This window comes from Streptomyces sp. NPDC008163, from assembly GCF_042956885.1.
GTDB lineage: Bacteria > Actinomycetota > Actinomycetes > Streptomycetales > Streptomycetaceae > Streptomyces > Streptomyces drozdowiczii_A.
The window spans coordinates 115,344-227,614 of record NZ_JBIBHG010000005.1 but is presented as its reverse complement, the minus strand read 5'-3'; the positions used below and the strand labels follow the sequence as shown (position 1 = coordinate 227,614).

The window sequence follows — 112,271 nt, the reverse complement described above, 5'->3', positions numbered from 1 at the left end:
CCGAGTCGGCGAAATGCCGTTCCTCGCACCGGAAGAAGAAGCGCGGCTCCGGAGCTGGGGTGGGACCGGCCGCCAATCGCTTCCGTCCCGTCGCGTCGAGGAGCTCGTGTTCGCCCAGGCCGCCGCCACGCCCGATGCGCCTGCTCTGACGGGTATAGGGACTCGCTATACCTACCGGGAACTCGTCATCGCGTCCGAGGACGTGGCTACACGTCTGAAGGCCCGCGGGGTCGGCCCCGATGAAGTCGTCGGCGTCCTCATGGAGCGCTCCGCCGGCCTTGTCGTCGTTCTCCTCGGAATCCTGCGCGCGGGTGCCGCCTACTTCGCCGTGAACGCGGACGAAGATCCCTCTCACGCGGCGAAGTTGCTCGACGCCGCCGGCGTACGGCTGCTGGCCGTGGACGAGACGACGGCGCGGACATCTCCCACTGGTTTCGAACTCTGGAACACGGCCGACGACTTGGCCGCAGATCATTCCGGTCACGGAATGCCCACATGCGTGCCGGGCACGGAGGCGGAATCGGAGGAAGGGGCAGACCGACTCGCCTACGTCGCCTTCACCTCGGGCTCCACGGGGGAGCCGCGCCCCGTGGCGGTTCCGCACAGAGCGGTCTCCCGCTTGGTGCGAGCCCCGGACTGGATCGAGCTTCGCGCCTCCGACGTCGTCCTGCAGCACTCCCCGGTCGCCTTCGACGCCTCCACCTTCGAGATCTGGGCGCCGCTCACCCGAGGTGCACGCCTGGCCATTGCCCCGGCCGGTCGGCTGGATCTGGCCGATCTCGCCGACTTCCTGCAGCAGGAAGGCGTAACCGTAGCCTGGTTCACCGCCGGGCTCTTTCACGGACTGGTGGCCGACCACCTTCACTCCCTCGGTGGGCTGCGCCACCTCCTCGCAGGCGGGGACGTGGTCATGCCGGGCGCGGTCCAGGATCTGCTGCGCGCGCATCCCGGCACGTTGTTCACCAACGGCTACGGGCCGACGGAGAACACGACGTTCACCGCATGCTGGACATCCCGGACGCCGCCGCGGGACACCGTGCCCATCGGGCGCCCGATCGACGGCACTCGCGTGCTTGTGCTCGATTCCGCGATGCGGTTCGTACCGGTCGGTGTGCGCGGCGAGCTCTATGCGGCGGGAGACGGGCTGTCGGACGGCTACCTGGGCCATCCACGAGCCACGGCCGAGCGCTTCGTCAACGTTCCGTTCGGCGACGAGGGCATCGTGCGCCTCTACCGGACGGGCGACGTGGCCCGCTGGCGGTCCGACGGCGACCTGGAGTTCCTCGGCCGGGTCGACGCCCAGGTGAAGGTCCAGGGTTTCCGCGTCGAACCCGGGGCGGTGGAGGCGGCGTTGATGCGCCACCCCGAGGTGAGCCAGGCCGCAGTGGTGGCACAGCGTCTGAAGAGCGGCGACACGCAGCTGGTCGCGTACGTGGTTCCCGTGAACGACGAGCCGGCCTCGGACCTCGGCACGCGGCTGCGCCAGTCACTGCTGGGCGGGCTGCCCTCCGCTTCGGTGCCGCGTGCCGTGCTGTTGCGACGGGACCTTCCTCTCAGCAGGAACGGCAAGGTGGACCGGGGCGCACTGCCCGCCGCCACCTGCGTACCGCGCAACGTCTGGAACGAGTATGTACCGCCTGCCACCGAATTGGAGTCTCAACTGGCCGAGCTGTGGGGCGCTGTGCTCGGCGTCGAACCGATCGGCGTCGAGGACGACTTCTTCGACCTCGGCGGGCACTCCTTGCTGGCCTCGCGGCTCATCGTCGCGGTCCAGGAACGGTTTGATGCCGAGCTGTCGGCGCGTGTGCTCTACACCCAGCCGACGGTGCGCGAGTTGTGCGAAAACCTGCGCGCGCAGAAGGGGATTGCTCAGGGTTCCACCTCCTGAGCCGGCCCCCGCACATTGGATCCCGTCCTAGGAGATGACACGTCATGACTTCGCAGGCACCCGCCGGAGGCTGCCCTGTCCTGTCCGGCACAGCCGACCTGGTGGACTCTCGTCTCTACAGCGAGGGGGACGCCCACGCCATCTGGCGCGAGCTGCGCCACAGCAACCCCGTCAGCTGGCACCCGGTGGGGACTTCCCAGGGCTTCTGGTCCATCACCAGGCACCGCGACGCCGAGTACGTCCTTCGTGATCACGTGACGTTCACTTCCGAGCGCGGCACCCTGGTCGATTTGCTGGGCGTGGACGACCCAGCGGGCGGCAACCAGATGGCGGTGACGGACCCGCCACGCCACACCACCATGCGTGAACCGCTTCAGCGCGCCCTGAGCCTGAAGAAGGTGGAGGCGCACAGCGAGGTGATTCGCTCACAGATCCGGACACTGCTGACACCGCTTGAGGAGGACGGCGAGTTCGACTTCGCCGCGGCGATGATCGCCATGCCGATGGCGGTCACCGGAGTGCTCATGGGCCTGCCGGAAGCGGACTGGGATTGGCTCACTCGGCTCACCACCACCTGCATAGCGCCCGAGGACCCCGAGTACCAGCACCCGCGAGGTCGGGAATACACGCTGCAGCTGGCACACCGCCAGTTGTTCGCGTACTTCCAGGACATGGTGAGGGACCGCCTCCGAGATCTGGGTGACGACCTCATCAGCGTGCTTCTGCGTACGGAGCTCGAAGGCCGGACCATGTCCCAGGACGAGGCGGTCTCGAACTGCTACAGCATGCTTCTGGGCGCGAACGTCACCACGCCGCATTCGCCCAACTTCGCGCTGAGCGAGCTGATCGGCACGCCCGCCCTGGATGACTGGATCGCACATCCGGAACTGATCAACAACGGGGTGGAGGAGGCCCTGCGGTGGGCTTCACCGGTGAATCACTTCCTGCGGTACGCAACGCGCGACGTGACGGTGGGCGATGTACGGGTACGCGAAGGCCAGGCACTCGTGGTGTGGCTCGGCTCGGCCAACCGCGACGAGGACGTATTCGATTCACCATTCGACTTCGATATCCGCCGCCGCTCCAACCGGCACCTCGCCTTCGGGGCCGGCCCCCACTACTGCGTCGGTCACACCGTGGCCCGGGTGACCCTGCGGCTGCTGTTCGAGGAACTGTTCACCAGATTCACCGATTTCGCTCCCACCGGCCCGGTGGAGCGGTTGCGCTCCAACTTCGTTGCGGGCATCAAGCATCAGCGGATCAGTGCACGCCGCAAGTAGGCACACGAGCCTCGGCGGTGCGCCGTACATCCCCAGGACTGTGAGGAGACGTCCCATGCCCAGGCCCCGAAACCGCCCAGAGCGCTGGCTGGGCCGGCAGCCGTCGGCCCATGCGCGAGCACGGCTGTTCTGCATCCCGTACTCCGGCTGCGGCGCCAGTATGTACCGCGACTGGCCGGTGGACGTCGAGGGGCTCGAAATATGCCCGGTCCAGCTGCCCGGCAGGGAGAATCGCATGCGGGAGCCGGGGTTCACCAGCTACGAGGAACTGGCGGACGGGCTCATCGACGCGTTGTTGCCCTACTTCGACAGACCCTTCGGCTTCTTCGGGCATTGCAGCTCCGCCTTGGCCGCCCATGTGGCCACCGAGCGCCTCGCCCGAGCCGGGTATCCTGCGCCCACTAGGCTGTTCGTGTCCTCGCAGGTGGCGCCGCACGAGGGCCCGTTCGGCCGGTTTCTGGAACTGGGGGAGACGGAACTGCGCCAAGAGATCATCAAGTTGATGGACGGCCTCGGGGCTGAGCCGATTTCTGGTCTCGTGGATCTGACCCTTGAAATCCTTCAGGGGGACATCGCCGTCAACCGTTCGCACCGCATCGACGCGCCCACTGTTCTGCCGTGCCCGGTCACCGCCATCGGCTGGGACAGGGACGAGGAAGTGCCGCACGCGAAGATGGCGGGCTGGTCGGCATACGGGCCGGCTACCACCTTCGAGGTGCTGGAAGGCGAACACTACGACTTCGTCAAAGCGCCTGAACCTCTGCTGCGGGTCTTCCTGCGCGATCTTGCGCTGGACGTTTGATACCCCCCCCGGTCGACGTGACCGAATCGGAAAGGCAATCGCACCATGCCCCCTCACCTCTCGCTCGATGCCACCACCGCTCGCCGCCTCGCGGTGACGTGTCAGCACCTGGCAGGGCCCATGGAGACGCCGGACCTCGAGGGAATGCGGCGGGTGCTGCGCAGCCTGCGCTGCCTTCAGCTCGACCCCATCAACGCGGTTGCGCCCAGCCACCAACTCGTCCTGTGGAGCCGACTGGGCGCCTACGAGCGCTCGGATCTGGAAGCTCTGTTGTGGCGTGAGCGCTGGCTCTTCGAGTACTGGGCCCATGCTGCTTCGATCGTGCTCACGGACGACTTCGCGATCCACCGGGCCACCATGCGGCAGTATCCGCGCGCAATGTCCAACTACGGTCGGCGAGTGGCAGCTTGGATGGAGGCAAACGAAGGGCTGCGCAGCCACATCATGGAGCGGCTGAAGACGTCCGGGGCGACCAGGGGAGACGGATTCGAGGACGTGGCGGTCCAGCCGTGGGCCTCCAGTGGCTGGACCGCCGGACGGAACGTGGAGCGCATGCTGGACATTCTGTGGCTGCAGGGCCATGTGACCGTGGCCGGCCGTGCCGGAAGGGCCCGAGTATGGGATTTGACGGAGCGTTGCCTGCCTGAGGCGGTTGCGGCTGAAGAGGCGAAGGACGAGGAAGTCGTCCGTACGGCAGCCGAGTGCGCGCTGAAGGCTCTGGGCGTGGCACGCGCAGCGGACATCTCCCGGCACTTCACACGGGATCGCTATCCGGGACTGGAAGCCGCCTTGAGCGAACTGGAGCACAGCGGTGCGGTGTTGCGGGTGGAACCGTCGGGCTTCGGACGTTCCGGTGAACGCTGGTATGTGCATCGGGACCGGCTGGCGGTGCTGGAAGGCGTCATGGGGAAGGACTGGCTTCCCCGTACGGTGATGCTCTCGCCGTTCGACAACCTCATCTGTGATCGGCAACGCACCTCCCTGCTGTGGGATTTCGACTTCCGCAACGAGATGTATGTGCCCAAGGCGAAGCGACAGTACGGTTACTACCTGATGCCGATTCTGCACGGCGAGCGTCTCATCGGCCGCGTAGCGCCTCGTATGGACCGCCGTCGCAAGGTCCTGAAACTGGAGGGCGTCTTTGCCGAGCCGGATGCGCCTGGCGGCGCCGCGGTGGAAGAGGGCATCGGGCAGGCGCTCAAGGACTTGGCGAAGTTCGCCGGGGCGGAGTCCGTCGACATCGAGGGACCGGTGCCGATGGGGTGGCGCAAGGCTGTGGCGCAGCTTTGACCCAGCGGGTCGCACATCGGTCCCACCCCGGGTGATGCGCCCCGGCGGGCCCGGCACATGAGTGCCGGCCCGCCGGCGGGCGCCGTCACGCGTACGGGTAGAACCCCGACCCCGACTTCCGGCCCAGGCGGCCCGCGTCGACCATGCGCTGGAGGAGCGGGGGAGCGGCGTACAGGGGCTCCTTGTACTCGGCGTACATGGAGTCGGCGACCGAGGCGACCGTGTCCAGGCCGATGAGGTCCGCGAGCTTGAGCGGGCCCATCGGGTGGGCGCAGCCCATCTCCATGCCGTTGTCGATGTCCTCGCGGCTGGCGATGCCCGACTCGAACATCCGGATCGCCGAGAGGAGGTAGGGGATCAGCAGCGCGTTGACGACGAAGCCGGAGCGGTCCTGGGCGCGGATCGGGTGCTTGCCCAGTATGTCCTGGACCACGGCCTCCGAGCGCAGAATCGTCTCGTCGGACGTGGTCAGCGCGGGGATCAGCTCCACGAGCCGCTGCACCGGCGCCGGGTTGAAGAAGTGGATGCCGATGACCTGGTCCGGGCGGGAGGTCGCGACGGCGAGCTTCACCAGCGGGATCGAGGAGGTGTTGGAGGCCAGGATCGCGTCCGGGCGGGTCACCACCTGGTCGAGCACCTGGAAGATCTCGGTCTTGACCTGCTCGTTCTCCACGACGGCCTCGATGACGAGGTCGCGGTCGGCGAACTCGCCGAGGTCCGTGGTGAAGCTGAGCCGGGCCAGGGTCTCGTCGCGCTCCTCCGCCGTGATCTTGCCGCGCTCGGCGGCCTTCGACAGGGAGTTGTGGAGCCGGGTCCGGCCGATCTCCAGCGCCTCGCCGGTCGTCTCGGCCACCTTGACGTCGAGGCCGCTGCGCGCGCACACCTCCGCGATGCCCGCGCCCATCTGGCCGCAGCCCACCACTCCGACGCGTGCAATGTCGGCCATAGAGTCCGTCACCTCGTGCCTTTCGCTGTTCCCGTTCGGCGGCTTCCGTCTGGTTCCGGGCTCCACCACGACTCCCCGACGTTACTCCGCGCCTTACCAGGGATAGCAGGCCGGGGCGTGCATGCTCGGCTCTGGACACCCCCTGTGCCCGGATTGAGCGGATACGGCGGGGCTTCGACGTGTACGGAGAGAGAGCGGGTGCGACGCGATGCGAGGGATGGCCCGGAGAGGGTTCGTGACGGGGGCGGCCGGGGCGGTCGCCGGGGCGGTGGGGGCGGCGGCGGTGGCCGGTGACGCGGTCGCCGGGCCCGGGCGGGCGCCGGCCCTGCCCGGGCCGGCCGCCGGACGCGATGTGGTGCGGCGCGAGCTGCGCGGGGTGTGGGTGGCGACCGTCGCCAACACGGACTGGCCGTCGCGGCCGGGCCTGTCGGCCGCCGCGCAGCGGGACGAGCTGACCGCCCTCCTCGACCGGGCCGTGGAGCGGAAGCTGAACGCGGTGATCCTCCAGGTCCGCCCGACCGCCGACGCGCTGTGGCCCTCTGCGTACGAGCCGTGGGCCGAGTGCCTGACCGGCACGCAGGGCAAGGACCCCGGCTGGGACCCGCTGGGCACCGCCGTCCGGGAGGCGCACGCCCGTGGCCTGGAGCTGCACGCCTGGTTCAACCCGTACCGGGTCGCCAACCACACCGACCCGTCCCGCCTGACCGCCGCCCACCCGGCGCGCCGCAATCCCGGCTGGGTGCTTCCGTACGGCGGAAAGCTCTACTACAACCCGGGCCTGCCCGAGGTCCGCGCCTTCGTGCAGGACGCGATGCTCGACGCGGTCCGCCGCTACGACGTCGACGCCGTGCACTGGGACGACTACTTCTACCCGTACCCGGTGGCCGGCCAGGGCTTCGCGGACGGCGCTGCCTACGAGAAGTACGGCGCCGGATTCCCGGATCGGGCGGCCTGGCGCCGCGACAACACGGACCGGCTGGTGCGCGAGATGTCCGAGCGCGTCAAGGCGCTGAAGCCCGGCGTCCGCTTCGGCGTCAGCCCCTTCGGCGTCTGGCGCAACGCGGACACGGACCCGGCGGGCTCGCGGACGAGGGCGGGGGTGCAGACGTACGACGATCTGTACGCGGACACGCGCGGCTGGATCAAGAAGGGCTGGCTGGACTACGTGGTCCCGCAGCTGTACTGGCACATCGGCGACGCCGCCGCCGACTACGCGGAACTCGTGCCGTGGTGGTCGGACACGGTACGCGGGACGGGCGTCGACCTGTTCATCGGCGAGGCCCTGTACAAGTGCGGCGACCCGGCCCAGCCGGCCGCCTGGCAGGACCCGGCGGAGCTGTCCCGCCACATCGACCTCGCGGCCCGGCACGACCAGGTCCGCGGCCACGCGTACTTCTCGGCGAAGAGCGTGGCGGCGGACCGCATCGGCGCGATGGACCGCGTGGTCGCCGACCACTACCGGTCGCGCGCCCGGCCGCCGCGTTAGCGCTTACGTGATGTCCGCGTCCCGGCCCGCCGTGCAGCCCGTGTGCTGGACGACGGTGTCGGGGCCCGGTGCGAGCAGATGTTCGTGTCCGTCGTCGAAGCGGACGCGGTACGGGGGAGTGCCCCGGTTCCCGAGCACTTCCACGATCTCCGCGACCCGGTCGTGCTGCCCCACGGTCCTGCCGTGCGTCAGCAGTCGGTCGCCCTTGTGTGCCTCCATCGGGAGTGACCTCCTCGGGGGTGGCGTGCGGTGCCGTGCTGCTGACCAGTCTAGGGGGTGTCTTGTCGATCAGGGCCGGATCAGGCCGCGGCGTCTGGTGCGGTGCCTCGCAAGGCGCCGGAGCGTCTCGGCTGGGGTCTCCCCTGCTCGAACGGAGTTGGGAGCTTGGGGAAGGAGCTATTGGGGCGGTTCGGCAACGCCGCGAGGTGCCGTGCCAGGCGTCGCGGACCCGGCCGTGATCGGCAAGACACCCCCTAGGACCGCGTGCGCGACGCGCGCTGGGTGAGCGCGATGCAGACCAGGACCGCGACGGCCGCCGCCGGGGCCGCCGCCGCGACCTCCTCGCCCAGCAGGAAGAACGACCAGAACAGCGTCAGCAGCGGCTGGGCGAGCTGGAGCTGGCTGGCCCGGGCGACCCCGATCTCGGCCATGCCCCGGTACCAGACGTACAGGCCCAGGAACGTGGAGCCGGCCGCCACCCAGACCAGCCCGACGACCCCGTGCACGCCGAGCCGCACCGGCTCGTACGCCAGCGCGACGGCGGCGCCCGCGAGGTTGAGCGGCAGCGTGAGGATCAGCGCCCAGCCGGTCACCTGCCAGCCCGGCATCACCTTCGCCAGCCTGCCGCCCTCCGTGTATCCGGCCGCGCACACCAGCAGCGCCCCGAACAGGAAGAGGTCCCCGGCCGACACCGCCCCGCCGCTCTGCGTCACGGTGAAGGCGATCACCACGGCCGCCCCGGCCACCGCCGCCGCCCAGAAGGCGCGGGGCGGGCGCGTCCCGGTCCGCAGCGAGGAGAGGACCGCCGTGGTCAACGGGAGCAGCCCCACGACCACCGCGGCGTGCGAGGTCGTGGACGTCCGCAGCGCCAGCGTCGTCAGCAGCGGGAAGCCGACCACCACCCCGCCGGCCACGACGGCGAGTCCCGCCCAGTGCTCCCTGGCCGGCACCCGGACCCGGGCCGCGAGCAGGAATCCCCCGGACAGCACCGCCGCGAGCAGGCTGCGCAGCGCGACCAGGGACCAGGGGCCGAAGCTCTCCAGGCCCCAGGCGGTGGAGGGGAAGGTCAGCGAGAACGTCACCACACCCAGCAGCGCGAGCAGCGTGCCCCGGCGGGCCGGGACGGAAGCCGGAGCGGACGGGCGGGGGCGGTCCTCGGCGGGGGCGACCGCTATCGCGTTCTGCGCAGTAGCGCTACTCTCTGCTCTCATGCATGAGCGTAGCAGTGTGGCGGACCTGGTCACAGCCCTGCGGTCCGAGCTGGACCGCTACTCCCCGGGTGAGAAGCTGCCGTCCAGCCGGGCCCTGGTCGAACGCTTCCGGGCCGGCCCCGTCACCGTCTCGCGGGCCGTCGCCCAGCTCGCCGCGGAAGGGCTCGTGGTGACCCGCCCCGGTTCCGGTGCCTACCGGGCGCAGCCGTCCGCCCGTCCGGCGCCCCCGGCCGGTGACACCTCCTGGCAGGAGGTCTCGCTCAGCGGCGACGGCTCCCCGGAGGCGGTGCCCCGCAGCGTCGACGCGTCCGGCCTCCTGGTCAGCCTCGTCCCCCCGCCCACCGGGGTCATCGAGCTCAACGGCGGCTATCTGCACGCCTCGCTCCAGCCCGAACGGGCCCTGGCCGCCGCCCTGGCCCGGGCCGGCCGCCGCCCGGGCGCGTGGAGCCGCCCGCCGGTCGACGGGCTCACCGAACTGCGCGCCTGGTTCGCCCGGGACATCGGGCCCTCGCTCGGCGCCGCCGACGTGCTGATCACCGCGGGCGGGCAGAGCGCCCTGGCCACCGCGCTGCGGGCGCTCGCCCCGCCGGGTGCGCCGGTGCTCGTCGAGTCGCCCACGTACCCCGGCATGCTGGCGGCGGCCCGCGCGGCCGGGCTGCGGCCGGTCCCGGTCCCGGTGGACTCCGAGGGCGTCCGGCCCGACCTGCTCGCCGCCGCCTTCCGGGCGACCGGCGCCCGCGTCTTCGTCTGCCAGCCGCTCTTCCAGAATCCGACGGGCACGGTGCTCTCCGAGGCCCGGCGCCCCGAGGTCGTCCGCATCGCCCGGGAGGCCGGGGCCTTCGTCGTCGAGGACGACTTCGCCCGCCTCCTGGCGCACGACGACGCGGGCCCGCTGCCGGTGCCGCTCGCCGCCGACGACCCCGACGGCGTCGTCGTCCACAGCCGCTCGCTCACCAAGGCCGCCTCACCCAGCCTGCGGGTGGGTGCGCTGGCCGCCCGGGGCCCGGCCCTGGAGCGGCTGCGCGCCATCCAGATCGTGGACAGCTTCTTCGTCCCCCGGCCGCTCCAGGAGGCCGCTCTCGAACTGGTCGGCTCGCCCGCCTGGGCCCGCCACCTGCGCGCCGTCTCCGCCGAACTCGGCGCCCGCCGTACGGCGATGACGGCGGCGCTGCGGACCGCCCTGCCGGGCCTCGGGCTGCCCCGGGTCCCGTCCGGCGGCGGCTACCTCTGGCTGACCCTGCCCGGCTCCGAGGCGGGCACGGACGAGTCCGCGATGGTCCAGTCCGCCCTGCGCGCGGGGGTGGCCGTCGCCCCGGGGCGCCCGTACTTCCCGGCCGAACCCCCGGCCCCGCACATCCGCCTGAGCTTCGCCTCGGTCGCCGGGCCGCCGGAGATCACGGAGGGCGTACGACGGCTGCGCAGCGCCTGGGAGGGCACCCCGGCCGCCGGGCCACCCGGCCCCTGACCCACTCGGGCGCAGGACCCTTCGTCCGGATCGTGCCGGGCTCGCGGGCTGATCAGAACGAAGGGCCCCAGGTGTGCACGAACGCCCTCTTGACCCGGGTCGCGTTGCGCCTCACGATCGCGGCCATGAGTGTTCGGGTCACGCTCCTCGCCGCGGCGCGCGGCTCCGCCCTGCTCGGCGAGCGCTTCGATGACGACCGGCCGCTCGACGAGGCCGGCTGGTACGCGGTGCAGTTCGCCGCCCCGGCCCTGGCGCCCCTGGGCTCCGCCGAGCTGCGCTACTGCTCGCCGACCCCGCGCAGCCGCGCGACCGGCGAGGCGCTGGGCTTCCGCCCGCTGGTGCAACCGGCCCTGCGCGACTGCGACATGGGGCGCTGGCGGGGCCGTACGCTCGCCGAGGTCACCACCCTCGAACCGGCGGCCGTGGACGCCTGGCTGGCGGACCCGCGCTCCGCGCCGCACGGTGGGGAACCGCTGCTGGCGTTCATCTCGCGGATAGGCGGCTGGCTGGACACCCGCCCCGCCTGCGACGGCGCGATCGTCGCCGTCGCCGAACCGGCCGTGGTCCGGGCCGCCCTCGTCTACGCGCTGAAGGCCCCGCCGGCCACGTACTGGAACGTCGACGTCGGCCCGCTCTCCACCGTCACCCTCACCGGCCGCTCCCGCCGCTGGTGCCTGCGCCTGGAGTAGCGGCGGCGGCCCCGCCCTCCGTGTCGATGTGCGGCAGCACCCGGTCCAGCCATCTCGGCGACCACCACGCCGCGCGGCCCAGCAGCGTCATCACGGCCGGGACGAGCAGCAGCCGTACGACCGTGGCGTCGATCAGCACGCTGACCGCGAGGCCCAGGCCGAGCATCTTGACCACGATGTCGTCGCTGAGGATGAACGCCGCGAAGACGCTCACCATGATCAGTGCCGCGCAGGTGATCACCCGGGCCGTGATCTCCAGGCCGTGCGCCACCGCGTCCCGGCTGTCCCGGGTGCGCAGCCACGCCTCGTGCACCCGGGAGATCAGGAACACCTCGTAGTCCATGCTCAGCCCGAAGACGATGGCGAACATCATCATCGGCACATAGCTCTCGATCGGCACCGTCCCGGACACGCCCAGCGACGGGCCGCCCCAGCCCCACTGGAAGACGGCCACCACCACTCCGTACGAGGCGGCGATCGAAAGGAGGTTGAGGACGGCGGCCTTCACCGCGACCAGCACACCCCGGAACACGATCAGGATGATGAGGAAGGCGAGGCCCACCACCACGGCGATGATCCCCGGCAGCCGGGCCGCGATGATCGCGAGGAAATCCTCCTGGGCGGCGGTCGTCCCGGTCACGTAGCCCGAGGCGGCCGTCCCCGACACCCCCTCCGGCAGCACGTCGTCCTTGAGGCGCTCGAACAGCTCCGTCGTCCCCGCGTCCTGCGGGGCGTCCTTCGACACCGCGGTCCCGACGAGCAGCGCGTCGTCGCTCGTCGGCCGGAGCGCGCTGATGCTCGCCGCGCCCGGCACGTCCGTGAGCGCCTTCTTCAGGTCCGACGCGAGCGCCGAACGGTCCGCGTCCGGCACCGGGCGCTGGTCGACCACCAGGGTCAGCGGCCCGTTGGCACCGGGCCCGAACGCGGTGGAGATCAGGTCGAACGCGCGCCGGTCCGTGAAGCTCGTGGGATCGGCCCCGTCGTCGATGTGCCCGAGCCGGATCGAGAACAGCGGGACGGCCAGGACGCCCACCACGACCGCGCCGGCGACCAGGAACCACCACGGCCGCCGCTCGACCCGGCGCGCGTAGCGGTGCCAGCCGCCCTGCTGCGCGACGCCCGCCCCGGCCCCGCCCTCGGCGACCGGCGGCCGGACCCGGAAGCGGTCGATCCGCCGGCCCACGAGCCCCAGCAGTGCGGGAACCAGGGTGAGCGCGCCCAGGACCGCGGTGACGACGGTGACCGCGGCGGCGGCCCCGAGCTTGCCGATGAACGTCACGCGCGAGACGTACAGCCCGGCGAGCGCGACGACGACCGTGCAGCCGGAGACCAGGACGGCGCGCCCGCTGGTGGCCACCGCCCGCCCGGCGGCGCGCACGGGGTCGTCGCCGTCCATGACGAGCTGGCGGTGGCGGGTGATCAGGAAGAGCGCGTAGTCGATGCCGACGCCGAGCCCGATCATGGTGGCCAGCGTGGGCGAGACACTGGCGAAGGCGGTGAGCGCGGCCAGCAGTCCGAGGCAGCTCACCCCGACGACCACCGCGATCAGCGCGGTGACCAGCGGCATGCCCGCGGCGAGGACACTGCCGAAGCCGATGAGCAGGACGACCACAGCGACCACGAAGCCGATGGCCTCACTGGTGAAGTCCTTGGTCTCGGGCCGGGCCAGCTCACCGAGCGGACCGCCGTACTCCACCTGCACCCCGGCGCTCCGCAGCGGCTTCACCGCCGTGTCGACCCGGTCGAGGTAGGAGTCGTCCAGCGAGGTCGGGTTCACGTCGAAACGGACGGTGATGTACGCGGTCTTCCCGTCCTTCGACAGCGCGGTGGAGGTGTCCGAGGGCGACGAGGGCAGCGGGTTCTGGGCGGACAGCACGTGCGGCAGCTTCGCCAGGTTGTCCACCGCCTGGCCGACCTGACCGCTCACGTCCGTCAGAGGTTTCTGCGCGTCGTGCAGGACCACCTGCGCCCCGGTGCCGCCCGCCGCCGGGTCGTGCGCCCGCAGCAGGCCGGCCCCGGTGCTGGACTGCGTACCGGACAGATCGAAGTCGTCGGAGTACGTGCCTCCGAAGGCGCTCTGCAGGACGTGCAGCCCGCCGAGGGCCAGCAGCCACAGCACCAGGACCACGACGCAATGGCGGGCGCACCACTCACCGAGCCGGAGGAGCCGCCCGCGCCGCCCCGCTCCTGCCTCGTACGTACTCACCCGGAGAACGTAGAGGCCGCGCGCGGGGCGGCCGGTGCGACACGTTCAGCCGCCGGCGCGGTTCCACCGCACGGAGGTCAGCCCTCCTGGCCGGGCGTCTGCTTGCCGGCCGTGAGGACGGCCAGCGCCTCGGCGATGGCCCGCTCGGCGGCCGCCTTGTCGATGCCGAGGCCGCTGAGCACGCCGGAGCCGTCCTCGTGCTCCAGCAGGGCGAGCAGGATGTGCTCGGTGCCGATGTAGTTGTGTCCCATCCGCAGGGCCTCGCGGAAGGTGAGCTCCAGCGCCTTGCGCGCGTCACCGTCGTACGGGATCAGCTCGGGGATCTCGCCCTCGGTGGCCGGGGGCAGCGCCTCGGTGGCCGCCTGCCGGACGGCGTCCAGGGCCACGCCCTGCGCCTTGATGAACGCCGCCGCGAGTCCTTCGGGCTCGCTGAGCAGGCCCAGAACGAGGTGTGCGGTGCCGATCTCGGGGTTGCCGGCGGCCCGGGCCTCGTTCTGGGCGGCCATCACCACGTTCTTGGCGCGCGCGGTGAAGCGGCCGAAGCCCTGGCTCGGGTCGAGGGCGGTGCCCTCGCCGGGGTCCTTGGCGACGAAGCGCTTCTGGGCGGCCTGGCGGGTCACGCCCATGCTCCTGCCGATGTCGGTCCAGGAGGCGCCGGAGCGGCGGGCCTGGTCCACGAAGTGGCCGATCAGGTGGTCGGCGACGTCGCCGAGGTGGTCGGCGGCGATGACGGCGTCCTGGAGCTGTTCGAGGGCGTCGGAGTGGACCTTCTTGATGGCGTCGATCAGGTCGTCGAGACGGACGGGCTGCGAAGGGACTACGGGATTCGTCATGTGTCAACCGTAAGTTGACAGTCGTGGGGTGTCAACTATCGGTTGACAGTGCACGTGTCCCCGCACGCAGAAACGCGCCGCCCGACGGGAAACGTCGGACGGCGCGTTCGGTGTGCCGGGGATCCGGGATCAGAGGATGCCGGAGTCCGCGATGGTGATCTTCGCCTGGGTGCGGCCGCTCTGCGAGCCGAGGCCCTCGATGCGCTTGACGAGGATCATGCTGTCCTCGTCGGCGACCTCACCGAAGACGACGTGCTTGCCGTCCAGCCAGGACGTCACGATCGTGGTGATGAAGAACTGCGACCCGTTCGAGTTCGGGCCGGCGTTGGCCATCGAGAGCAGCCCCGGCTTGGTGTGCGCCAGCTCGAAGTTCTCGTCGGGGAACTTGTTGCCGTAGATGCTCTTGCCGCCGGTGCCGTCGCCGCGCGTGAAGTCGCCGCCCTGGAGCATGAACTGCGGGATGACACGGTGGAAGGAGGAGCCCTTGTAACCGAAGCCGTTCTGGCCGGTCGCCAGCTGGCGGAAGTTCTCGGCGGTCTTGGGAACGATCTCGTCGAACAGATTGAAGACGATCCGCCCGGCGGGCTCGTCGTTGATGGTGATGTCGAAGTAAACCTGGCTCGTCATACGACCATCCTGACATCCGCCCGGATGATCCCGACGCCCGGGCCGTCAGACACCGGTGCTCCCGTCGATCCGCTCGCGGAGCAGATCGGCGTGACCGCTGTGGCGGGCGTACTCGCCGATCATGTGGTGGAAGATCCAGCGGAGCCTCACCTCGCCGCCCATGAAGGGCGCCGAGTCCTCCAGCGAGCGCCCGGCGCAGACCGTGCGGGACACGGCGATCTCCTCCTGCCAGGCCGCGAGGGCCTGGGCGAGGGTGGTGTCCCCGGCGAGGCCGAACCCTCCGCTGTGGACCCCCGGACCGGCCGGCGGGCCGTGCAGCGGCGGCACGTCCTCACCGTTCAGAATCCGCCGGAACCAGTTCCGCTCGACCTCCGCGAGGTGCTGGACGAGTCCCATCGGCGTCAGCGACGACGGCGGTACGGAGGCGCTGCGCGCCTGCTCGTCGGTGAGGTCCTCGCACTTCTGTGCCACGGTGGCCCGGTAGAAGTCGAGCCAGCTCTCCAGGCCGGTGCGCTCGTCGGCGTCGAGGGGCGGCATCGGGCGTTCGGTGTGCGTCATGCTCCCCGATGCTGCCAGGCGGGTCCGACAACGGGGCGGTCACGGCCTCCGGCGGGGCTTGCCGCGCTTGGCGGCGGCGCCGCGAGCGCCCTTGGCGGTCCTGGAGCCGCCGGAGCCCCCCGCCCCGCCCCGGGTGCCCTTCCCCGCCCCCGTACCGGAAGCGCGCTTCGGCTTGGCCTTGTCCTTCGACTGGGCGGCCGGCGCCGCACCCGCGCGGCCGCGCGAGCTGTTCACCGTACGGCCGCGGACGATGCCGATGAAGTCCTCCACCTGGTCGGTGGTCTGCTCCTGCGGCCAGGACAGCGCGACGCGCGACTCCGGCGCGTCCGTCAGCGTCCGGTACGTCAGGTCCTTGCGGTGGTGCAGCCGGGCCAGCGACTGGGGGACCACGAGGACCCCGATGCCCGCCGCGACCAGCTCGACGGCGTCCGCCGTGCTCGCCGGCCGCTCCAGCGCCGGGCGGCCGGGCAACTGCTCCCAGGGCAGGGCGTCGTCCATCGGGTGGAGCACGATCTCGTCGGCCAGCTCCGCGACCGAGAGTTCGTCCACGGCCGCGATGAGGTGGTCCTTCGGGACCACGACGACCGTGGTCTCCGTGTACAGCGGGATCGCGCTGAGATCAGTGCCCTCCACCGGCAGCCGGAGGAACGCCGCGTCGGCGCCATGGGCGCGCAGCAGCTCCTGGGCACCGTGGGCGGGGACCTGGACGAGTTCCAGCGGGATGTCCGGCAGGCGCTCGTTCCAGATCCGCACCCACTTGGCGGGGGTCACTCCGGGGACGTACGCCAGCCGGAACGAGGGGGTTGCTCCGGGGCCTGTCACCCCGCCAGGTTACCGGCCGTGGTCGAGGACGCCGCACGCGCTGGATACCCTTGACCTCATGAAGTCCCACCAGACCGCCCAGACGATGAAGCCCGCGACCGCGGCGAAGAAGCTGGGTGTGTACCTCGACGCCACCCCCGCCGAATTCCAGGAGGGTGTCGTCTCGCGCGCCGAGCTGGCGGCCCTCCAGGCCGATCCGCCCCAGTGGCTGCGCGACCTGCGGAACAACGGCCCGCACCCCCGCCCCGTCGTCGCGTCCAAGCTGGGCGTCTCCATCTCGGGCCTGGCCCGCGGCGGAGTCACCGAGGCGCTGACCACCGAGCAGATCGAGGCCCTGAAGCAGGACGACCCCGAGTGGCTGCGGAAGGAGCGCGCCACCCAGGCGGACGTCCGCAAGGAGAACATCCGCATCAAGGAGCGGAACGCCGAGCGCGAGGCGAAGGGGCGCGACGAGCGCGCCTAACACCCGCAGCACGTACGGGGGCCCCTTCCGCAACGGCGGAAGGGGCCCCTCGTACGTGTTCAGCTACTGACGCCGGGCCCGTTGTCACCGGCCAGGTTCAGGCCGAACCGGGACTTCTTCGCCAGGAGCCCCAGGTCGACCGGGTTGAACGCGACGGCGCCGGTCGTCGTCGGCCCCGCCGAGGTGCCGCGCAGCGACCACACCGCACCGCCGTCCGCGATCGCCTCCAGGTCCTCACCGGGGGCGCCGACCGTCAGATCCGCCTTGCCGTCCTTGTTCACGTCCAGCAGCCGCACCGAACCGCCGAAGTGGTCGCCCGTCTCCGCCACCCCGGGCATGCCCGCCGTGTCCTGGTGGAACGACTTGGCTCCGGTGCCGCTCAGCCCGCCGGGCCCGCCCTTGAGCAGGATCACCGCGCCCGCGCCCGCCCTGGACTCCAGGGCCTCGAACGGAACGCCCACCGCCAGGTCGTCGTAGCCGTCGCCGTTGACGTCGCCCGCGTTCATCCGGGCGCCGAACTGGTCGCCCTTCTCGCTGACCCCGGGGACGCCCGCCGTGTCCTGCGTGATGATCCGGGACCGGGTGGCGCCCGGAACGGTCGCGGAGCCGTAGAGGATCCGGATGGTGCCCGGGTCCGTGGGGTAGTCCTCCTCGTTGGCGTTCGGGACCAGCCGGAGGGCCAGGTCGTCCTTGCCGTCGTTGTCGAAGTCGCCGACGGCCGGGACCCGGCCGCTGTCCAGCCGGCTGTAGGTCGTGGACAGGCCCTGCGGGGTGCCGAGCCACAGCCGGGTGCCCTCGACGTTCCCCTCCCACCCGTAGAAGGTGATCAGGTCGTCGATGCCGTCACCGTTGAAGTCGCCCTTGGCGGGGGTGCTCATGCGGCTGTCCGACGTGAACATGGGCACGAACTGTTCGCGCGCGGGCTCCCCGGACCGGTTGAACGGCCCGTAGAGCACGCTCCGCTGGTCGAAGTACTCGTCCTGCGAGCCGTGCGCCATCATCAGGTCCGCGTCGCCGTCGCCGTTGAAGTCGCCGGCGATCAGGTTGTTCCCCATGTCGCCGCTCTCGGGGCCGGGAACGCGCACCGAGCCCTCACCCGTCATGCCGCCGGTGCGGCCCCACAGGATGATCACGGAGCCGTAGTTGTCCAGCTCCGGCAGCCATTCGTTGGAGTACAGCGCGAGGTCCGTAAGACCGTCGTGGTCCAGATCGGCCGGGTACATCTGGACGCCGAGGCTGTGGCCCTCCCCGGCTTCGCCCGGCACGCCCGGCGTGTTCTGGTTGATGGTCGTCGTGCGGGCGGGGCCGATGCCCTGGGCGGAGCCGTAGGCGATGGTGAGGTAGCCGGCGGAGAGCTGCCCGTCCACCGTCGCGTTGGGAGACCCGACGACGACGTCCTGGTATCCGTCGCCGTCGAAGTCCTCGCGGATCGTGGTGCTTGCCGTTCCCCCGGCCGTGCCCGCGTGCGCGCCCCCCGGCGCCGCGACGGCGACGCCGCCGGTCAGCGCCGTGGCGGCACACACGGCCACGGTCAGCATGGTGCGAATGCCCACAAAATTCTCCTTGGTCGCGTACGGGGAGCCAATGGCGTACGAGGTGTGAGGGCTCGCATAGGAGACACGCACGACGCGGAGAAGGTTGCACGGCGAACGGAAGGTGAACTCGGCCCGGGGGCACGGCAGTCGGGGGCGGCAGGTGACCGCCCCCGGGTCCGTTCCTAGCGGCCGGCCAGCAGGGTGAGCGTGTCGATCACCCGGTTGGAGAAGCCCCACTCGTTGTCGTACCAGGCGGACACCTTGATGTGGCGTCCGTCGACCCGGGTGAGCTCCGAGTCGAAGATGGAGGACGCCGGGTTGCCGGTGATGTCGGCCGACACGAGCGGGTCCTCGGAGTATTCGAGTACGCCCGCGAGCGGGCCCTCGGCCGCCTTCCGGTAGGCGTCGAGCACCTGGTCCCGCGTCACGTCGCGGGCCACGGTGGTGTTCAGCTCCACGATCGACCCGACCGGGACCGGCACCCGGATGGAGTCGCCCGACAGCTTGCCGTCGAGCCGGGGCAGCACCAGTCCGATGGCCTTCGCGGCGCCGGTCGTGGTCGGCACGATGTTCACACCGGCGGCGCGGGCGCGGCGGGCGTCGCGGTGCGGGCCGTCCTGGAGGTTCTGCTCCTGGGTGTAGGCGTGCACGGTCGTCATGAAGCCGTGCTCGATGCCGGCGAGGTCGTCCAGGACCTTGGCCAGCGGGGCGAGCGCGTTGGTGGTGCAGGAGGCGTTCGACACGATCGTGTGCAGTTCGGGGTCGTACGCGTCGCTGTTGACGCCGTAAGCGAGCGTCACGTCCGCCCCGTCCGACGGCGCGGCGACCAGCACCCGCTGCGCTCCGGCGTCGAGGTGGGCGCGGGCGGCCTTCGCCGAGGTGAAGCGGCCGGTGGCCTCCACGGCGATGTCGACGCCCAGCTCGGCCCAGGGCAGCCGCGCGGGCTCCCGCTCGGCGAGCACCTTGATGCGGCGGCCGTCCACGACGAGGGTGTCCCCGTCCACGGTGACCGGGCGGCCGAGGCGGCCCGCGGTGGTGTCGAACGCCAGCAGCCGGGCGAGGGTGGCGGGCTCCGAGAGGTCGTTGACGGCGACCAGGTCGAGGTCGCTGTCGCGTTCGAGCAGCGCGCGCAGCACGTTGCGTCCGATGCGGCCGAATCCGTTGATGGCGATGCGAGTCACGTGAGATGTCCCTTCTCTCTTCGCCCTCCACGATCGCGCTCGCCGCACGCCCCGGACAGCGGCGTGATCGCCACGGTCCGCAAGGATCCCGCCAGTGGGGCGTGGCGGCGGTCCACCTCCCCTTCGCCCCTATTCGCCCCGGGTGAAGGTGCGCCGGTACTCGCTCGGGGTGGTGCCCAGGATGCGCTGGAAGTGCAGCCGCAGGTTCGCGCCGGTCCCGAGCCCCACATCGGCGGCGATCTGCTCGACGGCCCGCTCCGAGCGTTCGAGGAGTTCGCGGGCCATGTCGATACGGGCCCGCATCACCCACTGCATCGGGGTGTACCCGGTGTCCTCCGCGAACCGCCGCGAGAACGTGCGCGGCGAGACCGCCGCGTGCCGGGCCAGCGCGTCGAGCGTGAGGGGTTCACCGAGCCGGTGCAGGGCCCATTCCCGGGTGGCCGCGAACCGCTCGCCGAGCGGCTCGGGCACGCTGCGCGGCACGTACTGCGCCTGCCCGCCGCTGCGGTACGGGGCGGCGACGAGCCGCCGGGCCGCGTGGTTGGAGGCGGCGATCCCCAGGTCGCCGCGCAGGACGTGCAGGCAGAGGTCGATCCCGGACGCGGCCCCGGCCGAGGTGAGGACGCTGCCCTCGTCCACGAACAGCACGTTCTCGTCCACCCGGATCAGCGGGTACTTCGCGGCGAGCGCGCGCGTGTAGTGCCAGTGCGTGGTGGCCCGGCGGCCGTCGAGCAGACCGGTCGCGGCGAGCGCGAACGCCCCGGTCGAGATGGCGGCGAGCCGCGCCCCGCGCCCGTGCGCGGCCACGAGGGCCTCGATTACGGCCCGCGGCGGATCCTCCCGGTCCGGCTGCCGGTACCCGGGCACGAAGACGATGTCCGCCCAGGCCAGCGCGGCGAGCCCGTGCGTGACGTGGTACGCGAGACCGTCGCCCCCGGTCACCAGCCCGGGGGCCGCCCCGCACACCCGTACCTCGTACGGCATGCTCGCCCGGGTCGTGAACACCTGGGCCGGGATGCCCACGTCGAGCGGCTTCGCCCCGTCGAGGACGAGGACGGCGACGCGGTGCAGACGGGGTGCGGGGGAGGGCATGGGCGCGAGCGTACGTGCCGCGCCGCCGCGATCAGTCGAGGCAGAACTCGTTGCCCTCGACGTCCTGCATGTTGAGGCAGGACTCGTTCTCCTCGTCGGCCAGCAGCAGCTTCCCGCGCACCGCGCCGAGCGGGAGGAGCCGCGCGCACTCGGCCTCCAGCACGGCAAGCCGCTCCTCGCCCCTGAGCCCGGTACCCACCCGGACGTCGAGGTGCAGCCGGTTCTTGGCGACCTTGCCCTCGGGAACCTTCTGGAAGTACATGCGCGGACCGGCCCCGGTGGGATCGGAGGCCGCGAACCAGGTGTTCCGCTCCTGCGCCGGCAGCGAGGCGTTGTACGCGTCCCAGGAGTCGAACCCCTCCGGCGGCTCCGGCGCCACGTATCCCAGCACCGCGCACCAGAAACGCCCCACGCGCTCGGGGTCCGCGCAGTCGAAGGTCACCTGGAACTTCTTGATCGTTGACATGGGAGTCACCCTAGACGCGGCCCCGCACGGCGATTCAAGCGGATTCTTTGCATAAAAGTGCATCACTGCGTATAGTCATGCCATCGATGAGGAGGCTTTTCATGGCGGTACGCGCAGCAGTGGCAGGAGCGAGCGGTTACGCGGGCGGGGAACTGCTCCGTCTGCTGCTCGCCCACCCCGAGGTGGAGATCGGCGCACTCACCGCCAACTCCAACGCGGGCCAGCCCCTCGGCGCCCTCCAACCGCACCTGCGCCCCCTGGCGGACCGCGTCCTCCAGCCGACCACCGCCGACGTGCTCGCCGGGCACGACGTCGTCTTCCTGGCCCTGCCGCACGGCCAGTCCGCCGCCGTGGCCGAACAGCTCGGCGACGAGGTCCTGGTGGTGGACATGGGCGCCGACTTCCGGCTCCGGGACGCCGGCGACTGGGAGAAATTCTACGGATCGCCGCACGCCGGCACCTGGCCCTACGGCCTGCCCGAACTCCCCGGTGGCCGCTCCGCCCTCGCGGGCAGCATGCGGATCGCGGTGCCGGGGTGCTACCCGACCGCCGTGTCGCTCGCGCTGTACCCGGCGTACGCGGCCCAGCTCGCCGAGCCCGAGGCCGTGATCGTCGCCGCGTCCGGGACCTCCGGCGCCGGCAAGGCGGCCAAACCGCACCTGCTCGGCTCCGAGGTGATGGGCAGCATGTCGCCGTACGGGGTCGGCGGCGTCCACCGCCACACGCCCGAGATGGTCCAGAACCTCAGTGCCGCCGCCGGCGAGCCGGTCACCGTCTCGTTCACGCCGACCCTCGCGCCCATGCCGCGCGGCATCCTCGCCACGTGCAGCGCGAAGGCGAAGCCCGGGACGAGTGCCGAGAGCGTACGCGCCGCCTACGAGAAGGCGTACGCGGACGAGCCGTTCGTGGACCTGCTGCCCGAGGGGCAGTGGCCCGCCACCGCCGCCGTGTACGGCTCCAACGCGGTGCAGGTCCAGGTCGCGTACGACGAGGCGGCCGGGCGGATCATCGTGATCAGCGCCATCGACAACCTCGCCAAGGGCACCGCGGGCGGGGCCCTGCAGTCCATGAACATCGCCCTCGGACTGCCCGAGGACACAGGTCTTTCCACGATCGGAGTCGCACCGTGAGCGTCACGGCAGCACAGGGATTCTCGGCGGCGGGCATCGCCGCCGGAATCAAGGAGAACGGCAACCCGGACCTGGCCCTCGTGGTCAACGACGGTCCGCGCCGCGCCGCCGCGGGCGTCTTCACCTCCAACCGCGTCAAGGCCGCGCCGGTCCTCTGGTCCGAGCAGGTCCTCAAGGGCGGCGAGGTCTCCGCCGTCGTCCTCAACTCCGGCGGCGCCAACGCCTGCACGGGCCCGCAGGGCTTCCAGGACACCCACGCCACCGCCGAGAAGGCCGCCGAGGTGCTGCAGGGCCACAGCGCGGGCGAGATCGCCGTCGCGTCGACCGGGCTCATCGGCATCCTGCTCCCCATGGACAAGCTGCTCCCGGGCATCGAGAAGGCCGCGGCGGCGCTCAGCCAGCACGGCGGCGAGAAGGCCGCCATCGCCATCAAGACCACCGACACCGTGCACAAGACCGCCGTCGCCGGCGGCGAGGGCTGGACCGTCGGCGGCATGGCCAAGGGCGCCGGCATGCTCGCCCCGGGCCTGGCCACCATGCTCGTCGTGCTCACCACCGACGCCGACGTGGACGCCGCCGGTCTCGACGCCGCCCTGCGCGACGCGACCCGCACCACCTTCGACCGGGTCGACTCGGACGGCTGCATGTCCACCAACGACACCGTGCTGCTCCTGGCCTCCGGCGCCAGCGGGATCGCCCCGGAGCAGAAGGAGTTCGCCGAGGCCGTCCGGACCGTCTGCGACGACCTGGCCCGGCAGCTCATCGGGGACGCCGAGGGCGCCTCCAAGGACATCCGCATCGAGGTCGTCAACGCCGCGACCGAGGACGACGCCGTCGAGGTGGGCCGCTCCATCGCCCGCAACAACCTCCTCAAGTGCGCCATCCACGGCGAGGACCCCAACTGGGGCCGGGTGCTCTCCGCCATCGGCACCACCAAGGCAGCCTTCGAGCCGGACGCGCTCAACGTCGCGATCAACGACGTGTGGGTCTGCCGCAAGGGCTCGGTCGGCGAGGACCGCGACCTGGTCGACATGCGCTTCCGGGAGGTCCGGATCACCGCCGACCTCGCCGCGGGCACCGAGTCCGCCGTCATCTGGGCCAATGACCTCACGGCGGACTACGTCCACGAGAACAGCGCGTACAGCTCATGACGACGGCGCGGAAGCACACCGCACTCCCGAAGGCGCAGATCCTCATCGAGGCCCTGCCCTGGCTGACCCGGCACAACGGCAAGACCGTCGTCATCAAGTTCGGCGGCAACGCCATGATCGACGAGGAGCTGAAGGCGGCCTTCGCCCAGGACGTCGTCTTCCTGCGCCACGCGGGCCTCAAGCCCGTCGTCGTGCACGGCGGCGGCCCCCAGATCAGCGCCCAGCTCGACAAGCAGGGCCTGGTCAGCGAGTTCAAGGCCGGCCTGCGCGTCACCACGCCCGAAGCGATGGACGTCGTCCGCATGGTGCTCGCCGGTCAGGTCCAGCGCGAGCTCGTCGGCCTGCTCAACCAGCACGGGCCGCTCGCCGTCGGCATGACCGGCGAGGACGCCCACACCATCACCGCCATACAGCACCGGCCCACCATCGACGGCGAGCTCGTCGACATCGGCCGGGTCGGCGAGATCACCGCCATCGACACCGGCGCCATCCAGGCCCTGCTGGACGACGGCCGCATCCCGGTCATCTCCTCCATCGCCCGGTCCGCCGAGGACAACCACGTCTACAACGTCAATGCCGACACCGCGGCCGCCGCACTCGCCGCCGCGCTGAACGCCGAGACGCTGATGGTCCTCACCGACGTCGAGGGCCTGTACGAGGACTGGCCGAACAGCGACGACGTGATCAGCCGGCTCACCGCCACCGAGCTGGAGAAGCTGCTGCCCGAGCTGTCCAGCGGCATGGTGCCCAAGATGCAGGGCTGCCTGCACGCCGTACGCAACGGAGTGGAGACCGCCCGCGTCATCGACGGCCGGGTCCAGCACTCGATCCTGCTGGAGATCTTCACCGACGAGGGAATCGGCACGATGGTCGTGCCCGACGCACAGGGGGAGTCATGAGCAACGCCGAGCTTTCGCAGCGGTGGCAGCACGCACTGATGGACAACTACGGCACCCCGAAGCTGTCCCTCGTGCGCGGCGAGGGGGCCCGCGTGTGGGACGCGGACGGCACCGAGTACCTCGACTTCGTCGGCGGCATCGCGGTCAACGCCCTGGGCCACGCCCACCCGGCCGTGGTGGAGGCGGTCACCGCCCAGATCTCCACCCTCGGGCACGTCTCCAACCTGTACATCGCCGAGCCCCCCGTCGCGCTCGCCGAACGGCTCCTCTCGCTCTTCGGCCGCACCGGCAGGGTCTACTTCTGCAACTCGGGTGCCGAGGCCAACGAGGCCGCCTTCAAGATCGGCCGGCTGACCGGGCGCACCCACATGGTCGCCACCGACGGCGGCTTCCACGGCCGGACCATGGGCGCCCTCGCGCTCACCGGCCAGCCCAAGAAGCGCGAGGCGTTCACCCCGCTCCCCGGCGACGTCACCCATGTGCCGTACGGGGACGTGGAGGCGCTGCGGTCCGCCGTCACCACCGAGACCGCGCTCGTGATCATCGAGCCGGTCCAGGGCGAGAACGGCGTCGTGGTCCCGCCCAAGGGCTATCTGGAGGCCGCCCGGGAGATCACCCGGGCCACCGGCACCCTGCTCGTCCTGGACGAGGTCCAGACCGGCATCGGCAGGTGCGGCACGTGGTTCGAGCACCAGGCCCACCAGGGCGTCGAGCCCGACGTCGTCACCCTCGCCAAGGGGCTCGGCGGCGGACTCCCGATCGGCGCCGCGGTCGCCTTCGGCGCGGCGGCCGACCTCCTCGCACCCGGCCAGCACGGCACGACGTTCGGCGGCAACCCGGTCGCCTGCGCCGCCGGCCTCGCGGTCCTGGACACGCTGGCCGCCGACGGCGCCCTCGATCAGGTGAAGCGGCTCGGCGAGCGCATCCGGGAGGGCGTGGAGGCGCTGAACCACCCGCTGGTCTCCCACGTCCGGGGCTCCGGGCTGCTGCTGGGTATCGTGCTCACCGAGCCCCTCGCGCCCCAGGCGCAACAGGCGGCTCAGGGGGCCGGTCTCCTGGTCAACGCGCCCGCGCCCGATGTGCTGCGGCTGATGCCGCCGCTGACCATCGGGGACGCGGAGGTGGACGCGTTCCTCCGGGCGCTGCCGGGTGCCCTCGACGCGGCATACGGGGACGGACGATCCGGAGAGAAGTACTCCGGAGAATGAGGCGACGACGATGACCGAGGCGCAGGAATCCGAGTTCGGCGGGCCGTCGGTGCCGCAGACCCGCACGGCGCGCCACCGCCGGATCGTGGACATCCTCAACCGGCAGCCGGTGCGCTCGCAGAGCCAGCTGGCCAAGCTCCTCAGCGACGACGGGCTGAGCGTCACCCAGGCGACGCTCTCCCGTGACCTGGACGAGCTGGGCGCGGTGAAGATCCGCAACACCGGCGGCGAGCTGATCTACGCGGTGCCGAGCGAGGGCGGTTTCCGCACCCCGCAGGCCCCGCTGGGCGGCTCGGCCAAGGAGGAGCGGATGCGCAGGCTCTCCGCCGAGCTGCTGATCTCGGCGGAGGCCTCGGCCAACCTGGTGGTGCTGCGTACGCCCCCGGGCGCCGCGCAGTTCCTCGCCTCGGCCATCGACCAGGCCGAACTGCACGACATCCTCGGCACCATCGCGGGCGACGACACGCTCATGCTGATCAGCCGCGATCCGGCCGGCGGGCAGGCGCTCGCCGACCATCTGCTGCGGCTTGCGCAGAACGAGCGCTAGTAGTTGGTGATCGCGGTCGCGCCGGCGACGGTGCCGATCGCGATGTGCGGGCTGCGGGCCGGGTCGGCCCAGGCCAGGATGCGGTCCATCGCGTCCGCCGGTACGGAGACGCAACCGGCGGTCGCGCCGGACCCGTTGACGTGCAGGAAGATCCCGGCGCCCCGGCCGCGTACCGGCTTGTCGTAGTTGAAGCCGATCACGAGCGCGCGGGCGTACTGCGTGGGGTACGCGGTGATCTGCTCGGACTCCGACGCCCGGCAGTCCGAGGGCAGCGGCTCGACCCAGCGGTTGTAGGCGGCGGCCTCGTTGTCCTCGCACCACCAGGACTTGGTGGTGGCCTGCCGGTACGAGTAGCGCGTGCCGGCGGGTGCGGCCTTGACCCCGAAGGCGTACGGCAGGTCGTAGAGGCCGGTCGGCGTCGTGTACGTGCTCTGCCGCCGGGTGCTGCCCTCGGTGAGCCCCTTCGAGCCGAACCGGGCGGCGGCGGTCCCGGCGGCGACCCACTTCCCGTCGCGCAGGTCCCACCAGGTGAGGGTGCCGGCGGTGGACGAGGTGGAGTCCGCCATGGCGGTGATCAGTTGGGTGCCGCCGCCCGTGTCGGTGAGCCGATTCGGCAGCGGGGCGGTGGCCAGCGGGGGCCGGCCGGCCCCGACGACGGTGCCGAGGGCCAGCAGAACGGCGGCGGTGGTCATAAGTCTTCGCATGCCACGGACTTTAGGCCGCTCACCGTCCGGCCGCCCCCGAAATGTCTCGTCAGCCGGCGTAGGGCCGGCCGGCCGCCCGCAGCAGCCGCTGCGCCCCCACCCGCACCGCCCGCCGCGACTCCGGGCTGTCGCGCTCGCGCAGCCACTCCACCGGGAACTCGGCCGCGTGGGGGAGCAGGGCCCGGGTCGCCGCCCGGACGACGGCGGATGACGGGTCGTCCAGCAACGGCATCAGCCCCTCCCTCCCCACCACGTCCAGCGCCCGCAGCCCGGTCACCGCCTGGGCGCGCACGGCCGGGTCCGGGTGGCGGACCAGCGCCCACAGCGTGTCCGCGTCCGCCTTCCGGTCCCCGCACTCGCCGAGCCCGGCCGCGGCCCCCGGCGCGACGGCCTCGCGGGTGCACAGCTCCCGGTACAGCGGCAGCGGATCGGTCCCGCCCTGGCGCACCACGTACCGGGCGCAGGCCCGCACCACGCCCGAACGGTCCGTCAGGTGGGCCCGCGCCTCCTCGTACCGTCCGGCGCGCCGCAGCGCGGTGACTCCGGCGGCCCGGACGCGGCCCGAGCGGCCCGTCAGCAGGATGTCGAGTACGCCGTCGTCGCGGCCCGTCCCGCGCACCGCGGCGACGGCCGCCTCGGCGCACAGGTCCTGGAGGACGGCATCCCCCGAGCGCGCGGCGATGCGGGCCAGCCGGACCGCCGGCAGCAGTCCGCGCTCGACGGCGACGCGGTGGGCGAACCGGAGCGTCGCCCGGTCGGCGCTTCCCAGGAGCGGGTGCAGGTGCTCGGCGGGGCCCTCGCGCAGCGCCCGGTCCAGCAGCTCCACGGCGAACCCGCCCCGCTCGCGCCGGCCCAGGAGCAGGATCAGCTCCGCCCGCGCGACGAGCCCGGCGGCGGGCGCCTCGGCGAGCAGGGCCCGGGCCCGCTGACGTACCGGAGCCGCCCAGTCCGTGCACCGCACCACGAGCAGGGGCAGCAGATCCGGGTAGCGGGCCACCCGGTCGAGCGCGGCCTCCCGGATCCGGCCGCTGGGGTGGCACAGGGCGAGGGCGGTCCCGGGTTCGGCCGGTGCGGCGTCCCGGGCCGACGCATCCCACCCGTCCGGGGCGTACCAGGGCGGATACCGCACCGCCAGGTCGAGTGCCACCCAGTCCTCAGCGGAGTCCCGACCGCAGAGCGCTTCGCGCAGGGGCCGGCCCTCGGCGAGGCGCCGCACCGCTGTCCATGCGTGGTCCATGATCCCCCCAGGTGGTCCGGCAACCGACCGTACCCGCGGCCGGGCACGCCCGGCATCCGCTTTGACAAAGCATGCAGAGCTCTGCATAGTTATGCCTATCAACGATCGTGGCACTTCCGAGGAGCACGTAGTGAGCAACGGCAACGGCAACGGCGACGTACGTCTCTGGGGCGCCCGCTTCGCCGACGGACCGGCCGAGGCGCTGGCCCGGCTGTCCGCGTCCGTCCACTTCGACTGGCGCCTCGCGCCGTACGACATCGCCGGCTCCCGTGCCCACGCCCGCGTCCTCAACAAGGCCGGTCTGCTCACCGAGGACGAGCTGAACCGGATGACCGCCGGGCTCGACCAGCTCGAAGCGGACGTGGCCGACGGCTCCTTCACCGGCACCATCGCCGACGAGGACGTCCACACCGCCCTGGAGCGCGGCCTGCTGGAGCGGCTGGGCCCCGACCTCGGCGGCAAGCTCCGGGCCGGGCGGTCCCGGAACGACCAGATCGCCACGCTCTTCCGGATGTACCTGCGCGACCACGCCCGCATCATCGGCTCCCTGATCGCCGGCCTCCAGGACGCCCTGGTCGGCCTCGCCGAGGCGCACCCGGACGTCGCCATGCCCGGCCGCACGCACCTCCAGCACGCCCAGCCGGTGCTCTTCGCCCACCACGTCCTGGCCCACGTCCAGGCCCTGTCCCGGGACGCGGAGCGGCTGCGGCAGTGGGACGAGCGGACCGCCGTCTCGCCGTACGGCTCCGGCGCGCTGGCCGGGTCCTCGCTCGGTCTCGACCCGGAGGCGGTCGCCGCCGACCTCGGCTTCGAGCGGGGCTCGGTGGGCAACTCGATCGACGGCACGGCGTCCCGGGACTTCGTCGCCGAGTTCGCGTTCGTCACCGCGATGATCGGCGTCAACCTCTCCCGGATCGCCGAGGAGATCATCATCTGGAACACGAAGGAGTTCTCCTTCGTCACGCTGCACGACGCCTTCTCGACCGGCTCCTCGATCATGCCGCAGAAGAAGAACCCGGACATCGCCGAGCTCGCCCGGGGCAAGTCGGGCCGGCTCATCGGCAACCTCACGGGCCTGCTGGCCACGCTCAAGGCCCTCCCGCTCGCGTACAACCGCGACCTCCAGGAGGACAAGGAGCCGGTCTTCGACTCCTGTGACCAGCTGGAGGTCCTGCTCCCCGCCTTCACCGGCATGATGGCGACGCTCACCGTCAACCGGGAGCGCATGGAGGAGCTGGCTCCGGCCGGCTTCTCGCTCGCCACCGACATCGCGGAGTGGCTGGTCAAGAAGGGTGTGCCGTTCCGCGTCGCCCACGAGGTGGCCGGTGAGTGCGTCAAGGAGTGCGAGCACCACGGCATCGAGCTGGACGAGCTGACGGACGAGCAGTTCGCGAAGATCTCCGAGCACCTGACCCCGGAGGTCCGTACCGTCCTCAACGTGGCCGGCGCCCTCGCCTCCCGCAGCGGTCGCGGCGGCACCGCCCCCTCCGCCGTCGCCGCCCAGCTGGCCGAGGTCAAGGCCGACCTCGCCGTGCAGCACGCCTGGGCGGACGCGCGTAAGTAGCCGGAAAGGCATCGCGGGCTACGTTGAAGGGTAGGCGCGTCCTGCCCGACGACGAGGAGCCCGCGATGCCGTTCGCCCGACTGTCCGAAGCGACCACCCCCACCGCCCACATCGGGCTCGGCCTGGCCGCCGTCGGCCGGCCCGGCTACATCAACCTCCACCGCGACCGCGATCTGCCCCAGGACCGCTCGCCCGACGCCCTGCGGGACCGTACGCACGAACTCCTCGACGCCGCCTACGCGCAGGGCGTCCGCTACTTCGATGCCGCCCGCTCCTACGGGCGCGCCGAGGAGTTCCTGGCCGGCTGGCTGGCCGCGCACCCCGAGGCGGACGACGTCGTCGTCGGCAGCAAATGGGGCTACACCTACACCGCCGACTGGGGCCTCGACGCGCAGACGCACGAGGTCAAGGACCACAGCCTCGCCGCGTTCGAACGCCAGCGCGCCGAGACCGCCGCCCTGCTCGGCGACCGGCTGGACCTCTACCAGATCCACTCGGTCACCCCGGACAGCCCGGCGCTCGCCGACAAGGAGCTGCACGCCCGCCTCGCCGAACTGGCCGCACAGGGCGTCAGCGTCGGCATCTCCACCAGCGGCCCCGCCCAGGCCGAGGCGATCCTCGCCGCCCTCGCCGTCACGGTCGACGGCGCCCCCCTCTTCCGTACGGTCCAGGCCACCTACAACGCGCTGGAGACCTCGGCGGGCCCCGCGCTCGCCGAGGCGCACGCCGCCGGGCTGACGGTCATCGTCAAGGAGGGCATGGCCAACGGCAGGCTCGCCGGTGACCAGGTGCCCGCCGTCGTCCGGGAGATCGCGGACGAGGAAGGGCTCGGGGCCGACGCGGTCGCCCTCGCCCTGGTGCTCCACCAGCCGTGGGCCGGCGTCGTGCTCTCCGGCGCGGCCACCGTCGCCCAGCTCTCCGGGAACCTCCACGCGACCGTCCCCGTCCTCGACGAGGAGCGCCGGGCCAGGCTGGAGGCCCTGGTGGAGGAGCCGGAAGCGTACTGGCGGCACCGGGCCTCGCTGCCCTGGAGCTGACACCGCCGGCACGACACTCGCCCGAATGAGACATTGGCGTCTCATTCGGGTTAGTCTCGTCTCATGACTCTTGATCGTGAGCAGGTGCTGCGCAGTGCCGCCGCCCTGCTGACCCGCAAATCCACCGCCACCATGGACGAGGTCGCCAAGGCGGCCGGCATCGGGCGTGCCACCCTGCACCGGCACTTCGCCGGGCGGAACGCCCTGGTCAGGGCGCTGGAGGAGCTGGGCATCCAGGAGTTCGAGGCGGCGCTCGACGCCGCCGCGATGGACGAGGGCACGAGCGAGGAGGCGCTGCGCCGGTTCGTCGTCGCCGTCGAGCCGAGCGCCGGACTGCTCTCCTTCCTCGTGACGGAGAACCAGCTCTGGGAGGACGGCGACCAGAACGCCGGCTGGGACCGGCTGGACGCCCGTGTCGCCGCCTTCTTCCGGCGCGGCCAGGAGCGCGGCGAATTCCGCATCGACCTGACTCCGGCCTGGCTGACCGAGGCGCTGTACGGGCTCATCGGCAGCGGGGCGTGGGCCGTTCAGGCGGGCCGGGTGGCCGCACGGGACTTTCCGTACATGATCGCCGAGTTGCTGCTCGGCGGCGCACGCCGGAGCGTGGAGCAATGAGCAGCGTCGAAGAGCACCCGGAGCCCCCCGTCGATCCGTACCGCCCCGGGCGGTGGATCGCGCTGGCCGTCCTCGTCCTCGCCGTACTGCTGGTGGCCGTCGACGCGACCGTGCTCGGCCTGGCGACCCCCTTCCTCAGCGAGGACCTGGAGCCGACCGGCACCCAGCTGCTCTGGATCGGTGACGTCTACTCCTTCGTCATCGCCGGGCTCCTGGTCTCCATGGGCAGCCTCGGCGACCGCATCGGCCGCAAGAAGCTGCTGCTCTGCGGCGCCACCGCCTTCGGCGCGGTCTCGGTGCTCAACGCCTACGCGCACACGCCCGAGATGATGATCGTGGCGCGCGCTCTGCTCGGCGTCGCGGGGGCCACCCTGATGCCGTCCACCCTGGCCCTGATCCGCAACCTCTTCCACGACCCCCGCGAGCGCAGCCTCGCCATCGGCATCTGGGGTGCGATGGCTTCGGCCGGCGCCGCAGTCGGGCCCGTCGTCGGCGGATTCCTCCTCGAACACTTCTGGTGGGGCTCGGTCTTCCTGATCAACCTGCCCGTCATGGCGGTGCTCGTGGCGGTCGGCATCAAGATGATCCCCGAGTCGAAGAACCCGGCGCCCGGACCGTGGGACCTGCCGAGCGTGGGCCTCTCGCTGGTCGGGATGATCGGGGTCGTCTACGCCATCAAGGAGATGGCCGCGCACGGCACGAGCTGGACCTCCGCCCTGGTGGGCGTCGTCGGCCTGCTGGCACTGATCTGGTTCGTACGCCGTCAGTTCCGGCTCCCCGCCCCGCTGCTGGACATGCGGCTCTTCCACCACCGGGGCTTCTCCGGCGCGGTCCTCGCCGACCTGCTGACCATCCTCGGCCTGTCCGGGATCGTCTTCTTCCTCTCCCAGTTCCTCCAGCTCGTCCAGGGCCGCGGCCCCCTGGAGGCCGGGCTCGCCGAACTCCCCGCCGCCGTGGGGGCCGTCACCGCGGGCCTGCTGGCCGGTACGGTCGCCCGGAGGTTCACCGTGCGGACCGTGGTGTCGGGCGGGCTCGGCGCGATCGGCCTGGCGCTCGCCGCGGTCGCCGCCGTCCACCGGGACACGGCCTACCCGCTGATCGGCGCGCTGCTCCTGATCGTCGGCGTGGGCGCGGGCTTCGCGTTCACCGTGACGTCCGACGTCATCCTCTCCAGCGTCCCCAAGGAGCACGCGGGCGCCGCATCCGCGGTCTCCGAGACGGCGTACGAACTGGGCGCGGCGCTCGGCATCGCACTGCTCGGCTCCATCGTGACCGGGGCCTACAAGAGCTTCCAGGCCCCGCCCGGCACCCCGCCCGCCGTCTCGGACGCCGCGCACGAATCACTCGGCGGCGCCGTGGAGTCCTCGCACCTGCTGCCGCCGCACGAGGCCCACGCGCTGGTCTCCTCGGCCCAGGACGCGTTCGTGGACGGGCTGCACCTCGCCTCGGTCGTCGGCGCCGTCGTCCTCGTGGCGACGGCGGCCGCCGCCTGGTTCCTGCTGCGCGGGCAGGAGCTGGAGGAGGGCATCGTGCACGAGTAGGACCGGGCCCGCCTGCGCGAGAGGGCCCGCCCCCGAGACCGGGGGCGGGCCCTCTCGTACGCTTCGCCGGGTCAGGCGGCCTTCGCCTTGGTCGCGTACATGTCCACGTACTCCTGGCCGGACAGGCGCATCACCTCGGCCATCACGGAGTCGGTCACCGCCCGCAGCACATAGCGGTCGCGGTCCATGCCCTCGTAGCGCGAGAACTCCATCGGCTCACCGAAGCGCACCGTCACCTTGCCCGGCCGGGGCAGACCCGAGCCGCCGGGCTGGAGCTTGTCCGTGCCGATCATCGCGAACGGCACCACCGGCGCACCCGTCATCAGCGTCAGCCGCGCGATGCCCGTACGGCCCCGGTAGAGCCGGCCGTCGGGGGAGCGGGTGCCCTCCGGATAGATCGCGAACGCCTTGCCCTCCTCCAGGATCCGGCGCCCCGTCATCAGCGCGGCGACACCGCCGCGCCCGCCGTCCCGGTCCACCGGGATCATGCCGACGCCCGTGAAGAACCAGGCCATCAGCCGGCCCTTGAGTCCCTTGCCCGTCACGTACTCGTCCTTGCCGATGAAGAACACCGGACGGTCGCAGCAGATCGGCATGATCATCGAGTCGATGAACGTCAGATGGTTGCCCGCCAGGATCACCGGCCCGCTGCCCGGAATGTTCTCGATGCCCTCCATCCGGGGACGGAACATCAGGCGCAGGATCGGTCCGAGCACTGCCTTGATGAGTGCGAGACGGGACAACGCTTCCTCCGGTGTAGTGGCCGGGCCGGCCGGGGTGACGGATTGTAAAGGTCCATGCAGGTGAGGACGATACTCGCGGGTACCGGCCGATCGCACATCGGGTTCACGCATCGGATACACCGTGTTGACGTGTGTTCGCGCCATGTTCGTCCAGGTGCCGCCCCCAGGACCGTACCTCTGCCTACGCTCGATCCTCGCTCGACAGGTGCCGTACATCACATGTGAGGAGCATTCATGACAGAGCGTGCACAGGCCGCGCCGGGACGCCGGACCGTCATCGGGGCGGGGGCAGCCGTCCTCGGCACCGCCGCCCTGGGCGTCACCACAACGGCGCAGGCGGCCGACCGGAACGGCGGACACGGGGGCCACGGCGGCCACCGCCTCGACCTGCCGGTCCCGACCGTCATCGGCCACCGGGGCACCAGCGGCTACCGCCCCGAACACACCCTGGGCTCCTACCAGCTCGCCCTGGACATGGGTGCGCACATCATCGAGCAGGACCTCGTCCCCACCCGCGACGGCCACCTCGTCTGCCGCCACGAGAACGACATCACCGCCACCACCGACGTCTCCGCGCACCCCGAGTTCGCGAACCGCCGGACCACCAAGACCGTCGACGGCGTCCCCCTCACCGGCTGGTTCACCGAGGACTTCACCCTCGCCGAGCTCAAGACGCTCCGCGCCAAGGAGCGCATCCCGGCCAATCGCCAGAAGAACACGCTGTACGACGGCCGCTGGGAGGTCCCCACCTTCGAGGAGGTCCTGCGCTGGGCCGACCGCGAGGGCCGCCGCCGCGGGAAGCCCGTCTGGCTGTACGTCGAGACCAAGCACCCCACCTACTTCCGGGGCCTCGGACTCGGCCTGGAGGAGCCGCTCGCCAAGCTGCTGCGCCGCTACGGACGCCACCGCGCCCAGTCGCCGGTGATCCTCCAGTCCTTCGAACCCGGCAGCGTCCAGCGCCTGGCCCGGCTCGTCGCGGCCCCGCGCATCGTCCTGCTCTCCGGCACGGGCACCAAGCCCTGGGACTTCGAGGTGTCCGGCGACCCGCGCACCACGGACGACCTGGTGAAGCCGGCGGGCCTGAAGTGGATGGCCTCCTTCGCGCAGGGCATCGGTCCCACCCTGGACCTGGTCATCCCCAAGGACGCCACCGGCCGGCTCACCGAGCCCACCACCCTGGTGCGCGACGCCCACGCGCAGGGCCTCGTCCTCCACCCGTACACGATGCGCAACGAGAACACCTTCCTGCCCGCCGACTTCCGGCGCGGCAGCGACCCCAACGCGTACGGGGACGCGTTCGGCGCGTTCGCCGCGTACTTCGCGACCGGGATCGACGGCATCTTCTCCGACAACCCGGACACCGCCCTGCTCGCGGCGGCGGACTTCACGGCGCAGAAGGCGAGGAACGCCAAGAACTAGAGCGGCGGGCCCGACTCCCCGTCAGTAACCGGCTCCCGTCACATCGCAGGGGAGTTGGCTATGTCACAGGGGAGTTTGGGCCCCATCCGTTCCCGATGCCTTGGATGTCTGCGCAGAATGCTCGCGGCGGAGGTTGTCGCTCCTGAACCGTGGGAAAGGAGCGGGAGACAACCGGCGGATCAGGTGAGCGGGAGGCATGCGCACATGGGCATGAGCGTGACCATCTCGGCGGCGGACGTGCGGGACGCCGAAGAGATTCTGAAGCTGCAGTACCTCTGTTTCCAGAGCGAGGCGGAGCTGTACGGCAATTACCGCATCGACCCGCTCGTCCAGACCCTCGACTCGGTACGCGCCGAGATCGCGGAGAACCTGGTCTACGTGGCACGGCTCGGCGACCAGGTCGTCGGCTCGGTGCGGGGCTCGACCGACGACGAGGGTACCGGCCAGATCGGCAGGCTCTGCGTCCACCCCCGCCTGCGCGGCCACGGGCTCGGCGCCCGGCTGCTGCGCGCGGCGGAGGCGGGCCTCGCCGACGAGCGCGCCGCCACCCGCTTCCGGCTGCACACCGGCCATCGCAGCGAGGCCAACCTGAGGCTCTACCAGCGCGCGGGCTACGCCGCCGTGGGCAACGCCCCGGGCAGCGACGGGGTCATGATGATCCTGCTGGAGAAGGAGGCCCAGGCCCCGACCGCGTACGTGGCCAGCGCCTAGTCGTACACGCGCCGCGCGCGGGCTCTCAAGCGGTCCGGGCGCGGCGCAGCCACATCATCCCGGTGACCGGCAGGATCACCGGGATGAACAGGTAGTCCCGGCCGCAGTACGACCACACGGTCGCGTCGGCGAACGCGGACGGCTCCACCAGCGTCCACGTGCCCACGATCAGCACCCCGGCCAGCTCGGCCGCGCAGCACACCAGCGCCGTCCGGCGCGCCCGCTCGCCGCCGCGCACCAGCGAGTACGTGATGAAGCCGTAGACGAGCGCGGCGACCGCCGACAGCACATAGGCCAGGGGTGCGCGGCCGAAGTCCAGGATCATCTGGACGATCGAACGGGACGCCGCGGCCACGGTGAACACGCCGTAGAACCAGACGAGGACCCGGCCGGGACCGGTGCCGAGGTCGAAGGGCCGCTTCTCGCCGGGCGCCGCCTGCGTGGTGTCGGTGTCGGTCACGGTCAGCTTCCCCAGATGTCGTAGAGCCGTACTTCGAGGACGGCCAGGACGACCGCGCCCGCCGCCACCGTCACCGAGCCCCAGCGGGTCCGTTCGCTCAGTGACAGGAACCCCGCCGCCGGTACGGCGAGGAACGCCCCGGCGAGGTACGCGATGAAGATGGTCATGCCCTGCTCGGGCCGCTCGCCCCGGGCCAGCTGCACGATCCCCGTCACCAGCTGCGCCAGGGCCAGCAGCGAGACGACGGCCATGCCGATGAAGTGCCAGTCCTTGGTGGGCTGGTCCCGGTAGGCGGCGTATCCGCACCAGGCGGCGAGGGCGAGGGCGGCCACGGCGACCGCGACCGTCAGGGCGTCGAGCATGAGCCGAGGGTATTACGGCGCGCCGGGCCCGCCGTCCTCGCCCCCGGTTCGCCGGGGATCGTGGCCTTGACCACAGGGTGCGCTGCGTCCGGGCGCCGGGGGAGGGGCTTGGCCGGGTCTGCGACGAGCGCATCGTCGCAGGTCAGAGCGGTGTGACTGGAAAGCTTCGGCTGATACGGGACCGCCGCGCCGGCCCATCCATGGCTGTCCGCTATCCGGACAACCGGTCCGGCGGCGAACTCACGTCTGTTTTACTTGGGCCCATGACCACGACGAGCAGCCGCACCCTTGCGACCGAGGCGATCACGACGCCCGGTGCTCGTTGTATGGGTCGAATGCGCGCCTTCTGAGGGCCCACGACCGAGCCTCGCGCCCCGAAGCGAGATCCTTCCCGGCCGCCCGTACGGGCCCCGGCCCGCGGTGACCGCCGCGCCCGGACGCCCCGGGAACCGCTCGGAACGTCCGATCGAAAACGTCCGGATCACCCCCGGACGCATGCCCCGTGCCCGGCGGACACCGCGCCGCGCACTCGACAGTGACGGAAACCCCTGTGATCACCACGACGGGCCTCACGAAGGTCTACCGTTCGCGCGACCGCGAGGTCACCGCCCTGGACGGCGTCGACCTCCACGTACGCGAGGGCGAGGTGTACGGCGTCATCGGCCGAAGCGGTGCCGGCAAGTCGTCCCTCATCCGCTGCGTCAACCTCCTGGAGCGCCCCACCTCCGGCACCGTGACCGTGGCCGGCCAGGACCTCACCGCCCTCGCGGGCCGGGGCCGCCGGGCCGGCAAGGAGCTGCGCGAGGCGCGCAGCCGCATCGGCATGGTCTTCCAGCACTTCAACCTGCTGGCCTCCCGCACCGTGCAGCGCAACGTCGAACTCCCCCTGGAGATCCTCGGCGTCACCGGCCGCGAGCGCTCCCGCAAGGCCCTCGAACTCCTCGACCTGGTCGGCCTCGCCGACAAGGCCAAGGCCTACCCGGGCCAGCTCTCCGGCGGCCAGAAGCAGCGCGTCGGCATCGCCCGCGCCCTCGCCGGCGACCCCAAGGTGCTGCTGTCCGACGAGGCGACCTCCGCCCTGGACCCCGAGACCACCCGCTCCATCCTCCAGCTGCTGCGCGACCTCAACCAGCAGCTCGGACTCACTGTCCTGCTCATCACGCACGAGATGGATGTCGTCAAGACCGTCTGCGACTCCGCCGCGCTGATGCGGGGCGGCCGGATCGTGGAGTCCGGCACCGTCGGTGAACTGCTCGCCACCCCCGGCTCCGAGCTGGCCCACGAGCTGTTCCCCGTCGGCGGCACCGCCTCCGCGCCCGACCGCACCGTCGTGGACGTCACCTTCCACGGCGAGGCCGCCGCCCGCCCGGTGATCTCCCAGCTCTCCCGTACGTACAACATCGACATCTCGATCCTCGGCGCCGCCATGGACACTGTCGGCGGCAAGCAGATCGGGCGCATGCGCATCGAACTGCCCGGCCCGTTCGAGGAGAACGTCGTCCCGATCGGCTTCCTGCGCGAGCAGGGCCTCCAGGCCGAGCTCGTGGACGCCGCACCCGTCTCCGTACCCGCACCGCTCACCAAGGAGGTGGCGAAGTGACCTGGTCCGAAATGCAGCCGCTGCTGTCGCAGGGCACCGTCGACACCCTCTACATGGTGCTGTGGTCCGCCCTCGTCACCGTCCTGGTCGGACTGCCCCTCGGCGTCCTCCTCGTCCTCACCGACAAGGGCGGACTGCTCCAGAACACCCCGGTGAACAAGGTCGTCGGCGTGATCGTGAACATCGGCCGCTCGCTGCCGTTCATCATCCTGCTGATCGCCCTGATCCCGTTCACCACCTGGGTCGTCGGCACCTTCATCGGCCCCACCGCCATGATCGTGCCGCTCGCCGTCGGAGCCATCCCGTTCTTCGCCCGGCTGGTCGAGACGGCGGTGCGCGAGGTCGACCACGGGCTCGTCGAGGCGGTCCAGTCGATGGGCGGTTCCATCCCGACGATCGTGCGCAAGGTCCTCCTCCCGCAGGCCCTGCCCTCCCTGGTCTCGGGGATCACCACCACCGTCATCGTGCTCATCGGCTACTCCGCGATGGCCGGCGCGGTCGGCGGCGAAGGGCTCGGCTCCAAGGCCGTCACCTACGGATTCCAGCGCTTCGACAACCGGTTCATGCTGATCACGGTCGCGCTGCTGATCGTCATCGTGACCCTCGTCCAGTTGATCGGCGACCTCGCCGTCCGCCTGCTGGCCCGCCGCGGCCGCACCTCCTGACCTTTCTCCCCACCAAGCCCGCACTCCTTGTCCGGGCGCACCACCATCACCACCTGAAAGAGGCACTTTTCGTGCGTACCAGCATCAAGATCACCGCCGCCGCCGCGGCCACCACCGCCCTCGCCCTCGGCCTCACCGCCTGCGGCACGGACTCCGACCCGTCGTCCAAGAGCGGCGACACCTCCAAGGCGCTCGTCGTCGCCGCGTCCCCGACGCCGCACGCCGACATCCTCGGCTTCGTCAAGAAGAACCTCGCCGAGAAGGCCGGCCTCAAGCTGGAGGTCAAGGAGTTCACGGACTACGTCCTGCCGAACACCGCCACCGAGACCGGCCAGGTCGACGCCAACTTCTTCCAGCACCAGCCCTACCTGGACGACTTCAACAAGAAGAACGACACCCACCTGGTCTCCGTCGGCACCGTCCACCTCGAACCCCTCGGCCTCTACTCCAAGAAGGCCAAGAGCCTCGACGCCATCAAGGCCGGCCAGACCATCGCCGTCCCCAACGACACCACCAACGAGGGCCGCGCGCTCCAGCTGCTCGCCGAGAACCACCTCATCACCCTCAAGGACGGCGTCGGCACCAGCGCCAAGCTGAGCGACATCACCGACAAGAAGGGCCTGAAGTTCAAGGAGCTGGAGGCCGCCACGGTCCCGCGCGCCCTGAACGACGTGGACGCCGCCGTCATCAACGGCAACTACGCGATCGAGGCCAAGCTCAAGCCCGCGAAGGACGCCCTCGTCCTGGAGAAGGCCGACGGCAACCCGTACGCCAACATCGTCGCCGTCAAGAAGGGCAACGAGAAGGACCCGCGTGTCCAGAAGCTCGTGAAGCTCCTCCACTCCGACGAGGTCAAGAAGTTCATCGACGACACCTACCAGGGCTCGGTCGTCCCGGCCTTCGGTGACGCCAAGTCCTGACCCGTACGCGGCACTTGCCCCAGGAGCCCCGCACCCCCCGCCCGGGGGGTGCGGGGCTCCGCCGTACCGACCCGGCCATGCACGCGCCCCCGGCGATGCTGCATGCTGTGCATTTACACGGTCTTCGGCATGGAGCTGCGCATGACTTCCACCTTCCCGGACATCTCCATCAGCACGGACCGGCTGGTGCTGCGCCCATTCGACATGGCGGACATCCCCGCGTACATCGAGATGATGAACGACGAGCTGGTCACCGCCTGGACCGACGCACCCCACCCCTACACCCAGGTCGACGCCGAACGCTGGGTGCGCAGAATCGCTCCGGCACACCGCACCAAGGGCGACGGGATCGCCCTGGCCGTCACCGAGTTCCTCACCCAGCGCCTCGTCGGCTCCGTGCGGCTGCGCAACACCGACTGGCGCACCCTGTCCACCGAGGCCGCCTACATCACCGCGCCCTGGGCCCGCGGCGAGGGCTACGCCACCGAATCCGTGCTCGCCGTCGCCCAGTGGCTCTTCCGCGACCAGGGCTTCGAGCGCATCGAACTGCGCACCGCGGCCGACAACACCGCCTCCCAGCAGGTGGCCCAGAAACTCGGCTGCATCAGCGAGGGCGTCCTGCGCAACGCCCGCATAGCGCGCTCCCAGACGGAGGACGGCGGATGGACCGACATCCGCACCGACCTCATCGTCTGGGGCCTGCTCCCCGAAGACCTCGAAGGCGTCGCCGAGCAGCTCGCCGACGCCGGCGGCTACGGCACCTACAACGACTGGAACTGACCGGCGACGGGGCCCCGGCAGCCGGCCGGAGGGCACCCGGTAACCTCACCCTGCCCGCACCCGGGCAACCTGCCCCGCCTGCGACGACTCCAGGAGAATGACACCAAGATGGCCGACCGGGTCACAGTGATCGGCTGGGACGGCTCGCCGCTGAACAGAGCGGCCACCGCAGCGCTCTCGGCCGCGACCCTGGTCGCCGGAGCCGCCCACCACCTCGCGCTGCCCGAAATCCCCCGGAGCGCCGAACGCATCCGCCTCGGCTCCGTCGACCTCGCGGCCCGCCGCATCGCGGGCCACCGCGGCAGCGCCGTCGTTCTCGCCGACGGCGACCCCGGCTTCTTCGGCGTCGTCCGCACCCTGCGCGTCCCGCAGCACGGCCTGGAGGTCGAGGTCGTCCCGGCCGTGTCCTCCGTCGCCACCGCCTTCGCCCGCGCCGGCATGCCCTGGGAGGACGCCCAGACGGTCGTCGCCCACCCCCGCACCCTGCGCCGCGCCGTGAACGTCTGCCGCGCCCACCACAAGGTCGCCGTCCTCACCTCGCCCGGCGCCGGACCCGCCGAACTGGCCCTGCTCCTCGAAGGCGTCCACCGCACGTTCGTCATCTGCGAGGAGCTGGGCACCGACCGCGAACAGGTCACCGTCGTCACCTCGGACACCGCCGCCGACCACGTCTGGCGCGACCCCAACGTCGTCATCGTCATCGGCGGCGGCCCCGAACACCAGGCCGACGGCGCCTGGATCGCCGGCCGCCACCCCGCCTACCCGCAGGGAGTACGGGGATGGGCCCTGCCCGCCGGCGCCTACCCGGACCCCGGCGCGCGCCCGGCGGGGGAGGGCGGGGAGGGCGAGCAACCCGTCCTGCGCGCCGCCCAGCTCGCCCACCTCGGCCCCCGCACCGGCGACCTCGTCTGGGACATCGGCTCCGGGGGCGGCGCGCTGGCCGTCGAGGCGGCCCGCTTCGGAGCGGCGGTCCTCGCCGTGGACAGCGACCCCGACGCCTGCGCCCGCACCACGGCCGCCGCACGCGCCTTCGGCGTGCAGCTCCAGGTCGTCGAGGGCCGCGCCCCGCACGTGCTGGAACGGCTGCCCGAGCCCGATGTCGTACGCATCGGAGGCGGCGGAGTCCCTGTCGCCACCGCCGTCGCGGACCGTCGTCCGGAGCGCATCGTCACGCACGCCTCCACCCGCGACGAGGCCGAGGCACTCGGTGCCGCACTGGCCGGAAACGGCTACACGGTCGACTGCTCGCTCCTCCAGTCCGTGGAACTCGACACGGCCGCCTGGTCGGAGCGCGAACGCACGGTCGTCTTTCTGCTTTCCGCACTTCGTTCGGACCTTGCCCCCTGACCCGTCGGCAAGCGGTGCGAGGTAGGCTGGCCGATCGTCGCACCGCTCCCGGACGTTCGTCGCTTCGTTCGTCAATGTCCGGAAAAGGGGACCGTTTTGGTCCCCGTTGTGGTACGGCAGCACCCTGGGACGCGCAACGTGGCGCAGTCCACAGCGGGCCGTGGCGAAATGAGCTGCCGCGGCGGCGAACGACCGCGAGAATGCAGGATGTCCGCGACCGATTCGTGCCGCGCGGCGCGCCCGCTCGTTCCACCGGACGAGCACCGCGTGCCGTGTCCGGGCGTCCCCGGGCGAAGGGCCGAAGGAGCACTGACGATGGGCGAGGGGAACGCATGAGTGACACCGGCCGGATCCCGGGCGAGGGACTGCCGGAGAACGCGGGCACGGTGGAGCAGCCGGGCGCCCCCGCGCCCGACTCCTACACCTACCTCGAACCCTCCGCGCACACCCCCGAGGACGACGACCTCCTCCTGATGCCGAGCGCCCAGGGCGCCTGGGGCGAACCCCAGCCGGCCGCTCAGCCGACGGATCCCTACACGGACCCCGCCGCGCAGGGCGCCTACCAGCCGCACCTCCACCCCCAGCCGGCCGACCCGGCGCACGCCCAGGGCCCCGTCCAGCTCCAGGAGCAGGCCCCCGCGTACGCCATGCACCAGGCCGCCGCCGCGCCGCTGCCCGAGACCGGCCCCGGCACGCACGAGTCCGGAGGCCGCGACTCCGGCTCCGTCGACCTCGGCGCCGTCCGCATCCCCGCCCCCGCCGCGCAGCCGCCCGTGCGCCGCCCGCTGCACCGCGGCCCGGCCTCGCCCGAGCCGTCCTACGGGGGTACGGCGGGGGCCGGTGTGGTCCGCTCCCTGGCCGACCGCGGCCCCGCCGGCGCACCCCCCGCCCGCCACGCGGGCCCGGTGACGGCCGAGCCCGAGTACTTCGGCCCCCAGCCGACGGACCAGCCCCTCCCGGGCCCCCAGCTGGGCGAGATCCCGCCGCAGACGGCCCACCAGTGGACGGCCCCGGAGGCGCCGGTCGCCGAGCAGCCGGTCGTGGAGCCCGTGGCGCCGGAGGCGCCCGTCGTGGAGCCCGCGCCCGTTGCCCCGGCGGCCGAGGCACCGGCGCCCGAGGCACAGGTTGCCGAGACGGAGGCCCCGGCGCCGGTCGCCGAGCAGCCGGTCGCAGGGCCCGTGGCGGAGCCCGAGCCGGTGGCCGTGGCGGAGCCGGCCCAAGTCGTGGCGCCGGAGCCCGTCGCCGTGGTGGAACCCGAGCCGGTCCCGGTCGCGGAGCCCGCACCTGCCACCGAGCCGCCGGCGGAGCCCGTGCAGGCGGCCGAGCCGGAGCCCGTGCGGGCCGCCGAGCCGGAGCCCCTTCCGGCCGCGCAGCCGGAGCCGGTGGCCGTGGTGGAGCCCGTGGCGGCCCCCGAACCGGAGCCCGCACCGGCCCCGGCCGCCGAACCGGAGCCCGTCGCGGTGGCGGAGCCTGTGGCGGCCCCCGAGCCGCAGCCGGTCCCGGTGGTCGAGCCGGAGCCCGTACCGGTCGCCGAGGCGGCACCGCTCGCCGAGCCCGTACCGGCTGCCGAGCCGCAGCCCGAGGCCGCGGCCGAGCCCGTGCCGGCCCCCGAGCCGCAGGCCGCCCCCGAGCCGGAGGCCATCCCCCCGGCCGCCGAACAGCCGATACAGCCGGAGGCACCCGCCCCCGAGCCCGGCCCCGAGGTCATCGAGACCCCGGACCTCAGCGACGAGGCGGAGCCCGTACCGGCCGAGGCCCCCGAAGCGGCGCCCGCCACGCCCCCCGCGCCCGGCTACGACGACGCCGAGCGCGAAGCGGTCCTGCGGGTCATGCGGGAGCGCCGGGACATCCGCAACGGCTTCCGCAGCGACCCCATCCCGCACGAGGTGCTGCTGCGCGTCCTGGAGGCCGCGCACACGGCGCCCAGCGTCGGCCACTCGCAGCCGTGGGACTTCGTGGTCATCCGGTCCGCCGAGACGCGCCGCTCGATGCACGAGCTGGCGCAGCAGCAGCGCGAGGCGTACGCGAAGTCGCTGCCGAAGGCGCGGGCGAAGCAGTTCAAGGAACTCAAGATCGAGGCGATCCTCGACACCCCGGTCAACATCGTCGTGACCGCCGACCCGACGCGGGGCGGCCGCCACACGCTGGGCCGGCACACACAACCGCAGATGGCGCCGTACTCGTCGGCGCTCGCCGTGGAGAACCTGTGGCTGGCGGCACGCGCCGAGGGCCTGGGCGTGGGCTGGGTCAGCTTCTTCGACGAGCGCGAGATGGTGCGCGCGCTGGGACTGCCGGAGCACCTGGAGATCGTGGCGTACCTCTGCGTGGGGTACGTGGACGAGTTCCCCGAGGACCCGGAGCTGATGCAGGCGGGCTGGTCGAAGCGGCGCCCGCTGTCCTGGGTCGTCCACGAGGAGACGTACGGCCGCCGCGCCCTGCCCGGCGAGGCGCCGCACGATCTGCTCCAGGAGACGATCTCCAACATCCGCCCGCTGGACGCCAAGGCGCTCGGCGAGGCGTGGGAGCGCCAGAAGCGGATGACGAAGCCGGCCGGTGCGCTCGGCATGCTGGAGATCATCTCGGCGCAGCTGGCCGGGCTCTCCCGGATGTGCCCGCCGCCGATCCCCGAGCCGGCGGCCGTCGCGGTGTTCGCGGGCGACCACGGGGTGCACGCGCAGGGCGTCACGGCGTGGCCCCAGGAGGTCACCGGCCAGATGATCGCGAACATGCTCGGCGGCGGGGCGGTGTGCAACGCGTTCGCGTCCCAGGTGGGCGCCGAGGTGTGCGTGGTCGACGTGGGCGCGGTCGCGGAACTGCCCCCGATGCCGGGCCTGCTGCCCCGGAAGGTACGGGCGGGCACGGCGGACTTCACCACGGGCCCCGCGCTCACCCGCGAGGAGGTCCACGCGGCGATCGAGGTCGGCATCGAGACCGCCCGCGACCTGGTGGCGGCGGGCAACAAGGGCCTGCTGACCGGCGAGATGGGCATCGCGAACACGACGGCGTCGGCCGCGCTGATCTGCGTGTACACCGGGATGGACCCGGCCGAGGTCACGGGCCGGGGCACGGGCATCAACGACGAGATGCACGCCCGCAAGATCGACGTGGTGCGGCGCGCGCTGGAACTCCACCAGCCCGACCCGGCGGACCCGATCGGCGTCCTGGCGGCCGTCGGCGGCCTGGAGCACGCCGCGATGGCCGGCTTCCTGCTGGGCGGCGCGTCGCTGCGCACGCCGGTCATTCTGGACGGCGTCAGCGCGGGCGCGGCCGCCCTGGTGGCCCGGGCGATCGCCCCGGAGGCCCTGGCCGCGTGCATCGCGGGCCACCGCAGCGCGGAGCCGGGCCATGTCGCCGCCCTCAACAAGCTGGGCCTGCGCCCGCTGGTCGACCTGGACCTCCGCCTCGGCGAAGGCACGGGGGCGCTGCTGGCGCTGCCGATCGTGCAGAGCGCTGCGCGGGCGATGCACGAGGTGGCGACGTTCGACTCGGCGGGCGTGACGGAGAAGTAGCACGGCTCGTTGCGGGGGCTCTGCCCCCGTACCCTCGCTGCTCAACCGCCGCAGGGGCTTGATTTTCGCCTCCGTCGTCGCAGATGTGCGGCGACGGAGGCAAATCCGGCCTCGCCGGCGTTTGAGGCGCGGGGTCCGGGGCGGAGCCCCGGTTTCGGGAAGGGGCGGGGAGGGGACATGGCCCGCCGCAGGCGCCGCCGCCCACCCCGTATCGTGATCCCCACCCACCCCATTCACGCCGCTCCACCGCCGCAGCGGCCCGCGCTTCCGCACCGCCCCGAGGAGCCCGCACCACCATGGCCACGCACGCCGATCGCCCCGCCTACCCCGTCGGACTGCGCCTCAACGGGCGCCGCGTAGTCGTCGTCGGCGGCGGCCAAGTCGCGCAGCGCCGCCTCCCCGCCCTCATCGCGGCCGGCGCCGACATCGTCCTCGTGTCGCCGTCCGCCACCCCCTCCGTCGAGGCGATGGCGGACGCCGGCGAGATCCGCTGGGAGCGCCGCAGGTATGCCGACGGCGACCTCACCGACACCTGGTACGCGCTCATCGCGACCGATGACGCCGCCGCCAACGAGGCCGCCTCCGCCGAGGCCGAACGCACCCGCACCTGGTGCGTCCGCAGCGACGACGCCGAGGCGGCCACCGCCTGGACGCCCGCCACCGGCCGCAGCGAGGGCGTCACCGTCGCCGTGCTCACCGCCGGCGCCCACGGCCGCGACCCGCGCCACTCCGCCGCCGTCCGCGACGCGATCGTGGAGGGCCTGCGCGACGGCAGCATCGCCGCCCCGCACCACCGCACCCGGACCGCAGGCGTCGCCCTCGTCGGCGGCGGCCCCGGCGACCCGGACCTCATCACCGTCCGGGGTCGCCGCCTCCTCGCCGAGGCGGACGTCGTCATCGCCGACCGCCTCGGCCCCCGCGACCTCCTGGACGAGCTCCCGCCGCACGTCGAGGTGATCGACGCCGCGAAGATCCCGTACGGCCGCTACATGGCCCAGGAGGCCATCAACAACGCGCTGATCGAGCACGCCAAGGCCGGCAAGGCGGTCGTCCGGCTCAAGGGCGGCGACCCGTTCGTCTTCGGCCGGGGCATGGAGGAGGCCCAGGCGCTCGCCGCCGAGGGCATCCCGTGCACCGTGGTGCCCGGCATCTCCAGCTCCATCTCGGTCCCCGGCGCGGCCGGCATCCCCGTCACCCACCGGGGCGTCGCCCACGAGTTCACCGTGGTCAGCGGACACGTCGCCCCCGACGACGCACGCTCCCTGGTCGACTGGGCGGCCCTCGCCCAGCTGCGCGGCACCCTGGTGCTCCTGATGGCCGTCGACAAGATCGGCGTCATCGCCCGTACGCTCGTGGAGCACGGCCGCTCGCCCGAGACCCCGGTCGCCCTCGTCCAGGAGGGCACCACGGCTGCCCAGCGCCGCGTCGACGCGACCCTCGCCACCGTGGCCGAGCGGGTGGCCGCCGAGGACGTCCGCCCGCCCGCCGTCATCGTGATCGGCGCGGTCGTGGAGGTCGGCGCCGACCTCGCGACGAGCGGCGAGTAGCCCGCGTAACAGCCCCCGACCGTCGGCACCCCCACCGGACAAGGCAGCACCATAACCGTGGCTGAACCCCTCACCATCGACACCCCCGACGACCCCCGCCTCGGCGACTACGTCGGCCTCACCGACGTGGAACTCCGGCGCAGGAAGGAGCCCGCCGAGGGCCTCTTCATCGCGGAGGGCGAGAAGGTGATCCGCCGTGCCCGGCAGGCCGGGTACACGATGCGGTCCATGCTGCTCTCGGCGAAGTGGGTCGACCAGATGCGGGACGTCATCGAGGAGAGCGACGCCCCCGTCTACACGGTCGCCCCCGACCTCGCCGAACGCGTCACCGGCTACCACGTGCACCGGGGCGCCCTCGCCTCCATGGAGCGCAAGCCCCTCCCGGCCGCCGGCGACATCCTCCGCACGGCCCGCCGCGTGGCCGTCATGGAGGCCGTCAACGACCATACGAACATCGGCGCGATCTTCCGCAGCGCCGCCGCCCTCGGGATGGACGCCGTCCTGCTCTCGCCCGACTGCGCCGACCCGCTCTACCGGCGCTCCGTCAAGGTCTCGATGGGCGCGGTGTTCTCCGTACCGTACGCCCGGCTCGACACCTGGCCGCAAGGGCTGGAAGCCGTACGCGAAGCCGGGTTCACGGTGCTCGCGCTGACGCCCGCCGAGCGGGCCGTCAGCATCGAGGAGGCGGCGCCGCACCGGATGGACCGGGTCGCCCTGATGCTCGGCGCCGAGGGTGACGGCCTCTCCGCCCGGGCCCTCGCCGCCGCCGACCGCTGGGTGCGCATCCCGATGGCCCACGGTGTGGACTCGCTGAACGTCGGCGCGGCGGCCGCGGTCGCCTTTTACGCGGTGGCCACGGGTCGCCCCGAGAGCTGACTACGGCCGGCTCTGGGTCTGGGCCTGGGGCTGGGTCTGGCTCGGGCCGTGCCCGAGGTCCACGCCCAGCCCCCGGGCCGGGCCCTGGCAGCCCTGCGCCGCCGCGATCCCCAGCGCCACCAGCAGCGTCACCACCACGAAGACGACGAGCCGCTGCCGCAGCAGCTTCGGGTTGGCCGGGCGCCGCCCCGTCGAGGTGGTCCGGGTCCCGGGCCGGGTGCCCGGCCTGCCGTTCGTCCCGTTGGTGCCCTGCGGACGCCTGGCCGGCCGCGCCGTCCCACGCGGCTGCTGCTGCGCCGGCCGGCCGCCACCGGTGCGGGCGGGGGCGGAACGCGCCGCCGAAGGCCGGTTCTGCGGGCGCGACCCCGGCGCCGGACCGGCCGCCCGGCGGGTCTGCTGCTCGGTGTACGGGCCGTCCAGCCGCCCGGTCGGGCGGTCCGCCTCCTGGGCCGAGCGCTGGACCGGCGGCCGGCTCTCGTGCAGCCCCTGCGCCTCGCGCGCCGCGATCTCCTTGAGCCGCATCGACAGCTGGAGCGTGCTCGGCCGCTCCTCCGGGTCCTTCGCCAGGCAGGCGCTCACCAGCGGCGCCAGCGCGTCGTGCACATCGAAGAGCTGGGGCTCCTCGTGCACCACGCGGTACAGCATCACCTCGGAACTGCCGTGTCCGAAGGGCGAGTCGGCCATCGCCGCGTACGCCAGCGTCGCCCCGAGCGAGAACACGTCCGTCGCCGGCGTCACCGCCGCGCCCCGCACCTGCTCGGGCGCGAGGAAGCCGGGCGAGCCCACCGCCGTACCGACGTGCGTCAGCGTGGACGCGCCCGTCGACCAGGCGATCCCGAAGTCGATGATCCGGGGGCCCTTGGGGGAGAGGAGGATGTTCGACGGCTTCAGGTCCCGGTGGACCACCCCGGCCTCGTGCACCGCGACCAGGCCCTCGGAGAGCGCTGCCCCGATCGAGGCCACCTCCGCGGCCGACAGCGGGCCCTCCTCGGCCACCTTGTCGTGCAGCGAGGGCCCCGGAACGTACTGCGTGGCGAACCAGGGGCGGTCCGCCTCCAGATCGGCGGCGACCAGCCGGGCCGTGCACCCGCCGCGGATCCGCCGGGCGGCGGACACCTCGCGCGCGAACCGTGACCGGAACTCCTGATCCTCCGCCAGGTCCGGGCGGATCACCTTCAGTGCGACGCGCTGGCCCCGCCGGTCCGAACCCAGGTAGACGACCCCCATCCCGCCGGCCCCGAGCCGCCGGTGCAGCCTGAACGAGCCGACGACACGCGGGTCCTCGCGCCGGAGCCGCATCATCGCCATGTCTGCCCATCCCCGCTGCCTGGTACGCCTGACGAGGCACAGCTTACGTACCCGCCGCCCGGGGTGCTCAGAGGCCGCGCCCTCAACGGAGATTCGATTGTCAGTGGCGGGTGGGAGACTTGAGGAGTGGTCAGGGAGCCGCGGATCCAGGCGCCCCGGCCCGTGCGAGATCTCAAAGGTCCGTCGCAGAAGGGGGATTGGATCAGTGAAGGGCGATCGAGTCGAGATAGTGGTGGACGCCGGGGACAGCACCCGGGCCTACGAGGTGGTGGCCTCCCGGGCCGGCCGCCGGGTGGAGACCGCGGTCCGCCGGGGCGTGGTCGAAGTGAGTGAAGTCACCCGAAACGGGTCCGTGGTGCGCACGGCCCGCTTCATGGCGACCAGGGTCCTCGCCCTGGTCGAACAACCGGTCCCCAGGGAGGACAGCTCCGAGCGTCCCCTCCGGGAAGACCCCAACCCCGCGTAGCCCGTCTCCACCCAGGGGAGTACGCCGACCGAGCGCGGCTCATCCTCCGGGAGGCCCGGGATTCGGTACGCGGGCATGACGCCGCCCGCCCCCCGGATCCCTAATGTTGTGTCCAAGCGGCGGGCGTCGCACTCGTCCCCCGAGGTCAAACGCCCGCCGCCTCACATCAGGTCAGGAGAGGAACCATGGCTGACACGGCAGCACGGACGGTGGTCCGCACGCGGACACGCGGCTCGTACGCCGCGTCCGGCCGCCGCCACCCGCTGGTGGCGACCGCCATGGTCCTTCCCCTGGCGGCCCTGCTCGTGGTCGTCTTCGGCGGCTGGGAAGCAGTGGTCACACAGGCGTCGTCCGTGGGCGTGATGCTGGGGCGCTGAGCGGCGCCCCGGGTCCGGAAGAGCGGTCCGGACCGGGACATCCGGCCAACAACCCCGTGGGGACGGGGGTGCGGCGGACGGCAGCGTTTGTCCGGTCAGCTGGGGAGCTGACCGGACATCGCGCTGCCCGGGCCCACATGCCTCCGACCGCCACCCGTCCGCGTACGCCATGCCGGAGCGCCCCTGCCGCCCCGACCCGGACCCCGGCGCCCTCCCTGCGTGTCCGCCGTGACAGCCGGTGCCCGGCCGCCGGACGCCGCCTGAGCGGACACCGACGCCGCACGGCGCGCCGCCCCCTCGGCGGCCGGCCGCTCAGGGGCGGCGCGGTCCCTGCGCGTACCCTCGGCCGGGGCGACCGCCCCAGCCCGTTCCGCGCCACCGGGGAGACCGTGACCACCGCACTCGTCCGCGCGCTGGGGGACCTCGCCCACCGGGCGGCCCATCCCGCCGGCTGCGGCCCCCGGCCCTGCCCGCCGCCCGTCGTGCTCGCCGAACGCGACGACGGGGTCGTCGTCCGCAGCGGCCCGGTCGTCGCCAAGGCGCACGCCGCCGATACGGACACGGCGGGCTTGGCCGCACGGCTGCGCCTGGCGGCCGGGCCGGGGCGGGACGGCATCCTGCTGGCACCCCTGCCCGTGACTCCCGGCGGCCTCCTCACCGAAATGCACGGCCGCCCCGTCACCCTCTGGCCGCACGGCGGGCCCGTCGACCCGGGCGACCCCGACGCGGCGCCGTGGGAGGAGGCCGGGATGCTCCTGGCGCGGCTGCACCGGACCGGGGTCCCGGGGCCGCTCCCCGCCATGCGAGGCCCGGCCAAGGCGGCGCTCGCCGTCGACCGGATGCGTATCGCCCGCCCCGGCGACCCGGCCGTCGCCCCCGTGCTCGCGGCCTGGCGCGGGCTGCCGGGCTGGGCGAGGGGCGAGGCGCCACCGCCCGGCCGGGGCACGCACCTCTGCCACGGCGACCTCCACCTGGGCCAGCTCGTGCGCCACCCCGCCCCGCACGGCCCCTGGCTTCTCATCGACGTGGACGACGCCGGGCTCGGCGACCCCTCCTGGGACCTCGCGCGCCCCGCCGCCTGGTACGCGGCCGGGCTGCTCCCGCCGGACGTCTGGCTCCGCTTCCTGGATGCCTACCGGGCCGGCGGGGGCCCCGCCGTACCCGCAGAGGGCGACCCCTGGCCCGCCCTCGACGTCGCGGCCCGCGCGCTGACCGTACAGACGGCCGCGCTCGCCTGGGCCAAGTCGACGGCGGAGGGCCGGGCTCCGGATGAGGTGGAACAGGTGATGATCGACGCCTGTGCCCGAATTGCCTCGCTCCCGCCCGAGTTGGCGGCCGAGCGCACGTCGTAGGGTGAACCGACCGTCGGCGGGCATGCATTCCGGCGACGGCGAACCAACGGCGAGGAGTGAGCCCGAACATGCAGTGTCCCAAGTGCCACGCGCAGATGCACACGTACAACCGCAATGGCATCCAGATCGAGCAGTGCAGCGGCTGCCGGGGGATATTCCTGGACTACGGCGAGCTGGAGACGCTGACCCGCATCGAGTCCCAGTGGGCCCAGCAGGCCCCGCCACCGGCCGCCCCGCCGCAGGCGTACCCCGCCGCCCCCGCGCCCGCCTGGGGCGCCCCGCACCACGGTGGCCACCACGGCCACTACCGGCAGAAGAGCTTCGGCCGCATGCTCTTCTCCTCCTGACCGAGCACGACGAAGCCCCGGTCGCCGAGACGACCGGGGCTTCGTGACAGTGCGCGATACTGGGATTGAACCAGTGACCTCTTCCGTGTCAGGGAAGCGCTCTCCCGCTGAGCTAATCGCGCAGGTGAACCTGCGTGTACTGCGTGCGCGATACTGGGATTGAACCAGTGACCTCTTCCGTGTCAGGGAAGCGCTCTCCCGCTGAGCTAATCGCGCGGGTGATCCTTACGGACCGGTGATCCTTGCGGATCAGTGGACGATACTGGGATTGAACCAGTGACCTCTTCCGTGTCAGGGAAGCGCTCTCCCGCTGAGCTAATCGTCCTTGGAGGTGGAGACGGGATTTGAACCCGTGTAGACGGCTTTGCAGGCCGTTGCCTCGCCTCTCGGCCACTCCACCAGGGGCGGGAGTCCGGGAAGAATCCCCCGCCTTCTGCGAGCGGACGACCAGGTTCGAACTGGCGACCTCAACCTTGGCAAGGTTGCGCTCTACCAACTGAGCTACGTCCGCTTGTCTTTCCCGGTCCGCTTGCGCGTCCCGGCGACGTGTTGAACTCTAGCGGATTCCCGGGCCAGTACAAAAACGCGTTTGTGCAGCGTGCTGAGGTGCGCTCGCCCCGGCGCGGGTCACCGTGCGCCGTCCTACACTCGCGGACGTGCACGACCTCGCTCCCATGGCCCGCTTCGGCGGCCTCGTCGCCTCCGGTCTGCGGGATGTCACCAGTGATCCCGCCGCCCTCGACTCGTCCGGCTTCTGGGCCGTCTGCGCGGGCTTCGAGGGTTCCCTGACCTGCGCCCGCTTCGACACCGTGCGCCCCGCCCCCGTGCCCGCCCCGGTCCCCGGCGCCTGGCGCGGCCCGGCCGCCGGCGACTGGACCTCCTCGCTCGACCGGGCGGCCTACACCGAAGGCGTACGGCGCATCCGCGCGTACATCGCGACCGGCGAGGTCTACCAGGCCAACCTCTGCCGCGTGCTGACCGCGCCCCTGCCCGGACCGGGCCCGGCCGACGTGGACGCCCTCACCGCGTTGCTGGCCCGCGGCAACCCGGCCCCGTACGCCGGAACGATTCGGCTCCCCGCGCACGGCGTCGAGATCGCCACCGCGTCCCCCGAGCTCTTCCTGCGCCGGGACGGCCGCACGGTCGAGTCCGGGCCCATCAAGGGCACCGGGCGCACCGAGGCGGATCTGCTGGAGAAGGACCACGCCGAGAACGTGATGATCGTGGACCTGGTCCGCAACGACCTGGGCCGGGTCTGCGCCACCGGCTCGGTGACCGTCCCCGGCCTCTGCGCCGTCGAGAAGCACCCCGGTCTCGTCCACCTCGTCTCCACCGTGCGCGGCCGCCTCACCGAGGGCGCCGGCTGGCCGGAGATCATCGCCGCCGCTTTCCCGCCCGGCTCGGTCACCGGCGCCCCCAAGTCCAGCGCGCTGCGGATCATCGGCGAACTGGAGACCGCCCCGCGCGGCCCGTACTGCGGCGGCATCGGCTGGGTGGACGCCGACCGCGGGACCGCTTCGCTCGCCGTCGGCATCAGGACCTTCTGGACCGACCGCACCGGACCCGCACCCCTGCTGCGCTTCGGCACCGGCGCGGGCATCACCTGGGGCTCCGATCCGGAACGCGAGTGGGACGAGACCGAACTGAAGGCGTCCAGGCTGCTCGCTGTAGCGTCGGGCGCATACGAAGCAACCGGAAGGACCGCACCATGAGGATCTGGGTCAACGGCGAGCTGCGCCCCGCCGACGACGCCCGGGTGTCCGTGCTCGATCACGGGCTCACCGTCGGCGACGGCGTCTTCGAGACGCTCCGGGTCTCCCAGGGCCGCCCCTTCGCCCTCACCCGCCACCTCGACCGGCTGGCCCGCTCCGCCCGGGGCCTCGGCCTGCCCGCCCCCGACCCGGACGAGGTGCGCCGCGCCTGCGCCGCCGTCGTGGAGGCCAACCCGGTCGGACTGGGCCGGCTGCGGATCACGTACACCGGCGGCATCTCGCCCCTCGGCTCCGACCGCGGCAACGAGGGCCCCGGACTCGTCGTCGCCCTCGGCGAGGTGACGCGCCGCCCCGACACCACGGCCGTCGTCACCGTGCCCTGGACCCGCAACGAGCGGGGCGCGCTCACGGGCCTCAAGACCACCTCGTACGCGGAGAACGTCGTCGCCCTCGCCCGCGCCCACGAGCAGGGCGCGTCCGAGGCGCTGTTCGCCAACACCGCCGGGCTGCTCTGCGAGGGCACCGGGTCCAATGTCTTCGTCGTCCTGGACGGGCAGCTCCACACCCCGCCCGTCGCCTCCGGCTGCCTGGCCGGAATCACCCGCGCGCTCACCGTGGAGTGGACCGGCGCACAGGAGACCGACCTGCCCTTCGACGTGCTGGGGCGGGCCGACGAGGTCTTCCTGACCTCCACCCTCCGCGATGTACAGGCCGTCCACCGGGTCGACGGCCGGGAGCTGCCGGGCGCACCGGGACCGGTGACCGCCAAGGCGATGCGGATCTTCGAGGAGCGCGCGGCCGACGACCTCGACCCGTGACCGGCAACGGCCCGTCCGCGTAAATACGGGTGACGGGTCCCCGCGCAGGGGATAGAAACCACCTGATGACGACGACACTGCGGCCTGCCGGGCCGATCCAGTCAGGCGCCGACGGCGCACAGCGGCGCGCGTACGACGTGTGCGACAACGGACGCCCCGTCGGCTCCGTCGAGCTCGCCGTCGAGCCGGGTGCGGGCGGGGCGACGGGCCTGATCAGAGCCCTGCGGATCGACGAGGCGGTCCGCCGTCGCGGCCGGGGCACCATCGCCGCGCTGGCCTCCGAGGAGATCCTGCGCGGCTGGGGCTGCACCCAGGTCTGTACGGAGGTGGCCGCCGGGGACACCGCGGGGCAGCGGCTCGCCGCCGTGCTCGGCTACACCGAGCGCAGCCGCAACATGGTCAAGACGCTGCCCGGGGAAGCCCCGCCCCTCCCGGACGGGCTCACCGCGCACCCGATGACGCCCGAGGAGTTCGCCGCCTGGGAGCGCGACGCGATCGCCGCCTACACGGAGAACCTGGTGAGCCGGGGCGTCCCGCGCGAGGCGGCGCCCGCCGCGGCCCGCGCCTCCCACGCCCGCCATCTGCCGGACGGCCTCGCCACCAAGGGGGCGCGGCTCGACCATCTGCGCCACGAGGGCGAGACGGTCGGCCATGTCTGGGAGGCGCCGTTCGAGATGCACCCCGGCCTGCGTATCGGCTACGTGTTCGACGTGGAGGTGGCCGAACGGTACCGGGGGCGCGGCTACGGACGCGCCCTGATGCTCCAGGCCGAGCGGATCGCCCTGGCGGCGGGCGAGCGGCGCATCGGCCTGCACGTCGTCACGGCCAACACCCCGGCCCTGCGGTTGTACGAGTCGCTGGGCTACGAGACGACCCGGCACAACCTGGCCAAGCCGCTGTAGCTCCCGCCTCCTCAGCCCTGTCCGGCCAGGAGCCGGTCGGCGATCTCCTCGATCCGCTCGCGCAGCCCGTCCTGGCTCCTGCCGCCGTCCAGGCGCTCCCCGCCGATCACGTACGTCGGCGTGCCGGTCACCCCGATCGCCTTGCCCTCGGCCTGGTCCGCGTCCACGATCAGCATGTGCCGGCCGTCGATGAGCGCGGTGTCGAACTCCTCCGCGTCCAGACCCAGCTCCCCGGCCACCTCGACCAGCAGCTTCTCGCCCCGGTCCCCGAGGTCACCGGTGCGTGCGAGCACCGCCTCGACGTACCGCCAGCCGTCGCCCTGGGACACGGCCTCCTCGGCGGCCTGCGCGGCGGCGTAGGCGTGCTTGTGCTTCTCCAGGGGGAAGTGCCGCAGCCGGATGTCCAGCCGGTCGCCGTACCGGGCCCGCAGGGCGTGCACATCGGTGAGGGCGTGGTGGCAGTCGGGGCACTGGAGCTCGCACCAGACGTCGAGGACGACCGGTGCGGCGGGGGTGGAATCGCTCATGGGGCCAGTCTCGCAGGGTGCACGGCAGGCAGGCCGCCCGGCACCTGGGGAGGAGCCCGGCCCTGAGATCTCCCTGATACGGGCCCGGGGCATGGCCGCCCGCCCGGTGGCCGGTGCAGGATGGAAGGGACGTATCCCCCTGCGCCAGGAGGCACCGATGCTTGCCGAGACCATCTGTTCCGCGGTGTCCGCGGCGGGCCTGGGCATCGCGGCCGTCACCGCTTACCGCAAGCGGTTCCTCACCGCGACGAGGATCGCCGCCTACTCGCTGGTGCCGGTCGGCCTGGTGCTGACGGGGGTGGTGAAGTGGGTGTCGGACATCGCCTTCAAGCCGAGCGTCTGGCTGGGCTTCGGCCTGCTGGGCATCGCCTGGCTGCTCTTCATGATCACGCGCGCGGTCGAGCGCCGGGGCGGCGGCAGCCGCAAGGAGCGCCGGGCCGCCGCCCGGGCCGCCCGGGGCGAGGCCGTGGAACCGGCCGCGTCGGCTCCCTCGCTCGGTGCGGGTTCCTCGCCGCAAGCCACGCGTACGCGCGGCAAGCAGGGCAAGCAGTCCTCCTCGGCCGGAGCCGGCGAGGACTTCAGCGACATCGAGGCCATTCTGAAGAAGCACGGCATCTGACACCCCAAGCCTTCCGGTCGGGCCCCGCCGCACCACGCGGCGGGGCCCGACCCGTCTCACCAGGTGAATCGCTGCGCGCGGGTCGCCCGCGATTCCTTGACCCTGCCCGGCGACGCCGCATAGCGTCCCGCTGGGCCGTGAACGTATGCGTTCGGGCCCCATCACACCGGGGGCGGGACACGCGGACCTGCGGCGGACGCCGCCCCCTTCCGCGTGCCCGAAACGGAGAAGCGATGGCCCTGTTCGACCTGCCCCTGGACCAGCTGCACGGCTACCGGCCCCACCTCGACGAGCCGGAGGACTTCGACGCCTTCTGGCAGCTCACCCTGGACGAAGCCGCCGCCCACCCGCTGGACGCCGAGTTCGCGCCCTACGACGGCGCGCTGGCCGCGGTCGACTCGTACGACGTGTCGTTCGCGGGCTGGGGCGGACACCGGATACGCGCCTGGCTCAACGTCCCGGCGGGCGTCGAGGGCCCTCTGCCGACCGTGGTGCACTACCTCGGCTACGGCGGCGGGCGCGGGCTGCCCCACGACCACCTCGTGTGGCCCTCGGCAGGCTGGGCCGCGCTGATCGTGGACACCCGGGGCCAGGGCGCGGTCAACCACCACTCGGCGGGCGCCACCCCGGACCCGTACGGTGCCGCCAACCCGCAGGCGCCCGGCTTCATGACCAACGGCATCCTCGACCCGGAGACGTACTACTACCGCCGGGTGTTCACGGACGCGGTGCGCGCCGTCGAGGTCGCCCGCAGCCACCCGGCCGTCGACCCCGCCCGCATCGTCGTGAACGGCGCCAGCCAGGGCGGCGGCATCGCCCAGGCCGTATCGGCCCTCAGCCCGCACGTGCAGGCCGCGTTCGTGGACGTGCCGTTCCTGACGCACTTCCGGCGGGCCGTCGAGATCACCGACGAGGACCCGTACCAGGAGATCGTCCGGTTCCTCGCCACCCGGCACCGCGCGGACGCCCAGGTCTTCCGCACCCTGTCCTATTTCGACGGCGTCAGCTTCGCGGCCCGCGCGACCGTGCCCGCGCTCTACTCGGTCGCCCTGATGGACGCGATCTGCCCGCCCTCCACGGTCTTCGCGGCCTACAACCACTGGGCGGGGCCCAAGGAGATCGAGATCTACCCCTGGAACGGCCACGAGGGCGGCACCGGCGTCCAGCGCCAGGCGCAGCTGCGGATGCTGCGCGAGCTGCGCCGGGCCGACGGGCCGGAGGGGGAGCGGAGTTAGGAAATGTGCTGGGCGCTCGCACGCCGGAGCGATTAACGAAGCCCCCATGACGAGTGAAATCCCGTCCTGAAGAGGCATGTTGGTACGGAGCACCCCCGGGACTGCGTCATGATCGTCCCGAAATGGTGGACATCTCTCGGGGCGACGCCCCCGCACCCCCCGGCGAAGAGCCGCGCGGCTGCCTCTTCGCGCTTTCCCAGCCCCCTCTGATGATCTTCCTCACGGTCATCGGCACCCTGTTGCTGATGGCCGCGTTGCACGATCTCTTCCTGCTGTGAGCCGTCAGCCGGCCGCTTCCCGGCGGCGCGCCCGGTACGCGGCCACGTGCAGGCGGTTACCGCAGGTGCGGCTGGAGCAGTAGCGACGGGAGCGGTTGCGCGAGAGGTCCACGAAGGCGTTCCGGCAGTCCGGCGCCTCGCACCGCCGCAGCCGCTCCGTCTCGCCCGCCACGATGATGAAGGCGAGCGCCATGCCGCAGTCGGCCGCCAGGTGGTCGGCGATCGAGGCGTCCGGCGAGAAGTAGTGCACATGCCAGTCGTAGCCGTCGTGGGCGGTGAGCTGCGGGGTGGTGCCGGCGGCGGCCACCAGGGCGTTCACCAGCCCGGCCGCGGTGCGCGCGTCCCCGGCGGCGAAGACCTCGGCGAACCGGGCGCGCACGTCGTGCACGGCCTTGAGGTCCTGCCGGTCGAGCACGCCGATCCCGCTCACCCGGTGGCGTACGGCGAACGCGTGGAGCGCCGCGACGTCGGCGAGCCCGTCGGCAGGCGCGCTGTCCCCTTCCGGCTCGCTCTCCGGCGCGGTGTTCACCAGATCGACCACTAGGTCGAGGGCGATCCGGGTGTCGTGGGGGATCAGCACGCTTTCGCTCCCTGGCCTCCGGCGTGCGGGTGCCCGCCGATGCCGGACGACTCTACTGGCTCGGCCGGGACGCGGACCGGCGCCGGTCACCACGGTGGATCCGTGGCACCGGCGCCGGTGTCAGCCGTATGAGGTTGTCCGCGCGACGCCGTCTCCCCGAGTCGGACGGCGTCCCGCAGCTCTCGGCCTGGCTCAGCTCTCGGCCAGGATGTGTGAGAGCTCCGTATCGAGGTCGAAGTGACGGTGTTCGGTGCCCGGTGGAACCGCGGCGTCGGTCCGCTTCAGGAACGACTCCAGGGCCCGTGCCGGGGCCTCGAGCAGTGCTTCGCCCTCTGGGGAGCTCAGCGCGATGCAGACGACGCCCTGGCCGTGACTTCGGGATGGCCAGACACGTACGTCTCCGGTGCCGGTGGGCCGGTGCAGCCCCTCGGCAAGGAGGTCGCGGGCGAAAACCCACTCGACCGTCTCCTCCGCTCCGGTGTGGAAGGTGGCGTGCACGGCATACGGATCGGCCGTGTCATACCGCAGGCCCGCGGGTACAGGCAGTGAGGACTCGCTCGACACAACGAGGCGCAGGTGCAGCTCGCAGCTGACCGTGGTGTTCATAAGCGCCAGGGCCTTTCGCTCAGTGTGCGCTCGGGGATTCGCACGTCGGCGAAATCGACATGCCACCTACGGTGGCGTTGTAAACCCCTCTGACCGTTTTGAGATGCTTCGGGTAGCTCGTACAGCGGTGTGTAACTTTGCGTCATGCGGCCATTCAAGTGAACGCGAGCCGGTCCGGTAGGTTGGATCCATGAACGCGGAGAGTGACGAGCGGGACGGTGCCGCCGCGGCGAAGGCACCGGATTCCGCCGCGGGGGAAGCGCCCCGTGATGCGACGGGGGACGTCATACCGGAAGTGACCAAGGAGGAACCGGCGCTCGGCTCCAGAGCACCCGGTTTCATCAAGGCGTCCCGGGCGCTGCACATCAGCTGGCAGGTCGGCGTCTTCGTCGTCGGCCTCGCCGTCGTGGTGGCCGGCATCATCATGCTGCCGCTGCCGGGCCCCGGCTGGCTGGTGATCTTCGGTGGCATGGCGATCTGGGCGACCGAGTTCGTCTGGGCCCAGCTGGTGCTGCGCTGGACCCGGCGCAAGGTCACCGAGGCCGCCCAGCGGGCGCTCGACCCGAAGGTCCGCCGGCGCAACATCGCCCTCACGGTGATCGGGCTCGTGATCATCGCGGTGCTCGTCGGGATCTACGTGTGGAAGTTCGGGATCGTCATGCCCTGGAAGATCCACGAGTGACCTCCGGGCGGTCCCCGGGATGGTCGGGGGGCGCCGCTGACATGGGGTAATGTTTGCGGTGCGCCCGGGCGATTAGCTCAGTGGGAGAGCGCTTCGTTCACACCGAAGAGGTCACTGGTTCGAACCCAGTATCGCCCACCCGGACCGACGGCCCGGAAGCTCCAAGAGCTTCCGGGCCGTCGGCGTTCCCGCCCTCACCTCATCCGCCCCAGCGCCTCCTTCAGCCGCCGGGCATCCCGCAGCCGCTTCTCGTACGTCGCCCCCACCGCCAGCAGCAGTACTCCGGCCAGTGCCGGCACCACCCACCGCGGCAGCGCCCCCGCGACCTGCACCACGTACGGCGCCAGCTCGTGCAGCGCGTCCAGCGCCAGCACCGCGCCGCCCAGCACCAGCAGCGCCTGGAGCCGCAGCCGCGCACCCGCCAGCGTCACCCCCAGGGCCGCCACCCCCAGCAGCAGCGGACGCGTCCAGTGCGGGTCCGTCCAGGCCGCGCCCAGCGACGGCACCAGCGTCACCGCGAGCCCCGCCCCGTACGCCGTCCACGACGACGCCGAGGGGTCGCGGCGCCGGCGCAGCACCCCGACCACCAGTGCCGGCACCGTCACCGGCAGGGTGTACGCCTCCGGGGCCGACACCCCCGACACCGCGAGCCGCACCCACGCCGCCGAAACGAACAGCGCCGTCGCCAGGTACCCCGCGACCACACGCCGCTCCGGGCGCAGCGCCGTCCCCGCCGCGAGCACCCCGCACAGCGCGAGCACCAGCGCCAGGAACCGCGCGTCGGCCACCGCCATGGCGACCGCCACCACGCCCGCCGCCGCACCGGTCACCTCGACCGGCACGGCCACCGGGTGGCCCTTCAGCCGCGCCCCCACCAGCACCGTCACCGCCGTCACCGCCGGCACCGGCACAGCCGCCTCGTACACCGCGAGGCCCAGCGAGGCCCCCAGCGCGGCCATCGGCACCACCGCGCACACCACCGCCGCACAGGCCGCCGCCGACACCGCCACCGGCGAGGCGCCCGCCTGCCGGTCCAGGGCCACCGCCAGCGCCACGAACACCATCACCAGCAGACCGAACGCCGTGTACGTGGCCGCCTCCGTCGCCAGCGAGAGCAGTGCCGCGCCCACCGCACCGGCCGCCACGACAACGCCGGCCGTCACCGCCACACCCCGTGCCCCGGCCCGCAGCCCGGCCACCACCAGGCCGAACGCCGCCACGGCCAGGACCAGCTGCCCCGCCTGGGCTGCCGCGAAGGACAGGTCCAGCGCGGCCGGCAGCACCATCAGCCCCGCCCAGCCGAGCGCCACCGCGGCCGACCCCGCCGCACCCCGCCACGCGGGCCCGGGCGCCGGCACCGGCCCGGCCCACCGGACCAGCCCCTCCCACCAGCGGTACGCGGCACCGAGCGCCACGGCCACCAGCAGCAGCACCACCGGGGCGGACACCATCGCGTCCCACGGCAGGTCCGTCGCGCCCGCCGCGCCCCGGGCCCCGCCGCGCGGCGCACCGGACCAGACCGCGCCCAGCCGCGTCACCGGACCCGCCGCGACCACCGTCACCGGCGTCAGCGACACCAGCACCGCACCGGCCGCCACGACTGCCGACGCCCACCCGACCCCCCGGGCCGCCGCGACGCCCAGCGGAGCCCGTACAGCCGTCATCAGCGCCCCGGCGCACAGCAGGTACACCAGCACCGGCCAGCCGCTCGGAACCGCCGGGGCGGGCACCCCGCCCACCGCCGCCACGGCCGCGAGACCGGCCACCAGTCCGCCGGCCGTCGCGAACGCCATCGGAGCCCGGCGCGCCCCCGCCAGGGCGAGCGCCGCACCGGCCAGCAGCAGCGCCCCCGGCACCACCGCACCGGCGGGCCCGGCGGCCGTCAGCGACTCCACCAGCGCCACGAGCAGCCCCGCCCCGCCCGTCGCGCACAGGGCCACGCACGCCACGACCCGTACCGAAGTCCGCCCGGCCGTCAGCGCCACCACGCCGTCCAGCGCGGCCGTCACCAGCAGCGCCGCCGAGAACCACAGCGCCCCGCCGTCCGCCGCCCACACCCACAGCACCAGCGGCAGCTGCGCCGAGACGACCGCCAGCGGAAGCGGCAGCCGCAGCTTGCCCAGGAGCAGTCCGTAGGCCGCCCACAGCAGCGCGAGCACCGCCGCCGCCGTCCCCGCGTACGCGGCACCGTTCGTCCCCGGCAGGGCCGCCACGTACAACGCGTACGCGTCGAGCGCCATCAGCAACGACGCCACCGCCACCAGCGCCTCCGCGGTCGCGGCCAGGCCCCGGCGCAGCAGCGTCACCGGAGCGGCCAGCGCCCCGGCCGTCACCGCGGTCAGCACCGCGCTGCGCCCGCCGATGCCCAGATCGCCCCAGCTGACCAGGGTGAACGCCAGGGCGGCGACCGCGAGCAGCAGCCCGCCGAGGACCAGCAGCATGTTCTGCACACTGCGCTTCGAGGCCGGGCGCGCCGGGCCGAATCCGCCGGAGCCCGGACCCCAGGGCGCGACCGGCCCCTGCGGCGGTCCCCAGGGAGCGGGACCGGTGGCTTCCAGCGCCCGCAGCAGCCAGGCGCGGCGGGTCAGCAGCTGCGCCCGTCGGGCGTCCAGCCGGGCCAGTTCACTATCGAGGAGCGCCAATTCCTCGGCGGGCGGCGGCACATGTTCCATGGACGCGAGTGTGCTGCGCGCCACGCGGGCGAACATGCGTCCGCGTACTCAGATACCCGCCTGAGTACGCGCATCCTGGAGCAATGAACTGGAACCACTACCGATTCGTCAGCGCATGGGAGTTCCGCGCGCCGCCCGAGGCCGTGTACGCCGAGCTCGAACGCGTCGAGGACTATCCGCGGTGGTGGCCGCAGGTCCGCGAGGCCACCCGGTCCGGCAACGACTCCGGCACCACCCGCATCCGCTCCGTCCTCCCGTACGACCTCGTCACGACCGTGCGCGAACAGCGCCACGACCCGGCACACGGCGTCCTCGAAGCCGCGCTCGGCGGCGATCTCGACGGCTGGGTCCGCTGGACGGTCACCCCGCACGGCACCGGCACCCGCGTCCTCTACGAGCAGGAGGTCGAGGTGCGCCGGACGCTGATGCGGGTCCTCGCACTGCCCTGCCGGCCGGTGTTCCGCGCCAACCACGCTCTGATGATGCGAGCCGGGCGGCGCGGGCTCGCGGCCAGGCTGGCAGCGGTTTGAACCGGGGCCGCCCGGCCCTGTATGGTTCAACCCGTTCCCGGGCGATTAGCTCAGTGGGAGAGCGCTTCGTTCACACCGAAGAGGTCACTGGTTCGAACCCAGTATCGCCCACCCCGGAGAAGCCGGTCCTTCAGCACCATCGACGGACCGGCTTCCGCATGTCCGGCCGCTTCCGCTCCTCACGCGGCAGTGCGCAGCTCCGGGCGCAGCGGCCAGGCCGGGTCCACCGTCTCCGGCGTCCCGCTCCGCGCGAACCACGCCTGGAGCCCCCGCGCCTGGGCGGCGTGCCACACCGCCTGGAGCGTGTGCAGCTCCGCCGGGGTCAGCCGTTCGAGCCGCGTCGAGAAGCGCCGCCCCACCGCCCGGACCAGCTGCAACGAGGCCGCCGCGTCCGCCGCCGCGTCGTGCGCCCCGTCCAGCAGCACGCCGTACAGCTCGCACAGGTCCGTGAGGGTGCGCCGGCCCTTGCGGTAGCGGTCCAGGTGCTTGTCCAGCACCCGGGGGTCCAGCACGCACAGCGGCGACCGCTCCAGGTACGCCTCCAGCGACGACGCCCGGTGCCGCTTCAACTCCCGGTCCAGCAGCGTCAGATCGAACGGCGCGTTCATCACGACGAGCGGCCGCCCCGCCGCGCACTGCTCGGCCAGCGCCCGTGCCATCTCCTCGACCGCCGGCGCCGGCCAGCGGCCGTTGCGCTGGAGGTGGTCGTCGGTCAGTCCGTGGATCTCCGTCGCCCCAGGGGGCACCGGCACCCCCGGATTCACCAGCCAGCGGGTGACGCGCACCGGGCCGTCCGCCCGGTCCTGGATCACCAGGGCGGCCGAGACGATCCGGTCCTCCTCGACGTCCACACCCGTGGTCTCCGTGTCGAAGGCGGCCAGTGGCCCTTCGTACCAATGAATCATCCCCGAACTCCTCGCGCACGCACGGCAGATGGCGGGATTCCTCCGCCCGGTCCGGTGATACCCGCACCCTTTGCCTGATACGCCGTTTGCGCACGGTCCCGTGCGGTGACAACACAAGTACCGGCAGCGGAAGTTGACCGCCCGGCACCTCTCTTCCCCATCGGTACGGCCCGGAAGGCTTACGGAGCCATGGCGCTCGCGCAGCCCGAACCGAGCGGGCTGCTGCCTCAGCGGACCGCACCGCTGCGCGGCGGACTCGCCACCACCGCCTGCATGGAGACCCTCCAGGTGGGCTACCTCCACGCCGTCGCCGCGGCGGCGGGCTGCTCGCTGTCGCAGCCCTTCCCCGACAACGGCATCGACTGGCACGTCAGCCACGGTTCCCCCGGTCACCTCGTCGACGACGAGGTGACCATCAAGGTCCAGCTGAAGTGCACCTATCAGATACCGGCCCGGCCGCCCGGCCCGACCTTCGCCTTCACGCTGGACAACGCCCACCTGGTGAAGCTCGCCCGGACGCCCGTCTCGGTGCACAAGATCCTCGTCGTGATGCTCGTGCCGCGCAGCCAGGACGACTGGCTGCGGGCCGGCCCGGACAGCCTCGACCTGCGGCACTGCTGTTACTGGACCAATCTGGCCGGACATCCCGTGACCGGCCGCCACCGGACCACCGTGCGGCTCCTGACCTCGCGCGTCTTCGACGACCGGGCGCTCTGCGAGATCATGACCCGTGTCGGGGCGGGAGGGAGACCCTGATGCACGAGTCCGTACGCGCCCGCGGCGAGGCCGCCCCGCCCTCCTGGGGCCTGCCCGACCCGGCCCGCGTCGACCCCGCCGTCCTCGGCGCCCTGCTCGCCCGGCACGGCTGGCAGCGGCGCGGACCGGGCACCGGCCCCTACAGCCGCTGGACCCCGCCCGGCGGCACCGCCAGCCTGCTGGTGCCCCGCACCAGGGCCTTCCCCGACACCGAGGACCTGCTCGCCGAGGCGCTGACCGCGCTCTCGCGCAGCGCCGCCCCCTCCGCTCGCGAGATCCTGGTCGCTCTCACCGTCCCCAGCGACGAGATCCGCTGGCGCCGCGAGGTCCCCGAACCCGCCGCCGGGGCCGCAGACTGGCTCGGCGCGGAGCAGTTGCACGGCGCCGCCCGCCGGATCCTGCTGGCCGGCGCGCTCGCCGTCCGGGGCCCGGCCGGCTATCACGGCGCCCGTCGCCGCGACCGCGCCCTCGCCGCCCTCGGCCCCGTGCTGACCGGCCCCGGGCCCGGCGGCCGGTCGCTCACCGCCTTCGTCCCCGTCGACCCCGGCCGCCCCGTGGCCGTCCGGCTCCACCACGCCCTGCACGCCACCCGCGAGGCGGTGGACTACCAACGGGCCACCGGCGGCATGGAGGCCTTCGACAACGCCGTCGCCGCGGGCGTCAGCCGGGAGCTGACCGAGGCTGTCGTCGCCCTCGTCCGGGGCTCCGAGGGCGCCGCGATCGCGCTGGACTGGGCGCCCGCCGCCGGAACGCCCGCCGGCTGCCCCGCCCGCCCCGAGCCCGTCGCGTTCTCCCCGGGCGACCTGCCCGCCCTGCGCCGTGCCGGGGCCCGCTACCTCCGCGACGAGCCCGCCGTCACCGTACGGATCACCGGGGCCGTCGTCCGGCTGCGGCGGTCCGGGCCGCGCGGGGCGGGGATCGTACGGCTGCGGGTGCTGGCCGGGGCCGAGGTGCCGCACGTCCGGATCGAGCTGGACGAGGAGGCGTACCGGATCGCGGGCCAGGCCCACCTGGTCGGGCTGCCGGTCCGGGTGGAGGGACGGCTGGAGAGCCGGGGCGGCTTCCGGCGGCTGACCGGGGCCTCGCAGGTCGTCCCCGTGCAGGTGGACGACGAGGAGCGGGACCGGCTGATGAAGTCGCTCCAGGAGAACGTGGACTTCTTCGAGGAGGCGTGTGCGGGGGAGTAGGGCCTTTCGCAATGGGGGCCCTCGGCTCGGTACGATTCCTTCTGCACGCGCCAGAGGAGTGCGGTGCGCCCCCTGAGTCAGGAGAGACCGGTGTCAGACGTCCGTGTGACCATCCAACGCGATTCCGAGCGGGAAGAGCGCGTGGTGACGACGGGCACTACGGCTGCCGAGCTCTTCCCCGGCGAGCGCACCATCGTCGCGGCCCGCGTCGGCGGCGAGCTGAAGGACCTCGCGTACGAGCTCAAGGACGGCGAGACCGTCGAGCCCGTGGAGATCTCCTCCGAGGACGGCCTCAACATCCTGCGCCACTCCACCGCGCACGTCATGGCCCAGGCCGTGCAGGAGCTGCACCCCGAGGCCAAGCTCGGCATCGGTCCGCCGGTCAAGGACGGCTTCTACTACGACTTCGACGTCGAGAAGCCGTTCACGCCCGAGGACCTCAAGGCCATCGAGAAGAAGATGCAGGAGATCCAGAAGCGGGGCCAGAAGTTCTCCCGCCGGGTCGTGACGGACGAGGCCGCCCGAGAGGAGCTGGCCGACGAGCCGTACAAGCTGGAGCTCATCGGCATCAAGGGCTCCGCCTCCTCGGACGACGGCGCGGACGTCGAGGTGGGCGGCGGCGAGCTGACCATCTACGACAACCTCGACCCGAAGACCGGCGAGCTGTGCTGGAAGGACCTCTGCCGGGGTCCGCACCTGCCCACGACCCGGTTCATCCCGGCGTTCAAGCTGATGCGGAACGCCGCCGCGTACTGGCGGGGCAGCGAGAAGAGCCCGATGCTCCAGCGCATCTACGGCACCGCCTGGCCCACCAAGGACGAGCTGAAGGCGCACCTGGAGTTCCTGGAGGAGGCCGCCAAGCGCGACCACCGCAAGCTCGGCAACGAGCTGGACCTCTTCTCCTTCCCGGACGAGATCGGCCCCGGCCTCGCCGTCTTCCACCCCAAGGGCGGCGTCATCCGCCGGGCGATGGAGGACTACTCGCGCCGCCGGCACGAGGAGGAGGGCTACGAGTTCGTCTACTCGCCGCACGCCACCAAGGGCAAGCTCTTCGAGAAGTCCGGCCACCTGGACTGGTACGCCGACGGCATGTACCCGCCCATGCAGCTCGACGACGGGGTGGACTACTACCTCAAGCCGATGAACTGCCCGATGCACAACCTGATCTTCGACGCGCGCGGCCGCTCGTACCGTGAACTGCCCCTGCGCCTCTTCGAGTTCGGCACGGTGTACCGGTACGAGAAGTCGGGCGTCGTGCACGGCCTGACCCGCTCGCGCGGTTTCACGCAGGACGACGCGCACATCTACTGCACCCGTGAGCAGATGGCGGAGGAGCTGGACCGGACGCTCACCTTCGTCCTGAACCTGCTCCGCGACTACGGGCTCACCGACTTCTACCTGGAGCTGTCCACCAAGGACCCGGAGAAGTATGTCGGCTCCGACGAGACCTGGGAAGAGGCCACCGAGACCCTGCGCCAGGTCGCCGAGAAGCAGGGGCTGCCCCTGGTCCCGGACCCGGGCGGGGCCGCGTTCTACGGCCCGAAGATCTCCGTGCAGTGCAAGGACGCCATCGGCCGGACCTGGCAGATGTCGACCGTGCAGCTCGACTTCAACCTGCCGGAGCGCTTCGACCTGGAGTACACCGGCCCGGACGGCTCCAAGCAGCGCCCGGTCATGATCCACCGCGCGCTGTTCGGCTCCATCGAGCGCTTCTTCGCGGTGCTGCTTGAGCACTACGCAGGTGCGTTCCCGGTCTGGCTGGCCCCGGTCCAGGCGGTCGGTATCCCGATCGGCGACACCCACATCCCGTACCTCCAGGAGTTCGCGGCCAAGGCCCGCAAGCAGGGGCTGCGGGTGGACGTGGACGCCTCCTCGGACCGCATGCAGAAGAAGATCCGCAACCAGCAGAAGAACAAGGTTCCGTTCATGATCATCGCGGGTGATGAGGACATGGCCAACGGCGCCGTCTCCTTCCGCTACCGCGACGGTTCGCAGGAGAACGGCATCCCGGTCGACGAGGCCATCGCCAAGATCGCCAAGGCCGTCGAGGACCGCGTCCAGGTCTGACCCGAGCCATTCCAGGGGCCCCCGGCCGAGCTACCCGCTCGCCGGGGGCTCCTGCTCGTCCTGCCTCCGGAACACCTGGATCAGCCACGAGGAGAACGCGCCCGTCACCGCCCCCAGCAGCGCCAGGCCGCACGCCATCAGGCCCGCCGCGATCACCCTGCCGCCCAGGGTGACCGGCACCACGTCCCCGTACCCCACCGTCGTCAGCGTCGCGCACGCCCACCAGACCGCGTCCCCGAACGTGCGGATCGAGGCGCCCGGGGCGTCGTGCTCCCAGTGGTACACGCTGAGGGCCGCCGAGAGGCCGAGGAGCACGGCGGTCAGACCGGCGTACGAGATCACCCGCGCGTACAGGCTGAGGCGCGGGCGGTCGCGCTTCTCCTGGACGGCCGTGTAGACCTGCACCATGCGCAGCGGACGCAGCAGCGGCAGCACCAGGACGAGGGTGTCGAGCCAGCGCACACGGACGAAGCGGGGGCCGAGACCGCTGAGCCGCAGGCGTACCGCGTAGTCCAGCACGAACAGCAGCCAGGTCGCGCCGACGAGGGCGAGGGAGATGTCGTGCCAGGGCTGGGCGTCGTACGGGGCGAGGACGCGGAACGCGTAGCCGGCGAGGAAGACCACGGAGGCGGCGAGGAGCGGGACCTCGGTGCGCCGCTCCCAGCGGGTGAGAGCGGGAGGGGGCAGGTCCTGGGTGCGCGCGCTCATCGGCCCAGCATCGCGGTGCGTGAACGGGATCGGCCCCGGCGACACGCTCTGCACAGGTGAAGCAATATGCTGGCCGGCATGACGAGTGAGCCCGAGCAGCAGATCGGAGTGGGGACGCCCGACGCGTTCCAGCGCCTGTGGACGCCCCACCGGATGGCGTACATCCAGGGCGAGAACAAGCCGACCGGCCCGGAGGCGGGGGACGGCTGCCCGTTCTGCGGGATTCCGGAGAAGTCGGACGAGGACGGGCTCGTCGTCGCGCGCGGTGCGAAGGTGTACGCCGTGCTGAATCTGTATCCGTACAACGGTGGGCACCTGATGGTGGTGCCGTACCGGCATGTCGCGGACTACACCGAGCTGGACGGTCCGGAGACGGCGGAGCTGGCCGATTTCACGAAGCGGGCGATGCGCGCGCTGCGGGCCGCCTCGGGTGCGCACGGTTTCAACATCGGGATGAACCAGGGTGCGGTGGCGGGGGCGGGCATCGCCGCGCATCTGCACCAGCATCTGGTGCCCCGGTGGGGCGGTGACGCCAACTTCATGCCGGTGGTGGGGCACACCCGGGTGCTGCCCCAGCTGCTGGCGGACACCCGGAAGATGCTGGCGGACGCCTGGCCGGCCGCTTGATCCTTCCTTGCTTCCTGCTCGTCGTGCGGGGCGCTCCGGATTTCTTCCGGGGCGCCCCGTTCGCGTACGCGGGGGTCACGCGTCGTAGAGGTCGGCCTTGCCGGGGGTGGGCTGCTGGACGAGTCCGCTCAGGACCGACGAGCGGGTGTTGAAACGCTCGGTGTCCACACCGTGCTCCTCCAGGACCTTGATGGCGGCGTTGTGCACGACGCGCAGGACGGGCGTTGCGGCGCGCATCGCGTCGTCGGCCATGAAGCGGTGGCGCCAGGGCTTCTCGGCCCAGGCGTGGCGGAGACCGAAGGGCTCGGGCAGGGCGATCTTCCCGCCGAGGTGGTCCAGGAGCGGCGGATACCAGGTGAAGGGGGCGCGCAGGGCGAGACGCGTGACCTCGTGGGCGTCGACCAGCGCGAGTGCGATGTCGCGGGTCTCCCAGAACCGGACGGTCTTGTTGACGGTCCGGGTCTTCGCGGCGGGCTTGGAGGTGAAGAGGGAGTGCACGGGACCGAGCGCGTGTCCGGTGACCTCGATGCGCAGGGTCTCGTAGAGGACGGTGACGGTGATCATCATGGTGATGACGAGCTGGCCGTCCCAGAGGGTGAACTGCACGCCGAGGTAGTGCCGGTTCCCGCCGCCGAACTGCTGGTGGTTGCAGATCCGCTGTATCTCGTGGGGCTTGATCTGGTACGTGGCGACGTCCTCGCCCTGCGGGCGGGTGACGGCGTCGGCGTTCTCCCCGATGGGGGTGACGATCCAGTGGTTGACGGAGGGGGTGGGGAAGCCGCCGGTGTTCAGCGGGCCGCGTTCCAGCAGTTTGAGCTGGTCGTGGATGACGCGGATGACGTCCCAGCTGCGGAACTGGTGGATCTCCTTGCCGGGCTCCTTGGGGACGAGGTCCTCGGCGAGGTGCCAGCTGCCCCAGCGGGTGCCCATGCCGAGGATGCCCTTGGGGCCCGCGTAGAAGACGGAGTTGGACTGCTGTTCGGCGGAGAGCTTCTCCAGGCCCTGGCGCAGGGCCTCGCGGGCGGTCTCGCTGGGGTTCTTCGGGACCGTCTCGGGGATCTTGGCAGTGACGCCGCCGCCGGAGAGCAGGCCCTCCCAGCGGGCGCGCATGTCCTGGGCGGACTTCTCCGCGATCCGTTTGGCGATGTACCAGCCGATGACCGGGGCGACGAACATCGCGCGCAGGTAGAGGCCGAGGAACCCGGTCAGCGGCAGCCGGATCATCAGGAAGACGATGCCGATGCCGACGAGGGGCAGCAGGCTGTTGCCGAGGGTGGTGAGGAGCCGGTCCTTGGTCTTGGCGAAGCCGTCGCGCACCCGGAAGACGATGACCCACAGCAGCATGCCCGGCAGGAACAGGAAGCCGAACAGCACGGTGACGGCGGTGAGCCGGGTGTCCCGTGCCTTGCGGAGGCTGTTGGCGGAGAGGCAGTGCTCGACCACGGTCTGCGGGTCGGTGCCGAAGGACTGGATGAGGTCCTTGCGGGCGCCGCCGAGCATGCGCTCCTGTACGGCGCGGGCGAACGCCTCGCCGAGGTTCGGCTTGAAGTAGTCGGACTTGAGGAAGCCGGAACGGCCCCCCTTCACCTCGGACTTGTGCCACTCGCTGTTGGCTTTGAGGATCTCCTCCACCGGGCTGTCGCGGTACGCCGCGGAGGCGAGGGCGTTGGTCGCCACCGCCGCGCCTCCCGAACCCTGGAGCGGAATCTGCGCTCCGGGTGAGAAATCGAATCCGTTGCTGGCCACTGTCGCCCCCACTCGCCACCGAGGAACCGCTCCTGCGGCTGTTTCCCAACTGCCGTGCCCGGCACACTTTCTGAGCTGGGGTCTCAGCGTATCGTCCGGATACGTCCGCCGTCCGGCCCTGTGGACAACGTTCGGGGGAGCGGGCGCTTTCGCGTCACCCCTGCTGGGCGAGGACGCGGTCGGCGAGCTGCGGGGGCATGGGTTCGTGGCGGGCGTACGAGCGGTCGAAGCGTCCGGTGCCGTGGGTGAGGGCGCGCAGGTCCACCGCGTACCGGCCGATCTCCAGTTCGGGCACGTCGGCGCGGACGAGGGTGCGTCCTGAGCCGGACTGCTCGGTGCCGGTGACCCGGCCCCGGCGGCCGGAGAGGTCGCTCATGACCGGGCCGACGTAGTCGTCGGGCACCAGGACCCCGACCTCGGCGACGGGTTCCAGGAACCGGACGTGTGCCTCGGCGGCGGCCTCGCGCAGGGCCAGGGCGCCGGCGGTCTGGAAGGCGGCGTCCGAGGAGTCCACGGAGTGCGCCTTGCCGTCGCGCAGGACGACCCGGATGTCGACCAGAGGGTGCCCGGCGGCGACGCCCCGGGCGGCCTGGGCGCGGACGCCCTTTTCGACGGAGGCGATGAACGGGCGGGGCACGGCGCCGCCGACGACCCGGTCCACGAATTCGACGCCGGAGCCGGCGGGCAGGGGTTCGACGTCGATCTCGCAGACCGCGTACTGGCCGTGGCCGCCGGACTGCTTGACGTGGCGGCCGCGTCCGGTGGCCGGTCCGGCGAAGGTCTCGCGGAGGGCGACGCGGTGCGGGACGGTGTCGACCTGGACGCCGTAGTGGTCGCGCAGCCGGTCCAGGGCGACGTCCAGATGGGCCTCGCCCAGGCACCACAGGACGAGCTGGCCGGTGTCCGGGTTCTGTTCGAGGCGCATGGCCGGGTCCTCGGCGACGAGGCGGGCCAGGCTGTGGGAGAGCTTGTCCTCGTCGGCCTTGCTGTGGGCCCGGACCGCGAGCGGCAGCAGGGCGTCGGGGCCGGTCCAGGGTTCGAGGAGGAGGGGGTGCCCGGTGCCGGAGAGGGTGTCGCCGGTCTCGGCGGTCTCCAGCCGGGCCACGCAGGCCAGGTCGCCGGCGACGCACGCGGCCAGCGGCCGCTGCTGTTTTCCGAAGGGCGAGGTGAGGGCGCCGACCCGGGTGCGCGCCTCGTGGCAGGGGCGGTCCTCGTGCGTGGGGGAGCCGAGACCGTGGCCGTAGACGTGCACGGTGTCGTCGGGGCGCAGGGTGCCGTTGAAGACGCGGACGAGGGAGAGCCGCCCGACGTAGGGGTCGGAGGACGTCTTGACGACCTCGGCGACCAGGGGCCCTTCGGGGTCGCCGTCGAGGGCGGGGAGCCGGGAGCCGTCCGGGGTGGTGACGGCGGGCAGCGGGTGTTCGAGGGGGGTCGGGAAGCCGCCGGTGATCAGGTCGAGGAGTTCGACGGTGCCGATGCCCTGGCGGGCGCCCTCGGCGGCGGGGGCGGCGGCGAGGACGGGGTGGAAGGTGCCGCGGGCCACGGCGCGTTCGAGGTCGGTGATCAGGGTGCCGGTGTCGATGGCCTCGCCGCCGAGGTAGCGGTCCATCAGGGTCTCGTCCTCGCTCTCCGCGATGATCCCCTCGATGAGCCGGGCCCGGGCCTCGGCCAGGGGGCCCTGCTCGTCGCCGGACGGGGGGTGTTCGGCGCGCTCGCCGCCGGCGTAGTCGAAGATCCGCTGGGTGAGCAGGCCGGTGAGGCCGGTGAGCGGGGCGTGCCCGTCGGCGGCCTCGGGGCCGAGCACGGGCAGGTAGAGGGGGAGTACGGCGTCGGGGTCGTCGCCGCCGTAGAGCTCCCCGCAGATCCGGGTCATCGCGTCGAACGGGGTGCGGGCGGTGTCGAGGTGGGTGACCACGAGGGCGCGGGGCATGCCGACGGCGGCGCACTCCTCCCACAGGGCGCGGGTGGTCGCGGCGACGGCCTCGGCCTCCTGGGCCGCCGAGACCACGAAGAGGGCCGCGTCCGCCGCGCGCAGCCCCGCCCTGACCTCCCCGACGAAGTCGGCGTACCCGGGGGTGTCCAGCAGGTTGATGCGGTGCCCGTCCCAGTCCACGGGGACCAGGGAGAGCTGGACGGACCGGCTCTGGCGGTGCTCGGTCTCCTCGTGGTCGGAGACGGTCGTGCCGTCCTCGACCCGGCCCGCGCGGCCGAGGGCGCCCGCGGTCTGTGCGAGCGCCTCGACCAGGGTGGTCTTGCCGGAACCGCTGTGGCCGACCAGTGCCACGTTGCGCAGGGCGCGGGGGTGGTGGCCGGCCGCCGGTGTCCCTCCGGCGGCTCCGGTGCGTGCGTGTGCCTTGTCGCCCATGATCATGCCTCCCGTCGGTGGCGCACGGGCACGCGCTCAGGGGCGGCGACGCCCGCGGTCATTCGAGCTTGGCACTGCCTCGGGGCCGCGTCCATATGTCGCGCCCGCACCGGCCCGGGGTGCCCGGACGGTGACCGCTGCCGGGCGTGACTAACATGGGCGCGGAGGGTGCTGAAGGCCCTGGCCGGGCTCGCGGCGCCCGGCACGCACGTCTGCGGCGTTGCCGAAACGCCTTCATGGCTCAGCCATGGAGACGCTCCGGCGCCTTGCAGCCGCACGCACCGGCCACCGCTCCCTGATCCGGCCAGGGCCTTCAGCACCCTCCAGCCGGTGACCGACGGGGTCACGCGGCCCAGCTACCCCTCGGGAAGGCCATGCTGAACAAGTACGCGCGTGCCTTTTTCACGCGTGTCCTCACGCCGTTCGCCGCACTGCTCCTCCGCCTCGGCGTGAGCCCGGACGCGGTCACCCTGATCGGCACGGCCGGGGTGATGGCCGGTGCGCTGGTCTTCTTCCCGATGGGGGAGTTCTTCTGGGGCACGATCGTCATCACGATCTTCGTGTTCTCGGACCTCGTCGACGGGAACATGGCGCGCCAGGCGGGCATCTCCAGCCGGTGGGGCGCGTTCCTGGACTCCACGCTCGACCGGGTCGCCGACGGTGCGATCTTCGGCGGCTTCGCCCTCTGGTACGCGGGCAGCGGCGACGACAACGTCCTGTGCGCGGTCGCCATCTTCTGCCTGGCGAGCGGCCAGGTGGTCTCGTACACCAAGGCGCGCGGTGAGGCGATCGGGCTGCCGGTGGCGGTCAACGGGCTCGTGGAGCGTGCCGAGCGCCTGGTGATCTCGCTGGTGGCGGCCGGTCTCGCCGGTCTGCACAAGTTCGGGGTGCCGGGCATCCAGGTCCTGCTGCCGGTCGCGCTGTGGATCGTCGCCGCCGGCAGCCTGGTGACGCTGATCCAGCGGGTCGTCACCGTGCGCCGTGAGTCCGCCGAGGCGGACGCGGCGGACGCGGCCGGGGAGTGAGCGTGGCCGGCGCCGAAGCGCGGCCCGGCGCGAAGGAGCGGCTGAGCGACGCGCTGTACGGGCTGGGCTGGGCGGCGGTCAAGACGCTGCCCGAACCGGCCGCCCGGGCCCTCTTCCGTACCCTCGCCGACCAGGTGTGGAAGCGGCGCGGCAAGAGCGTGCTGCGCCTTGAGGCCAATCTGAAGCGGGTCGTGCCGGACGCCGATCCGGCCCGGCTGGCCGCCCTGTCCAGGGCCGGTATGCGTTCGTACATGCGCTACTGGATGGAGTCGTTCCGGCTGCCCACCTGGAGCCCGGAGCGGATCAAGGCGTCGATCGACGTCACGGACGCGCACCGGCTGACGGAAGGGCTCGACTCGGGGCGCGGAGTGATCCTCGCCCTGCCGCATCTCGGGAACTGGGACCTGGCCGGGGCGTGGGTGACCACCGACCTCAAGGTGCCGTTCACCACGGTCGCCGAGCGGCTGAAGCCGGAATCGCTGTACGACCGGTTCGTCGCCTACCGCGAGGGCCTGGGCATGGAGGTGCTGCCGCACAACGGCGGTGCCGCGTTCGGGACGCTGGCCCGGCGGCTGCGGTCGGGCGGCCTGGTCTGCCTGGTCGCCGACCGCGACCTGTCCTCGTCGGGCATCGAGGTGTCGTTCTTCGGCGCCACGGCCCGGATGCCGGCGGGGCCCGCCCTGCTGGCCCAGCAGACCGGCGCCCTGCTGCTGCCGGTGACGCTCTCGTACGACGACACACCGGTGATGAAGGCGCGGATCCATCCGCCGGTCGAGGTTCCGGAGTCAGGTGACCGGGCCGCGAAGACGTCCGTGATGACACAGGCCCTGGCCGACGCGTTCGCCGTGGGCATCGCCGCTCACCCGGAGGACTGGCACATGCTGCAACGGCTCTGGCTCGCCGACCTCGAACCCCGTGGAGACCGGAGCGGAGACCCGACGTGAAGATCGGCATCGTCTGCCCGTACTCCTGGGACGTCCCGGGCGGGGTGCAGTTCCACATCCGCGACCTGGCCGAGCATCTGATCCGGCTCGGCCACGAGGTGTCCGTGCTGGCCCCGGCCGACGACGAGACGCCGCTGCCGCCGTACGTGGTCTCCGCGGGCCGGGCCGTGCCGGTCCCGTACAACGGCTCGGTGGCCCGGCTGAACTTCGGGTTCCTGTCGGCGGCCCGGGTGCGGCGCTGGCTGCACGAGGGCACGTTCGACGTCATCCACATCCACGAGCCGACCTCGCCTTCGCTGGGGCTGCTGACCTGCTGGGCGGCACAGGGCCCGATCGTCGCCACGTTCCACACGTCCAACCCGCGCTCCCGGGCGATGATCGCCGCGTACGCGATCCTGCAGGCCGCGCTGGAGAAGATCAGCGCGCGGATCGCGGTCAGCGAGTACGCCCGCCGGACCCTGGTCGAGCACCTGGGCGGCGACGCCGTGGTCATCCCGAACGGGGTGGATGTCGACTTCTTCGCGCGCGCCGAGCCCCGTCCCGAGTGGCAGGGCGGCACGATCGGCTTCATCGGCCGCATCGACGAACCCCGCAAGGGCCTGCCCGTGCTGATGCGCGCGCTCCCCGCGATCCTCGCCGCCCGCCCGGACACCCGGCTCCTGGTGGCCGGCCGCGGCGACGAGGAGGAGGCCGTCGCCTCGCTGCCCGAGGAGATGCGCTCGCGCGTGGAGTTCCTGGGCATGGTGAGCGACGAGGACAAGGCGCGGCTGCTGCGCAGCGTCGATCTGTACGTGGCGCCCAACACCGGGGGCGAGAGTTTCGGGATCATCCTGGTCGAGGCCATGTCGGCGGGCGCGCCGGTCCTCGCCAGCGATCTGGACGCCTTCGCGCAGGTCCTGGACCAGGGCGCGGCGGGCGAGCTCTTCGCCAACGAGAACGCGGACGCGCTGGCCGAGGCGGCGGTCCGGCTGCTGGGCGACCCGGAGCGGCGTGCCGGGCTGCGCGAGCGGGGGAGCGCCCATGTGCGGCGCTTCGACTGGTCGACGGTCGGGGCGGACATCCTCGCGGTGTACGAGACGGTGACGGACGGCGCCGCCTCGGTGGCGGCCGACGAACGCACGGGGCTGCGCGCCCGGTTCGGGCTGGCCCGGGAGTGACCGGCCGGGGCCCGCGCCCCGGTAGCCTTGCCGCCCGTGACCGTAACCCTCATCATCTGGGCCGTCGTGGTGCTCGTCGCGATCGGCCTGTACCTCAGCTGGACCGCCGGCCGCCTCGACCGGCTGCACACCCGGATCGACGCGGCCCGGGCCGCCCTCGACGCGCAACTGCTGCGCCGGGCCTCGGTCACCCAGGAACTCGCCACCTCCGGCGTCCTCGACCCGGCCGCGTCGATCGTGCTGTACGAGGCCGCGCACGCCGCGAGGCAGTCGCCGGAGGACCACCGCGAGGTCGCCGAGAGCGAGCTGAGCACCGCCCTGCGCGCCGTGTTCGGTGAGAGTGCGCAGGTGGAGGCGGTACGGGAGATCCCCGGGGGCCAGGAGGCGGCGTCCGAGCTGGCGGCGGCGGTGCGACGGGTGCCCATGGCGCGCCGCTTCCACAACGACGCGGTCCGGGCCGCGCGGGCGCTGCGCCGCCACCGCACGGTGCGGTGGTTCCGGCTGGCGGGGCACGCCCCGTTCCCGCTGGCGTTCGAGATGGACGACGAGCCGCCGGTGGCCCTGGCGGACCGCCCGGGCAGCTGACGGACGGTGCTCCGTCCCCGTACGCGGGGGCCGAGGCGAAAACGATCCACCGGCCTCCTATTGGCCCTTGCTGTGGACTGGTGCGGGGGCGTTTGCTCGGGACTGCGTCATTCGGCGCGTCCGCATTCGCTCCCCCCAGTGAGGTCATCCGTGTCCACGCTTCCCAGCACCCCGCAGTCCGCCGACGCCCCGGCCACCGGCACCGCCCGCGTCAAGCGCGGCATGGCCGAGCAGCTCAAGGGCGGCGTGATCATGGACGTCGTCAACGCCGAGCAGGCGAAGATCGCCGAGGACGCGGGCGCCGTGGCCGTCATGGCCCTGGAGCGGGTGCCGGCGGACATCCGCAAGGACGGCGGCGTGGCCCGGATGTCCGACCCGAACATGATCGAGGAGATCATCGAGTCGGTGTCCATCCCGGTGATGGCCAAGTCCCGCATCGGTCACTTCGTGGAGGCGCAGGTCCTCCAGTCCCTCGGCGTCGACTACATCGACGAGTCCGAGGTCCTGACCCCGGCCGACGAGGTCAACCACAGCGACAAGTTCGCCTTCACCACCCCGTTCGTCTGCGGCGCCACCAACCTGGGCGAGGCGCTGCGCCGTATCGCCGAGGGCGCGGCCATGATCCGCTCCAAGGGCGAGGCCGGTACGGGCAACGTCGTCGAGGCCGTGCGCCACCTGCGCCAGATCAAGAACGAGATCGCCCGGCTGCGCGGCTTCGACAACAACGAGCTGTACGCCGCCGCCAAGGACCTGCGCGCCCCCTACGAGCTGGTCAAGGAGGTCGCGGAGCTGGGCAAGCTGCCCGTCGTGCTGTTCTCCGCGGGCGGCGTCGCCACCCCGGCCGACGCCGCGCTGATGCGCCAGCTCGGTGCCGAGGGCGTCTTCGTCGGCTCCGGGATCTTCAAGTCCGGCGACCCGGCCAAGCGCGCCGCGGCCATCGTGAAGGCCACCACCTTCTACGACGACCCGAAGATCATCGCGGACGCCTCCCGGAACCTGGGCGAGGCCATGGTCGGCATCAACTGCGACACGCTGCCCGAGACCGAGCGCTACGCCAACCGCGGCTGGTAGTCACCGATGAACGACACCCCTGTGATCGGAGTCCTGGCCCTCCAGGGCGACGTACGGGAACACCTGATCGCCCTGGCCTCGGCGGACGCCCTGGCCAGGCCGGTCCGGCGGCCCGAGGAGCTGGCGGAGGTGGACGGCCTGGTCCTGCCCGGCGGCGAGTCCACCACCATGTCCAAGCTGGCCGCCCTCTTCGGCATGCTGGAACCGCTGCGCGAGCGCATCGCGGCCGGTATGCCGGTGTACGGCACCTGCGCCGGGATGATCCTGCTCGCCGACAAGATCCTCGACCCCCGGTCCGGCCAGGAGACGCTGGGCGGCATCGACATGATCGTGCGCCGTAACGCTTTCGGGCGGCAGAACGAGTCCTTCGAGGCGGCCGTCGACGTCGCCGGGATCGACGGCGGGCCGGTCGAGGGCGTCTTCATCCGGGCCCCCTGGGTGGAGTCCGTGGGCGCCGGGGCGAAGGTCGTCGCCGAGCACGGCGGTCACATCGTGGCCGTACGGCAGGACAACGCCCTCGCCACCTCGTTCCACCCCGAACTGACCGGGGACCACCGGCTCCACGCGTACTTCACCGAGATGGTGCGCGCGGCCGGGTGACTCGATCCCGGTAGGATCTCTCGGGTTCGTACGGAATTTGGTGACGCGAAGGAGAAGGCAGATGTCCGGCCACTCTAAATGGGCTACGACGAAGCACAAGAAGGCCGTGATTGACGCCAAGCGCGGCAAGCTCTTCGCGAAGCTGATCAAGAACATCGAGGTCGCGGCCCGCACCGGTGGTGTGGACCCCGAGGGCAACCCGACCCTCGTGGACGCGATCCAGAAGGCGAAGAAGAGTTCGGTCCCGAACAAGAACATCGACTCCGCGGTCAAGCGCGGTGGCGGTCTCGAAGCGGGCGGCGTCGACTACCAGACGATCATGTACGAGGGTTACGGCCCCAACGGTGTCGCGGTGCTCATCGAGTGCCTCACCGACAACCGCAACCGCGCCGCGTCCGACGTCCGGGTCGCCATGACCCGCAACGGCGGCTCGATGGCCGACCCGGGTTCCGTCGCGTACCTCTTCAACCGCAAGGGCGTCGTCATCGTCCCCAAGGGCGAGCTGACCGAGGACGACGTGCTCGGTGCCGTCCTCGAAGCGGGCGCCGAGGAGGTCAACGACCTCGGTGACTCCTTCGAGGTCGTCAGCGAGGCCACCGACATGGTCGCGGTCCGCACCGCGCTCCAGGAGGCGGACATCGATTACGACTCGGCCGAGGCCAACTTCCTGCCCACCATGCAGGTCGACCTCGACGAGGAGGGCGCGCGCAAGATCTTCAAGCTGATCGACGCGCTGGAGGACAGCGACGACGTGCAGAACGTCTTCGCCAACTTCGACGTCAGCGACGAGGTCATGGCGAAGGTCGACGCCTGAGCCGCGTCTGACACAGCCGTTGTGGACGGGCCGGCGGGGACACACCCCGTCGGCCCGCCGCATTGTCGGTGCCGACCGATAGCCTGCTGGAACAGTTGACCGATCGGCAGGGAGGGGCGGACCGTGCGGGTGCTCGGCGTGGACCCAGGTCTCACCAGGTGCGGGGTCGGCGTCGTCGAAGGCGTCGCGGGTCGCCCGCTCACCATGCGCGGCGTGGGCGTCGTGCGCACCCCGGCCGACGCGGAGCTCGGCGACCGCCTCGTGGCGATCGAGCGCGGCATCGAACAGTGGCTGGACGAGCACCGCCCCGACTGCGTCGCCGTGGAGCGGGTCTTCGCCCAGCACAACGTGCGTACGGTGATGGGCACCGCCCAGGCCAGCGCCGTCGCCATGCTCTGCGCCGCCCGGCGCGGCCTCCCCGTCGCCCTGCACACGCCCAGCGAGGTCAAGGCCGCCGTCTCCGGCAGCGGACGCGCCGACAAGGCGCAGGTCGGCGCCATGGTGACCCGGCTCCTGCGGCTGGACGCCCCGCCCAGACCGGCCGACGCCGCGGACGCCCTGGCACTCGCCATCTGCCACATCTGGCGCGCCCCCGCCGCCAACCGCCTCCAGCAGGCGCACGCGGCGGCCACCGCCGCCCGCACCCCGCGCGTCCCGCGCACCGCAGCCCCACCCGTCCGGAAGGTCCCCCGATGATCGCCTTCGTCACCGGCCCCGTCGCCGCGCTCGCCCCGACCACGGCCGTCATCGAGGTCGGCGGCATCGGCATGGCCGTCCAGTGCGCACCCAACACCCTGGCCGCCCTGCGCGTCGGCCAGGAGGCCAGGCTCGCCACCTCACTCGTCGTCCGCGAGGACTCGCTGACCCTCTACGGCTTCGCCGACGACGACGAGCGGCAGGTCTTCGAGCTGCTCCAGACCGCCAGCGGCGTCGGCCCCCGGCTCGCCCAGGCCATGCTGGCCACGCACACCCCGGACGCCCTGCGGCTCGCCGTGGCCACCGGCGACGAGAAGGCGCTCACCGCCGTCTCCGGCATCGGCAAGAAGGGCGCCCAGAAGCTGCTGCTGGAGCTGAAGGACCGGCTCGGTGAACCGCTCGGCACCCACGCCCCCGGCCAGGGCATCGGCGCCGCCGTCTCCGCCTCCTGGCGCGACCAGCTCCAGGCCGCCCTGATCGGCCTCGGCTACGCCACCCGCGAGGCCGACGAGGCGGTCGCCGCCGTCGCGCCCCAGGCCGAGGAAGCCCTCGCCGCCGGGGGCCGGGCACCCGTGCCGCAGCTGCTGCGGGCCGCCCTGCAAACGCTCAACCGGGCGCGCTGAGCGGCGCGGGCCCCCTTCTCCGCCCGGCCGGCCACCCCCGGACCGGGCACCGATACATCCGAGGCGGACAGACGAGATGAACTGGGACGACACCGGAGCCGACATGGACGACCGGCTCGACGAGCGGCTGGTCGACGCCGGCGCGGACGGCGACGACACCGCGGTCGAGGCGGCGCTGCGCCCCAAGGACCTCGACGAGTTCGTCGGCCAGGAGAAGGTCCGCGAACAGCTCGACCTGGTCCTCAAGGCCGCCCGCGCCCGCGGCGCCACCGCCGACCACGTCCTGCTCTCCGGCGCGCCGGGACTCGGCAAGACCACCCTCTCCATGATCATCGCGGCGGAGATGAACGCCCCGATCCGGATCACCTCGGGCCCCGCCATCCAGCACGCCGGCGACCTCGCGGCGATCCTCTCCTCGCTCCAGGAGGGCGAGGTGCTGTTTCTGGACGAGATCCACCGCATGTCCCGGCCCGCCGAGGAGATGCTGTACATGGCCATGGAGGACTTCCGGGTCGACGTCATCGTCGGCAAGGGCCCGGGCGCCACCGCGATCCCGCTGGAGCTGCCCCCCTTCACGCTGGTCGGCGCCACCACCCGGGCCGGCCTGCTGCCGCCCCCGCTGCGCGACCGCTTCGGCTTCACCGGGCACATGGAGTTCTACGCCCCCGCCGAGCTGGAACGGGTGATCCACCGCTCCGCCCGCCTGCTCGACGTCGAGCTGGACGCCGAGGGCGCCGCCGAGATCGCCGGGCGCTCCCGGGGCACGCCCCGCATCGCGAACCGGCTGCTGCGCCGCGTGCGGGACTACGCCCAGGTCAAGGCCGACGGCCGGATCGACCGGGAGATCGCGTCGGCGGCCCTCGGGGTGTACGAGGTGGACGCCCGGGGGCTGGACCGGCTGGACCGGGCGGTGCTCGGGGCGCTGCTCAAGCTGTTCGGCGGCGGTCCGGTGGGCCTGTCCACGCTCGCGGTCGCCGTGGGGGAGGAGCGCGAGACCGTCGAGGAGGTCGCCGAGCCCTTCCTCGTACGGGAAGGACTGCTGGCCAGGACGCCGCGCGGACGGGTCGCCACCCCGGCCGCCTGGGCCCACCTGGGACTCGTGCCACCGCAGCACGGCGTAACGGGACAACAGGGCCTGTTCGGGGCGTGATGCGTCACAGGTTGACCGGAAGCGGAACCACGGTGCCATGCTGGGCGTTGTTCCATCGATGCGGACTCGCTTAGACTCCGCCGATGCCGCCCGTAAAGGGTCGGTGTACCCACCCCCGTAGACCAGGCCGTTCTCCAGTGCGGTCGTGCGAAGGAAATTCGTCCCGTGAATCCCGTGACTCTCCTCCCCTTCATCGTGCTCATCGGGGCCATGTTCCTGATGACGCGGTCCGCCAAGAAGAAGCAGGCGGCGGCTGCGACCATGCGCAATGAAATGCAGCCCGGCACCGGCGTCCGCACGATCGGGGGCATGTACGCCACCGTCAAGGAGCTTCACGACGACACGGTCCTCCTCGAGGTCGCGCCCGGCGTCCACGCCGTGTACGCGAAGAACGCGATCGGCGCCGTCCTGGACGACGCGGAGTACAACCGCATCGTCCACGGCGACGACCCGGAGCTCGACGTCGACGGCCCGGTCGTGCCGGACGACGCCTCCTCGCTGACCGAGGCCGACGACGCGAAGACCGACCTGGTCAAGAAGACCGACTCGGACGACGACGCCGACGCCGAGGCCGCGGACGGCAAGAAGTCCGAGGGCAAGGCCGACGGCGAGGCCGACGCGAAGTAACACACAGCGACGCGGGGATGCCGTGAGCCCACAGGCGTCCGGCACCCCGGTCCGTGCGTGCCTTCGCAGGGGCGGGTCCCCACTAAACTTCGTGGCCGCTTGGGCGCATACCCGGCGCGGGGCGGTTGGACAGGGAGAAACGACAAGGTGGCAGCACCGAAGAAGGGCCGAGGCGCGGCCGGCGGTCAGGGGAAGCCAGGGCGCGCCCTGGCGCTGATCCTGATCGCCATGGTCGCCCTCACCGGCGGGATGTTCCTGGCCCACCAGCCGACGCCGCGACTCGGCATCGACCTGGCGGGCGGCACCTCCATCACGCTGGAGGCCAAGGCCGAGCCCGGCCAGGAAAAGGCGATCAACAAGACCAACATGGACACCGCGGTCGACATCATGAACCGCCGTGTCAACGGTCTCGGGGTCAGCGAGGCCGAGGTCCAGACCCAGGGCGATCGCAACATCATCGTCAACATCCCCAAGGGCACGAACTCCGCCGAGGCCAGGGAGCAGGTCGGCACCACCGCCAAGCTGTACTTCCGGCCGGTGCTGACCGTCGCCCAGGGCGCGCCCACCCCGGAGCCCAGCGCCTCGCCCTCCGGCAAGGCCAGCGGCTCACCCTCGCCGAAGGCCTCCGCCTCGGAGAAGGCGACGGACGGCGACAAGGCCACCAGCCCGTCCCCGTCCGCCACCACCCAGGGCCGCGCGGTCACCGGCGCCCTGAAGGCCGACTCCTCGCCGTCGCCGAAGGCCAGCGCCACGCCGAAGGCCAGTGAGTCCGCGTCCGCCGAGGACCAGGCCGCCGCCGCCAAGCTCCAGAAGCAGTTCGAGTCGCTCGACTGCTCCAGCAAGGCGTCCCGCTCCAAGGCCGCCCAGGGCGGCAAGGCCGGCGACACGGTCGTGGCGTGCAGCCAGGAAGGCGACGCCAAGTACGTGCTCGGCCCGGCCGAGGTGTCCGGCACCGAGGTCAAGACGGCCAAGGCCGCCTTCGACCAGCAGCGCGGCATGTGGATCGTCCAGATGGAGTTCACCGGCAAGGGCTCCAAGCAGTTCCAGACGATCACCAAGAAGCTCTCCACGCAGCAGGAGCCGCAGAACCAGTTCGCCATCGCGCTGGACGGCGAGGTCGTCTCCGCCCCCCGCGTCAGCGAGCAGCTGAGCGGCAGCGCCGAGATCTCCGGCAGCTTCAACCAGGACTCCGCCGAGGCCCTGGCCAACCAGCTGTCCTACGGTGCGCTCCCCCTCTCCTTCAAGGAGCAGAGCGTCACCACCGTCACCGCCGCGCTCGGCGGCGAGCAGCTGAAGGCCGGGCTCATCGCCGGCGCCATCGGCCTCGCCCTCGTGGTCATCTATCTGGTGGCCTACTACCGCGGCCTGGCGTTCATCGCCCTGCTCAGCCTCCTGGTCTCCGGCATCCTCAGCTACACGATCATGTCGCTGCTCGGCCCGGCCATCGGCTTCGCGCTGAACCTGCCGGCCGTCTGCGGTGCCATCGTGGCCATCGGTATCACCGCCGACTCCTTCATCGTGTACTTCGAACGCGTACGGGACGAGATCCGCGAGGGTCGTACGCTGCGCCCCGCCGTGGAACGCGGCTGGCCGCGCGCCCGGCGCACCATCCTGGTCTCCGACTTCGTGTCGTTCCTCGCCGCCGCCGTCCTCTTCGTGGTGACCGTCGGCAAGGTCCAGGGCTTCGCGTTCACGCTGGGTCTCACCACCCTGCTCGACGTCGTCGTGGTGTTCTTCTTCACCAAGCCGCTCATGACGATCATGGCGCGCAAGAAGTTCTTCGCCAGCGGCCACCCGTGGTCCGGTCTGGACCCGAAGCGCCTCGGTGCCAAGCCGCCGCTGCGCCGCTCCCGTCGTGTCAACGCCCCCACCGAACCGAAGGAGGCGTGAGATGTCGCGACTCGGGAATCTCGGCGCCCGTCTCTACCGAGGCGAGGTCGGCTACGACTTCATCGGCAAGCGCAAGATCTGGTACGGCGTCTCCGTCCTGATCACCATCACGGCCATCCTCGGCCTGGTGGTCAGCGGCCTGAACATGGGCATCGAGTTCAAGGGCGGTGCCGTCTTCACCACCCCGAAGACGAGCGTGTCCGTCTCCGAGGCGGAGGACCTGGCGTCGGAGGCCTCCGGTCACCAGGCCATCGTCCAGAAGCTCGGCAACGGCGGTCTGCGCATCCAGATCACCGAGGTCGACACCCAGAAGTCCGACGAGATCCAGGACAAGCTCGCCAAGGACCTCGACGTCCCGCGCGAGAAGATCGCGGCCGACCTCGTCGGTCCCAGCTGGGGCGAGCAGATCGCCAACAAGGCGTGGACCGGCCTCGGCGTCTTCATGGTCCTCGTCGTGATCTACCTGGCCATCGCCTTCGAGTGGCGGATGGCGCTGGCGGCCCTCGTCGCTCTGGTCCACGACATCACCATCACGGTCGGTGTCTATGCCCTGGTCGGCTTCGAGGTCACCCCGGGCACCGTGATCGGTCTGCTGACCATCCTCGGTTACTCCCTCTACGACACGGTCGTCGTCTTCGACAGCCTCAAGGAGGGCACGAAGGGGATCACCAAGCAGACCCGGTGGACCTACAGCGACGTCGCCAACCGCTCCATCAACAGCACGCTGGTCCGCTCGATCAACACCACCGTCGTCGCGCTGCTGCCGGTCGCCGGTCTGCTGTTCATCGGTGGCGGCGTCCTCGGCGCGGGCATGCTGAACGACATCTCGCTCGCCCTCTTCGTCGGCCTCGCGGCCGGTGCGTACTCCTCGATCTTCATCGCCACCCCGCTGGTCGCCGACCTCAAGGAACGCGAGCCGCAGATGAAGGCGCTGAAGAAGCGGGTCCTCGCCAAGCGCGCGGCCGCCGCCGCCAAGGGCGAGACCGAGGAGGACGACCGGGGCGAGGGCGACTACGAGGACGCCGCGCCGGCCGGTGCCGTCGTCGGACAGCGCCAGCAGCCGAGGGGCCACGGCCGGACCCCGGGGAAGCGCTGATGACCAGCACCACCGACAGCACCAGGGAGCTCCTGCTCAGCCGCATCCGTGACGTGGCGGACTACCCGAAGCCGGGCGTGATGTTCAAGGACATCACCCCGCTGCTCGCGGACCCGGTCGCCTTCACGGCCCTCACCGACGCCCTCGCGGAGCTGTGCCTGCGGCACGGCGCCACGAAGATCGTCGGTCTGGAGGCCCGCGGCTTCATCCTGGCCGCGCCCGTCGCGGTCCGTGCCGGCCTCGGCTTCGTACCGGTCCGCAAGGCCGGGAAGCTGCCGGGTGCCACGCTCAGCCAGGCGTACGAGCTGGAGTACGGCACCGCCGAGATCGAGATCCACGCGGAGGACCTGTCCGCCGACGACCGGATCATGGTCATCGACGACGTGCTCGCCACCGGCGGCACCGCGGACGCCTCCCTGGAGCTCATCCGCCGGGCCGGTGCCCAGGTCGCCGGGGTCGCCGTCCTCATGGAGCTGGGCTTCCTGGCCGGCCGGGCCCGCCTGGCCGACAGCCTGGGCGGGGCCCCGCTGGAGGCCCTGATCACGGTCTGAGGACCGCCCGCACCACCGTCGAGGGGTACCCGGGAACAACCGGGTGCCCCTCGGCGTTTTCAGGGCTCTCACGGTCCCCGGGGGAGGACCGGCCGCCGGGTCGTTACGATGGCCCTTCCGGGTGTGTCCGGATCCGCACGAGGAGCGCTCTTGCCAGACGAGGCCCAGCCAGTCGCCGCCCCGCAGCCCGACAAGCCGGAGGCGGCCTCAGCCACGCCCGCGAAGCAGCAGTCCGCGGAGAAGCCGAAGCCTCCGGCGCCCCAGCCCGGCACGGGCCCGGCGTCCGCCGAGGCCAACGGCCCCGCGCCCGCTTCGCCCGCCCAGCCGGCCGCGCCCGCCCCGACCGCGCCCAAGCCCCCCGCGAAGCCCGCCGCCGGGTCCACCTCACCCACCGGCCCGGCCTCCCGCTCCGGCGGCTCCTCCAACCGCGTCCGGGCCCGCCTCGCCCGTCTCGGCGTCCAGCGCTCCAGCCCGTACAACCCGGTCCTCGAACCGCTGCTGCGGATCGTCCGCGGCAACGACGCGAAGACCGAGACCTCCACGCTGCGCCAGATCGAGCGGGCCTACCAGGTCGCCGAGCGCTGGCACCGCGGCCAGAAGCGCAAGAGCGGCGACCCGTACATCACGCACCCGCTCGCCGTGACGACGATCCTCGCCGAGCTGGGCATGGATCCGGCCACCCTGATGGCCGGACTGCTGCACGACACGGTCGAGGACACCGAGTACGGCCTGGACACCCTGCGCCGCGACTTCGGCGACCAGGTCGCCCTGCTGGTCGACGGCGTCACCAAGCTGGACAAGGTCAAGTTCGGCGAGGCCGCCCAGGCCGAGACCGTGCGCAAGATGGTCGTCGCGATGGCCAAGGACCCGCGCGTCCTGGTCATCAAGCTCGCCGACCGCCTGCACAACATGCGCACCATGCGGTATCTCAAGCGGGAGAAGCAGGAGAAGAAGGCCCGCGAGACGCTGGAGATCTACGCCCCGCTCGCCCACCGCCTGGGCATGAACACCATCAAGTGGGAGCTGGAGGACCTCGCCTTCGCGATCCTCTACCCCAAGATGTACGACGAGATCGTGCGGCTGGTCGCCGAGCGCGCGCCCAAGCGCGACGAATACCTCGCCATCGTCACCGACGAGGTCCAGGCCGACCTGCGCGCCGCCCGCATCAAGGCCACGGTCACAGGACGGCCCAAGCACTACTACAGCGTCTACCAGAAGATGATCGTGCGGGGCCGCGACTTCGCCGAGATCTACGACCTGGTGGGCATCCGCGTCCTCGTGGACACCGTCCGCGACTGCTACGCGGCGCTCGGCACCGTGCACGCGCGATGGAATCCGGTCCCCGGCCGGTTCAAGGACTACATCGCGATGCCCAAGTTCAACATGTACCAGTCGCTGCACACCACGGTGATCGGTCCCAGTGGCAAGCCCGTCGAGCTCCAGATCCGTACGTTCGACATGCACCGCCGCGCCGAGTACGGCATCGCCGCGCACTGGAAGTACAAGCAGGAGGCCGTCGCGGGCGCCTCCAAGGTCCGCACCGACGTCCCCAAGAACACCGGGCGCGGCCAGGACACCGTCAACGACATGGCGTGGCTGCGCCAGCTCCTGGACTGGCAGAAGGAGACCGAGGACCCCAGCGAGTTCCTGGAGTCCCTGCGCTTCGACCTCTCGCGCAACGAGGTCTTCGTCTTCACGCCCAAGGGCGACGTCATAGCGCTGCCGGCCGGGGCCACCCCCGTCGACTTCGCGTACGCCGTCCACACGGAGGTCGGCCACCGCACGATAGGAGCACGGGTCAACGGACGGCTCGTGCCGCTGGAGTCCACGCTCGACAACGGCGACCTGGTCGAGGTCTTCACCTCCAAGGCGGCCGGCGCCGGGCCCTCCCGCGACTGGCTGGGCTTCGTCAAGTCGCCCCGGGCCCGCAACAAGATCCGCGCCTGGTTCTCCAAGGAGCGTCGCGACGAGGCGATCGAACAGGGCAAGGACGCCATCGCGCGGGCCATGCGCAAGCAGAACCTGCCGATCCAGCGCATCCTGACCGGCGACTCGCTGGTCACCCTGGCGCACGAGATGCGCTACCCCGACATCTCGTCCCTCTACGCCGCGATCGGCGAGGGCCATGTCGCCGCCGCCGGCGTCGTGCAGAAGCTGGTCCAGGCCCTCGGCGGCGAGGACGCGGCCAACGAGGACCTGGAGGAGAGCACCCCGCCCTCCCGCAGCCGCACCAAGCGCCGCTCCAACGCCGACCCGGGGGTCGTGGTCAAGGGCGTCGACGACGTGTGGGTCAAGCTCGCCCGCTGCTGTACGCCCGTGCCCGGCGACCCCATCATCGGCTTCGTCACCCGGGGCAGCGGCGTCTCCGTGCACCGCGCGGACTGCGTGAACGTCGACTCGCTCTCCCAGCAGCCCGAACGCATCCTGGACGTCGAGTGGGCGCCCACCCAGTCCTCGGTCTTCCTGGTCGCCATCCAGGTCGAGGCCCTGGACCGCTCCCGGCTCCTGTCGGACGTCACCCGGGTCCTCTCGGACCAGCACGTCAACATCCTGTCCGCGGCCGTCCAGACGTCCCGGGACCGGGTCGCCACCTCGCGCTTCACCTTCGAGATGGGCGACCCGAAGCACCTCGGCCACGTCCTGAAGGCGGTACGGGGCGTGGAGGGCGTCTACGACGTCTACCGGGTGACCTCGGCCCGACGCCCGTAGCACGCGACAGAAGAGGGGCCCTTCCGCGTGGTGCGGAAGGGCCCCTCTTCTGCGGTACGGAAGCCGGATCAGCCGCCGAACTCCTCCAGGCCCTTGAGCGCCTGGTCGAGCAGGGCCTGCCGGCCCTCCAGCTCACGGGCCAGCTTGTCCGCACGGGCGTTGTTGCCCGAGGCGCGGGCCGCGTCGATCTGGCCGCGCAGCTTGTCCACGGCCGCCTGGAGCTGACCGGTCAGACCCGCGGCGCGCGCCCGCGCCTCCGGGTTCGTCCGGCGCCACTCGGTCTCCTCGGCCTCCTGGAGCGCCCGCTCCACCGCCTGCATCCGCCCCTCGACCTTCGGACGGGCGTCACGCGGTACGTGGCCGATGGCCTCCCAGCGCTCGTTGATGCCCCGGAACGCGGCCCTGGCCGCCTTCAGGTCCGTCACCGGCACCAGCTTCTCGGCCTCGTCGGCGAGCTCCTCCTTCAGCTTGAGGTTCTCACCCTGCTCCGCGTCGCGCTCCGCGAAGACCTCGCCACGGGCGGCGAAGAAGACGTCCTGGGCACCGCGGAAACGGTTCCACAGCTCGTCCTCGGCCTCGCGCTGGGCGCGGCCCGCCGCCTTCCACTGGGTCATCAGGTCGCGGTAGCGGGCGGCCGTCGCCCCCCAGTCCGTGGACCCGGAGAGCGCCTCGGCCTCGACGACCAGCTTCTCCTTGACCTTGCGGGCCTCCTCGCGCTGGGCGTCCAGCGAGGCGAAGTGGGCCTTGCGGCGCTTGGAGAACGCCGAGCGGGCATGCGAGAAGCGGTGCCACAGCTCGTCGTCGGACTTGCGGTCGAGCCTGGGCAGGCCCTTCCACGTGTCCACGAGGGCGCGCAGCCGCTCGCCCGCGGAGCGCCACTGCTCGCTCTGCGCCAGCTCCTCGGCCTCGGCGACCAGGGCCTCCTTGGCGTGCTTCGCCTCGTCGGCCTGCTTCGCCTTCTGCGCCTTACGCTCCTCGCGCCGCGAATCGACCGTCGCGACGAGCGCGTCCAGCCGCTTGCGCAGCGCGTCCAGGTCGCCGACGGCGTGGTGCTCGTCGACCTGGGTGCGCAGGTGCTCGATGGCGGCCGTCGCGTCCTTCGCGGACAGATCGGTGGTCTTCACCCGCCGTTCGAGGAGGCCAATCTCGACCACAATGCCCTCGTACTTGCGCTCGAAGTAGGCCAGGGCCTCCGCCGGCGAACCGGCCTGCCACGATCCGACGACCTGCTCGCCGTCGGCTGTACGCACGTACACGGTGCCGGTCTCATCGACACGGCCCCACGGGTCGCTGCTCACAGCGCCTCCTCCACCTGATGCCCGTGAGGGGGTCACCCCCCTGGCATCGTCCACAGTTTCCTGGGGCGGGCACCGCCCGCCCTGCACGACGCCAATCTAGGCGACGGGCCGCCCGGCTGTCCGCACTCCGCACGGCCGGATTTATTCGCCGCCCGGCGGGCCCGCCCCCGGAATCACACCTTGTCGACGGTCAGCTTCGAGATGTTCACGGCCTTCTTCGGCGCACCGTCGGGCCCGCCGCCGTCCACCCCGGCCTTGCCGACGGCCTGGACGGCCTTCAGCGACTTCGCGTCCATCGTGCCGAACGGCGTGTACGTGGGCGGCAGCTTGCTGTCCTTGTAGACCAGGAAGAACTGGCTGCCGCCGGTGTGCGGCTGGCCGGTATTGGCCATCGCCACCGTGCCCGCCGGGTACGTCACCGAGCCCTCCGCGCCCGCCTTGCCCAGCGCGGTCAGGTTCTCGTCCGGGATGGTGTAGCCCGGACCGCCGCTGCCGTCGCCCTTGGGGTCGCCGCACTGGAGGACGTAGATGTTCTCCGTGGTCAGCCGGTGGCACTTGGTGCCGTCGAAGAACTTCTTGTCGGCCAGCGACTTGAAGGAGTTCGTCGTGTGCGGGGTCTTCGACGCGTCCATGGTGAACGCGATGTCGCCCTGGCTCGTCTTGAGCGACATCGTGTACTCGGCCTTCTTGTCGATCTTCATCGCCGGCTCCGGCTTCGCCTCCTCCGTGGGCGACGGCGACGCCTCGGCCGACGGGCTCTGGCTCGCCGCCGCGTCCGTCTTGTCCTTGTCGTCGTTCCCGCTGGTGGCGAGGTACGTAGCGCCGCCGATGACCGCCACCACGGCGACCGCCGAGGTGATGGCGAGCGTCAGCCGCCTCGTACGCTGCCGGGCCTCCTCCCGGCGCCGCTGCTGCCGCTCGTACTTCTCCCGGGCGAGCTGCCGCCGCCGCTGATCGCTGGTGACCACCGGGTGTTCTCCTTGTACGTCGTGTGTTCGGGCCTGGGTCGCCCCGTACCGTATATGGGTTAGCTGTGGAATGAGGAGCGCCGGTAGGCTCTGAACTGCTGTGACCTCGCGGTCGCTCTTCCGCGTTGGACTACCGATTGAGGACGATCGTGCTGATTGCCGGGTTCCCCGCCGGTGCCTGGGGGACCAACTGTTACCTGGTCGCCCCCGCCGCGGGTGAGGAGTGCGTGATCATCGACCCGGGCCACCAGGCCGCCGCCGGAGTCGAGGAAACGCTGAAGAAGCATCGGCTCAAGCCCGTCGCCGTCGTCCTCACGCACGGCCACATCGACCATGTCGCCTCGGTCGTCCCGGTGTGCGGCGCGCACGACGTCCCCGCCTGGATCCACCCCGAGGACCGCTACATGATGAGCGACCCCGAGAAGGCGCTCGGCCGCTCCATCGGGATGCCGCTCATGGGCGAGCTGACGGTGGGGGAGCCGGACGACGTCCAGGAGCTGACCGACGGCGCCCGCCTGCGCCTCGCCGGCATGGAGTTCGGCGTCTCGCACGCGCCCGGCCATACCAAGGGGTCGGTGACGTTCAGGATGCCCGAGACCCCGGAGGTCCCCCCGGTCCTCTTCTCGGGCGACCTGCTCTTCGCCGGCTCCGTCGGACGCACCGACCTGCCCGGCGGCGACCACGCCGAGCTCCTCGAGTCGCTGGCCCGTGTGTGCCTGCCGCTCGACGACTCGACCGTGGTGCTGTCCGGCCACGGCCCCCAGACGACCATCGGCCGCGAGCGCGCCGCCAACCCGTTTCTGACCGGGATGACCGGTGCGGACGCGCCCCGACGAGGAATGTGACGAGAGCGACATCGTGAGCACCTTCAAGGCCCCCAAGGGCACGTACGACCTGACCCCGCCGGACTCCGCGAAGTACCTGGCGGTGCGCGAGGCCATCGCCGCCCCCCTGAAGAACTCCGGCTACGGCTACATCGAGACCCCGGGCTTCGAGGACGTGGCCCTCTTCTCGCGCGGCGTCGGTGAGTCCACCGACATCGTGACGAAGGAGATGTACACCCTCACCACCAAGGGCGGCTCCCAGCTCGCCCTGCGCCCCGAGGGCACCGCCTCGGTGCTCCGCGCGGCGCTGGAGGCCAACCTCCACAAGCTGGGCAACCTGCCGGTCAAGCTCTGGTACTCCGGCTCGTACTACCGCTACGAACGCCCGCAGAAGGGCCGCTACCGCCACTTCTCGCAGGTCGGGGCCGAGGCCATCGGCGCCGAGGACCCGGCGCTCGACGCCGAGCTGATCATCCTCGCCGACCAGGCGTACCGCGCGCTGGGCCTGCGCGAGTTCCGGATCCTGCTGAACTCGCTGGGCGACAAGGAGTGCCGCCCCGTCTACCGGGACGCGCTCCAGGGCTTCCTGCGCGAGCTGGACCTGGACGAGGAGACCCGGCGGCGCATCGAGATCAACCCGCTGCGCGTCCTCGACGACAAGCGCCCCGAGGTCCAGAAGCAGCTCACCGGCGCCCCGGCGCTGCGCGACTTCCTCTGCGACGCGTGCAAGGCGTACCACGAGCAGGTCCGCGACCTGCTCAACGAGGCGGGCGTGATCTACGAGGACGACGAGAAGCTGGTCCGCGGCCTCGACTACTACACGCGCACCACCTTCGAGTTCGTCCACGACGGTCTCGGCTCGCAGTCGGCGGTCGGCGGCGGCGGCCGCTACGACGGGCTCTCCGAGATGATCGGCGGTCCCGCGCTCCCGTCGGTCGGCTGGGCGCTCGGCGTGGACCGCACGGTCCTCGCCCTGGAGGCCGAGGGCATCGAGCTGGACCTGCCCTCCACCACCAGCGTCTTCGCGGTCCCGCTCGGCGAGGAGGCGCGCCGGGTCCTGTTCGGCGTCGTCACGCGGCTGCGCCGGGAGGGCGTCGCCGCCGACTTCGCGTTCGGCGGCCGGGGGCTGAAGGGCGCGATGAAGAGCGCCAACCGTTCGGGCGCCCGCTTCACGATCGTGGCCGGCGAGCGCGACCTGGCCGAGGGCCACGTCCAGCTCAAGGACATGGAGTCCGGCGAGCAGACGCCGGTGCCCGTCTCCGACGTGGTCGAGACGGTCCGGGCGCGCCTGGCGTGAGATGTGCCGGGGGCGGGCGGTGCGCCCGCCCCCTCGCGTCAACGCGGTGAGCGCGGATTCATCCCGCACGGTGATTCCGTCCTTGCGGGATGTGACGTCCGGGAGAGCGGTGCGCGGGGCGCGATCCGCCTCGTCGCGGCTGCGGGGCCCGGGATCCGCTTCCGGACAGGCCCGCCGCGATGCGTACGTCTTTATGTGCATCGAACGGAAGAGCGGCCGAGCTGTGCGGCACAATGACCCTGCCCCAGCAGGCTACTCAGTGACGGAAACGGCGATATGACGACTGCAGCGGTTGACCATCCCTCCTCCGACCAGGACGAGAGGGGCGGGCAGCGGACCATCGGCGGCAGCCGCGCGCTGGCCATCCTGCTCATGATCACGGGCGCCGCCGGAACGCTCGCCGCATGGGTCATCACGCTCGACAAGCTCAAGATGATGGAGGACCCCTCCTTCGTCCCCGGGTGCAGCCTCAACCCCGTGGTCGCCTGCGGCAACATCATGAAGAGCGAGCAGGCGTCCGCCTTCGGCTTCCCCAACCCCTGGCTCGGCATGGTCACCTACCCGGTGATCATCGGCATCGGCCTGGCACTGCTGGCCGGAGCCCGCTTCCGCCCCTGGTACTGGCTCGGCATGAACGCGGGCACGCTCTTCGGCGTCGGCTTCTGCACCTGGCTCCAGTACCAGTCGCTGTACAACATCAACTCGCTCTGCCTGTGGTGCTGCCTGGCCTGGGTCGCCACCATCCTGATGTTCTGCTACGTCACCACGCACAACATCCGGCACGGCATCATCCCCGCGCCCTCCTGGCTGCGCAACGGCCTCACCGAGTTCCACTGGGTGCCCCCGGTGCTCTGGATCGGCATCATCGGCATGCTCATCCTGACCCGCTGGTGGGACTTCTGGACCAGCTGACCCGCCCCCGCGCCGCCGGGCCGCACCCTCGGCCCGGCCCTGTTGTCAGTGGGGTGGCATAGGCTTCGAGACGTGGAGCCCGACCTCTTTACCGCCGCTGCCGAAGACCGCCAGGAGAAGGACCCGTCCAGCAGCCCGCTGGCCGTCCGGATGCGTCCCCGTACGCTGGACGAGGTCGTCGGCCAGCAGCATCTGCTCAAGCCGGGCTCGCCCCTGCGCCGCCTGGTCGGCGAGAGCGGCGGCGGACCGGCCGGCCCCTCGTCGGTCATCCTCTGGGGCCCGCCCGGGACCGGTAAGACCACCCTCGCGTACGTGGTCAGCAAGGCGACGAACAAACGATTCGTCGAGCTCTCCGCGATCACTGCGGGCGTCAAGGAAGTCCGCGCCGTGATCGAGGGCGCCCGCCGCGCCACCGGGGGCTACGGCAAGGAGACCGTTCTCTTCCTGGACGAGATCCACCGCTTCTCCAAGGCCCAGCAGGACTCCCTGCTCCCCGCCGTCGAGAACCGCTGGGTCACCCTGATCGCCGCGACCACGGAAAATCCGTACTTCTCCGTCATCTCCCCGCTCCTCTCGCGCTCGCTGCTGCTGACGCTGGAGCCCCTGACCGATGACGACCTGCGCGGCCTGCTGCACCGCGCCCTCACCGACGAACGCGGCCTCGGCGGAGCGGTGAGCCTCCCGGAGGAGGCCGAGGAGCACCTGCTGCGCATCGCCGGGGGCGACGCCCGCCGCGCGCTGACCGCCCTGGAGGCCGCGGCCGGTGCCGCGCTGTCCAAGCGGGAGGAGGAGATCACGCTCCTCACCCTGGAGGAGACCGTCGACCGGGCGGCCGTGAAGTACGACCGGGACGGTGACCAGCACTACGACGTGGCCAGCGCCCTGATCAAGTCGATCCGGGGCTCCGACGTGGACGCGGCCCTGCACTACCTGGCCCGCATGATCGAGGCGGGGGAGGACCCGAGGTTCATCGCCCGGCGGCTGATGATCTCGGCCAGCGAGGACATCGGCCTCGCCGACCCGACGGCGCTGCCCACCGCGGTCGCGGCCGCCCAGGCGGTGGCCCTGATCGGCTTCCCCGAGGCGGCGCTCACCCTCAGCCACGCCACCATCGCCCTGGCCCTCGCCCCCAAGTCCAACGCGGCGACGCTGGCGATCTCCGCCGCCCGCGAGGACATCCGCAAGGGGCTGGCCGGTCCGGTCCCGGCCCATCTGCGCGACGGCCACTACAAGGGCGCGGCCAAGCTGGGCCACGCCCAGGGCTACGTCTACCCGCACGATGTCCCCGGCGGTATCGCCGCCCAGCAGTACGCACCGGACGCGGTGAGCGACAAGCAGTACTACCGCCCCACCCGCTACGGCGCCGAGGCGCGGTACGCGGACGTGGTGGACCGGGTCAGGGAGCGGCTCGGCCGGACGGACGACGAGGACGGGGCGGGCGGTACGGCCTGAGCCCCGCGCACGCTCCTCAGCGGGCGGCGGCCGCGAAGAGCGTGTGCATGGCGTGGCTGAGTTCCACCACGTCCCGCACCGGCTCGGGGAACTCGAAGCGGGCGTCGAAGCAGCCGCCCTCCTGCTCGCAGAAGCGCACCCGCAGCCCGAACCGGTCCAGCACCAGCGGCACCACGGCCGGCCGGTGCTCGGGGCAGGAGCACACGGCGCGCTCGCCGATCAGCTCGCACAGCGACGCCAGCTCCTCCGAGTGCGACGAGTAGAGGTGCTGGAGCAGCTCGGCCTCGTGGAGGGCGAGCGGGTCGGCGGCGGCGTCGCGGAAGCTCTCGGCGTCGACCTCCTCCACGCCCCACAGGTCGTCGATGTGCGCCTCGTCCGTCTCCAGGCGCAGCATCGTCCGGCCGGGGCCCGCCATCCCGGGGACGGCGGTCAGCCAGCCGCTGACCCGGGCCCGGCCCCGGATACGGTGGGGTACGGAGACCGGCGCGACGTCCGTGATCTCCAGCACGGCCGGCAGCTCGTCGTCGAGGGCGTGCGTCGCGGCCCGTACGGCCGGGGAATCCGCGGGGAATTCCAGGAACAGGTCGCCGTCCGGCCCCACGCCCCGGGACAGCGGCATGAGCTGGTCCGAGCCCGCCGCTTCGAGCCCGGGAACGAGCAGTACCGCGGAGCAGGTACTCTGTACGAGAGTTCGTGTGCGCTCGGCTGCTGACGGCATCCGAGTGTTTTCAAGCCCGCTGGGACGCGGCTGACCACGATCTGATCGGTCCTCCGTCATCTCGACGCCATCAGGCGCGTCGATGCTGTCTGTGCTGTCCGTGACGTGTGTGGTGTTCCCAGGGCGAGACATGCGATCTCCTTGAGTAAGGTGAGCCTAACCTAACCTACAACGGAGGTCTGGAGAACGTGCCTAATCAGTCGCGTCCCAAGGTCAAGAAGAGCCGCGCGCTCGGCATCGCGCTGACGCCGAAGGCGGTCAAGTACTTCGAGGCCCGCCCCTACCCGCCGGGCGAGCACGGCCGCGGCCGCAAGCAGAACTCGGACTACAAGGTCCGTCTGCTGGAGAAGCAGCGTCTGCGTGCGCAGTACGACATCAGCGAGCGCCAGATGGCGCGCGCCTACGACCGCGCCAAGAAGGCCGAGGGCAAGACGGGCGAGGCGCTGGTCGTCGAGCTCGAGCGCCGTCTCGACGCGCTGGTCCTGCGTTCGGGCATCGCCCGGACCATCTACCAGGCCCGCCAGATGGTCGTCCACGGCCACATCGAGGTCAACGGTGGCAAGGTCGACAAGCCGTCGTTCCGCGTCCGCCCCGACGACGTGGTCCAGGTCCGCGAGCGCAGCCGCTCCAAGGTCCCCTTCCAGGTGGCCCGCGAGGGTGGTTACGACACCGACGGCGAGACCCCGCGCTACCTGCAGGTGAACCTGAAGGCCCTGGCCTTCCGCCTTGACCGGGACCCGAACCGCAAGGAAATCCCCGTGATCTGCGACGAGCAGCTCGTCGTCGAGTACTACGCCCGCTGATCCAGGCGTAGCCGCTCTTCACCGGCGCTCAGGCCCGCCCCTTCCCGGTCCCCGGGGAGGCGGCGGGCTTTCGCGTTCTCCCGCGTCCGGAGCGCCCGGGCGACCGCCGCGTCCGGCGCCAGCTCCCCGCCCGCGCCGAGCGCCGCCGCGTACCGCGCCCCGCCCAGCTCCCGCAGCGCCAGCTCCTCGCAGCGGGCCCTCGGTGCCCCGTAGTACGCCGAGCCGAACAGCGGCAGGCCGACCGAGGGCCAGATCCGGTCGGCGGCCCCCTGGAGCAGCGCCGCCTCGGCCGCGTCCCCCTCGGTGACCGTGACCAGGGCCAGCAGTTCGAGGACCAGGACCGTGCCGAGCAGGTCGTGGAAGCCGTGGCTGATGGCCAGCGATTCGAGGAGCAGCCGCCGGGCCCGCTCCGGGGCGCCCCGTTCCAGGGACGCGTAGGCCAGGACGTACAGCGCGTAGCTCAGGGCCCACCGCTCGCCGTGGTCCTCGCAGATGTCCCGGACCTCCTCGCAGATCGCGACGGCCCGCTCCGCATCCCCCAGGAAGCCGGTGGCCATGGCCAGTTCGACCTGGGCCATCAGGACGTTGCTGTTCAGCTCGCCCAGCTCCCGGTAGCGGCCGAGCGCGTCGTCCAGGAGGCCCCGGGCGCGCTCCATGTCGTCCGTGACCAGCGCCAGGCACCCGGTGCGGTGCACGGCGTACGCGGCCGCGGTGGCGTCGCCCGCCGCCTCGGCCTCCTCCCGGCACTCCGTCAGCGCGGAGATCGCCCCCACCGGGTCCCCCTGGAGGACGGCCACGTATCCCAGCACCCACAGGGCCTTCAGCCGCGAGGAGTCGTACGGGGTGTCCTCCTCCAGTACGTGCTCCAGCCAGTGCCGGCCCTCCGAGAGGCGCCCGCAGCCCACCCACAGGAACCACAGCGTGCCCGCCAGGTACTGCGCCAGGTGCGCCTCCTGCGGGCTCTCCAGCGAGCACTCCATGGCCCGGCGCAGATTCGGCAGGTCGCTCTCGGCCCGGGCGGCCACCTCCGCCTGCCGGGGACTGAACCAGTCCAGCTCGCACCAGGTCGCCAGGCCCAGGAACCAGTCGCGGTGCCGTCGGCGCAGCCGCTCGGTGTCCCCCGTGGCGGCCAGCCATTCGGCGCCGTACTCGCGCACGGTGTCCAGCATCCGGTAGCGGGTGCCGGCGGGGGAGTCCTCGCGCAGCACCACGGACTGGGCCAGCAGCCCGGACAGCACGTCGAGCACCGAATCGGCGGGCAGGTCCGGCCCGCTGCAGATGTACTCGACGGCCTCCAGGTCGAACTGCCCGGCGAAGACCGAGAGCCGGGCCCACAGCAGCCGCTGCGGCGGCGCGCACAGCTCATGGCTCCAGCCGATGGCCGTCCGCAGCGTCTGGTGCCGCTCCAGGGCGCCCCTGGTCCCCCCGGTCAGCAGCCGGAAGCGGTCGTCCAGCCGTTGCAGCACCTGCTCGGTCGACAGGGCCCGCAGCCGCCCCGCCGCCAGCTCCAGGGCCAGCGGGATGCCGTCGAGCCGGCGGCACAGCTCCTGGGCGTGGGCGAGGCCGTGCCCGGTCAGCCGGAAGCCGGGCCGCACCCCGGCGGCCCGCTCGGCGAACAGCCGGAGCGCGTCCTCGTCGGTCATGGTCGCGAGCGGGTGGACCGCCTCGCCCGCCAGCTCCAGCGGCAGCCGGCCCGCCGCGAGGACCCGCAGCCGCGGGGCGCGGCGCAACAGCTCCCGTACCAGCGCGGCGCAGTCGTCCACCAGGTGTTCGAAGCCGTCGATCACCAGCAGGAGGCCGCGGTCCGCGCAGTGCTCCACGATCGCGGCGCGGGGCGGCCGGGCGGTGTGGTCGGTGAGTCCCAGCGCCTCGGCCACGGCGTGTTCCAGCAGCCCGGCGTCATGGACGGCGGACAGCTCCACCAGCCACACCCCGTCGCAGTACCGTTTCTCCAGCAGCGCTGCCGCTCTGGTGACCAGACGGGTCTTGCCGACGCCGCCCACCCCGGTCACGGTGACGAGCCGCGATTCCTCCAGAGAGCGGGCGAGCGCGTCCAACTCGCTCTCCCGCCCCACGAAGTCGTTCAGCTCCGCGGGCAGATTGCCCGGGTGCGGAGGTGCGGCGGTGTCGTCGGCGGCGGCCGGGGTACCGGAGTCGCCGGCGGGCGGAGAAGGGCGCTGAGGGCGTCGCATGAGACACGCAGAGTACTGGCTTGAAAGCGCTCCGTACAATCTCGTCCCGCTCATCCCCGCCCCACACCCGGTCCACGCGGTGCGGGGCGTGAGCCCCGGCGCGATAGGCTCGGGGGAAGGTGACCGGCCGCCCTGAACGGCCCTCGCCGCAGAGCAGGAGAACAAGACAGAGACTGACGACAAGCCAGAGAGCGCGGTGCACTGTGTCCGGTGGTGAGGTGGCCGGGATCATCGTGGCCGTCTTCTGGGCGATCCTGGTTTCGTTCCTCGCCGTCGTGCTGGTGAGGCTCGCCCAGACGCTCAGGGCGACCACCAAACTCGTGGCGGACGTGACCGAACAGGCCGTCCCCCTGCTCGCGGACGCCTCCGCGACCGTACGCTCCGCGCAGACCCAGCTCGACAAGGTCGACGCCATCGCGACGGACGTGCAGGAGGTCACCTCCAACGCCTCCGCGCTCTCCACCACGGTCGCCTCCACGTTCGGCGGGCCCCTGGTCAAGGTCGCCGCGTTCGGCTACGGGGTCCGGCAGGCCATCGGCCGCCGGTCCGCCCCCGAACCGGAGGCGCGATCCCGGCGCTCGGTGATCGTCGGCCGGACCGTCCCGTCCGCGCGCGGCAGGAAGCGCGGCGGCCGAAATTCCCGCGGATCTAAGGACTGACGCAGCGATGTTCCGCCGTACGTTCTGGTTCACCGCCGGCGCAGCCGCCGGAGTGTGGGCCACCACCAAGGTCAACCGGAAGATCAAGCAGCTGACCCCCGAAAGCCTCGCGGCGCAGGCCGCCGACAAGGCGATCATGGCCGGTCACAAGCTCAAGGACTTCGCGCTGGACGTCCGCGAGGGCATGGTCAGGCGCGAAGCCGAACTCGGCGAGGCGCTGGGCCTCGAAGCGGCGGACGCCCGCGAGCTGCCCCCGGCGCGCCGGCCGGCCGTCGAGGCGGCCGACGCGGACCCGCACCCGGCCCCCGCCACCTACCGCAAGCTCCCCTACCACTCGTACAACCGGAATGAGGACCACTGATGGAGTCGGCAGAAATTCGTCGCCGCTGGCTGAGCTTCTACGAGGAGCGCGGTCACACCGTTGTCCCTTCGGCGTCGCTCATCGCGGACGACCCGACTCTGCTGCTGGTCCCCGCCGGCATGGTGCCGTTCAAGCCCTACTTCCTCGGTGAGGTCAAGCCGCCCGCGCCGCGCGTCACCAGCGTGCAGAAGTGCGTGCGCACGCCGGACATCGAGGAGGTCGGCAAGACCACCCGGCACGGCACCTTCTTCCAGATGTGCGGCAACTTCTCGTTCGGCGACTACTTCAAGGAAGGCGCCATCGAGTACGCCTGGGAGCTGCTGACCAGCTCCGTGGCGGACGGCGGCTTCGGTCTCGACCCCGAGCGCCTGTGGATCACGGTCTACCTGGACGACGACGAGGCCGAGGCCATCTGGCGCGACAAGATCGGTGTCCCGGCCGAGCGCATCCAGCGCCTGGGCAAGAAGGACAACTTCTGGTCCATGGGCGTCCCCGGCCCGTGCGGCCCGTGCTCCGAGATCAACTACGACCGCGGCCCCGAGTTCGGCGTCGAGGGCGGGCCGGCCGTCAACGACGAGCGCTACGTGGAGATCTGGAACCTGGTCTTCATGCAGTACGAGCGCGGCGCGGGCGAGGGCAAGGACGACTTCCCGATCCTCGGCGACCTGCCCTCCAAGAACATCGACACCGGTCTCGGCCTCGAACGCCTCGCGATGATCCTGCAGGGCGTGCAGAACATGTACGAGACCGACACCCTGCGCGTCGTCATGGACCGCGCCACCGAGCTGACCGGGGTGCGCTACGGCGCCGCCGAGTCCACCGACGTCTCGCTGCGCGTGGTCGCCGACCACATCCGCACCTCCGTGATGCTCATCGGCGACGGCGTCACCCCCGGCAACGAGGGCCGCGGCTATGTGCTGCGCCGCATCATGCGCCGCGCCATCCGCAACATGCGCCTGATGGGCGCCACCGGCTCCGTCGTCCGCGAGCTGGTCGACGTCGTGGTCAACACGATGGGGCAGCAGTACCCGGAGCTGATCACCGACCGCAAGCGCATCGAGACCGTCGCGCTCGCGGAGGAGGCCGCGTTCCTCAAGGCCCTCAAGGGCGGCACCAACATCCTGGAGACCGCCGTCACCGAGACCAAGGCCGCCGGCGGCACGGTCCTCGCCGGCGACAAGGCGTTCCTGCTCCACGACACCTGGGGCTTCCCGATCGACCTCACCCTGGAGATGGCCGCCGAGCAGGGGCTCTCCGTGGACGAGGACGGGTTCCGCCGCCTCATGCAGGAGCAGCGGGCCAAGGCCAAGGCCGACGCCAAGGCCAAGAAGACCGGCCACGCCGACCTCTCCGCCTACCGCGAGGTCGCCGACAACTCCGGCGTCACCGAGTTCACCGGCTACACCATGACCGAGGGCGAGTCGACGATCGTCGGCCTCCTCGTGGACGGTGTCCCCTCGCCCGCCGCCACCGAGGGCGACGAGATCGAGGTCGTCCTCGACCGCACCCCGTTCTACGCCGAGGGCGGCGGCCAGCTCGCCGACCAGGGCCGCATCCGGCTCGACAGCGGCGCCGTCATCGTGGTCCGCGACGTCCAGCAGCCGGTCCCGGGCGTCTCCGTGCACAAGGGCTCCGTCCAGGTCGGCGAGGTCACGGTCGGCGCGTCCGCGTACGCGGCCATCGACTCCACCCGCCGCCGCGCCATCGCCCGCGCGCACAGCGCCACGCACCTCACGCACCAGGCGCTGCGCGACGCGCTCGGCCCCACGGCCGCCCAGGCCGGTTCGGAGAACTCCCCGGGCCGCTTCCGCTTCGACTTCGGCTCGCCGGCCGCCGTTCCGGGCACGGTCCTCACCGACGTCGAGCAGAAGATCAACGAGGTCCTGGCCCGCGAGCTCGACGTGCAGGCCGAGGTCATGTCGATCGGTGAGGCGAAGAAGCAGGGCGCCATCGCGGAGTTCGGCGAGAAGTACGGCGAGCGGGTCCGGGTCGTCACCATCGGGGACTTCTCCAAGGAGCTCTGCGGCGGTACGCACGTCCACAACACCGCCCAGCTCGGCCTGGTCAAGCTGCTCGGCGAGTCCTCCATCGGTTCCGGCGTGCGCCGCATCGAGGCCCTGGTCGGCGTCGACGCGTACAACTTCCTGGCCAAGGAGCACACGGTCGTCGCCCAGCTCCAGGAGCTGGTCAAGGGCCGCTCCGAGGAGCTGCCGGAGAAGATCGCGGGCATGCTCGGCAAGCTGAAGGACGCCGAGAAGGAGATCGAGAAGTTCCGCGCGGAGAAGGTCCTCGCGGCCGCCGCCGGTCTCGTGGACTCCGCGAAGGACGTCCGGGGCGTCGCCCTGGTCACCGGCCAGGTGCCGGACGGCACCTCCGCCGACGACCTGCGCAAGCTCGTCCTCGACGTGCGGGGCCGCATCCAGGGCGGCCGCCCGGCGGTCGTCGCGCTGTTCACGACGGCCAACGGGCGCCCGCTGACCGTCATCGCGACCAACGAGGCGGCCCGCGAGCGCGGCCTCAAGGCCGGCGACCTCGTCCGTACCGCCGCCAAGACCCTCGGCGGCGGGGGCGGCGGCAAGCCGGACGTCGCGCAGGGCGGCGGCCAGAACCCGGAGGCGATCGGCGACGCCGTCGCCGCCGTCGAACGCCTCGTCACCGAGACGGCGTGACGCCGGGCATGACGCAGATGCGCCGCGGTCGCCGGCTGGCGATCGACGTCGGGGACGCCCGGATCGGGGTCGCCTCGTGCGACCCCGACGGGATCCTCGCGACGCCGGTGGAGACCGTGCCGGGACGTGATGTCCCGGCCGCCCACCGGCGGCTGGGACAGATCGTCGCGGAGTACGAACCGATCGAGGTCGTCGTCGGACTGCCGCGCTCCCTGGGGGGCGGCGAGGGCCCTGCCGCCGTGAAGGTCCGGGCGTTCGCCGATGTGCTCGCCCGAGCGGTCGCACCCATTCCGGTGCGTCTGCTGGACGAGAGGATGACCACAGTGACGGCGAGCCAGGGGCTGCGTGCCTCGGGCGTGAAGTCCAAAAAGGGCCGATCCGTCATCGACCAGGCTGCCGCTGTGGTGATCCTGCAGAACGCTCTGGAGTCGGAGCGCGCTTCGGGTAATCCGCCGGGCGAGGCCGTCGAAGTAGTGGTCTGATCGCAATACGGTAACGTTCCGCGCGATGCGGCGGTGTTCGAACAAACACCGCACAGCAAAGAGACGGAACATCGTCTCGCGGCTCAAGGGGATCGATGACTGAGTATGGCCGGGGCCCCGGCTCCGAACCGTGGCATCCCGAGGATCCCTTGTACGGGGACCAGGGGTGGGGCGGCCAGCAGCCTGCCCACGGCCAGGCCCAGTACGACGGCCAGAACCAGTACGACGGCACGACCCCGTACGGCGCCCAGCAGCAGTATCCGCAGGGCCAGTACGACCCGTACCAGCAGCAGCCGCAGGACCCGTACGGCGGGCAGTACCAGCAGCAGGACCCGTACGCGCAGCAGCAGCCGCAGCACCATCAGCAGCAGGACCCGTACGCCCAGCAGCAGTACCAGCAGCAGGCGTACGGGAACCAGCACCCGCAGGATCCGTACGGGCAGCAGCCGCAGCCCGGCTACGACACCGGCTGGGACACCGGCCGGCAGGCGGTGCCGCCGTACGAGGGCGAGCCCGTGGCCACGTACGGCTACGGCGAGACGAACGACTACTACGGCACCCCTGACGCCTACCCGCCGCCGCAGCCCCCCGGCCGCCGCGAGGCCGCTCCCGCCGAGGCGCCCGAGGCGGCCCCGGACTGGGACCCGGAGGAGCCGCCGGAGGAGACCCACCCCTTCTTCACGGGCGTGGACGAGAAGGACAGCGGCAAGAAGCCCCGGGACGACGACTACGACGACGATGACGACGACCGCGACAGCAGCGGGGGCGGCGAGCGCCGGGGCAAGGGCAAGAAGAAGAAGGGCCGCAGCGGCTGCGCGTGCCTGGTCGTCTCCCTGGTCCTGGTCGCCGGCGTCGGCGGCGCGGGCTACTTCGGCTACTCGTTCTACCAGGACCGCTTCGGCCCCGCCCCGGACTACTCGGGCAGTGGCTCGGGCTCGGTCGAGGTGGAGATCCCGAAGGGCGCGTTCGGGTACGACATCGGCAACATCCTGAAGAAGGCCGGCGTCGTGAAGAGCGTCGACGCCTTCGTCTCGGCCCAGAACGAGAACCCGAAGGGCAAGGGCATCCAGGCGGGGGTCTACCTCCTGCATTCGCAGATGTCGGCGTCCGAGGCCGTGAAGATGATGGTGGACCCGAAGAGCCAGAATCTTCTGATCATCCCGGAGGGCACGCCGAACCGGCTGGTGTACGCCTCCATCGACACCAAGCTGGGCGTCGCCAAGGGAACGACCGCCAAGGTGGCCGAGAAGGAGGCGGGCAGCCTCGGCCTCCCGGACTGGGCCAAGGGCCACAAGGGTGTCCTCGACCCCTTGGAGGGCTTCCTCTACCCGGCGGCGTACCCGGTCACGAAGGGGATGAAGCCGGAGACCGTCCTCAAGTCGATGGTCTCCCGCGCCAACGAGGAGTACGAGAAGGCAGACCTGGCGGAGAACGCCGAGAAGCTGAAGCTCAAGGACCCCTGGCAGCTGATCACCGTCGCCAGCCTCGTCCAGGCCGAAGGCAAGTACAAACACGACTTCGGCAAGGTGGCGCGTGTCGTCTACAACCGCCTGAAGCCCGGCAACGTCGAGACCAACGGTCTGCTCGACTTCGACTCCACCGTGAACTACGCGAAGAAGCAGAGCACGCTCGACATCGGAGCGGTCTCGGACCTCCGGAACTTCAAGCACCCGTACAACACGTACTACATTCACGGCCTGCCGCCCGGTCCCATCAACAACCCCGGGGACACGGCCCTGCAGTCCGCCATGAAGCCCACCCCCGGCCCCTGGTACTACTTCGTCTCGGTCACCGAGGACAAGACGCTCTTCGCCGTGACCAACGAGGAGCACGAGCGGAACCGCGAGAAGTACAAGAAGGAGCAGTCGGGTCAGTGAGCACCCAGCACCGCGCCGCCGTCCTCGGCTCGCCCATCGCCCACTCGCTCTCCCCGGTCCTGCACCGGGCCGCCTACGCCGAACTCGGCCTCGACGACTGGTCGTACGGCCGGTTCGAGGTCGATGAGCAGGCGCTGCCCGGGTTCATCGAGGGGCTGGACGGGAGCTGGGCCGGGCTCTCGCTGACCATGCCGCTGAAGCGGGCCGTCATCCCGCTGCTCGACGGGATCACCGACACCGCCGCCTCCGTCGAGGCCGTGAACACCGTGGTCCTCGGCGAGGACGGCCGACGCACCGGCGACAACACCGACATCCCCGGCATGATCGCGGCCCTGCGCGAACGCGGCGTCGACAAGGTCGAGTCCGCCGCGATCCTCGGCGCGGGCGCCACCGCGTCCTCCGCGCTGGCGGCGCTGTCCGGCATCTGCGCCGGACCCGTCACCGCGTACGTCCGCAGCGCGGCCCGCGCCGACGAGATGCGCGGATGGGGCGAACGGCTCGACGTCGACGTCCGCATCGCCGACTGGGCGGAGGCCGACCGGGCGCTGACCGCGCCCCTCGTCATCGCGACCACCCCCGCAGGGGCGGCGGACGCGCTGGCCGGGGCCGTACCGGAGCGCCCCGGCACGCTCTTCGACGTGCTGTACGAGCCGTGGCCGACCCGGCTCGCCTCCGCCTGGACCGACCAGGGTGGCGCAGTCGTCGGAGGTCTCGACCTCCTCGTGCACCAAGCGGTCCTCCAGGTCGAGCAGATGACGGGCCGCTCGCCCGCCCCGCTCGCCGCCATGCGCAAGGCCGGGGAAGAGGCCCTGGCCGCCCGCTGACGCCCGCCCGGCCCCGCTCGCGCCGTCCGTCTGATGGACCGGCGGCGGGGCCGGGGCCCCGGTCGTGGGAGGATCGGAGGCGGCGGGCCAGGGCCGCGCACCCGGTCGCGCCGCTGGATTTCAGGCGCGAGCATGAGGAGCACCGTTGAGCAGGTTGCGCTGGCTGACCGCGGGGGAGTCGCACGGCCCCGCACTGGTGGCGACGCTGGAGGGCCTTCCCGCCGGCGTCCCGGTCACCACGGAGATGGTGGCGGACGCGCTCGCCCGGCGACGGCTCGGCTACGGCCGCGGTGCGCGGATGAAGTTCGAGCAGGACAAGGTCACCTTCCTCGGCGGTGTCCGGCACGGCCTCACCATGGGCTCCCCGGTCGCCGTGATGGTCGGCAACACCGAGTGGCCCAAGTGGGAGCAGGTCATGTCGGCCGACCCGGTCGACCCCCAGGTGCTGGCCGAGCAGGCCCGCAACGCCCCGCTGACCCGGCCCCGCCCCGGCCACGCCGACCTCGCCGGCATGCAGAAGTACGGCTTCGACGAGGCCCGGCCGGTCCTGGAGCGCGCCAGCGCCCGGGAGACCGCGGCCCGGGTCGCCCTCGGTGCCGTCGCCCGGTCCTACCTCAAGGAGACCGCGGGCATCGAGATCGTCAGCCACGTCGTGGAGCTGGCCGCCGCCAAGGCGCCGTACGGGGTCTACCCGGTCCCCTCCGACGTGGAGCGGCTCGACGCCGACCCGGTGCGCTGCCTCGACGCCGACGCGAGCAAGGCGATGGTCGCCGAGATCGACCAGGCCCACAAGGACGGTGACACCCTCGGCGGCGTGGTCGAGGTGCTGGCGTACGGCGTGCCCGTCGGACTCGGCTCGCACGTGCACTGGGACCGGCGGCTCGACGCCCGCCTCGCCGGGGCGCTCATGGGCATCCAGGCCATCAAGGGCGTCGAGGTCGGCGACGGCTTCGACCTCGCCCGGGTGCCCGGGTCCAAGGCGCACGACGAGATCCTGGTGACCGAGGACGGCATCAAGCGCGCCTCCGGCCGGGCCGGCGGCACCGAGGGCGGCCTCACCACCGGTGAGCTGCTGCGCGTCCGCGCCGCGATGAAGCCGATCGCCACCGTGCCGCGCGCCCTGGCCACCGTCGACGTCGTCACCGGTGAGCCCGCCAAGGCCCACCACCAGCGCTCCGATGTCTGCGCCGTCCCGGCCGCCGGGATCGTCGCCGAGGCGATGGTCGCCCTGGTCCTGGCCGACGCCGTCGCGGAGAAGTTCGGCGGCGACAGCGTCACCGAGACCCGCCGCAACGTGACGTCGTACCTCGACCACCTCCAGATCCGATGACCGGACCCCTGGTCGTCCTCGTCGGACCCATGGGCGTCGGCAAGTCCACGGTCGGCGAACTGCTCGCCGGCCGGCTGGGCACCGGCTACCGGGACACCGACGCGGACGTCGTCGCGACGGCCGGCAAGCCCATCGCGGAGATCTTCTACGACGAGGGCGAGGACCACTTCCGCGCGCTGGAGCGGGAGGCCGTCCGCGCCGCCGTCGCCGAGCACACCGGCGTCCTCTCGCTCGGCGGCGGCGCCGTCCTGGACGGGTCGACCCGCGCGCTGCTCGCCGGCCACCCGGTCGTCTACCTCTCGATGGACGTGGACGAGGCGGTCAGGCGGGTCGGGCTCAACACCGCCCGCCCGCTGCTCGCGGTCAACCCGCGCCGGCAGTGGCGCGAGCTGATGGAGGCCCGCCGCCACCTCTACACCGAGGTCGCCCGCACGGTCGTCGCCACCGACGAGCGCACACCCGAAGAGGTCGCCCAGGCGGTCCTCGACGCACTGGAGCTGCCGGACGGGGCCCCGTCCGGCCGGGAGAACACACCATGACCCAGCAGGCACCCATCCGCGTCCGCATCGCCGGCAGCGCGGGCACCGACGCGTACGAGGTACTGATCGGCCGGCAGCTCCTCGGCGAGCTGCCCGGGCTCATCGGTGAGCGGGCCAAGCGCGTCGCGGTCCTCCACCCCGAGGCGCTCGCCGAGACCGGCGAGGCGGTCCGCCAGGACCTGGCCGACCAGGGCTACGAGGCCATCGCGATCCAGCTGCCCAACGCCGAGGAGGCCAAGACAGTCGAGGTCGCCGCCTACTGCTGGAAGGCGCTCGGCCAGACCGGCTTCACCCGCACCGACGTCATCGTCGGCGTCGGCGGCGGCGCCACCACCGACGTGGCGGGCTTCGTCGCCGCCTCCTGGCTGCGCGGGGTGCGCTGGATCGCCGTACCGACGACCGTGCTCGGCATGGTCGACGCGGCCGTCGGCGGCAAGACCGGCATCAACACCGCCGAGGGCAAGAACCTCGTCGGCGCCTTCCACCCGCCGGCCGGGGTCCTCTGCGACCTGGCCGCCCTGGACTCGCTGCCCGTCCACGACTACGTCTCCGGCATGGCCGAGATCATCAAGGCCGGCTTCATCGCCGACCCGGTGATCCTCGACCTGATCGAGGAGGACCCGCAGGCCGCCCGTACGCCCGCCGGACCGCACACCGCCGAGCTCATCGAGCGCTCGATCCGGGTCAAGGCCGACGTCGTCTCCAGCGACCTCAAGGAGTCCGGACTCCGCGAGATCCTGAACTACGGCCACACCCTGGGCCACGCGATCGAGAAGAACGAGCGCTACAAGTGGCGCCACGGTGCCGCCGTCTCCGTCGGCATGGTCTTCGCCGCCGAACTGGGCCGGCTGGCCGGCCGCCTGGACGACGCCACCGCCGACCGGCACCGCGCGATCCTCGAATCCGTCGGGCTGCCGCTCACCTACCGGGGCGACCAGTGGCCCAAGCTCCTCGAGAACATGAAGGTCGACAAGAAGTCGCGCGGCGACCTGCTGCGCTTCATCGTCCTGGACGGCCTCGGCAAGCCCGCCGTCCTGGAGGGCCCCGACCCGGCTGTCCTGCTCGCCGCCTACGGGGAGGTCGCGGCATGACCCGCCGGGTCCTCGTGCTCAACGGCCCCAACCTCGGCCGGCTCGGCTCCCGCGAGCCCGACGTCTACGGCTCCACGTCGTACGCCGGGCTCGTGGAGGCGTGCCGCACCCTCGGCAAGGAACTCGGCTTCGACGCCGACGTGCGCGAGACCAACGACGAGGGCGAGCTGATCCGCTGGCTCCACGAGGCCGCCGACGGATCGATTCCGGTCGTCATCAACCCGGGTGCCTTCACGCACTACTCGTACGGGATGCGGGACGCGGCCGCCCAGCGCACCGCCCCGCTGATCGAGGTCCACATCTCGAACCCGTACGCACGGGAGGAATTCCGCCACACCTCGGTGATCGCCCCGGTCGCCACCGGGACCGTGGCCGGATTCGGCATCGGCTCCTACCGTCTCGCCCTGCGCGCCCTGGCGGACGAACTCACCGACTGAACAGGGCCCGTACAGGCTCCCGGGCACCTCAGACCCTCCCCGGCCGTTGTCCGTGTGGCGGCCGGGGAAGGTACGGTTGCCGTTGCACCAGCGCCAGTTGCCTGTACGAGACGGAGTTGCACCGGATGCAGCACGCAGTGGGGGCCCCGCTGCCTCCGCCCCAGGGTCCCGGAAACGGCCCCGTCGGCTGGCCGCACCAGGCCCAGCACCCCGGCCCGCCGCACCAGCCCCCGGCCGGTCCGCCCGCCGGGCACCCCGGCCCGCCGCCCGCAGGCCCGCCCGCGTCGCAGGGACACGGCTGGAACGGACCGGCGCCGCAGCAGGCCCCGGCCCCGGTCTCCCGCGAGACCACCGGGCACATCCAGCTGCCGGCCGGCAGACCCGTACCGCTTCCGGCGCCGCCCGCCGAGCCCGGCACGGGCAACGCCACGCTCGCGGTGCTCCTCATCGGCCCGGCGGGCGCCGGGAAGACCACCGTGGCCCGGCTCTGGGCGGCCCGCCGCCGGGTGCCCACCGCCCACGTCAGCCTGGACGACGTCCGGGAGTGGGTCTGCTCCGGCTTCGCGGACCCGCAGGCCGGGTGGAACGACCAGTCGGAGGCCCAGTACCGGCTGGCCCGCCGCACCTGCGGCTTCGCCGCCCGCAACTTCCTGGCCAACGGGATCTCCTGCATCCTGGACGACGCCGTCTTCCCGGACCGGCCGGTCGTCGGCCTCGGCGGCTGGAAGCGGCACGTCGGCCCCGGGCTCCTGCCCGTCGTGCTGCTGCCCGGCCTGGAGATCGTCCTGGAGCGCAACGCGGAGCGCAGCGGCAACCGCCGCCTCTCGGACGAGGAGGTCGCCCGCATCCACGGCCGGATGGCCGGCTGGTACGGCTCCGGGCTGCCGATCATCGACAACTCGACGTACGACGTGGAGACCACCGCCCGGGTCCTGGACGACATACTCGCCCGGTCCCTGGCCAGCCCCCCTTCCTGGTAGCCGGCGGCGCCCGGCCCGACCCCCGGTCGGACGCTCCCGCCGGGCGGGCCCGGCGCCGCGCTCGTACGCTCGACGCATGTCAGAGGTGTACGCCGTCCGACGCGGGCTGCTCCGCGACCGGTGCGCCGCAGTCGGATCCGCGGCCGCCCTGGTCTCCCGCCCCGCCAACGTCCGCTACCTGGCCGGGGGAGCGCCCCCGGGTGCCGTGCTGCTGCTCGGCCCCGGCGAGGACGTCCTGCTCTGCCCCCGCCCACCGACCGGTGACCCGGCCGACGGGCGCACCGACGAGCACGTGCGGGTCGATGCGCTGCCGGTGGCGGGCGGGGACCCCGTGGTCGCCGCCGCCGACCTGGCCGCGGCGGCCGGCGCGGAGTCGCTGGCGGTCGAGGAGCACGACCTGACGGTCGCCCGGCACCGGGCCATGGCCTCGGTCGCCCCCAAGCTGCGGCTGGCGGATCTGGGCGCGACGGTCGAGCAGTTGCGGATCGTCAAGGACGAGGAGGAGATCGGCTGCCTGCGGATCGCGGCCGAGATCACCGACCAGGCCCTGGGCGAACTCCTCGAATCGATCCTCGTCGGCCGCACCGAACGGCACCTGGCGCTGGAGCTGGAACGCAGGCTGGTGGACCACGGCGCCGACGGACCGGCCTTCGCGACCTCCGTCGCCACCGGCCCCAACTCCGGCCGGGGCCGCCACCGGCCCTCGGACCGGCGGGTCGAGGAAGGAGATTTCCTCTCGGTCTGCCTGGGCGCCAACTACCGCGGCTACCGCTGCGAGATCGGCCGGACCTTCGTCATCGGAACGGCGCCCGCCGACTGGCAGATCGAGCTGTACGAGCTGGTTTTCGCCGCTCAGCGGGCCGGCCGGGAGGCCCTGCTGCCCGGCGCCGAGTACCGCGACGTGGACCGGGCCGCCCGTCATCTGCTGGACTCCGCGGGCCACGGCGAGGGCCTGGCGCCCTTCACCGGCCACGGGGTGGGGCTCGAAATCGACGAGGACCCGCAGCTGGCACCCGCGGCCATGGGTAAACTGGACGCTTGTGTGCCGGTCACCGTCGAACCGGGGGTCCACCTCCCGGGCCGGGGCGGGGTCCGGATCGATGACACGCTCGTCGTGCGCCCCGAGGCGGACGGCGGACCCGAGCTACTCACCATTACGACCAAGGAGCTGCTCGCGCTCTAGCGCGCGTCCCTCGGTCGTTCCACCAGCTTCAGCCCAGGAGATTCCGCAACCGTGGCTTCCACGAACGACCTCAAGAACGGCATGGTGCTCAAGCTCGACGGGGGCCAGCTCTGGTCCGTAGTCGAGTTCCAGCACGTCAAGCCCGGCAAGGGCCCGGCCTTCGTGCGTACCAAGCTCAAGAACGTGCTCTCCGGCAAGGTCGTCGACAAGACCTTCAACGCAGGCATCAAGGTCGAGACGGCCACGGTCGACCGGCGCGACATGCAGTTCTCGTACATGGACGGCGACTACTTCGTCTTCATGGACATGGACACGTACGACCAGCTGATGGTCGACCGCAAGGCCGTCGGTGACACCGCCAACTTCCTGATCGAGGGCTTCACCGCCTCCGTCGCCCAGCACGACGGCGAGGTGCTGTACGTCGAGCTCCCGGCCGCCGTCGAGCTGAAGATCCAGCACACCGACCCGGGCGTGCAGGGCGACCGCTCCACCGGCGGCACCAAGCCGGCCACCCTGGAGACCGGTTACGAGATCGGCGTCCCGCTGTTCATCACCACGGGTGAGACGATCAAGGTCGACACCCGCTCGGGCGAATACATCAGCCGGGTGAACAAGTAGTCGTGGCTGCTCGTAACACGGCGCGCAAGCGCGCCTTCCAGATCCTCTTCGAGGCCGACCAGCGTGGCGAGTCCGTGCTGACGGTCCTCGCGGACTGGGTGCGGCACTCGCGGTCCGACACCCGTCAGCCGCCGGTCACCGAGTACACGATGGAGCTCGTGGAGGGGTACGCGCAGTACGCGGACCGCATCGACGACCTCATCGTCACCTACGCCG

At 72.1% G+C, this 112,271-nt stretch carries 107 protein-coding genes and 7 tRNA genes (2 of these 114 cut by a window edge); 79 read left to right on the top strand and 35 right to left on the bottom strand.

The genetic code is table 11. The features are described 5' to 3' along the window. The 4 genes from ACFZAT_RS13710 to ACFZAT_RS13695 form a co-directional block, all read left to right on the top strand. A protein-coding gene (locus tag ACFZAT_RS13710) for an amino acid adenylation domain-containing protein (protein ID WP_391263908.1) crosses the window boundary here: on the top strand, nt 1-1,888 show its 3' portion. It extends 398 nt beyond the left edge of the window; only the last 1,888 of its 2,286 coding nucleotides appear in the window; its start codon lies off the left edge, out of view; it ends in the stop codon at nt 1,886-1,888. A 44-nt stretch (nt 1,889-1,932) separates the two neighbouring features. Then, nucleotides 1,933-3,168, top strand: a complete 1,236-nt coding sequence (locus tag ACFZAT_RS13705; RefSeq protein ID WP_391263906.1) for a cytochrome P450 — start codon at nt 1,933-1,935, stop codon at nt 3,166-3,168. Between the two features lie 55 nt (nt 3,169-3,223). Continuing rightward, nucleotides 3,224-3,970 carry a thioesterase domain-containing protein gene (locus ACFZAT_RS13700; RefSeq protein WP_391263904.1) on the top strand — a complete coding sequence of 249 codons (747 nt, stop codon included), beginning with the start codon at nt 3,224-3,226 and terminating at the stop codon, nt 3,968-3,970. 120 nt (nt 3,971-4,090) lie between these two features. Further along, nucleotides 4,091-5,260, top strand: coding sequence for a DNA glycosylase AlkZ-like family protein (locus tag ACFZAT_RS13695; protein WP_391263903.1), 1,170 nt, complete (start codon nt 4,091-4,093; stop codon nt 5,258-5,260). Between the two features lie 85 nt (nt 5,261-5,345). On the opposite strand, the gene ACFZAT_RS13690 is transcribed toward ACFZAT_RS13695, so the two are convergent. Beyond that, nucleotides 5,346-6,206 (bottom strand): 3-hydroxybutyryl-CoA dehydrogenase, encoded by an 861-nt coding sequence (locus tag ACFZAT_RS13690; protein ID WP_391263901.1) that lies wholly within the window; start codon nt 6,204-6,206, stop codon nt 5,346-5,348. Between the two features lie 235 nt (nt 6,207-6,441). Here ACFZAT_RS13690 and ACFZAT_RS13685 point away from each other — a divergent pair, with 235 nt between their 5' ends. After that, complete coding sequence (locus ACFZAT_RS13685; RefSeq protein ID WP_391263899.1) at nt 6,442-7,692, top strand: family 10 glycosylhydrolase; 1,251 nt, start codon at nt 6,442-6,444, stop codon at nt 7,690-7,692. A gap of 3 nt (nt 7,693-7,695) precedes the next feature. On the opposite strand, the gene ACFZAT_RS13680 is transcribed toward ACFZAT_RS13685, so the two are convergent. Continuing rightward, complete coding sequence (locus tag ACFZAT_RS13680; protein WP_391263897.1) at nt 7,696-7,911, bottom strand: DUF1918 domain-containing protein; 216 nt, start codon at nt 7,909-7,911, stop codon at nt 7,696-7,698. A 254-nt stretch (nt 7,912-8,165) separates the two neighbouring features. Then, nucleotides 8,166-9,122 carry an EamA family transporter gene (locus ACFZAT_RS13675; RefSeq protein WP_391263895.1) on the bottom strand — a complete coding sequence of 319 codons (957 nt, stop codon included), beginning with the start codon at nt 9,120-9,122 and terminating at the stop codon, nt 8,166-8,168. Between ACFZAT_RS13675 and ACFZAT_RS13670 the strand changes: the two genes are divergently transcribed. Both ACFZAT_RS13670 and ACFZAT_RS13665 read left to right on the top strand, forming a co-directional pair. Next, a complete protein-coding gene (locus ACFZAT_RS13670; protein ID WP_391263893.1) occupies nt 9,121-10,587 on the top strand; it encodes an aminotransferase class I/II-fold pyridoxal phosphate-dependent enzyme in 1,467 nt (488 codons plus the stop codon). The two genes, ACFZAT_RS13675 and ACFZAT_RS13670, sit on opposite strands and share 2 nt — an antisense overlap. 125 nt (nt 10,588-10,712) lie before the next feature. Next, entirely contained in the window at nt 10,713-11,276 is a 564-nt protein-coding gene (locus tag ACFZAT_RS13665; protein WP_391263890.1) for a histidine phosphatase family protein, read from the top strand. Here ACFZAT_RS13665 and ACFZAT_RS13660 read toward each other — a convergent pair. From ACFZAT_RS13660 to ACFZAT_RS13640, 5 genes are all read right to left on the bottom strand, one after another. Further along, nucleotides 11,236-13,482: an MMPL family transporter gene (locus tag ACFZAT_RS13660; protein WP_391263888.1), complete on the bottom strand. Its 2,247-nt coding sequence runs from the start codon at nt 13,480-13,482 to the stop codon at nt 11,236-11,238. The genes ACFZAT_RS13665 and ACFZAT_RS13660 overlap by 41 nt on opposite strands. A gap of 77 nt (nt 13,483-13,559) precedes the next feature. Continuing rightward, complete coding sequence (locus tag ACFZAT_RS13655) at nt 13,560-14,315, bottom strand: Clp protease N-terminal domain-containing protein (protein WP_391263886.1); 756 nt, start codon at nt 14,313-14,315, stop codon at nt 13,560-13,562. A gap of 129 nt (nt 14,316-14,444) precedes the next feature. Further along, nucleotides 14,445-14,942, bottom strand: a complete 498-nt coding sequence (locus tag ACFZAT_RS13650) for a peptidylprolyl isomerase (protein ID WP_391263884.1) — start codon at nt 14,940-14,942, stop codon at nt 14,445-14,447. Nucleotides 14,943-14,987: 45 nt separating this feature from the next. Continuing rightward, nucleotides 14,988-15,500 carry a DUF664 domain-containing protein gene (locus tag ACFZAT_RS13645; protein ID WP_391263882.1) on the bottom strand — a complete coding sequence of 171 codons (513 nt, stop codon included), beginning with the start codon at nt 15,498-15,500 and terminating at the stop codon, nt 14,988-14,990. A 39-nt stretch (nt 15,501-15,539) separates the two neighbouring features. Continuing rightward, the gene (locus tag ACFZAT_RS13640; RefSeq protein WP_391263881.1) at nt 15,540-16,322 is read right to left on the bottom strand and encodes a LysR substrate-binding domain-containing protein; all 783 of its coding nucleotides are present in this window, start codon (nt 16,320-16,322) and stop codon (nt 15,540-15,542) included. A gap of 58 nt (nt 16,323-16,380) precedes the next feature. Here ACFZAT_RS13640 and ACFZAT_RS13635 point away from each other — a divergent pair, with 58 nt between their 5' ends. Continuing rightward, nucleotides 16,381-16,785, top strand: a complete 405-nt coding sequence (locus tag ACFZAT_RS13635) for a DUF5997 family protein (protein ID WP_391263879.1) — start codon at nt 16,381-16,383, stop codon at nt 16,783-16,785. A 59-nt stretch (nt 16,786-16,844) separates the two neighbouring features. On the opposite strand, the gene ACFZAT_RS13630 is transcribed toward ACFZAT_RS13635, so the two are convergent. The 4 genes from ACFZAT_RS13630 to ACFZAT_RS13615 all read right to left on the bottom strand — a co-directional run bounded on the left by ACFZAT_RS13630 (nt 16,845) and on the right by ACFZAT_RS13615 (nt 21,059). Further along, a complete protein-coding gene (locus ACFZAT_RS13630; protein ID WP_391263877.1) occupies nt 16,845-18,338 on the bottom strand; it encodes an FG-GAP-like repeat-containing protein in 1,494 nt (497 codons plus the stop codon). Between the two features lie 164 nt (nt 18,339-18,502). After that, the gene (gene gap, locus ACFZAT_RS13625) at nt 18,503-19,501 is read right to left on the bottom strand and encodes a type I glyceraldehyde-3-phosphate dehydrogenase (protein WP_391263875.1); all 999 of its coding nucleotides are present in this window, start codon (nt 19,499-19,501) and stop codon (nt 18,503-18,505) included. Nucleotides 19,502-19,630: 129 nt separating this feature from the next. Beyond that, nucleotides 19,631-20,593, bottom strand: a complete 963-nt coding sequence (locus ACFZAT_RS13620; protein WP_391263873.1) for a helix-turn-helix domain-containing protein — start codon at nt 20,591-20,593, stop codon at nt 19,631-19,633. A 31-nt stretch (nt 20,594-20,624) separates the two neighbouring features. Continuing rightward, complete coding sequence (locus ACFZAT_RS13615) at nt 20,625-21,059, bottom strand: VOC family protein (protein WP_391263871.1); 435 nt, start codon at nt 21,057-21,059, stop codon at nt 20,625-20,627. Between the two features lie 101 nt (nt 21,060-21,160). On the opposite strand from ACFZAT_RS13615, the gene argC reads away from it, so the two are divergent. Genes argC through ACFZAT_RS13590 form a run of 5 tightly spaced genes read left to right on the top strand, consistent with a single transcriptional unit; the run spans nt 21,161 to nt 25,994 of the window. Further along, complete coding sequence (gene argC / locus ACFZAT_RS13610) at nt 21,161-22,189, top strand: N-acetyl-gamma-glutamyl-phosphate reductase (protein ID WP_391263870.1); 1,029 nt, start codon at nt 21,161-21,163, stop codon at nt 22,187-22,189. Continuing rightward, nucleotides 22,186-23,340 (top strand): bifunctional glutamate N-acetyltransferase/amino-acid acetyltransferase ArgJ, encoded by a 1,155-nt coding sequence (gene argJ, locus ACFZAT_RS13605; RefSeq protein ID WP_391263868.1) that lies wholly within the window; start codon nt 22,186-22,188, stop codon nt 23,338-23,340. The genes argC and argJ overlap by 4 nt, the downstream gene beginning before the upstream one ends. After that, complete coding sequence (argB, locus tag ACFZAT_RS13600; RefSeq protein ID WP_391263866.1) at nt 23,337-24,239, top strand: acetylglutamate kinase; 903 nt, start codon at nt 23,337-23,339, stop codon at nt 24,237-24,239. Before argJ ends, argB begins: the two co-directional genes overlap by 4 nt. Next, the gene (locus tag ACFZAT_RS13595; RefSeq protein ID WP_391263864.1) at nt 24,236-25,447 is read left to right on the top strand and encodes an acetylornithine transaminase; all 1,212 of its coding nucleotides are present in this window, start codon (nt 24,236-24,238) and stop codon (nt 25,445-25,447) included. Before argB ends, ACFZAT_RS13595 begins: the two co-directional genes overlap by 4 nt. Nucleotides 25,448-25,457: 10 nt before the next feature. After that, nucleotides 25,458-25,994, top strand: a complete 537-nt coding sequence (locus tag ACFZAT_RS13590) for an arginine repressor (RefSeq protein WP_018103822.1) — start codon at nt 25,458-25,460, stop codon at nt 25,992-25,994. Here the strand turns inward: ACFZAT_RS13590 and ACFZAT_RS13585 are convergent. Further along, nucleotides 25,991-26,698 carry a L,D-transpeptidase family protein gene (locus ACFZAT_RS13585; RefSeq protein WP_391263862.1) on the bottom strand — a complete coding sequence of 236 codons (708 nt, stop codon included), beginning with the start codon at nt 26,696-26,698 and terminating at the stop codon, nt 25,991-25,993. The two genes, ACFZAT_RS13590 and ACFZAT_RS13585, sit on opposite strands and share 4 nt — an antisense overlap. A 49-nt stretch (nt 26,699-26,747) precedes the next feature. Beyond that, a complete protein-coding gene (locus tag ACFZAT_RS13580) occupies nt 26,748-27,935 on the bottom strand; it encodes a HEAT repeat domain-containing protein (protein WP_391263860.1) in 1,188 nt (395 codons plus the stop codon). A gap of 130 nt (nt 27,936-28,065) precedes the next feature. Here ACFZAT_RS13580 and argH point away from each other — a divergent pair, with 130 nt between their 5' ends. From argH to ACFZAT_RS13560, 4 genes are all read left to right on the top strand, one after another. Then, entirely contained in the window at nt 28,066-29,499 is a 1,434-nt protein-coding gene (gene argH, locus ACFZAT_RS13575; RefSeq protein ID WP_391263858.1) for an argininosuccinate lyase, read from the top strand. Nucleotides 29,500-29,564: 65 nt separating this feature from the next. Beyond that, nucleotides 29,565-30,536, top strand: coding sequence for an aldo/keto reductase (locus ACFZAT_RS13570; protein ID WP_391263856.1), 972 nt, complete (start codon nt 29,565-29,567; stop codon nt 30,534-30,536). 63 nt (nt 30,537-30,599) lie between these two features. Continuing rightward, nucleotides 30,600-31,151, top strand: a complete 552-nt coding sequence (locus ACFZAT_RS13565) for a TetR family transcriptional regulator (protein ID WP_391263854.1) — start codon at nt 30,600-30,602, stop codon at nt 31,149-31,151. Next, entirely contained in the window at nt 31,148-32,692 is a 1,545-nt protein-coding gene (locus tag ACFZAT_RS13560) for an MFS transporter (RefSeq protein WP_391263852.1), read from the top strand. Before ACFZAT_RS13565 ends, ACFZAT_RS13560 begins: the two co-directional genes overlap by 4 nt. Before the next feature lie 71 nt (nt 32,693-32,763). Here ACFZAT_RS13560 and ACFZAT_RS13555 read toward each other — a convergent pair whose 3' ends face one another. Beyond that, a complete protein-coding gene (locus tag ACFZAT_RS13555; protein WP_073967842.1) occupies nt 32,764-33,435 on the bottom strand; it encodes a 1-acyl-sn-glycerol-3-phosphate acyltransferase in 672 nt (223 codons plus the stop codon). 234 nt (nt 33,436-33,669) lie between these two features. Here ACFZAT_RS13555 and ACFZAT_RS13550 point away from each other — a divergent pair, with 234 nt between their 5' ends. Continuing rightward, on the top strand, nt 33,670-34,854 hold the full coding sequence (locus tag ACFZAT_RS13550) for a glycerophosphodiester phosphodiesterase family protein (protein ID WP_391263849.1): 1,185 nt from the start codon (nt 33,670-33,672) through the stop codon (nt 34,852-34,854). 204 nt (nt 34,855-35,058) lie between these two features. Then, the gene (locus tag ACFZAT_RS13545; protein WP_391263847.1) at nt 35,059-35,565 is read left to right on the top strand and encodes a GNAT family N-acetyltransferase; all 507 of its coding nucleotides are present in this window, start codon (nt 35,059-35,061) and stop codon (nt 35,563-35,565) included. A 25-nt stretch (nt 35,566-35,590) separates the two neighbouring features. Here the strand turns inward: ACFZAT_RS13545 and ACFZAT_RS13540 are convergent, their stop codons facing one another. Both ACFZAT_RS13540 and ACFZAT_RS13535 read right to left on the bottom strand, forming a co-directional pair. Beyond that, nucleotides 35,591-36,025 carry a hypothetical protein gene (locus ACFZAT_RS13540; RefSeq protein ID WP_391263845.1) on the bottom strand — a complete coding sequence of 145 codons (435 nt, stop codon included), beginning with the start codon at nt 36,023-36,025 and terminating at the stop codon, nt 35,591-35,593. Nucleotides 36,026-36,027: 2 nt separating this feature from the next. After that, nucleotides 36,028-36,387, bottom strand: coding sequence for a hypothetical protein (locus tag ACFZAT_RS13535; protein ID WP_018103833.1), 360 nt, complete (start codon nt 36,385-36,387; stop codon nt 36,028-36,030). A 550-nt stretch (nt 36,388-36,937) separates the two neighbouring features. Here ACFZAT_RS13535 and ACFZAT_RS13530 point away from each other — a divergent pair. The 8 genes from ACFZAT_RS13530 (at nt 36,938) to ACFZAT_RS13495 (ending at nt 47,631) form a co-directional block, all read left to right on the top strand. Then, nucleotides 36,938-37,987: an ATP-binding cassette domain-containing protein gene (locus tag ACFZAT_RS13530; RefSeq protein ID WP_391263842.1), complete on the top strand. Its 1,050-nt coding sequence runs from the start codon at nt 36,938-36,940 to the stop codon at nt 37,985-37,987. After that, a complete protein-coding gene (locus ACFZAT_RS13525) occupies nt 37,984-38,652 on the top strand; it encodes an ABC transporter permease subunit (protein WP_391263840.1) in 669 nt (222 codons plus the stop codon). Before ACFZAT_RS13530 ends, ACFZAT_RS13525 begins: the two co-directional genes overlap by 4 nt. A 71-nt stretch (nt 38,653-38,723) precedes the next feature. After that, nucleotides 38,724-39,572, top strand: a complete 849-nt coding sequence (locus tag ACFZAT_RS13520; RefSeq protein ID WP_391263838.1) for a MetQ/NlpA family ABC transporter substrate-binding protein — start codon at nt 38,724-38,726, stop codon at nt 39,570-39,572. Between the two features lie 102 nt (nt 39,573-39,674). Then, entirely contained in the window at nt 39,675-40,352 is a 678-nt protein-coding gene (locus ACFZAT_RS13515; protein ID WP_073967835.1) for a GNAT family N-acetyltransferase, read from the top strand. A 108-nt stretch (nt 40,353-40,460) separates the two neighbouring features. After that, nucleotides 40,461-41,699, top strand: coding sequence for a precorrin-6y C5,15-methyltransferase (decarboxylating) subunit CbiE (gene cbiE / locus ACFZAT_RS13510; protein WP_391263835.1), 1,239 nt, complete (start codon nt 40,461-40,463; stop codon nt 41,697-41,699). Between the two features lie 332 nt (nt 41,700-42,031). Then, nucleotides 42,032-45,208, top strand: a complete 3,177-nt coding sequence (cobT, locus tag ACFZAT_RS13505) for a nicotinate-nucleotide--dimethylbenzimidazole phosphoribosyltransferase (protein ID WP_391263833.1) — start codon at nt 42,032-42,034, stop codon at nt 45,206-45,208. Between the two features lie 296 nt (nt 45,209-45,504). After that, entirely contained in the window at nt 45,505-46,755 is a 1,251-nt protein-coding gene (gene cobA, locus ACFZAT_RS13500; protein ID WP_391263831.1) for a uroporphyrinogen-III C-methyltransferase, read from the top strand. 57 nt (nt 46,756-46,812) lie between these two features. Beyond that, nucleotides 46,813-47,631, top strand: coding sequence for a TrmH family RNA methyltransferase (locus ACFZAT_RS13495; RefSeq protein WP_391263829.1), 819 nt, complete (start codon nt 46,813-46,815; stop codon nt 47,629-47,631). On the opposite strand, the gene ACFZAT_RS13490 is transcribed toward ACFZAT_RS13495, so the two are convergent. Further along, on the bottom strand, nt 47,632-48,939 hold the full coding sequence (locus ACFZAT_RS13490) for a protein kinase (protein WP_391263827.1): 1,308 nt from the start codon (nt 48,937-48,939) through the stop codon (nt 47,632-47,634). It abuts the gene before it with no gap. A gap of 205 nt (nt 48,940-49,144) precedes the next feature. Between ACFZAT_RS13490 and ACFZAT_RS13485 the strand changes: the two genes are divergently transcribed. The 4 genes from ACFZAT_RS13485 (at nt 49,145) to ACFZAT_RS13470 (ending at nt 51,481) form a co-directional block, all read left to right on the top strand. After that, nucleotides 49,145-49,405 carry a hypothetical protein gene (locus tag ACFZAT_RS13485; RefSeq protein ID WP_391263825.1) on the top strand — a complete coding sequence of 87 codons (261 nt, stop codon included), beginning with the start codon at nt 49,145-49,147 and terminating at the stop codon, nt 49,403-49,405. Nucleotides 49,406-49,590: 185 nt separating this feature from the next. Next, on the top strand, nt 49,591-49,782 hold the full coding sequence (locus tag ACFZAT_RS13480; protein WP_143626140.1) for a hypothetical protein: 192 nt from the start codon (nt 49,591-49,593) through the stop codon (nt 49,780-49,782). Nucleotides 49,783-50,171: 389 nt separating this feature from the next. Then, on the top strand, nt 50,172-51,134 hold the full coding sequence (locus ACFZAT_RS13475) for a phosphotransferase (RefSeq protein WP_391263822.1): 963 nt from the start codon (nt 50,172-50,174) through the stop codon (nt 51,132-51,134). A gap of 68 nt (nt 51,135-51,202) precedes the next feature. Continuing rightward, nucleotides 51,203-51,481: a zf-TFIIB domain-containing protein gene (locus ACFZAT_RS13470; protein ID WP_073967826.1), complete on the top strand. Its 279-nt coding sequence runs from the start codon at nt 51,203-51,205 to the stop codon at nt 51,479-51,481. Between the two features lie 50 nt (nt 51,482-51,531). Here the strand turns inward: ACFZAT_RS13470 and ACFZAT_RS13465 are convergent. From ACFZAT_RS13465 to ACFZAT_RS13445, 5 genes are all read right to left on the bottom strand, one after another. Next, a tRNA-Val gene (locus ACFZAT_RS13465) sits at nt 51,532-51,603 on the bottom strand. Between the two features lie 22 nt (nt 51,604-51,625). Further along, a tRNA-Val gene (locus ACFZAT_RS13460) sits at nt 51,626-51,697 on the bottom strand. 37 nt (nt 51,698-51,734) lie between these two features. Next, nucleotides 51,735-51,806: transfer RNA gene (locus tag ACFZAT_RS13455), tRNA-Val, on the bottom strand. A 1-nt stretch (nt 51,807) separates the two neighbouring features. Then, nucleotides 51,808-51,881 (bottom strand) — tRNA-Cys (locus ACFZAT_RS13450). Nucleotides 51,882-51,919: 38 nt separating this feature from the next. Next, nucleotides 51,920-51,992, bottom strand: a tRNA-Gly gene (locus tag ACFZAT_RS13445). Nucleotides 51,993-52,155: 163 nt separating this feature from the next. Here ACFZAT_RS13445 and ACFZAT_RS13440 point away from each other — a divergent pair. The 3 genes from ACFZAT_RS13440 (at nt 52,156) to ACFZAT_RS13430 (ending at nt 54,913) form a co-directional block, all read left to right on the top strand. Continuing rightward, nucleotides 52,156-53,193 (top strand): chorismate-binding protein, encoded by a 1,038-nt coding sequence (locus ACFZAT_RS13440; protein ID WP_391264273.1) that lies wholly within the window; start codon nt 52,156-52,158, stop codon nt 53,191-53,193. Then, nucleotides 53,190-54,011 carry an aminotransferase class IV gene (locus ACFZAT_RS13435; RefSeq protein WP_391263820.1) on the top strand — a complete coding sequence of 274 codons (822 nt, stop codon included), beginning with the start codon at nt 53,190-53,192 and terminating at the stop codon, nt 54,009-54,011. The genes ACFZAT_RS13440 and ACFZAT_RS13435 overlap by 4 nt, the downstream gene beginning before the upstream one ends. 65 nt (nt 54,012-54,076) lie before the next feature. Next, nucleotides 54,077-54,913: a GNAT family N-acetyltransferase gene (locus ACFZAT_RS13430; RefSeq protein ID WP_391263818.1), complete on the top strand. Its 837-nt coding sequence runs from the start codon at nt 54,077-54,079 to the stop codon at nt 54,911-54,913. A gap of 11 nt (nt 54,914-54,924) precedes the next feature. Here ACFZAT_RS13430 and ACFZAT_RS13425 read toward each other — a convergent pair whose 3' ends face one another. Continuing rightward, complete coding sequence (locus ACFZAT_RS13425; RefSeq protein WP_391263816.1) at nt 54,925-55,440, bottom strand: DsbA family protein; 516 nt, start codon at nt 55,438-55,440, stop codon at nt 54,925-54,927. 157 nt (nt 55,441-55,597) lie between these two features. Here ACFZAT_RS13425 and ACFZAT_RS13420 point away from each other — a divergent pair, with 157 nt between their 5' ends. The 3 genes from ACFZAT_RS13420 to ACFZAT_RS13410 all read left to right on the top strand — a co-directional run bounded on the left by ACFZAT_RS13420 (nt 55,598) and on the right by ACFZAT_RS13410 (nt 57,572). Then, nucleotides 55,598-56,059 carry a hypothetical protein gene (locus tag ACFZAT_RS13420; protein WP_391263814.1) on the top strand — a complete coding sequence of 154 codons (462 nt, stop codon included), beginning with the start codon at nt 55,598-55,600 and terminating at the stop codon, nt 56,057-56,059. A gap of 233 nt (nt 56,060-56,292) precedes the next feature. Next, nucleotides 56,293-57,294: an acetylxylan esterase gene (locus ACFZAT_RS13415; protein WP_391263813.1), complete on the top strand. Its 1,002-nt coding sequence runs from the start codon at nt 56,293-56,295 to the stop codon at nt 57,292-57,294. A 122-nt stretch (nt 57,295-57,416) separates the two neighbouring features. Next, nucleotides 57,417-57,572, top strand: coding sequence for a hypothetical protein (locus ACFZAT_RS13410; RefSeq protein WP_391263812.1), 156 nt, complete (start codon nt 57,417-57,419; stop codon nt 57,570-57,572). A gap of 4 nt (nt 57,573-57,576) precedes the next feature. Here ACFZAT_RS13410 and ACFZAT_RS13405 read toward each other — a convergent pair whose 3' ends face one another. Both ACFZAT_RS13405 and ACFZAT_RS13400 read right to left on the bottom strand, forming a co-directional pair. Beyond that, on the bottom strand, nt 57,577-58,152 hold the full coding sequence (locus tag ACFZAT_RS13405; protein WP_391263810.1) for a CGNR zinc finger domain-containing protein: 576 nt from the start codon (nt 58,150-58,152) through the stop codon (nt 57,577-57,579). 192 nt (nt 58,153-58,344) lie between these two features. Beyond that, nucleotides 58,345-58,758 carry an SsgA family sporulation/cell division regulator gene (locus ACFZAT_RS13400; RefSeq protein WP_003959770.1) on the bottom strand — a complete coding sequence of 138 codons (414 nt, stop codon included), beginning with the start codon at nt 58,756-58,758 and terminating at the stop codon, nt 58,345-58,347. Between the two features lie 190 nt (nt 58,759-58,948). Here ACFZAT_RS13400 and ACFZAT_RS13395 point away from each other — a divergent pair, with 190 nt between their 5' ends. Both ACFZAT_RS13395 and ACFZAT_RS13390 read left to right on the top strand, forming a co-directional pair. Then, nucleotides 58,949-59,440, top strand: coding sequence for a TIGR02611 family protein (locus tag ACFZAT_RS13395; protein ID WP_391263809.1), 492 nt, complete (start codon nt 58,949-58,951; stop codon nt 59,438-59,440). Between the two features lie 66 nt (nt 59,441-59,506). Beyond that, nucleotides 59,507-59,578: transfer RNA gene (locus ACFZAT_RS13390), tRNA-Val, on the top strand. Nucleotides 59,579-59,634: 56 nt separating this feature from the next. Here the strand turns inward: ACFZAT_RS13390 and ACFZAT_RS13385 are convergent. Further along, nucleotides 59,635-62,112 (bottom strand): SCO7613 C-terminal domain-containing membrane protein, encoded by a 2,478-nt coding sequence (locus ACFZAT_RS13385; protein WP_391263807.1) that lies wholly within the window; start codon nt 62,110-62,112, stop codon nt 59,635-59,637. A gap of 83 nt (nt 62,113-62,195) precedes the next feature. Between ACFZAT_RS13385 and ACFZAT_RS13380 the strand changes: the two genes are divergently transcribed. Both ACFZAT_RS13380 and ACFZAT_RS13375 read left to right on the top strand, forming a co-directional pair. Continuing rightward, nucleotides 62,196-62,642 (top strand): SRPBCC family protein, encoded by a 447-nt coding sequence (locus ACFZAT_RS13380; RefSeq protein WP_391263806.1) that lies wholly within the window; start codon nt 62,196-62,198, stop codon nt 62,640-62,642. Nucleotides 62,643-62,681: 39 nt separating this feature from the next. Further along, nucleotides 62,682-62,753 (top strand) — tRNA-Val (locus ACFZAT_RS13375). A gap of 68 nt (nt 62,754-62,821) precedes the next feature. Here the strand turns inward: ACFZAT_RS13375 and ACFZAT_RS13370 are convergent. After that, the gene (locus ACFZAT_RS13370; RefSeq protein ID WP_391263804.1) at nt 62,822-63,547 is read right to left on the bottom strand and encodes an exonuclease domain-containing protein; all 726 of its coding nucleotides are present in this window, start codon (nt 63,545-63,547) and stop codon (nt 62,822-62,824) included. Nucleotides 63,548-63,736: 189 nt separating this feature from the next. On the opposite strand from ACFZAT_RS13370, the gene ACFZAT_RS13365 reads away from it, so the two are divergent. From ACFZAT_RS13365 to thrS, 3 genes are all read left to right on the top strand, one after another. Then, a complete protein-coding gene (locus ACFZAT_RS13365; protein WP_265545343.1) occupies nt 63,737-64,303 on the top strand; it encodes a DUF4365 domain-containing protein in 567 nt (188 codons plus the stop codon). Beyond that, entirely contained in the window at nt 64,303-65,490 is a 1,188-nt protein-coding gene (locus tag ACFZAT_RS13360) for a hypothetical protein (protein WP_391263801.1), read from the top strand. Before ACFZAT_RS13365 ends, ACFZAT_RS13360 begins: the two co-directional genes overlap by 1 nt. Nucleotides 65,491-65,580: 90 nt before the next feature. Continuing rightward, a complete protein-coding gene (gene thrS / locus ACFZAT_RS13355; RefSeq protein ID WP_391263799.1) occupies nt 65,581-67,557 on the top strand; it encodes a threonine--tRNA ligase in 1,977 nt (658 codons plus the stop codon). Between the two features lie 30 nt (nt 67,558-67,587). Here thrS and ACFZAT_RS13350 read toward each other — a convergent pair whose 3' ends face one another. Beyond that, nucleotides 67,588-68,265 carry an ion channel gene (locus ACFZAT_RS13350; RefSeq protein ID WP_391263798.1) on the bottom strand — a complete coding sequence of 226 codons (678 nt, stop codon included), beginning with the start codon at nt 68,263-68,265 and terminating at the stop codon, nt 67,588-67,590. A gap of 66 nt (nt 68,266-68,331) precedes the next feature. On the opposite strand from ACFZAT_RS13350, the gene ACFZAT_RS13345 reads away from it, so the two are divergent. Then, nucleotides 68,332-68,892, top strand: coding sequence for an HIT domain-containing protein (locus ACFZAT_RS13345; protein WP_161209369.1), 561 nt, complete (start codon nt 68,332-68,334; stop codon nt 68,890-68,892). Nucleotides 68,893-68,967: 75 nt separating this feature from the next. On the opposite strand, the gene ACFZAT_RS13340 is transcribed toward ACFZAT_RS13345, so the two are convergent. Together ACFZAT_RS13340 and ACFZAT_RS13335 are read right to left on the bottom strand one after the other, a co-directional pair. After that, on the bottom strand, nt 68,968-70,638 hold the full coding sequence (locus ACFZAT_RS13340; protein ID WP_391263795.1) for a hypothetical protein: 1,671 nt from the start codon (nt 70,636-70,638) through the stop codon (nt 68,968-68,970). Nucleotides 70,639-70,792: 154 nt separating this feature from the next. Beyond that, a complete protein-coding gene (locus ACFZAT_RS13335) occupies nt 70,793-73,003 on the bottom strand; it encodes an elongation factor G-like protein EF-G2 (RefSeq protein WP_391263793.1) in 2,211 nt (736 codons plus the stop codon). A 374-nt stretch (nt 73,004-73,377) separates the two neighbouring features. Between ACFZAT_RS13335 and pgsA the strand changes: the two genes are divergently transcribed. From pgsA to ACFZAT_RS13260, 15 genes are all read left to right on the top strand, one after another. Next, a complete protein-coding gene (pgsA, locus tag ACFZAT_RS13330) occupies nt 73,378-74,028 on the top strand; it encodes a phosphatidylinositol phosphate synthase (protein ID WP_391263791.1) in 651 nt (216 codons plus the stop codon). Continuing rightward, nucleotides 74,025-74,972, top strand: a complete 948-nt coding sequence (locus tag ACFZAT_RS13325; RefSeq protein WP_391263789.1) for a phosphatidylinositol mannoside acyltransferase — start codon at nt 74,025-74,027, stop codon at nt 74,970-74,972. The genes pgsA and ACFZAT_RS13325 overlap by 4 nt, the downstream gene beginning before the upstream one ends. Beyond that, nucleotides 74,969-76,129 carry a glycosyltransferase gene (locus ACFZAT_RS13320; protein ID WP_391263787.1) on the top strand — a complete coding sequence of 387 codons (1,161 nt, stop codon included), beginning with the start codon at nt 74,969-74,971 and terminating at the stop codon, nt 76,127-76,129. Before ACFZAT_RS13325 ends, ACFZAT_RS13320 begins: the two co-directional genes overlap by 4 nt. 36 nt (nt 76,130-76,165) lie before the next feature. After that, nucleotides 76,166-76,714 (top strand): membrane protein, encoded by a 549-nt coding sequence (locus ACFZAT_RS13315; protein WP_018103869.1) that lies wholly within the window; start codon nt 76,166-76,168, stop codon nt 76,712-76,714. A 150-nt stretch (nt 76,715-76,864) separates the two neighbouring features. Then, a complete protein-coding gene (pdxS, locus tag ACFZAT_RS13310) occupies nt 76,865-77,785 on the top strand; it encodes a pyridoxal 5'-phosphate synthase lyase subunit PdxS (protein ID WP_391263785.1) in 921 nt (306 codons plus the stop codon). A gap of 6 nt (nt 77,786-77,791) precedes the next feature. Then, the gene (gene pdxT / locus ACFZAT_RS13305; RefSeq protein ID WP_391263783.1) at nt 77,792-78,385 is read left to right on the top strand and encodes a pyridoxal 5'-phosphate synthase glutaminase subunit PdxT; all 594 of its coding nucleotides are present in this window, start codon (nt 77,792-77,794) and stop codon (nt 78,383-78,385) included. Between the two features lie 61 nt (nt 78,386-78,446). Further along, nucleotides 78,447-79,199 (top strand): YebC/PmpR family DNA-binding transcriptional regulator, encoded by a 753-nt coding sequence (locus ACFZAT_RS13300; RefSeq protein ID WP_391263781.1) that lies wholly within the window; start codon nt 78,447-78,449, stop codon nt 79,197-79,199. A 123-nt stretch (nt 79,200-79,322) separates the two neighbouring features. Further along, entirely contained in the window at nt 79,323-79,895 is a 573-nt protein-coding gene (gene ruvC, locus ACFZAT_RS13295; protein WP_391263779.1) for a crossover junction endodeoxyribonuclease RuvC, read from the top strand. Beyond that, entirely contained in the window at nt 79,892-80,518 is a 627-nt protein-coding gene (gene ruvA / locus ACFZAT_RS13290; protein ID WP_391263778.1) for a Holliday junction branch migration protein RuvA, read from the top strand. Before ruvC ends, ruvA begins: the two co-directional genes overlap by 4 nt. Nucleotides 80,519-80,594: 76 nt before the next feature. Further along, on the top strand, nt 80,595-81,668 hold the full coding sequence (gene ruvB, locus ACFZAT_RS13285; RefSeq protein ID WP_391263775.1) for a Holliday junction branch migration DNA helicase RuvB: 1,074 nt from the start codon (nt 80,595-80,597) through the stop codon (nt 81,666-81,668). Nucleotides 81,669-81,833: 165 nt separating this feature from the next. Further along, nucleotides 81,834-82,295: a preprotein translocase subunit YajC gene (gene yajC / locus ACFZAT_RS13280; RefSeq protein ID WP_391263773.1), complete on the top strand. Its 462-nt coding sequence runs from the start codon at nt 81,834-81,836 to the stop codon at nt 82,293-82,295. A 147-nt stretch (nt 82,296-82,442) separates the two neighbouring features. Continuing rightward, on the top strand, nt 82,443-84,185 hold the full coding sequence (gene secD / locus ACFZAT_RS13275) for a protein translocase subunit SecD (RefSeq protein WP_391263770.1): 1,743 nt from the start codon (nt 82,443-82,445) through the stop codon (nt 84,183-84,185). A 1-nt stretch (nt 84,186) separates the two neighbouring features. Next, entirely contained in the window at nt 84,187-85,281 is a 1,095-nt protein-coding gene (gene secF / locus ACFZAT_RS13270; protein ID WP_391263768.1) for a protein translocase subunit SecF, read from the top strand. After that, nucleotides 85,281-85,832, top strand: a complete 552-nt coding sequence (locus ACFZAT_RS13265) for an adenine phosphoribosyltransferase (RefSeq protein ID WP_391263766.1) — start codon at nt 85,281-85,283, stop codon at nt 85,830-85,832. Before secF ends, ACFZAT_RS13265 begins: the two co-directional genes overlap by 1 nt. 150 nt (nt 85,833-85,982) lie before the next feature. Next, nucleotides 85,983-88,541: a RelA/SpoT family protein gene (locus tag ACFZAT_RS13260; protein ID WP_391263764.1), complete on the top strand. Its 2,559-nt coding sequence runs from the start codon at nt 85,983-85,985 to the stop codon at nt 88,539-88,541. Between the two features lie 68 nt (nt 88,542-88,609). Here the strand turns inward: ACFZAT_RS13260 and ACFZAT_RS13255 are convergent, their stop codons facing one another. Both ACFZAT_RS13255 and ACFZAT_RS13250 read right to left on the bottom strand, forming a co-directional pair. Next, nucleotides 88,610-89,839 carry a DUF349 domain-containing protein gene (locus ACFZAT_RS13255; RefSeq protein ID WP_391263762.1) on the bottom strand — a complete coding sequence of 410 codons (1,230 nt, stop codon included), beginning with the start codon at nt 89,837-89,839 and terminating at the stop codon, nt 88,610-88,612. Nucleotides 89,840-90,012: 173 nt separating this feature from the next. Continuing rightward, nucleotides 90,013-90,807 (bottom strand): peptidylprolyl isomerase, encoded by a 795-nt coding sequence (locus tag ACFZAT_RS13250; protein ID WP_391263760.1) that lies wholly within the window; start codon nt 90,805-90,807, stop codon nt 90,013-90,015. A 149-nt stretch (nt 90,808-90,956) separates the two neighbouring features. On the opposite strand from ACFZAT_RS13250, the gene ACFZAT_RS13245 reads away from it, so the two are divergent. The 4 genes from ACFZAT_RS13245 to ACFZAT_RS13230 all read left to right on the top strand — a co-directional run bounded on the left by ACFZAT_RS13245 (nt 90,957) and on the right by ACFZAT_RS13230 (nt 95,292). Next, entirely contained in the window at nt 90,957-91,652 is a 696-nt protein-coding gene (locus ACFZAT_RS13245) for an MBL fold metallo-hydrolase (protein WP_391263758.1), read from the top strand. A gap of 13 nt (nt 91,653-91,665) precedes the next feature. Beyond that, the gene (hisS, locus tag ACFZAT_RS13240; RefSeq protein WP_391263756.1) at nt 91,666-92,928 is read left to right on the top strand and encodes a histidine--tRNA ligase; all 1,263 of its coding nucleotides are present in this window, start codon (nt 91,666-91,668) and stop codon (nt 92,926-92,928) included. Between the two features lie 276 nt (nt 92,929-93,204). Next, nucleotides 93,205-93,840, top strand: coding sequence for a vitamin K epoxide reductase family protein (locus ACFZAT_RS13235; RefSeq protein ID WP_391263754.1), 636 nt, complete (start codon nt 93,205-93,207; stop codon nt 93,838-93,840). Between the two features lie 72 nt (nt 93,841-93,912). Continuing rightward, nucleotides 93,913-95,292, top strand: coding sequence for an AAA family ATPase (locus ACFZAT_RS13230; protein ID WP_391263752.1), 1,380 nt, complete (start codon nt 93,913-93,915; stop codon nt 95,290-95,292). A 16-nt stretch (nt 95,293-95,308) separates the two neighbouring features. Here the strand turns inward: ACFZAT_RS13230 and ACFZAT_RS13225 are convergent, their stop codons facing one another. Beyond that, a complete protein-coding gene (locus ACFZAT_RS13225) occupies nt 95,309-96,010 on the bottom strand; it encodes a DUF2470 domain-containing protein (protein WP_391263750.1) in 702 nt (233 codons plus the stop codon). A 188-nt stretch (nt 96,011-96,198) separates the two neighbouring features. Between ACFZAT_RS13225 and rpsD the strand changes: the two genes are divergently transcribed. After that, nucleotides 96,199-96,813, top strand: coding sequence for a 30S ribosomal protein S4 (gene rpsD, locus ACFZAT_RS13220; protein ID WP_018524225.1), 615 nt, complete (start codon nt 96,199-96,201; stop codon nt 96,811-96,813). Here rpsD and ACFZAT_RS13215 read toward each other — a convergent pair. Next, nucleotides 96,801-99,005: an AAA family ATPase gene (locus ACFZAT_RS13215; protein ID WP_391263747.1), complete on the bottom strand. Its 2,205-nt coding sequence runs from the start codon at nt 99,003-99,005 to the stop codon at nt 96,801-96,803. The two genes, rpsD and ACFZAT_RS13215, sit on opposite strands and share 13 nt — an antisense overlap. A 218-nt stretch (nt 99,006-99,223) precedes the next feature. Between ACFZAT_RS13215 and ACFZAT_RS13210 the strand changes: the two genes are divergently transcribed. From ACFZAT_RS13210 to nusB, 14 genes are all read left to right on the top strand, one after another. Beyond that, the gene (locus ACFZAT_RS13210) at nt 99,224-99,664 is read left to right on the top strand and encodes a DUF948 domain-containing protein (RefSeq protein ID WP_018103889.1); all 441 of its coding nucleotides are present in this window, start codon (nt 99,224-99,226) and stop codon (nt 99,662-99,664) included. 7 nt (nt 99,665-99,671) lie between these two features. Beyond that, complete coding sequence (locus ACFZAT_RS13205; RefSeq protein WP_391263745.1) at nt 99,672-100,025, top strand: DUF6167 family protein; 354 nt, start codon at nt 99,672-99,674, stop codon at nt 100,023-100,025. After that, nucleotides 100,025-102,694: an alanine--tRNA ligase gene (alaS, locus tag ACFZAT_RS13200; protein WP_391263743.1), complete on the top strand. Its 2,670-nt coding sequence runs from the start codon at nt 100,025-100,027 to the stop codon at nt 102,692-102,694. Before ACFZAT_RS13205 ends, alaS begins: the two co-directional genes overlap by 1 nt. 8 nt (nt 102,695-102,702) lie before the next feature. Beyond that, a complete protein-coding gene (gene ruvX, locus ACFZAT_RS13195; protein ID WP_391263741.1) occupies nt 102,703-103,176 on the top strand; it encodes a Holliday junction resolvase RuvX in 474 nt (157 codons plus the stop codon). Nucleotides 103,177-103,271: 95 nt separating this feature from the next. Continuing rightward, nucleotides 103,272-105,053 (top strand): endolytic transglycosylase MltG, encoded by a 1,782-nt coding sequence (mltG, locus tag ACFZAT_RS13190; RefSeq protein WP_391263739.1) that lies wholly within the window; start codon nt 103,272-103,274, stop codon nt 105,051-105,053. Further along, complete coding sequence (locus ACFZAT_RS13185; RefSeq protein WP_391263737.1) at nt 105,050-105,877, top strand: shikimate dehydrogenase; 828 nt, start codon at nt 105,050-105,052, stop codon at nt 105,875-105,877. The genes mltG and ACFZAT_RS13185 overlap by 4 nt, the downstream gene beginning before the upstream one ends. Before the next feature lie 145 nt (nt 105,878-106,022). Continuing rightward, on the top strand, nt 106,023-107,207 hold the full coding sequence (gene aroC / locus ACFZAT_RS13180) for a chorismate synthase (RefSeq protein ID WP_391263735.1): 1,185 nt from the start codon (nt 106,023-106,025) through the stop codon (nt 107,205-107,207). Then, nucleotides 107,204-107,746, top strand: coding sequence for a shikimate kinase (locus ACFZAT_RS13175; RefSeq protein WP_391263734.1), 543 nt, complete (start codon nt 107,204-107,206; stop codon nt 107,744-107,746). The genes aroC and ACFZAT_RS13175 overlap by 4 nt, the downstream gene beginning before the upstream one ends. After that, nucleotides 107,743-108,837, top strand: coding sequence for a 3-dehydroquinate synthase (gene aroB, locus ACFZAT_RS13170; protein WP_391263733.1), 1,095 nt, complete (start codon nt 107,743-107,745; stop codon nt 108,835-108,837). Before ACFZAT_RS13175 ends, aroB begins: the two co-directional genes overlap by 4 nt. Then, a complete protein-coding gene (gene aroQ, locus ACFZAT_RS13165) occupies nt 108,834-109,274 on the top strand; it encodes a type II 3-dehydroquinate dehydratase (RefSeq protein WP_018524238.1) in 441 nt (146 codons plus the stop codon). Before aroB ends, aroQ begins: the two co-directional genes overlap by 4 nt. A 125-nt stretch (nt 109,275-109,399) precedes the next feature. Further along, nucleotides 109,400-110,254 carry a Pro-rich N-terminal domain-containing protein gene (locus ACFZAT_RS13160; RefSeq protein ID WP_391263730.1) on the top strand — a complete coding sequence of 285 codons (855 nt, stop codon included), beginning with the start codon at nt 109,400-109,402 and terminating at the stop codon, nt 110,252-110,254. Nucleotides 110,255-110,330: 76 nt separating this feature from the next. Beyond that, the gene (locus ACFZAT_RS13155; protein ID WP_391263728.1) at nt 110,331-111,437 is read left to right on the top strand and encodes a M24 family metallopeptidase; all 1,107 of its coding nucleotides are present in this window, start codon (nt 110,331-110,333) and stop codon (nt 111,435-111,437) included. A 51-nt stretch (nt 111,438-111,488) separates the two neighbouring features. Continuing rightward, on the top strand, nt 111,489-112,055 hold the full coding sequence (gene efp / locus ACFZAT_RS13150) for an elongation factor P (protein ID WP_018103901.1): 567 nt from the start codon (nt 111,489-111,491) through the stop codon (nt 112,053-112,055). Nucleotides 112,056-112,057: 2 nt separating this feature from the next. Next, nucleotides 112,058-112,271, top strand: the start of a protein-coding gene (gene nusB, locus ACFZAT_RS13145; RefSeq protein ID WP_391263725.1) for a transcription antitermination factor NusB. The gene runs 218 nt beyond the window's last position; 214 of the gene's 432 nt are visible here — the first part of the coding sequence; it begins with the start codon at nt 112,058-112,060; the stop codon falls past the right edge of the window.

Bases quoted from the DNA above. Each gene is read 5' to 3' on its own strand.
- ACFZAT_RS13490 (WP_391263827.1), bottom strand. From the start codon at position 48,939: ATGGCGATGATGCGGCTCCGGCGCGAGGACCCGCGTGTCGTCGGCTCG.
- cobT (WP_391263833.1), top strand. From the start codon at position 42,032: ATGAGTGACACCGGCCGGATCCCGGGCGAGGGACTGCCGGAGAACGCG.
- aroQ (WP_018524238.1), top strand. From the start codon at position 108,834: ATGACCCGCCGGGTCCTCGTGCTCAACGGCCCCAACCTCGGCCGGCTC.
- ACFZAT_RS13300 (WP_391263781.1), top strand. From the start codon at position 78,447: ATGTCCGGCCACTCTAAATGGGCTACGACGAAGCACAAGAAGGCCGTG.
- ACFZAT_RS13225 (WP_391263750.1), bottom strand. From the start codon at position 96,010: ATGCCGTCAGCAGCCGAGCGCACACGAACTCTCGTACAGAGTACCTGC.
- ACFZAT_RS13420 (WP_391263814.1), top strand. From the start codon at position 55,598: ATGCTTGCCGAGACCATCTGTTCCGCGGTGTCCGCGGCGGGCCTGGGC.
- argB (WP_391263866.1), top strand. From the start codon at position 23,337: ATGACGACGGCGCGGAAGCACACCGCACTCCCGAAGGCGCAGATCCTC.
- ACFZAT_RS13350 (WP_391263798.1), bottom strand. From the start codon at position 68,265: ATGAGCGCGCGCACCCAGGACCTGCCCCCTCCCGCTCTCACCCGCTGG.
- ACFZAT_RS13705 (WP_391263906.1), top strand. From the start codon at position 1,933: ATGACTTCGCAGGCACCCGCCGGAGGCTGCCCTGTCCTGTCCGGCACA.
- ACFZAT_RS13655 (WP_391263886.1), bottom strand. From the start codon at position 14,315: ATGACGAATCCCGTAGTCCCTTCGCAGCCCGTCCGTCTCGACGACCTG.
- ACFZAT_RS13550 (WP_391263849.1), top strand. From the start codon at position 33,670: ATGACAGAGCGTGCACAGGCCGCGCCGGGACGCCGGACCGTCATCGGG.
- pdxT (WP_391263783.1), top strand. From the start codon at position 77,792: ATGAACGACACCCCTGTGATCGGAGTCCTGGCCCTCCAGGGCGACGTA.
- ACFZAT_RS13545 (WP_391263847.1), top strand. From the start codon at position 35,059: ATGGGCATGAGCGTGACCATCTCGGCGGCGGACGTGCGGGACGCCGAA.
- ACFZAT_RS13590 (WP_018103822.1), top strand. From the start codon at position 25,458: ATGACCGAGGCGCAGGAATCCGAGTTCGGCGGGCCGTCGGTGCCGCAG.
- ACFZAT_RS13345 (WP_161209369.1), top strand. From the start codon at position 68,332: ATGCTGGCCGGCATGACGAGTGAGCCCGAGCAGCAGATCGGAGTGGGG.
- ACFZAT_RS13480 (WP_143626140.1), top strand. From the start codon at position 49,591: ATGGCTGACACGGCAGCACGGACGGTGGTCCGCACGCGGACACGCGGC.
- ACFZAT_RS13690 (WP_391263901.1), bottom strand. From the start codon at position 6,206: ATGGCCGACATTGCACGCGTCGGAGTGGTGGGCTGCGGCCAGATGGGC.
- ACFZAT_RS13620 (WP_391263873.1), bottom strand. From the start codon at position 20,593: ATGCCCTCCCCCGCACCCCGTCTGCACCGCGTCGCCGTCCTCGTCCTC.
- ACFZAT_RS13565 (WP_391263854.1), top strand. From the start codon at position 30,600: ATGACTCTTGATCGTGAGCAGGTGCTGCGCAGTGCCGCCGCCCTGCTG.
- ACFZAT_RS13570 (WP_391263856.1), top strand. From the start codon at position 29,565: ATGCCGTTCGCCCGACTGTCCGAAGCGACCACCCCCACCGCCCACATC.
- ACFZAT_RS13380 (WP_391263806.1), top strand. From the start codon at position 62,196: ATGAACTGGAACCACTACCGATTCGTCAGCGCATGGGAGTTCCGCGCG.
- ACFZAT_RS13535 (WP_018103833.1), bottom strand. From the start codon at position 36,387: ATGCTCGACGCCCTGACGGTCGCGGTCGCCGTGGCCGCCCTCGCCCTC.
- ruvX (WP_391263741.1), top strand. From the start codon at position 102,703: ATGACGCAGATGCGCCGCGGTCGCCGGCTGGCGATCGACGTCGGGGAC.
- ACFZAT_RS13360 (WP_391263801.1), top strand. From the start codon at position 64,303: ATGCACGAGTCCGTACGCGCCCGCGGCGAGGCCGCCCCGCCCTCCTGG.
- ACFZAT_RS13515 (WP_073967835.1), top strand. From the start codon at position 39,675: ATGCTGTGCATTTACACGGTCTTCGGCATGGAGCTGCGCATGACTTCC.
- mltG (WP_391263739.1), top strand. From the start codon at position 103,272: ATGACTGAGTATGGCCGGGGCCCCGGCTCCGAACCGTGGCATCCCGAG.
- ACFZAT_RS13665 (WP_391263890.1), top strand. From the start codon at position 10,713: ATGAGTGTTCGGGTCACGCTCCTCGCCGCGGCGCGCGGCTCCGCCCTG.
- ACFZAT_RS13235 (WP_391263754.1), top strand. From the start codon at position 93,205: ATGACGACTGCAGCGGTTGACCATCCCTCCTCCGACCAGGACGAGAGG.
- ACFZAT_RS13400 (WP_003959770.1), bottom strand. From the start codon at position 58,758: ATGAACACCACGGTCAGCTGCGAGCTGCACCTGCGCCTCGTTGTGTCG.
- ACFZAT_RS13670 (WP_391263893.1), top strand. From the start codon at position 9,121: ATGCATGAGCGTAGCAGTGTGGCGGACCTGGTCACAGCCCTGCGGTCC.
- alaS (WP_391263743.1), top strand. From the start codon at position 100,025: ATGGAGTCGGCAGAAATTCGTCGCCGCTGGCTGAGCTTCTACGAGGAG.
- ruvB (WP_391263775.1), top strand. From the start codon at position 80,595: ATGAACTGGGACGACACCGGAGCCGACATGGACGACCGGCTCGACGAG.
- secF (WP_391263768.1), top strand. From the start codon at position 84,187: ATGTCGCGACTCGGGAATCTCGGCGCCCGTCTCTACCGAGGCGAGGTC.
- ACFZAT_RS13700 (WP_391263904.1), top strand. From the start codon at position 3,224: ATGCCCAGGCCCCGAAACCGCCCAGAGCGCTGGCTGGGCCGGCAGCCG.
- ACFZAT_RS13635 (WP_391263879.1), top strand. From the start codon at position 16,381: ATGAAGTCCCACCAGACCGCCCAGACGATGAAGCCCGCGACCGCGGCG.
- ACFZAT_RS13395 (WP_391263809.1), top strand. From the start codon at position 58,949: ATGAACGCGGAGAGTGACGAGCGGGACGGTGCCGCCGCGGCGAAGGCA.
- ruvA (WP_391263778.1), top strand. From the start codon at position 79,892: ATGATCGCCTTCGTCACCGGCCCCGTCGCCGCGCTCGCCCCGACCACG.
- ACFZAT_RS13425 (WP_391263816.1), bottom strand. From the start codon at position 55,440: ATGAGCGATTCCACCCCCGCCGCACCGGTCGTCCTCGACGTCTGGTGC.
- cobA (WP_391263831.1), top strand. From the start codon at position 45,505: ATGGCCACGCACGCCGATCGCCCCGCCTACCCCGTCGGACTGCGCCTC.
- cbiE (WP_391263835.1), top strand. From the start codon at position 40,461: ATGGCCGACCGGGTCACAGTGATCGGCTGGGACGGCTCGCCGCTGAAC.
- ACFZAT_RS13415 (WP_391263813.1), top strand. From the start codon at position 56,293: ATGGCCCTGTTCGACCTGCCCCTGGACCAGCTGCACGGCTACCGGCCC.
- argC (WP_391263870.1), top strand. From the start codon at position 21,161: ATGGCGGTACGCGCAGCAGTGGCAGGAGCGAGCGGTTACGCGGGCGGG.
- ACFZAT_RS13265 (WP_391263766.1), top strand. From the start codon at position 85,281: ATGACCAGCACCACCGACAGCACCAGGGAGCTCCTGCTCAGCCGCATC.
- ACFZAT_RS13440 (WP_391264273.1), top strand. From the start codon at position 52,156: ATGGCCCGCTTCGGCGGCCTCGTCGCCTCCGGTCTGCGGGATGTCACC.
- ACFZAT_RS13175 (WP_391263734.1), top strand. From the start codon at position 107,204: ATGACCGGACCCCTGGTCGTCCTCGTCGGACCCATGGGCGTCGGCAAG.
- ACFZAT_RS13365 (WP_265545343.1), top strand. From the start codon at position 63,737: ATGGCGCTCGCGCAGCCCGAACCGAGCGGGCTGCTGCCTCAGCGGACC.
- ACFZAT_RS13595 (WP_391263864.1), top strand. From the start codon at position 24,236: ATGAGCAACGCCGAGCTTTCGCAGCGGTGGCAGCACGCACTGATGGAC.
- pgsA (WP_391263791.1), top strand. From the start codon at position 73,378: ATGCTGAACAAGTACGCGCGTGCCTTTTTCACGCGTGTCCTCACGCCG.
- ACFZAT_RS13215 (WP_391263747.1), bottom strand. From the start codon at position 99,005: ATGCGACGCCCTCAGCGCCCTTCTCCGCCCGCCGGCGACTCCGGTACC.
- ACFZAT_RS13430 (WP_391263818.1), top strand. From the start codon at position 54,077: ATGACGACGACACTGCGGCCTGCCGGGCCGATCCAGTCAGGCGCCGAC.
- ACFZAT_RS13580 (WP_391263860.1), bottom strand. From the start codon at position 27,935: ATGGACCACGCATGGACAGCGGTGCGGCGCCTCGCCGAGGGCCGGCCC.
- ACFZAT_RS13560 (WP_391263852.1), top strand. From the start codon at position 31,148: ATGAGCAGCGTCGAAGAGCACCCGGAGCCCCCCGTCGATCCGTACCGC.
- ACFZAT_RS13435 (WP_391263820.1), top strand. From the start codon at position 53,190: ATGAGGATCTGGGTCAACGGCGAGCTGCGCCCCGCCGACGACGCCCGG.
- ACFZAT_RS13585 (WP_391263862.1), bottom strand. From the start codon at position 26,698: ATGCGAAGACTTATGACCACCGCCGCCGTTCTGCTGGCCCTCGGCACC.
- ACFZAT_RS13155 (WP_391263728.1), top strand. From the start codon at position 110,331: ATGTCAGAGGTGTACGCCGTCCGACGCGGGCTGCTCCGCGACCGGTGC.
- ACFZAT_RS13645 (WP_391263882.1), bottom strand. From the start codon at position 15,500: ATGACGCACACCGAACGCCCGATGCCGCCCCTCGACGCCGACGAGCGC.
- ACFZAT_RS13410 (WP_391263812.1), top strand. From the start codon at position 57,417: ATGGTGGACATCTCTCGGGGCGACGCCCCCGCACCCCCCGGCGAAGAG.
- ACFZAT_RS13205 (WP_391263745.1), top strand. From the start codon at position 99,672: ATGTTCCGCCGTACGTTCTGGTTCACCGCCGGCGCAGCCGCCGGAGTG.
- ACFZAT_RS13160 (WP_391263730.1), top strand. From the start codon at position 109,400: ATGCAGCACGCAGTGGGGGCCCCGCTGCCTCCGCCCCAGGGTCCCGGA.
- aroB (WP_391263733.1), top strand. From the start codon at position 107,743: ATGACCCAGCAGGCACCCATCCGCGTCCGCATCGCCGGCAGCGCGGGC.
- ACFZAT_RS13680 (WP_391263897.1), bottom strand. From the start codon at position 7,911: ATGGAGGCACACAAGGGCGACCGACTGCTGACGCACGGCAGGACCGTG.
- ACFZAT_RS13385 (WP_391263807.1), bottom strand. From the start codon at position 62,112: ATGGAACATGTGCCGCCGCCCGCCGAGGAATTGGCGCTCCTCGATAGT.
- ACFZAT_RS13335 (WP_391263793.1), bottom strand. From the start codon at position 73,003: ATGGGCGACAAGGCACACGCACGCACCGGAGCCGCCGGAGGGACACCG.
- ACFZAT_RS13615 (WP_391263871.1), bottom strand. From the start codon at position 21,059: ATGTCAACGATCAAGAAGTTCCAGGTGACCTTCGACTGCGCGGACCCC.
- ACFZAT_RS13695 (WP_391263903.1), top strand. From the start codon at position 4,091: ATGGAGACGCCGGACCTCGAGGGAATGCGGCGGGTGCTGCGCAGCCTG.
- ACFZAT_RS13675 (WP_391263895.1), bottom strand. From the start codon at position 9,122: ATGAGAGCAGAGAGTAGCGCTACTGCGCAGAACGCGATAGCGGTCGCC.
- ACFZAT_RS13650 (WP_391263884.1), bottom strand. From the start codon at position 14,942: ATGACGAGCCAGGTTTACTTCGACATCACCATCAACGACGAGCCCGCC.
- ACFZAT_RS13470 (WP_073967826.1), top strand. From the start codon at position 51,203: ATGCAGTGTCCCAAGTGCCACGCGCAGATGCACACGTACAACCGCAAT.
- ACFZAT_RS13370 (WP_391263804.1), bottom strand. From the start codon at position 63,547: ATGATTCATTGGTACGAAGGGCCACTGGCCGCCTTCGACACGGAGACC.